Raw genomic sequence first — 113057 nt, 5'->3', positions numbered from 1 at the left:
ATGGAGTTCCCGATGTTGCCTTTCGACTGGACCTTTCCCTACCCGTCGCAAAAGATGCCGCTGCTGGCCGCCAACGCGGTCAGCACCAGCCAGCCGCTCGCCGCGCAGGCGGGGCTGCGCATGCTGTACGAAGGCGGCAATGCCATCGACAGCGCCATTGCCAGCGCGATTGCGCTGACCGTGGTGGAGCCGGTCATGAACGGCATTGGCGGGGACATGTTCGCGCTGGTCTGGCATGAGGGGCAGCTGTACGGGCTCAACTCCAGCGGCCGGGCGCCGGCGCGCTGGACCCTGGATCATTTCGCCGGGCACGACAGCATGCCCCAGGTTGGCTGGGATACGGTCACCGTGCCGGGCCAGGTCGCGGGCTGGAAGGCGCTGTCGGCCCGCTTCGGCAAGCTGCCGTTCGCGCGGCTGTTCGCACCGGCCATCGAGTACGCTGAACAGGGCTTCCTGGTGTCGCCGCAGATCGCACGGCAATGGGCCGCGCAGCTGCCGGTGCTGGCCGGGCAGCCTGGCTTTGCCAAGGCGTTCCTGCGCGACGGCAGGGCACCGCAGGCGGGCGAGCGCTGGCGCTTCCCGGAGCAGGCCGCCACGCTGCAGCGCATTGCCGAGAGCGATGGCGAGAGCTTCTACACGGGTGAACTCGCCGCGCGCATCGTCGCGTTCGCCGAGGAGACCGGAGGCGCCATCCGCGCCGACGACCTGGCAGGGCATCGGGCCGCCTGGGTCCAGCCGATGGCGCAGCAGTTCCGCGGCTATACGCTCCATGAAATTCCCCCGAACGGCCAGGGCATCGCCGCGCTGATCGGCCTTGGCATCCTGGACCGCTTCGACGTGGAAAGCATGGGCTGCGACAGCGCTGGCTTCTACCACGTCAGCATCGAGGCGATGAAGCTGGCCTTTGCCGACCTGCACCGCCACGTGTCGGACCCTGCCTCGATGCAGCACGCTCCCTCCGCCTTCCTCGATCCGGCCTACCTTGCCGAGCGCGCGGCGCTGATCGATATGAAGCGCGCAGGCACACCCACCGCCGGCGTCCCGAAGAGCGGCGGCACTGTCTACCTTTCCAGCGCGGATGCCGCGGGTTCGATGGTGTCGTATATCCAGTCCAACTACCGCGGCTTCGGCTCCGGCGTGGTAGTGCCAGGCACCGGCATCGCGCTGCATAACCGCGGCGCGGGCTTCAATTTGAAGCCCGGCCACTCCAACTGTGTGGCGCCGGGCAAGCAGCCAATGCACACCATCATCCCGGGCTTCGTCACCCGCAATGGCGAGCCGGTGATGTCATTCGGCGTGATGGGCGGCTCGATGCAGGCGCAGGGCCATGTCCAGATGATGGCGCGGCTTGCCGCTTTCGGCCAGAATCCGCAGGCCATGAGCGATGCCCCGCGCTTCCGCGTGGAGCACGGCCCGGTGGTGAATGTCGAGGCGCATCTGCCGCCGGACGTGGTCTCCACGCTGCGCGGCATGGGCCATCGCGTTGAAGTGGCGCTGCGCGACAGCCTGGAGTTCGGCTCGGCGCAGCTCATCTACAAGGCGCCGGACGGCTATATCGCGGCCTCGGACTCGCGGCGCGACGGGCAGGCAGTGGGGTTTTAGTCGGCGTCGATGGCTTGGCGGGATTCTCCAAGTATTGATGCAGGTTCAGACCATGCCGCCGTTAGCGCGGATCACCTGGCCATTAATCCAGCCACCCTGCGAACTGGCGAGGAAGGACACGACGGCAGCGATGTCTGCTGGCGTGCCAAGGCGCTCGAGCGGGTTCATCCTGGACATCCGATCGATCAGCTCAGGCGCTTTGCCTTCCAGGAACAGATCGGTAGCAGTGGGGCCCGGCGCTACCGCATTGACGGTGATCGAGCGGCCGCGCAGTTCCTTGGAAAGGATGGCGGTCATGGTTTCCACCGCCGCCTTCGTCGCGGCGTAGACGCCGTAGGTTTCCAGCTTGGTGCCTACCAGGCTGGTTGAGAGATTGACGATGCGGCCGCCGTCGCGCAGGCGGCGCGCCGCTTCACGCATGCCGTTGAACGTGCCCTTGAGGTTGATGGCAACCAACCGATCAAAGACGGCATCGTCCACCTCGGCGATAGGGGCGAGATGCATGATGCCGGCATTGTTGACCAGCACATCGACACCGCCGTAGCGGGCTTCGGTGGCATCAAACAGTCGCTGCACCGCGTGCGGGTCGCTGACATCGGCCTGCAGGGCGATAGCTTCGCCGCCCAGGGCAGTGAGGCGGCTTGCCAACGCCTCGGCATCATCGCGCCGGCCTGCGTAGTTGATGACCACCGCGTGACCGTCGGTAGCCAGGCGTTCGGCGATGGCGGCGCCAATGCCGCGTGAGCTGCCGGTGACGATGGCAACCGGGCGGAGGTTTGTTTGCGTGTTCATGAAGGGGCTCTCGGTAGAACCGCTGAATTGCGGTGGAGACAGCTTATCTATCCGCCAACGGGAGATAATCTGGCAAAATCCGCCAACATAATTCGGAAATCCGAACAATGGACCGTTTTGACGCCATGCGGGTCTTTGCCAGGATCGCGGAGCGCCGCAGCTTCACCCAGGCCGCCAACGATCTATCCCTGCCGAGGGCGACCGTCACCGATGCCATCAAGGCGCTGGAATCGCGGCTGGGTGTACGCCTGCTGCAGCGGACCACGCGCCAGGTCACCCTCACGCTGGAAGGCGAGGTTTTCTACGGCCGCTGCCTACGCCTGATCGCCGACATGGAGGACGCCGAAGGCGCCTTCCGCGATACGCCACCGCGTGGCCCATTGCGCATCGAAGTGCATGGAACTCTGGCGCGCAATCTGCTGTTCCCCCGGCTTCCCGCGTTCCTGGATGCCTATCCGGATATCGAGTTGGATATCAGCGAGGGCGATCGCTATGTCGATCTGGTGCGTGAAGGCGTCGACTGCGCCATCCGCGTGGGCGAACTGCGCGACAGCGACCTGATCGCGCGCCGTCTGACGCTGCTGGCCGAGGCCACAGCGGCATCGCCGGATTACTGCAAACGACATGGCACGCCAACCAGCATTGATGCCCTCGAAGGAGGGCACGTGATGGTTGGCTTCAAATCGACGGCTATCGGCGGGCTGCTGCCCCTGGAGTTCCAACAGGATGGGCATGTCCGCCGCATCACGCTGCCCACGCGTGTGCGGGTCAGCGGCGCGGATTCCTATGTGGGCGCGGCCTTTGCCGGCTTCGGCATCATCCAGGCCCCACGCTACCGGCTGGACGATTATTTTGCGGCCGGCAAGCTGCTTCCGTTGCTGGAGCCATTTCCGCCGGTGCCCCGCCCGGTCAATATCGTGTACGCACGCACCCGGCTGCCATCCCCGCGGTTGCGTGCATTCATCGAATGGGCAAGCACGACCTTTGTTTCGGAGGCAGCGTTGGTACTTTCGCGAGAGTCGTAAGGTGACGAAACGGCTTCATCATCAGTCCCTGTCCGGCGGCACTGATCATTGTCCATTTTCGCGACTCTCCGTATCCGAAATCGCAGGTGAAGTCAGCAGCTCGATCATGGCGCGCGCAGCGGCCGACTGGTGTCGCGGAATACCCCTGGCGCGACAACCCTTGGGAGCACCGGTAGTAAAGGGTACAGCCATTCGTCGCGAGTGCCCCCACTCAAACCGACCACCCCAAACTCCCCACCCCAATCACCACCCCCAGCCCGATCCGATACCACGCAAACACCCGCAGCGAATGCCGCGCCACCAGTCGCACCAGCGCATTGACGACGAACAGCGCGGAGAGAAAGGCGGCGGTGAAGCCGGCAACAATGGACCAGATGTCCTGCAGGCTGAGCAGGTGGTAGTGCCGCATGGCGTCGTAGGTGGCGGCGCCGAGCATGGTAGGGATGGCGAGGAAGAAGGAGAACTCGGTCGCTGCCTGGCGCGACACGCCTGACAGCATGCCGCCGATGATGGTGGCGCCGGAGCGGGACGTGCCGGGGATCATCGCCACGCACTGGGCGAAGCCGATGCCGATGGCCTGTTTCCAGCCGAAGTCTTCGATGGCGTGGATACGCGGCACGGCGCTGCGGCGCTCGACCCAGAGGATGACCAGCCCGCCCGCGATCAGGGCGGCGGCAACCACGGCCGGATCGAAGAGGTGGTGCTTGATCGGGCCGATCAGCAGCGCGCCGATGACCGCGGCGGGCAGGAAGGCGACCAGCACCGCGGTGGCGAAGCGCAGCGCGTCGGGGTCGCGCCGCAGCACGCCCTCGCACAGGTCGGTGATCTTGGCACGGTACAGCCAGCACACGGCGAGGATTGCGCCGAGCTGGATCACCACGTCGAACACGCGCGCCTCGTGCGAGGTGAAGTCGATCCAGTCGCCAACCAGGATCAGGTGCCCGGTGCTCGAAATGGGCAGGAATTCCGTCAGGCCTTCGAGCAGGCCGAGAAAAAATGCCTTGCCCAGGTGGATCCAGTCGATCATGTGGCGGCTGCCTTGTGGTTGCTTTGAGATTGCCTTGCCCTTCGGCAGGGGCGTGGAGCAGGGGACCGTCAGGCCGCCAGGCTGTGGATCAGCTGGGGCTCGCGCTCCTCCAGGTAGCGGCGGAACTGCGCGCCGGTCTCCTGGTGCTTGAGCGCGTATTCGACGGTCGCCTTCAGGTAGCCCAGCTTGCTGCCGCAGTCATAGCGCGTGCCCTGGTAGCGATAGGCCAGCACCTGTTCCTGGCTCAGCAGCGACTGGATCGCGTCGGTCAGCTGGAACTCGCCGCCGGCGCCGGGCTTCAGTGCGCGCAGGTGGTCGAAGATGCGTGGTGTCAGGATGTAGCGGCCGACCACGCCGAGGTTGGACGGGGCTTCTTCCGGCGCGGGCTTTTCGACGATGCCGGATACCTTGATCACGCCTTCGCCCCACTCGCGGCCCTCGACCACGCCGTAGGAGCGGCTCTGCTCTGGCAGGATCTCTTCGACGCCCAGCACCGAGCAGTTGTAGTGGTCGTAGGCATCGACCATCTGCTTCATCACCGGCGGGCTGCCGTCGATCAGGTCGTCGGCCAGCATCACCGCGAACGGCGCGTCGCCCACCAGCTTGGCCGCGCACAGCACCGCATGGCCCAGGCCCAGCGCTTCGGACTGGCGCACGTAGAAGCATTCGACGTTGGCCGGCTTGATCGAGCGCACCACGTCCAGCAGCGCGCGCTTGTTCTTGGCTTCGAGTTCCACCTCGAGTTCGAAGGCCTTGTCGAAGTGGTCCTCGATGGCGCGCTTGGAGCGGCCGGTGACGAAGATCATCTCGGTGATGCCGGCGGCCATGGCTTCTTCCACGGCGTACTGGATCAGCGGCTTGTCCACCACCGGCAGCATTTCCTTGGGGCTGGCCTTGGTGGCCGGCAGGAAGCGGGTGCCCAGGCCTGCGACCGGGAAGACGGCCTTGCTAACGCGACTTGTCATTTCAGTGGTTCCCTTCAAAGGTTCGGCAATGCTCGGGTGCGAGGGCGGCGAGGTCTGCCTTGATGTCTGCCTTGATTCGCCGGCAAAGAAAGAGGGTGTAGGCGCAACAGGGAATCAATCGCCTACACCCTTAAGTCGGCACGGGGTGCCACCCGCGATTGTGCTGCGTCGCACCACCCGCGGTACCCCTCAGGGGTTGGGACGGAATTCGTTTCCACTCCGATGGGGGGATCGGAAACTTGGTAAAAACGCCGGCCGCGCCTTGAAGATGTAGTCCCGCGAGCCATAAACTTCGCCGGTCATTTACGGATGACGCAGTGCAGAAAAGAGCGCGCCCAGCGCGCCGGGCACAACCAGTCAACACCGCCAGGTTCAGTTCCGCAGCCGTGCAGACAAGCGGACAGGCACCCCCGGTGCCATGCCGAACCAGCGGGGTCACCGCTGTGCGTTGCGACAGGGTGGCGGCGGGCCATGCGGGTCTTCTTGCAAACAAGGGAATCATCGAGAGTGCTAAAGCTTTCAAGCAGCTTGAGGTTTGGCAGGGCCGTCATGTGCCTGGGGATCGTTCCGTTGCTGGCATCGTGCGCGCTGGCGCCGGGCATGCGCTTCGACCCGCAGCGCCCGCTGGATCCGGAGGACCCGCAGTCGGTGCCCAAGGTCACGCAAATCACGCCGGCGCTGGTGCGCACGCTGAAGGCCGCCGCGCCGCCGGCGAACGCCGGCGTCGAGGCCCTGTTCGGCGAGCCCGGGCCCTATACCGTAGGCGTCGGCGACATTCTTTCGATCGTGGTGTGGGACCACCCGGAGCTGGTGTTCCCCACGCAGACCTACTCGATCGGCGCCGCCTACGAGATCCCCAGCTACAGCGGCGCGGCCAACATTCCCGGCTACGTGGTCAGCCCGGCCGGCACCATCCAGTTTCCCTATGCCGGCGTGCTCAAGGTGCTCGGCCAGACCCCAGACCAGATCCGCGGGCAGCTGAGCACGCAGCTCAAGCCGGTGGTGACGATGCCGCAGGTCACGGTGCGCGTGCTGGCGTTCCGCAGCAAGCGTGTCTACCTCGACGGCGAAGTGAAGACGCCGGGTCCGCAGAATATCGACGACGTGCCGATGACGCTGGTCGAGGCGCTCAACCGCGCCGGCGGCATCAACGTGCTGACCGGCGACAACAGCCGCATCCGCATCTCGCGCGAGGGCAAGATCTACTACGTCAGCCTGCCGGCGCTGCTGCAGCAAGGCATCGACCCGGCGCGCATCCTGCTGCGCAACGGCGACATCGTGCGCGTGGAGCAGCGCGAGGACAGCAAGGTCTTCGTCACCGGCGAAGTCGTCAAGCCGACGCCGGTGATGCCGCGCAACGGCCGGCTCACGCTCAGCGAAGCGATCGGTGAAGCCGGCGGCCTGAATCCGAATTCGGCCAACGCCAAGGAACTCTACGTGATTCGCAAGGCCGACGACGGGCAGGCCGAGGTGTTCCACCTCGACGGCAAGTCGCCGGTCGCGTTTGCGCTGGCCGAGGCGTTCGAGCTGAAGCCGCGCGACGTGGTCTATGTCGATGCCGCGGGCGTGGTGCGCTGGAGCCGCGTGATCAACCAGCTGGTGCCGAGCGGCAACTTCTTCACCTCCACCGCGAACGCAGTCAAATGATCAAGACCGTACTCGTGGTCTGCATCGGCAATATCTGCCGCAGCCCGATGGCGCAGGGCCTGCTCAGGCAGGCGCTGCCGGAGGGCGAGGTGGTCTCCGCCGGCCTCGGCGCACTGTCCGGGCACGCGGCGGATCCGCATGCGGTGGACCTGATGAGCCGTCAGGGCGTGGATATTTCCGGGCACCGGGCGCAGCAACTCAATCATGTGCTGATCCGGCGCGCGGACCTGATCCTGGTGATGGACGCCGCGCAGCGGCAGGAGATCCAGCGCCTGCATCCGGCCACCACCGGCCGGGTGTTCCGCCTGGGCGAGCTGGAGAAGTTCGATGTGCCAGACCCTTACCGCCAGCCCCGTGCGGCATTCGAGAGCGCGCTGCAACTGATCCAGCGCGGCGTGGAGTCCTGGGTGCCGCGCATCCGGGCCCTGGGTTAAACCGATACTGTGCTGCCTGCCATGAACCAGTCCACTTATCTTCCCGTCGCGGCGCCGGCCCAGCCGGACGAGATTGCCGTCGTCCGCTACCTCGACGTGCTGGTGGCAAACCGCTGGCTGATCGCGGCCATTGCCTTTGCCGTGCTGACGCTCGGGGTTGCCTACGCGTTCCTGGCGCGCCCGGTGTACGAGGCCAACATCCTGGTGCAGGTCGAGGACAGCCAGAACAGCCCCAACGGCCTGCTGGGCGATGTCTCGTCGCTGTTCGACGTCAAGACCCAGGCGACCGCGGAAATCGAGATCCTGCGCTCGCGCATGGTGGTCGGCAAGGCGGTCGACAACCTGCGGCTCTATATCGATGCCAGGCCTAAGTATTTTCCGCTGGTCGGGCCGTGGCTCGCCAGCCAGTCGAAGGGCCTGTCCGACCCCGGCCTGTTCGGCATGGGCGGCTATGCGTGGGCCGGCGAATCGATCGAGGTGCCGACCTTCGACGTGCCCGAGGCGCTGCAAGGCGAGAACTTCGTGCTGGTGAGCCTGGGCGATGGGCGCTACCGGCTCGAGCAGGGCAGCCTGGACCAGCCGATCGTCGGCCGTGTTGGCGAAGCGGTCGAGGCCAGCCATGCGGTGGGCGAGATCCGGCTGCTGGTGACGGCGCTGAAGGCCAAGCCGGGCATTGCCTTCAACCTGGTGCGCCAGTCGCGCCTGAAGACCCTGGAGCAGCTGCAGCAGCAGCTGAACATCGCCGAGAAGGGCAAGCAGAGCGGCGTGATCGGGGCCTCGCTGGAAGGCAACGACGCCAGGCTGACCGCGGCGATCCTGAACGAGATCGGCGACGAGTACGTGGCGCAGAACATCAACCGCAAGGCCGCGGAAGCGGAAAAGTCGCTGCTGTTCCTCAACAACCTGCTGCCGCAGCTGAAGGGCGAGCTCGAGCGCGCGGAAGTGAAGTACAACGCCATGCGCAACGAGCGCGGCACCTTCAACCTGAGCGAAGAGGGCAAGGCCTTCCTGCAGGAAAGCGTGACCGCCGAAACCTCGCTGCTGGAACTGAAGCAGAAGCGCGCCGAACTGGTGACGCGCTTCGCGCCCGGCCACCCGTCGATGCAGGCGATCGACAAGCAGATTGCCGCGCTGGCCGCCAAGGCGGGCGCGGTTGCCGGACGGGTCAAGACGCTGCCCAACCTGGAGCAGGACACCGTGCGGCTGATGCGCGACGTGCAGGTCAACAACGACCTCTATGTCGGCATGCTGAACAATATGCAGCAGCTCAAGCTGGTGAAGGCGGGCAAGGTCGGCAGCGTGCGCCTGGTCGATCCCTCGCCGGTGCCCGAGGAGCCGGTCAAGCCGAAGAAGGCGCTGGTGATCGTGCTGGCGGCGGTGCTCGGCGTGCTGGCCGGAGCGGTGGTGGCCTTTGTCCGCAATGCCCTGTACGGCGGCATCACCGATCCCAAGGACATCGAGGAACATACCGGGCTCAACGTCTATGCGACGGTGCCCCAGTCCGAACACCAGCTCACCATCAGCAAGGACATCCAGGCGCGCAAGCGCGGCCACTACCTGCTGGCCGACCGCTTCCCCAACGAGCCCTCGGTGGAAAGCCTGCGCAGCCTGCGCACCTCGCTGCAGTTCGCCATGCTGGATGCGCCCAACAACCGCGTGCTGCTGACCGGTGCCACCGCCGGCGTGGGCAAGTCCTTCGTCTCGGTCAACCTGGCCGCGCTGATGGCCTCGGGCGGCAAGCGCGTGCTGCTGGTCGACGCCGACATGCGCAAGGGCTACCTGAACCAGTATTTCGGCAAGGACCGCGAGCCGGGTTTGTCCGACGTGCTGGCCGGCAAGCTGGCGCTGGAAGACGTGATCCACCGTGACGTGGTGCAGGGACTGGACTTCATCGGCACGGGGACGATCCCGCCGAATCCGGCCGAGCTGATGCTGAACGAGCGCATGGTCCGGCTGCTGGAAGAGCTCAGCGCGCGCTACGACATGCTGATGATCGACACGCCGCCGGTGCTGGCCGTTGCCGACGCCGCGATCCTGGCCGAGCGTTGCGGCACGGTGTTTCTGGTGACGCGCTTCGGCAAGAGCTCGATCGGCGAGATCTCGGAATCCGCCAAGCAGCTGGGCCAGGTCAACGTGAGCGTGAAGGGGGTGATCTTCAACGGCCTCGACCCCAACGCCTTCCGCTACGGCTATGGCTCCAAGTACGGGCGCTATCGCTATGCCTACTACGGCTACTCGCAGAACGAGAAGGCGTAAGCCATGCACGCCGCGCGACTGGACCGCGACTGGGTGCTGGCCGAGCGCGGGCTGGCCACGGTGGCGAGCCTGGTGCTGAGCCTGCTCTACCTGGTGATCTATTTCTTCGGGCGCGACGCGCTGCCGGAAAAATGGGTCACCGATTCCAACAAGATGCTGGAATTCCTGGTCAGCGGCTCGACCGACCTCGACGATTCGTTCGCCGCCACCGCCAAAGTGTTCTCGGTGTTCGGGGCGGAGTATGTGAACGTTGTCACCGCCACGGTCGGCGTCGCCTATCTTGCAATGGCGTCGAGCCGGGTGGCGGGCCTGCGCGACCTGGCCACGCGCTGGCTGTTCGTGCTGCCCTGCATGCTGCTGAACCTGCTGTCGCCCGGCAAGGAGACCGTGGTGATCGCGATGTCGATCGTACTGGTCATGGGCGGGATGTCGCGCGGCGTGTCGTTCCGCGCGCTGGTGGTCATGACCATGGTGCTGTACGGCTGCTACGCCCTCTTTATCCGCAACTACTACGCGATGATCCTGGTGCTGGCGCTCGGCATCCGCGCAACGGCGCGGCTGAGCCCGGCTTGGAAAGCCATGGTGCTGGCCTGCGTGGTGGGCGCGATCCTGGTGGCGCCGTCCGAGATCCTGTACATCCTGCAGTCGCCGCGGGATATCTCGAACAACTATGCGCTCAGCATCGGCAGCGACAACCGCACCATGATCTGGAACCTCTTTCCGCCCACGTCCGGTGTGAACTTCATCGTCAACTACCTGTACGCTGCGGTGATGTTCGTGCTGCCGGTGATCAGCTTCCGCGCGCCGGTCGACCTGGCCATGATGCTGATGCATGCGGCGATCCTGCGCGTGGCGCTGCGCGGCTTGTCCGGCACGCCGGCGGCGACGGAAACCGAGCGCAAGCGCCGCTGGTTCGCCACGCTGGTGGTGGCGCATATCCTGGTGCAGTTTATTTTCGAGCCTGACCTCGGCAGCTATGTTCGCCATCTCACCTCGGTCAGCCTGTTCCTCATCCCTTTGCTAACAGCCTTGCCGGCCAAACAAGATGAAGCACGTCGTCATATGCGCGGTGCCATACAGTGACAACCTCGGCGATGCGGTGATCGCCGAAACGCTGGGCCACCTGATCCGCCAGGCCGTGCCGGATTGCCGGGTCAGCTACCTGGACATCGCCGGGCGCACCCGGCTCGGGGAAAACTCGCTGAAGAAGGGCCGCCTGATGCGCATCTTCTCGCGGCTGCCGGGCTGGGCCCGGGTGCCGGTGCTGACCGCTGCCATCTGGCTGAAATACCGGCGGCAATGGCGCACCCGCTGGCAGCAGCAGCTGGCCGATGCAGACATGGTGGTGGTCGGCGGCGGCCAGCTGCTGTGCGACGTCGACCTGAACTTCCCGCTCAAGCTCTACCTGCTGGCCCGCTGCCTTGGCAACGACGCGAAGGTCGCGCTGGTGTCGGTGGGCGTGGCGGCCGGCTGGTCGCGCCTGGGGCGCTACCTGGTGTCGCGTTTCTTCGCGCTGGCGGCGCCGCAATTTGTCTCGGTGCGGGATGAAAGCTCGCGCCGCCATATCGTCGGCCTTGGCGCGGGCGATGCCTGCGATGTCGCCATCATTCCGGATCCTGCCATCCTGTGTTCGTCGCTGTATGCGGAGCACGGGCTGGAGAAGCGCTGGGACGTGGGCATCTGCGTCTCGGACGTCGAATCGCTGCACTACAACGCGGACCTCGTCGCGGTATCGGAGCAGGGCGCGGGGCCGGGCATGTTCGTCGAGCTGGTGCACAAGCTGCGGCAGGGCGGGCAGCGCGTGGTGCTGTTCACCAATGGTGCGGAGGAAGACAATCTGGCCGCGGCCGTGGTCAGGAGCCGGCTGGGTGAGGAGGTTGCGGACGGCGTTGATTACCTGCTGCCGAAGTCGCCGGCGGAACTGGCGTCGATCATCGCCGGCTGCCACAGCATGGTCGGGCACCGCATGCACGCCAACATCATCGCCTTCAGCTTCGGCGTGCCTTCCGTCGGCATCGTCTGGGACACCAAGGTCGCGTCGTTCTTCAAGCTGAGCGGACGCGGCGATTTCGCGGTGCGGCAGGGCGCCGGCGCCGACGACGTGATGGAAAGGCTCACCTATGCGCGCTCGCTGGGCGCGGCGCAGTTCAAGCGTTCGACGCGGCTGGGCCGCGAGATCACGCAGGGCCTGGCGCAGCTGTTCAGCCAGAAACTGCCGCTGCCGGCCGCGCCGGCGCCGCTCGAGGTGGCGCCTTCGATCGAGGGGACGCCATGATTCGGCGCATGCTGCCGGCGCTGGGCGCGGTGTTCGAGCAGGCCGCGTATACGGCGGTGCAGTTCGGCATCAACGTGGCGCTGGCCCGCTCGATGGACGTCGCGGGCTATGGGCTGGTGGCGGTGGTGCTGTCGCTGGTGGTGTTCATCAACATCTTCTACGTTTCGTTCCTGCATGAGCCGGCGCTGATCGAGGGAATCAAGCTGCGCGTGCGCTTCTCGGCCGAGGTCGCGGTGCTGACGGTGTTCCCGGTCGCGGCCGGGTCCATCCTCTACCTGTACGGGCATGGCCTGAGCACGTCGGCCTGCGCGGCGGCGGCGGTGCTGTTTGCCAGCTACACCGCGTACTGGGTGCTCAGGACCGTGGGCGCGAAGACACGCGGCTATGCCGGGCTGCTGGTGTGCCACACGCTGATCGGCGGCGGCGTGGCCGTGATCGGCCTGGCCTCCGGCACGCAGCCGGCGCCGGCGGCGATGCTGATGCTCGCGGCCGCGATCCTGCTGCCGACCGTGGTCGCGGCCGCCACGCTGCGCCGCCGCGGCCGCCTCGAGCTGATTCCGGGCCGGCCGGACTCGCCGCGCCAGTGGCTGGGCTTCGGCGCCAGTTCGGCCAGTGCGCAGCTGATGAGCTGGCTGGTCGGGCCGGGACTGGTGGTGCTGCTCGGCTCGCTCGGGCATTTCGCCGATTCGGCCAAGTTCCGCATCCTGCTGACGGTGCTGCTGCCGGCCCAGTATGTCCTGATGGCTCTGGGCTACCACCTGATGCCGAGGTTCGCGGCATCGTTCCGGCAGGACGACACGCTGACGCTGGCCAGGAACGCGGCCGGCTTCGTGCTGGGCGGGGTGGTGCTGTCCGGCGCGCTGAGCGTGCTGCTGCTGCTGTTTGGCGACCAGCTCGTGGTCATGCTGTTCGGCGCGGCCTATGGAGATCTCGACGTGCGCTTCTTTTCGCTGTTTCCGATCGTGTTTGCGGTGGTGATGTGCCTGCGCACCTTGCTGAAGTCGTTCGGCATGGCGCGGGCGATCTTCCTGGCAGCGGGCATCGGCCTGCTGGCGGGCATCGCGCTGGGGGCATGGCGTTATCCGCAGCTCGACTACCTGGTGGCGGCGCAGATCATGCTGGTGTCGTTCCTCGTCATCGCGCTGTTCCAGACCGGTGCGCTCGCCATGGGCGTACTGCGCAGGCATGTCGCCCCGTAGCGCCGCATCGCCGCGCCGCGGGGCGCGCACGCGTGCGCTGGCGCTGGCGGCACTGATCGCGGTCTCGGGCTGGTGGCCCGCCCGGCCGGCGCATGCGGAGAACGCGCAGGCCTCGGGCCGGATTGCCTCGATGCCGGCCTTTGCCGTGCAGATCGATCCGGCCACGGTGTCGGCGCGCGACTTTGCCGAGATCCGGCGCCTGGGCTTTACGCATGTGCGCTTCGGCGTGCGGCCCGAGGTGGTGCGTGGACACCTGGCGCCGCAGCGCTACGCGCAGGTCATCGCGCAGGCACGCCAGGCCGGGCTGCAGATGCTGGTCACGCTGTATGGCGGGCGCTATATCTGGGGCGACGACGGCGAAGACGGTGGCAGCGATGCCAGCGAGGCCAGCTTCGCCGCGTTCGCCAGCCAGTTCATGCAGCGCAACGCCGGGCCGGACCTGTCGTACGAGATCTGGAACGAGCCCGACAACAAGACCTTCCTGCATCCGTCGGTACCCATCTCCCGGCTGCTCTCCACCGCCGGCAAGATCTGCGACGCGCTGGCGCAGGCCGGCACGGCGCCGCTGCCATCGGTTTACCTGTTCGGCCTGGCGCGCTTGCCCGGGCCGGCCAATCCCGTGGCGGAACAGTCGTTGTCGCGCCTGCTGACCGATCCGCGCCTGGGCTGCATCAAGGGGCTCAGCATCCATCCGTACCGCGCCACGCCCGAGACGCTGCTGCGCGACTATCGGCAGCTGGGCGGCCGCATCCGCAATTCGCCGCGTCCGGGGGCGCAGCTGATCGTCAGCGAATGGGGCTATGCCTCGTACCTGCCGGTGCGCAGCGAAGCCACGCAGGCGACGCTGATCGCCAGGCAGGTGCTCGCCGGCGTCATGGCGCAAGCGCCCATGCTCGGTATCTACGCGTGGCGCGACCGCGGCCAGGCGAGATGGGACCGCGAGGCGAACTTCGGCCTGCTCAGGAACGATGGCTCGGAGAAGCCGGTCATCGCCATGCTGCGCGACCTGCTGGGCCTGCTGTCCGGGGCGAAGGACGCGCAATGGCGCCAGCGCCAGGACAGTTTCGTGCTGTCGCTGCGCAAGGACGGCGCGGTGCATCGCATCTATTGGGGGCCGCAAGCCCGGGCGCTGTTGCGCGAGACCCTGGCTCAGGGGGGAGGCGGGGCGGGGCCGGACGGCTGCAAGGTGAGGGCGCTGGGCACCGCCGCAGGCGCGCGCCCGTGCGCGGCGCTGCTGCAGGACGGCACCGCGCTTGCCGATGCCGAGATGCTGCTGGCGAGCTGGCCGGGCGGCCAAGCGCCGCCCTGACTGCCGCCCTGACCAGCGCCGTCGGCGCGGTGCTAGGCGAGCAGCGCGCGCGAGTAGAAGGACTCGAATTTTCTCGCCTGGGTCACGATGTTGAACTCGGACTCGGCGCGCGTCACGGCGTGCTCGGACATGGTCTGCCACAGCGTGGCATCGCCGACGATGGCCTCGATCGAGCTGGCCATGGAACGGGCGTCGTCGACCGGCACGATAAAGCCGTTGCTGCCATCGACGATGATGTCCTTGATGCCGTCGACGTCGGTCCCGACCACCGGGATCGCCAGCGCATTGGCTTCCGCCAGCACGTAGCCGAAGCTCTCGTAGTGCGAGGTCAGCACCACCACCGCGGCATGCGCCAGCAGTTCCAGCAGCTCGGCGCGGCTCATCCACGCGATCGCGGTGATGTCCTTGCCTTCGACCAGCCCGCGCTCCTGCAGCATGGCGTCGAGCGTGGCGCGGTCGTTCTCGTAGTGGCCATAGCCGACCAGCATGAATTCGATGTCGGCACGGCCCTGGAACAGCTTTGCCACGTCCAGGAACATGGGGATGTTCTTCTGCGGGCTGATCCGCGCCACCATGATCACGCGCTTGACCGTACCCAGTTGCCGTTCCGCCGGCACGGAGCGCGGTTCGACGGCGTTCAGGATGGAGTGCGCGCGCTCGCGCGGCAGGCCGACCTCATGGATGGCGCGGTCGCGTTCCGACGGCGAGGTCGCCAGCACCGCATCGGTCAGCCGGTGCAGGAAGCGCTCCGCCATCAGGAACACGCGCCGCTTGATGCCGCGCAGGCCCAGGTAATAGTAGGCATGCGGGGTGTAGACCACGCGCACGTTCAGGCCGATGCAGGCCAGCCGTCCCACCAGCCCCGCCTTGGAGCTGTGCAGGTGGACGATCTGCGGCGCCACGCGCTTCACCAGCGCGCGCAGGTTCAGGGCCGCCTTCAGGTCGTTGACCGGATCGAGCTTGCGCGGAATCGGCAGGTAGCTGACGCCGAAATTGCGCGCATCGGCAACCGCCGACACCGAGCACTGCTTCGGCAGCGCGAAGTGGAAGCTGATGTGCTCATCGTTGATATGGGAGGCCAGCAGGTGCAGGTAGGTCTCGACACCTCCCAGGCACTCGGTGACATGCAGGACTTTGATCATTGGCTTGCGGTTCGATGGCGTCACGGGAAGCGGATGGCTGTGGCTCAGTAGGCGTTGCTGCCCATCCAGCCGCGGAACGCGGTCCAGAAAATGATGCGCAGGTCAAGCCAGAACGACCAGTTGCGGATGTAGAAGATGTCGTGCTCGACCCGCTTGGCCATCTTGTCCAGGGTGTCGGTCTCGCCGCGGTAGCCGTTGATCTGCGCCCATCCGGTGATGCCGGGCTTGACGCGGTGGCGCAGCATGTAGAAGTCGAGCTGCTCCTTGTACATGTTGTTGTGGGCCATCGCGTGCGGACGCGGGCCGACCACGCTCATCTCGCCCTTCAGCACGTTGATGAACTGCGGCAGTTCGTCGAGGCTGGTGCGGCGCAGGAAGGCGCCGATCGGCGTGATGCGGCTGTCGCCCCTGGTGGCCTGCGTGACCACGCCGTGCTCGGCATGCACCTTCATGCTGCGGAACTTGTAGACATGGATCACGCGTCCGTCCATGCCGAGACGTTCCTGCTTGAAGAACACCGGACCGGGCGAGTCGCGCTTGATCAGCACCGCGATCAGCAGGAACAGCGGCGACAGCGCCACCAGCACCAGCGCGGCGAAGGTGCGGTCGAAGATCGCCTTGATGGTGCCGCGCACGCCCAGCGACGGCGGCTTGTTCATCTCCACCGCTGGCATGCCGAGGAAGTTGCCGACGTTGTGGTTGAGCAGGTCGAAGTCGAGCACGCTCGGCATCCACTTGATGTCGATGAAGTCATTGCGCAGCGAGAACGCGATCTCCTGCATCAGCCGGTGCTCGCTCATCGGCAGCGTCAGCCAGATCTCGGCAATGCCGTGCTCGCGTGCGAACGCGGCGATGTCGGCGCTGTCGTTGATGCGGCGGCGTCCTTCCGGCGTGGGTTCGCCTGCGGCGGCGTAGATGCCGCTGATCTTGTAGCCGGTGGTGTGGCTGGCGGTGGCGCGGCGGTACATCTCCTGGCCGGTGCGGCCGAAGCCGACGATGACGACGCGCTTGTTGTTGGCGCCGGCCACGCGCAGCAGGTTGAGCACGGCCCGGCTGACCACGCGCAGCGCCACCAGCCCTGCCAGAGCGAACAGGTACCAGTACACCATCCACAGCCGCGACAGCGAGTCGGTCTGGTGCAGCAGGTAGGTCAGCAGCAGGCTCACCAGCCAGACCAGGCTCCACGCCGACAGCAACCGCGCGGCGAGAGAGAACAGGCTGCGTCCGCGCCACGACGTGTACACGTCGAAGCCTGGCAGCACGATGAAGGCAATGGCACAGGCAAAGTACTGGATGAACTGGTGGATTGGCGCCTGTGCGGTGTCGAACCGCACTTCACTGGCCAGGATTGCCGCCACCCAGATGGCGCCGGCGTCGAACAGGCGAGCCATCAGCGCGAGCTGATCGTGGTGCCTGGCAAACATATCGCGATAGATACCCAATTGCTTCTCCCAGAAGCGTTGAGTAATGGGCGCTCATGCGAGTGCCCACGCCCTTGTTGTCTCCTCCGAACTCCCGGTCCGCGCGAAGTGGCGGCCAGGCTCGTCGCATGGCATGCATCTGCCCGTGCATGCTCATGGCGTGATCAAGCAGAGTCGTGCGGGGCTGCCTTGCGGCAGCGGTTTCATGGTGTGGCGACGGTCAGCGCGGGACCTGCCACGGGCCGCATCGGTGAGGGCCGTCCATGCAACTGCAACGCTCTCGTTCTGCCGGCGCGCTGAGGGCGCTGGCGTGCTCCGTGTTTTCAGGAGCGAATAGTGCGATGCGGCCAAAAGCGTCGGTACCCTGCATCGGAAGGGAAACTCTGCGCGCGTGTGAAGCGGCCTCGCGCCGGTGCCTGCAGCGCGAATCGTGGGGGACGTGATCGACTTTCGCGCGTTTCTGCGTGCGCTTTGCGCGCGCGAAAATGCCGCCGTTCGCGCTTTGGCGTTACCCCGCGCAAGGAGGGAAACGACAGGGCAGCGCACCCCTCGCTGCGGGGGTGAGAATAAAAAGCGATGACGAGCAGGTCCGGAACCGCCGGCCGGGTGCGAGGCACCGGCACGGCGCATGCGGTGCAGCGTCCGGGCATCCTTCACTCCACCGCGGCAGAGGAATGAGAAAGAACACAGAGCCACTGACGGTCTTCACGCGCGAACAGCTGGATTCGTATTTCGCGTCGTACGTAGGGATGGAAGGCGGCAATCCAGGCGCTGCGGTCTGGTTCTGCGACAGCTCTCCGCATCCCGGCGTGGCGCCGCTGTCGGGCCCGCTGGTTCCGCATGCGCGGCCCACCGCCTGGGATGCCGCCTATCGCTGCAAGTACCGCCACCACATGGAGCGCTGGCAATCGCACCAGAAGATCGCGCGCATCATGGCCGCGGCGCGCGCCCGGGTGTTCAGGACCACCATGGGCGAGCACGACTGGAAGCATTACTTCGACCATCACCTGTACGGCCCGCAGGGCGCCGAGTTCAAGCTCAGCCTGTTCCCGCTGCCGGCGCGCGTGACCGAAGAGATCCCGTGGTCGAAGGCGTTTCGCGGCCAGCCGGAACTGTTCCCGCGGCGGCGCTATCTCGACCTGTGCCGCGAAGGCCGGCGCTTTGCCTTCATCGACGGGATACGCCGGCTGTGGAAGCCGAAGGTGGTGATCTGCCTGGGCGAGCGCCATGCCGACGACTTCGCGCAGGCCTTCGGCCTGGCGCAGGCGCACGCCACCGACCACGTGCTGCAACCCGCCGACCAGCCCAAGACGCTGCGCGTGCTGGAACGCGACGGCACCACGTGGCTGATCTGTCCGCCGCTGGCCGGGGCCGGGGGAATGATGTCCGACGTGCTGCTCGATGCGATGGGGCAGTACCTGTCGCGCTGGCTGCGCCCGGACGATTTCTCCGGACACGTCATCGGCATGGCGCAGGAGCCGGTGAGCCAGCCATGAACCGTCGCCAGCGAGCGTCATGGACGCCCTCACCATGTTTCGTCGTAGCGAAGTATTGATCTCAGGAGAGCAGCGTGCAAACCAAAACCCGGAACATCTTTATCCTTGGCATCATGGCAGGCGCGGCGGCAACGCTCGTGGCCTGCGGCGGCGGCGGCGACGATGCGCCAGCGCCCGGTCAGCCGTCCCAACCGTCGGCGACGGTCAGCGGCAAGGCGGTGGACTTCTATCTGTCGGGCTCGACCGTCACCTTCCTCGACTGCGAGAGCAAGACCGCGGTCACCAACGCCACCGGCGACTTCACGTTCCCGGCAGGCTGCACCAAGAGTGCGTTGAGACTGACCGGCGGCACCGACGTCGGCACCAACCTGCCGTTCGCCGGGGTGCTGCAGGCGCCGGCGATCGATTTCCGCGAAGGCGTGACCCAGGTGGTCTCGCCGCTGACCACGCTGGCGGTGCAGCTTGGCGCAGGCCAGGCCGCGCCGCTGGCCACGGGCCTGGGCCTGGCAGGCAAGGACCTGGCCACGCTTGACCCGATGCAGGATGCGGCCGCGCTGCGCGCGGCGGTGGTGGTGCAGCAGCTGGTCGACCACGTCTCCAAGACACTGACCGGACTGGGTGCGGGCGGCACGCTGACGCCGGCGGATTCGGCCGCGGCGGCGTCGAAGGCGGTCGCCACCGCGGTGGCGGGCGCACCGGGCACGGCCGACCTGGCCAGCGGCGCACTGGTCGCGGGCGTGGTCTCGAGCGCCGTGCAGAACGCGCAAGCCGGGCTGCCCGCCAGCCTGCAGTCGAACGTCGGCGCCGTCGCCGCCAACGTGGCCGCGCTGGCCGCGCCGGTGATCGCCAGCGAAGTCGCCAGCGTCAACACCGCGCTGGAAGCGATCGATGTCAGCAGCAGCCCGGCCGAAACGCTGTCGGCGCTGGTCGAAGGCGGCTCGATCAACGTGGTCACGCAGAGCGCCCAGGCCGACACCACCACGGCGCTCGTGCAGGCCGTCACGGCGGCGGCACTGACCAATGCCGCGAATGCGGCGGGGCTGGCGCAACTCGGCGACGCGGTATCGAGCGGCAGTGCCGCCGAGATTCAGCAGGTCGCCGCCAACCTCGGCGGCGTGGTCGACGCGGGCGCCATCAACAGCGTGGCAGACGCGGTCCGGCTGAAGAACTCGCTGGTGCTGTCGAACCTGACCATCAACGGCGTGACCCAGCCAATCACCGATAACATCACCGCCACCGGCGGCGCGCTCGATGCGATCCAGGTGGGCCTGGCGCAGAACGGCGATGCCTTCAACGGCGGGCCGACGCAGGTACGCGCGGGGCTGAGCTACACCTATAACGGCAACCAGGTCGATGTCATCATCGAGAACGTCACGCTGACCTTCAACGGTTCGCAGCTGGTCGATGCGGTGGTGCCGGCCAACACCGCGTATTCGTTCCGTGTCAGCGGCAACCTGTCGGTCGCGGCGAGCCTGACCAACGCCGCTGCCGACAGCCTGTTCTCCAGCGCCAACGGCGGCTCGCTCAACCTGCCGTTCACTACCTTCCTCGGCAAGCTGCGCTCCTCCGGCTCGCTTAGCCAGGCGCAGGTCGACGCGCTCACGCCGCGGGCCACCAGCACCTTCCCGGTGACCTTCGCCACCACCACCGGCCGCCCCGGCCGGGATGTGCGCGTGGGCATGCTGGTCAACAACGACGTTGCCTTCGCCAAGACGGCTCTGGTCAAGACCGACGCCGAGATGGTGGTCGGCGACGGCCTCAAGACCACGGTCACGCTCAACCCGTGACCGGCGCGTAGCACCGCAGCAAAGGCCTTCCGCCCGCACGGGGAAGGCCACCGCCCCCGGTGATCCGGACGCGTCGCGGGTGTGGCATGCCGCGCGCCGGTGATGACCGGGTCATGTTTTGTCTGCGTCGGGCGATTTCCGCTTTTCATGGAGCGCCGCGCGCATGAGGCTCGCCCAGCGGCCTCGGAGTTTCCTATGCAGCTGCTTCGAAAGCGCCGGCTGGACCAGGCCTGCGCCCTGATGCTGGGGCTGTGCGCCGTCGGTACGGCCAGGGCCGCCCCGGACGATGTGTTCATGCAAGCCGAGCCCGCCACCGGCGAGTTCAGCTCGGTGCGGGTGGAGGCCAGCTACGACATGGTCAACCGCAGCGTCGATGTGTTCAACCTGCGCGGGCGCCAGGGCCCGGTCTCGGACAACGCAGGCGACTACCGCGGCGGCAAGCTGATGCTGGGCTACAAGTTCTCGCCGCACTGGTCGGGATCGGCCACCTACTGGCGCCGCGGCATCGACTACGGGCAGGACCGCAACCACATCGATACCTGGATGCTGGCGATGCACTACGACCCGCTCGCCGAGGCCGGCGCGCGCGATCGCATCATGCTGCGGTTCTCGCTGTGGGGTGACCACGCCGGCAGCCTGAACCGCTCGTCGCCGGTGAGGGTCCGCAACACGACGTTCAACAGCCTCACCGTGAACAACGCCAACGACGTCCAGGCCCAGGCCGACGTGATCTTCTCCGGCGAGCTGAGCGAGCGCAACCAGCTCACCGGCTTTGTCGGGCTGGGCATCAGCCGCGTCACGGTCGGCAGCCTCAATACCCGGCTGCAGCGCGGCAACTGCCAGTTCAATGTGGGCATCGGCTCCGACAATCTCGCCAACGGCCAGCTGGCGGCGCCGTGCAACGTGGGCAACGTCACGCTGCAGTCGGCCTCGTTCTCGGTCAATGCCAGCCAGTTCGGGCTGGATTTCAACGACGATTTCAACTACACCGCCGGCTACCTGAACCTGGGTGCGTCGTGGCGCTGGAAATACGAACGCTTCGCCGCGCGCCTGGGCTACCAGTTCCAGTACCTGCTGCGCAGCAACGTCGACAGCCGCGCCGAAACCTATGGCAACGCGCCGATCAAGTCCAACCATACGCTGGGGCTGGAACTGTCGTATGGCGTGGCCAAGAACGTGGAGGTGTTCCTGCGCGGCCAGGCCTCGCTGTACAACTTCGTCGGCACCATCCCGTTCCTCTACAACGCGACCACCGCCGGCAAGCTGGATCGGTATTACGGCTACGGCTCGATCGGCATCCGTTTTTCCGGATTCTGAGCCGGCAGCCGCCGGTAACGCGCGCTTCCGGTAATTCGTTGCTGGTTTTTATCCCCTCAACCGAGGGGATAGAAAATCGCGTCCTGAATATATTGCATCGCAGCAGATTGCTTATTTCAGACCTAAGAAGATTGAAATTCCTATATCCGAAAGCTTTGGATAAAATCATCCCAATCAAGAAAGGGCGATAGACCCTATATCAGTCGGACCGGCACCGGCATGGTGCGTTTGGCGAAAGGCGTGCTTGGTTATCGTGCACACGTTTATTGCTGGTTCGAAATATCTGTAAATATCTGTAACTCTTTGTCTCTCTGGGGGAAGTAAAATAATGAATAAGATCGAGCTGTTCAAATAAGTCCGGGCGCACCGCGTCTGATCGAGGCCGGCCATGGCTTTCGATAATACCACGACCGGTTGGCCCGGCAGGCGCCGCGTGCCGCGGCATGCCTGTCCCTATCATTCCGGCCAGCAGTCCAGGGCAATATAAAAACCGATGGCATCATGTCGCTCGGGGGAGGGGCATGCCGCGTCCGTCGATATTCTGTCCTGCATAAAAAAGAATATGCATATGATCGCGGCAGTACGTACGCCCGTTGCGGCGGCGGCATGCTGCGGCATTAAATATTGGGGGTCCCACCAAGCAGCAAGGGATAAAATGCAGCATTCACGGATGTTCACGCGCCAGGAACTGGACCGGTATTTTGCCTCCTACGTCGGCATGGAGGGAGGCAATCCCAGGGCCGCCGTCTGGATATGCGACCGCAGCCCGGCGTGGTCCGAGCCCATCGTCGCACCGCTCCATCCACACCTGGCTCCACCGGCATGGGATGCCGTGTTTCGCCAGCAGCATCGACAAGACATGGCCAGGTGGTTCGGCCACCAGTGCGTGGCGCGCATCATGGCCGCCGCGCGCGCCGAGGCGCTTGGGGTGCGGCTCGGCGACAACGACTGGGAACATTACTACTGGAGCCATCTGTACTCGCCGGCGGGCGCGGAATTCCGGCTCAGCCTGTTTCCGCTGCCCGCGCATATCGACGGCAGGACCACGTGGTCCAAGGCGTTCCGGGGCCAGCCGGAACTGATTCCGCAGAAGCGCTATGTCGCGTTGTGCCGGGAGGGCGAGCGCTTCCGCTTCATTGCAAAGACCTGCGCGCGCTGGCGTCCGAAAGTCGTTATCTGCCTGAGCCATCGCCATACCGACGAATATGTCGAAGCCTTTGGGCTGGATGGCGTCGCAGGTGAAGAGCATGCATTGCGGCCGGCGGACCAGGCCAGGCGCTTGCATCTGTTCACCAGGGAAGGCACGACGTGGATCATCTGCCCCGCCATCGGCGGCAGCGCTGGCATGACTTCGCAGGTCCAGCTCGATGCGTTTGGCAAGTTCATCGGCGCGCGCCTGGCGGCGAGCGACTTCAGGCATTGCCTCGAACTGGCAGCGCACGAGGCTCCGGCGCGGCCGCAGCGCGTGCCCGAGCCGTATGCCGCGAGCGTGGTGCCTGTCGCGGCCGCCGGACGCGATCCGGCCCATCGCATCCCACCGGGCTTTGGCTGGGGTGAGCCCGTGCGGGCCGGCAATTGCGAATCCTTCGCCTAGGGCATTCGCCGGTCCCGGGAAGGCGCCGCTAGCGGCGCCTTTTCTTATTGGCCGGCGCACGGGCAGCGCGTGCGTGGCCGTTGCCGGCGTGCGCCTGCATGCAGGCCACCAGCGCATCGAACACGACCCGGCAACGGCGGCTGCCGCGCAGGTCGCCATGCATCGTGACCCACGTGTCGAGCGAAAAGGAGAACGCGTCGGGCAGCACGCGCAGCAAGTGCGGATTGCGTGCGGCCAGCGCCGCCTGGCAGATGCCGATGCCGCAGCCTGCGCGCAGCATCGCCAACTGGGCCAGGTCGCTGTCGCTGCGCAGTGCGAAGGCCTCGCGGCGCCAGGCCGGAAACCTTGCGCTGGCGGCGCGCAGGAACGGGGTTTCCTCATCAAAGCCGATCAGCGCATGCGCGGCCAGGCCGGCGACGGTGGCCGGCATGCCGTGCTCGGCGACGTAGTCGGCATGGGCGAACAAGCCCAGCTCGACGGCGCCGATCCGCCGTGCCACCAGCGCCTCTTGCCGCGGCGGCGACATGCGGATGGCGAGGTCGGCTTCGCGCTGGAGCAGATCCTGCACGCGGTTGGTTGCCACCAGTTCCACGCGCAGCAACGGGTGCTCGCGCCGCAGCCGCGCCAGCACCGGCGGCAACACTTCGATGCCGATGACCTCGCTGGCCGAGACCCGCACCGTGCCCTGAATGCCCTGACCCTGGCTGAACGCCTCGCGCTCCAGCGCGGCCGCGGTGCTGTGCATGGCCTGCGCGTACCCCTGCAGCGCCGTGGCGGCGTCGGTGGGCACCAGCCCGGTCGGGGTCCGGGTGAACAGCGCCTGCGCGAATGCCGCCTCCAGCGCGCGCACATGCCGCCCCACCGTGGGTTGGGTCAGGCCCAGCTTGCGCGCGGCGCCGGACAGCGAACCCTCCGTCAGCACGGCGAGGAAGCTGCGGTAGTACTCCCATCCGATGTTGTGTCCCATGCAAAAACGTATAGCAGGTAGCCTTCGATCGATAATTGCAGTTTAGCCCGGCGCGCGTGACCATGTCTCCAACTTCATGGAGAGGCCCGATGCCCGAACACAATGACGAAGCGATGCAGGCACTGGTGCTGGGCGCCAGCGGCGGCATCGGTGGCGAAGTCGCCCGCCAACTGCGCGACGCTGGCTGGCAGGTGCGGACACTCAAGCGCGACCTGGCCGCCGGCACCGAATACCGCGACGGCATCCACTGGCGGCGCGGCGATGCCATGAACCGGCACGACGTGCTGGAGGTGGCGCGGGGGTGCCAGGTCATCGTCCATGCGGTCAACCCGCCCGGCTATCGCCACTGGGCCCAGCGTGTGCTGCCGATGGCGGACAACACCATCGCCGCGGCCATCGCGGAGCGTGCCACCATCGTGTTGCCCGGCACGGTCTACAACTACGGGCCCGATGCCTTCCCGGAGCCGAACGAAGATGCGCCACAACACCCGCAAACCCGCAAGGGCCGCATCCGGGTCTTGCTCGAGCAGCGCTTGCGCGAGGCCACCGCGCACGGCGCGCGCGTGATCGTGTTGCGTGCCGGGGATTTCTTTGGCCCGCGCGCCGGCAACAACTGGTTTTCGCAGGGCCTGGTCCGGCCCGGCCGACCGCTGCGCAAGATCCTGCAGCCGGGCAAGCCTGGCGTGGGGCACCAGTGGGCCTACCTGCCTGACGTCGCGCGCACCATGGTGCGCCTGATCGAGCAGCGTGCCGGGCTCGCGCCGTTCGCAAGCTTCCACCTGGCAGGGCATTGGGATGCCGATGGCACCGCGATGACGGGCGCGATTTGCCGCGTGGCGCGACGGCATGGGCTCGATCCCGCGATCGCGGCCTTTCCGTGGTGGCTGACGACATTGGCGGCGCCGTTCGTGCCCACGCTGCGCGAACTGCGCGAAATGCGCTACCTGTGGACCCGCCCGGTACGCATGGACGCCTCGCGCCTGGCGCAGTTTCTCGGCGAAGAACCGCACACGCCGCTGGACCAGGCGGTGGAAGCGACGCTGGCCGGACTGGGTTGCCTGTAGCCGGAACGGAGGGTGGTACCTTCCGCTCCATCCTCTGACCCAACAGCCGGCGCGCCAATTTTGTATCGCCGTATGGGACCGTGCCGGCCAGATACACGGCGATACACAAGGCCCGGTTTCAGACACATGCCGCTTGCAACGGCCTCCTAGACTTGCGTTCGGATTCACACCACGCATACAGGAGAACAACATGTCGAACGCCATCAATCTGCCCCGTCGGGGCTTTCTCGGTGCCGCCGCGGTGACGCTGGCGGCCGGTTCGCTGGGGCTGGCGCGCGCCGCGCACGCACAGGCCGGGGTGTCGCGGGCGGACGCGCTGCCGACCATCGCGCCGGGCACGCATACCGGCTTTGCCTCGATTCGTCAGGTCGATGCCGGCGTGCTCAACGTCGGCTACGCCGAGGCGGGCCGGGCCGACGGGCCGGTGGCCTTGCTGCTGCACGGCTGGCCCTACGACATCCACAGCTTTGCCGACGTCGCGCCGCTGCTGGCGGCGCGCGGCTATCGCGTGATCGTGCCTTATCTGCGTGGCTATGGCTCGACCACCTTCCTGTCGGCCGACACGCTGCGCAACGGCCAGCCTTCGGCGATCGCCGCCGACATGATTGCGCTGATGGATGCGCTCAAGATTCAGAACGCCGTGGTCGCGGGCTTCGACTGGGGCGCGCGTACCGCCGACATCATGGCGGCGCTGTGGCCCGAGCGCGTGCGCGCGCTGGTGTCGGTCAGCGGCTACCTGATCGGCAGCCAGGCCGCCGGCCGGCAGCCGCTGGCGCCGGAGGCCGAGCTGCAGTGGTGGTACCAGTTCTATTTCGCCACCGACCGCGGCCAGGCTGGCTATCAGCAATACACGCACCAGTTCGCCAGGCTGATCTGGAAGCTGGCCTCGCCGCAATGGAACTTCGACGACGCCACCTTCGCGCGCAGCGCCGCCGCGCTCGACAATCCCGACCACGTCGCCATCACCATTCACAACTACCGCTGGCGCCAGGGCCTCGCCGCCGGCGAGGCCCGGTTCGACGCGATCGAGCAGCGGCTGGCCACGGCGCCCACCATCGGCGTGCCGACCATCACCATCGAGGGCGATGCCAACGGCGCGCCGCATCCCAAGCCCAGTGCCTATGCCAGCAAGTTCACCGGCTGGTACCAGCACCGGACGCTGAGCGGCGGGGTGGGCCACAATCCGCCGCAGGAGGCGCCCACCGCGTTTGCGCAGGCCGTGATCGACGTCGACCGCCATGCGCCGGGGCGCGGCGCTGCGTGAGCGCCGGCGCAGGCCCCGGACGCAACGCTGCAGAAGCTTTCAAAACGGGGCTTTCAATTCGGCGCAATGATGTTGTAGAATTCGCGCTTCGCTGAACGGCGATATGTTCCCTGATAGCTCAGTCGGTAGAGCGACGGACTGTTAATCCGCAGGTCCCTGGTTCGAGCCCAGGTCGGGGAGCCAGCATGCGGGAGTAGCTCAGTTGGTAGAGCGCAACCTTGCCAAGGTTGAGGTCGCGAGTTCGAGACTCGTTTCCCGCTCCAAATTTTGATCCACAGACTTCTACTGGGGTCTATAGGTCATTGAAAAAAGGAGCTTCGGCTCCTTTTTTCATTCCAGCGAGTGCCACGGAGATCCACCCGCAGCTACCGTTTTTGAGTGACCAAATAAGGCACAAGAATACGGGTGGGTCGGCTACCGGATAGTTGCTGGGGCTGAGCGGGAACCATGACGAGCATAGGGCCTAAGTCATTACTTAGGAGCCTCGAAATGGCACTCTCTGATCTGACTGTCCGGCAGGCAAGGACCACCGGCAAGCGCTACACCATCTCCGACAACGACTGCCTGGGCCTGATGGTCTCTGCCGCAGGCGGCAAGTCATGGATATTCCGCTACTACTGGCTGGGCAAGCAAAAGCGCATGTCCCTGGGCGCCTATCCCGCCCTCAGCCTGCGCGAGGCCCGCGCCGAGCGGGACAAGGCCCAAGCCATGCTCGCCAGGGGGATCGATCCCCAGATCGAACGCGACCAGCGCCGACACGCGGCCAGGCTGGCGGGCGAATACACCTTCAAGAACGTCTTCGATGCCTGGGTCGAGCATCGCCGCAAGGAACTCAAGGAAGGCCGGCAGAGCACGATCTCGCAGATCCTGCGCATCTTCAACAAGGACGTGCTGCCCACCCTGGGGAAGATGTCCATCTACGACATTCGCCGGCCCCAGCTCCTGGGCGTCCTGGCAGCGATCGAGAAACGCAAGGCGTTCACCACCGCCGAGAAGGTCCGCACCTGGTTCAACCAGTTGTTCCGCTATGCCCTGGTCGTCGCCGAGGGGCTGGAGGTCAACCCGGCCGCCGACCTGGACGTGGTGGCCGAGCCCAAGCCCCCCGTGGCCCACAACCCCTACCTGCACCTGCCCGAGCTGCCCGAGTTCCTTCAGAAGCTCCGGCTCTACAACCCCCGCGGCTGGCAGACCCAGCTTGGCGTCCGGCTGCTGTTCCTGACCGGCGTGCGCACGGGCGAGCTGCGGTTGGCCGAACCTGAACAGTTCGACCTTGACCGTGGCTTGTGGATCATCCCGCCGCAGGTTGTCAAGCAGCTTCAGGACGAGATGCGCAAGGCCGGCAAGCGACCGCAGGACGTGCCGCCCTACATCGTGCCCCTGTCCCTGCAGGCCATCGAGATCGTGCGCTACCTCCTGGGCGTGATGCGGCCGGCGCAGAAGTACCTGCTGTCGCACCGTAGCGAACTCAAGAAGCGCATCAGCGAGAACACCCTCAACAAGGCCGTGCAGCTCATGGGCTATGAGGGACGCCTGACCGGCCACGGCATCCGCGGCACCATCTCGACGGCGCTCAACGAGATCGGCTATCCGAAGATTTGGGTGGACGCGCAGCTTTCGCACTCCGATCCCAACAAGGTGAGTTCGGCCTACAACCACGCCAAGTACGTGGAACCGCGCCGCCGGATGATGCAGGACTGGGCTGATCGCCTCGACTTGCTCGAACAGGGCGAAGTGGAAGCCGCCAGCGCGCACCTGACCATCCGTATCGACGGGGTGCCGGTGATGGCAGAAGTGGAGGAAGCGGTGGATGCTGTCCCCACGGTGGACGAGCCCACTCCCCCCGGAGTCCCGCCAGTCGTGGCCACGCCCATGGTCGTGACCCCGAACAGCGGCGGGATCACGTTCCAGCGGTTGTCGCAGGTGCCGCCGCCCCCGACGCACGCCCCGGAGCCGGAAGTCTCCGCAATTCAGCGCGAGCGCGAGGAAATGCTGGCCATCTACGAGTCGCCGAACAATCTGCCGGTGCCGCTGTTTGGCAAGCTGGCCGGGAAGTCCAAGGACCAGATCAACCGCGAGTTGAAGGCGGGCAAGCTGCTGTCCATCAGCCTGGGCAATCGGGGCCAGCGCGTTCCCGACTGGCAACTGGTGCCGCTCAAGCACAGGCTGGCCCAGGTGCTCATGAACCAGTGCCCGCACGCGGATTCTTGGGAGCTGTACCGCATGCTGACCCAGCCGCACCCGGACCTGGGCGATCGCGCCGCCATCGATGCGGTCACGCCGACCAACGTGCCCGCGATCATCCGGGTCATCATGGGCGACTATCAGCAGCACACGAATGTGGCCGTGGCGATTGCCCCGCAGCCCATCCCCGAAGATGTGCGGCAGAGTGTCCGTCGGCTGGTGGACAGCGCAGTGGTGTTTGAGGGGGCCTAACCCTTACGCTTCAACCCCTGGCCGGGGTGAGATGCCCCGGCCATAGGTAGCGTCCGCTACGCCGCACCTGCCCTGGCAACTTGCAGTGCTCTACGCACGAACCGCTCGGAAACGGAGTTGGTCTGCCCGTGAGGCCGTTGCAGATACGTCACGATTTCATAGGGGCCGTCGCGGAGCGGCCGCATGCCGATCCCCCATCCATGTGCGTCCTCAATGCGCGATTGCGCAGATACCCCGACGCCGTAGCCAGCAGCGACCCATAGCGCCATCATCTCGAAGGAAGTCACGTACTCAACGATGTCCGGTTTGCTCGCCGACATGAGGAAGGACAGCCGCTGATCCAGCAGAGGGCAGGTCTCCGCCTGCCAGCGAAAAATGGGATAGGCCAGTAGTTCGGCGACCGTGAGCTTCGCCCGGTCCAGCAAGGGGCACCGCATTGGCATGGCAATGGCCATGCTCTCGCTCCACAGAGGTTGACTCTTCAAGGTTGGAGCACTCACGTTCCGAAGCGAAATGCCTGCGTCGTAGCGGCCTTCATGAAGGCCTGTCATCAGTTCATCGCCCGAGGTCTCAAAGAACGCGATGGCGGTGTCCGGCTCTTCCGCGCGCTGCAGGGCAAGAAGCGTCGAGAGGCATGGCGATGTCACCCCAGGTGCTATAGCAAGCCTGAAGTGGGAAGACTGGCTGGCGGCATCAGTCATGAAGGCCCCCGGTAAGGGATCTGGTCCGAACGGCAAACAACACCGTGAAGAGCGAAGTTTAACGTCGCGAACTATAACGTGGTTAATTTTGGTGGATTGTTCGACGCTTCTGCTGATGCAGAAATCGACAATTAAGCCAGGCCGTCCTTCTGGCACACCGACATATGAATCCGAGGCGGCGTCAGCCTTCGGACAGGCCGTGCGCGCTGCTCGCGTCGCCCAAGGGGTCGCGCAAGACGTGTTCGCATCTCGGGCAGGCGTTTCTCGCTCGCACATGGGCAAGATCGAGCGCGGTGAGCATGTGCCCACGCTTCCGCTCATACTGAAAATTTCTACGGCGCTCAGGTTAAGCGCGGCTGAACTGATGGCCGCAACCGAACGCAATCTGGGTGCCGAAACCGATACTTGAGGATGTCCGCCGGCGGGGCTTCGTCAGCCGACCGAAGAGTCGCGCAGGCGGTCGATAAACCGCTCCAGCGAAGCCGACAAATTGCTGTTGTCGGACCGAAGCAGGTAGGTCGTGATCACGGCGGAATCCATCGCCAGCGGACGGATCACCACATCCGGCCGTTGGGAGACCGGAATCTTGGTCGCCGTCATGAAGCCGACGCCATAGCCTGCGCCGACTAAGGTAAGCATCATGTCCAGCGAGGACACTTCCTCCACGACGTTCAGCTTGTGCTCCACCGCTTGCAGGAGGCGTCCCAGCTCGCGGCAATAGCCCTCGCATGCGTGCGGGTCGCACAAGACAAGCGGATGCCCTCCCAGTTCGTGGAGTGGAACCTCCTTGTGGACGAGCAATGCGTGCCGGGCTGGCACCGCGATCACCAGCGGGTCTTGCCAGATTGGTTCGGCAACAACGCCGTCGCCGACGTCGGCCGTATGTGCGAACCCGATCATGAAATCGCCCGAGCGCAGGCCGCGCAACTGCTCGGCCAAAGGCACTTCTGATAGACGTATCTCGACCTCCGGCTCTTCTGCACGACAACGGGCAAGAAACGCCGACAGTCGGGGGTCGATGGCCCCGTCGGATATCGCGATGCGCAGACTACCTCGCAAGCCTGCCGCAACGGCCTTTGCGTTCTCTCGCGCCTGATCCAGAACGGTGAACAACCGACGGACATCTTGCAGGAAGGCTGCACCCGCTGCAGTCAGTAACGTCCCCCGGCGGTTTCGATTGAAAAGTACGACCCCCAGCTCGTCCTCAAGCTCCTTGATGGCCCGCGAAAGAGGGGGTTGTTCAATATGCAAGCGCTCCGCAGCACGGGTGAAATGCAACTCTTCCGCCAATACTACGAAGCAACGCAAATGCCGAATTTCCATGTTGGCCTGCTGCGGTGACCCGATGACTAACAGAAATAACGTATCTTCATCACGGCTCGCCCTCAGCGATTACCTCGTCAGCCCTCTCGCGCCGACTTCTTGCCGGCAGTTCTCGATTGACGAGCCATAAAGCAAGGCCTATCAATATTCCGCCAGCAGCCTGCATCCAGGAAATTTCCGTGTCCAAGATGAAATAAGCAAGGATGACCGTGAACAGCGGAGCCAAGAACAGAAATCCGCTCGTTCTTGTTGCACCACCTCTTTTAAGCGCCACGAACCAGAGGCCAAATGAGCCCGTTGATGCAGGGATGGAAAGCCAGAGAAACCATCCCCATTGCTCCCGCGTTACGTTATCGGGCCATTGCTCACCATTGATGTAGGCGATGACTAGAATGGCGATCGCACCCACCAGCATTTGCCAGAAACTCAAGGCCCAAGGCGCGAACGGCAATGCCGCCCGTTTATTGATGAGCGTCGCGCTTGCCCAGCAAAGCGCAGAGACGATGCCGATGATTTCGCCAGCCAAGGTCATCCCGCCAGAAAACATGGATGGGCTGATACCAATGGCAAGCGCAACACCGACAACGCCAAGAAGCAACCCAAGGAGCCTCGCTCTGTGCAGGCTTTCGCCAAGGAAGATGCGACCCAGAACAGCAACCCAGATCGGATTGGTGAAAAGCAGGATGGCGGCCGTCGATGCGGAGATGAACTGCATGGCCCAGAACAGCAGCCCCATGACGGCGGCTGTCTGAAGCAAGCCAATCAGGATCACCAGCGCAACATCACGCAGCCCTGCTTTGGCTGGCAGGAGCGCGGCCACAATATTTCGCTCGCCGGCCAGCACCAGCGGCAAGGTCGCCAAGGCCGCGACAAAGAAGCGCCACCCGACCAAGATCATCGGCGTGAAGCCCTGCTGTAGCAGGATTTTTCCTGCGACGAAGCTGGACCCCATCAAGAAGGTCGATGCGAAAAGCGTGACAAGGAAGCCAGCCTGACTGGATGCAGGAGCGTGGGCATTTCGCGCCATCAGCGTGCTCCTTCCTGGGTACTTGTAAATTCAGCGACACGGGAAGCCAGCGCTTCCGGTACATCCTCTGGCAGGAAATGCCCAGCGTCATCAAAAACCTGGAGTTGGGCGTTGGACATCTTCCCTGCCAAACGCTCTGCGAAGCGCAATGGCTGGAATGTGTCGTGCAGCCCCCAGATGATGAGCGTGGGCAGGGCCAGCTTCTCGACGTCTTCCATGCGCGAAGAAAGCTCCTCTGACCTCAATGCCCGGGCCGCACGTAGGTATGCACGCCGCCCTTCGACGTCACGGAACGGACGCTCATAGGCCTCGACCAGTTCAGCGGTCACCCGATCGGTATGGAACATGCCTCGTGAAAAGCCTTTCGCCAGACCCTTTCTCAGATCGAAGTCCGGTGCACCAAGAATTTCGTCCCACGCCGGCTCCTTCAAGCGGGCAATTCCTGGCTCTGGAAACGAGTCATAGAGGATGGAGTCAATCAAAACGAGGCGATCAAGGATTTCGGAATGGTTGATAGCCACGAGCTGGGCAATCCCACCTCCGATGTCGTGGCCCACCATGGTTGCGCGCTTCCACCCCAGGGCCGAAAGTGCCTGAAAGATGATTTCGGATTGCGCCTGGATTCCGAGGTCCGCGTCCGAAGGCTTGTCGGAATCACCATAACCGAGAAGGTCGATCGCAAGCACTTCATGGCCTGATGCGGCGAGAAGCGGCATGACGTTGCGCCAAAGATGGCGGCTCGTGGGAATGCCGTGAACAAGGGCGATGGCACTCCCGTGGCCCTGGCGTGTGTAGGCGATGCGGTGACCGGCCACGTCAAGAAAGCCATTTTCAAGAATTTCGTTTTTCATGGCACTTCCTCATGTTGAAAGGGCAGAAACAATCACTGATGACTCACTGCGCTCCGTCCGCATGAACCGCAAGGATTTCGCAGACCACTGAATTTCGCGGCGTGGGCACGCCGAGCCGTCGGCCTCTGCTGCTGACGTCGCCGCTGAGCCACTGCACCTCCAGCCGGTTTCCGCGTTCCAGGTCGCGCAACATGGAAGCAGTCATGTCGGCGGGCAGTTGGTCGCAGAAGCGAAGCCGGTCCAGGGCAAAGTCAGTGGCGAGGTTGACGCCTTCAGCACGTCCGACGTCGACCACCTCCTGCATGACGCCTTCGAGCAACTTGCGGGAGGCCGGGTTGCCGCGCACCACGCCTATCGGGCGCCGTGTGGACGCGGTGGTCGCCGACAGGCCAACCAGGAAGACGAACTTCTCCCAGATCACTCTGGCAATGTCGTCGCTGATCTCGGCGTCGATCCCCGACTGGATCCAGGCTCGATGGAAGCGCTCGATACGCGCGCTGCGATGGCCGCCGTACTCGCCAAAGACCAGCTTCTGCAGGTTGTTGGCATGACCGATGACGCCCGGGGCCTCGATGGTGGCCGCGATGTAGCAAACGCCACCTGCTACCGGCTTTTCTCCGAGCGTGGCTCTCAGCAATTCGTCCTTGATCACCCCGTTCTGGAAGGAGATCACCATCGTTTCGGGTCCGATCAGCGGCTTGATCGCGTTGGCGGCCGTCTCGGTATCCCAAAGCTTGACACCGAACAGAACGACATCGACTGGCCCGACGTCCGACGGCGTGTCGGTTGCTCTGGGCGTGGGGACATGCATGTCCCCTAGCGGACTGCGCACAGTGAGGCCTTGGGACTGGATGGCAGCCAGGTGCGCCCCTCTGGCAATGAAGCTGACGTCGTTGCCTCCGAGGGCCAGTTTGGCTCCGAAATAACCACCTACGCCTCCGGTGCCCATGATCGCGATCTTCATCCACGGCTCCATTCTTGAATAAGAATTCAAGAAAATTCTAGCTTCAACAAGTCTTCATGGCAATGTATGCTTGAGTCATGTGAAAATTCTTGATTGATTAATCATCAAAAGCCATGGGCCGAGTACGAAACTTTGACCGCGATGCGGTGCTTGAAAGCGCGGTGGACGTCTTCTGGGAGCGGGGCTATGACGGGGCTGGCATGCAGGAGATCTGCCGGGTCACCGGGCTCAACCCGGGCAGCGTCTACGCCGCCTTCGGTGACAAGCACGGCCTCTTCATCGAGGCTTTGAAGAGCTACATGGCGTCCATGTCGCGAGAGACGATCGCGCGCCTGAACAGCAATCCGTCCGGTCGGGCCGGGATTGCCGACTACTACGCGGCGCTCATCGAAGCGATGCTGGACGGCAAACGGCGCTGGGGATGCCTTGTGACGAACTCGATCGTTGAGTTCGCCATGAATGATCCGCAGATCAGCGAAGCCTTCCAACTCCACCTGGCCAGGCTGGAAACGGCCCTATCTGGCGCGATCGAGCGGGCAAAGCAAGCGGGAGAACTATCGCGGGACGTCGATGCGGCCGAAGCGGCCGTATTTCTCGTATGCACGACGCAAGGACTCAATGTCCTGGCCAAGACCCGGCCCAGCCGGCGCACACTGGAGGCGATCACGCGGCATGCGTTCACGGCGTTGGGATTCGAGGCCTGAATCAGCCGAGGTCATCGCTTAGACGACGATGAACCGCCCGTGTGTGGGGGTTGGATGTCCGTGGTGGCCATGTTGCTCAATGCGATGCCATGCGATGGCGATACGCTCGACGGCATCCTGCAACTCGTTTGCCGGCCGAGTCCAAGGCAGGCGAACGAATTTATCCAGCCCGCCCCCCAGGGAAAACACCGGGCCGGGCGAAATGATGACATTGTTGGCGGCCACCATGGAGGCCAATGCGGTTGCGCCTCGGCGTGGAAGCTCGCACCACAGCGCCATCCCGCCAGCAGGTGGGACGAAGCGCCAGCCCGGTAAATGTGATTCTACTGCGTGGATCAGTGCATCACGCTGTAGTCGCAAACGATGAAGATGTCCGGTAGCGGCCGGTCCACTTCGCAGCAGGTGCGTCGCCGCGAGTTGCTCCAGAACGGGCACGCCAAGATCGAGAGATAGGCGTGCCCTGGTCAGGCGCTCGACGAGGTGACGAGGGGCTCGAATCCAGCCCACGCGCAATCCTCCCCAGAACGCCTTGCTCATGCTGCCGAGCGTGATCGCATCAGGATGGAAGGCCGCAAACGGAGGCGGCATCTGCTGACCATCCAACGCCAGCGCGTAGTTCGTTTCGTCCACGATGGGCAGCGCGGCGTGTGCAAGAAGATGCTTCCCCAATCGCTTGCGGTGGTCTGCGGTCATGACGGCACCCGTGGGGTTCTGAAAATCGGGAACGAGATACACGAAGTCCGGCTTCACTTGCTTCACGGTTTCCATGATGCCGGCGATGTCCCATCCGTGGGCATCCAATGGCGCTTCGTGCAATCGCGCGCCGGATGCCCTCAGTGCTTCGGCCGCATTGGGGTACGTGGGGGACTCGACCAGTGCGCGCGTGCGACGCGAAGCAAGTGCGCGGGCCACGACGCTGGCGGCAGCCAGCGAACCCGGTGTGACCACGATCTGGTCAGGAGTGGTTGGCAGTCCGCGCATCGCGTAGGCCGCAGCAACGGCTTCCTGCAACACCGGCAAGCCTCCCGGAAAATATCCGTGACCGCCCAAGTAGGCGGGGAGTTGCGAAAGCGCGGCTGTGTAGGCGCTCATTACGTCGGCGGGCGCCGAGTCCGCAGTGCAGTTCAGGTCGATCCAGTCCTCGCCGACACCTTTCGGAGCAAGCACACGGTCATGGGCTCGTTCGCGCCCGCCGGGGACGGCGGTGAAGGTTCCTGCACCTTGTGTCGCGTGAGCGTAGCCGCTGTCTCGCAGCGCGGCATATGCACGCGACACGGTGGTGCGCGACAGGCCGATAGCCGCTGTTAGCTCACGCTCGCTGGGCAGGCGAACGCCAAGAGGAATGCGGCCGTCCCCAATGAGCAGCGTAAGCGCATCGGCCAGATTGGCCCAAGCTGGGCCTGGAGCAAGGTCGCCCATGAGTTCTCGAACACGGCGCGCTGATATGGTCTCTTTCATGGTGTCCACTTTTCCATGATTGGCTATTTTTCACAATGCCAATTTTCGGCAATATGGCTACATGAAAAAAACAGTCCATCTCGTCCAACTCGGGCCTATTGAACAATTACGCGCCGGCAAGCTAATTCGACGGCTGGCGCAACTGATGCTCGGGCTGACCTTTTACGGCATTTCGATGGCAATGATGGTACGGGGCAATCTTGGACAAGCGCCGTGGGACGCGCTCCATCTTGGAATAACGGCGCATCTCCCTGTGAGCTTCGGCTGGGTTGTCGTCGGCCTTTCCTTCGTCGTGCTGTTGCTGTGGGTCCCTTTGCGCGAAATGCCGGGGCTTGGCACCCTCGCCAATGCCATCACCATCGGTGTGGTCGCGGGCCTTGCATTGCAGGTGCTGAAAACGCCCGAACTACTCTGGGGGCGTGCTGCACTCACTGTGGGCGGAGTCCTCTTGTGCGGCCTAGGTTCCGCACTCTATATCGGTGCGCAGTTGGGGCGAGGTCCTCGCGATGGCTTGATGACGGGCCTTCAGCGGGTGACTGGCCTATCGCTGAGATTGGTGCGCACTGGCTTGGAAATCGCGGTGCTGACCATCGGCCTCACGCTAGGCGGATTTGGACTTTTCGGTGTCGGTACCGTTCTGTTCGCTCTATGTATCGGCCCACTCACGCAAGCATTGCTGCCTTGGGTGCTCGTTCCTCTTGACGCTGTGACGGCGGTAGCCGAGGAACAGTAACGCTTATTTCTTGAGGGAATATCCGGCTTTCCGCAGAGGACAATGTAGTTGTCCGTAGGACTTTGTCGACCCATCAGTGAACTAATCCAGAGAACAAAATGGGGTCTGTCGATAAAATCAAGAACTAATCGCCGCGATCCCTGTTAATACGATCACCGCTCCAACTATGCGGCGCGCGAGATGACCCTCACGGAAGAGCCTGTACGCGAAAAGAGAGCCGATGATGATGGACGACTCACGCAGAGGGGCGACGAGCGCGAGCGGTGCCGTCAGCATGGCGGTGAGCACAAGGATGTAGGCCAGTGGAGAGAATACAGCCACGATGAGTATTGGCATCGCATCCGCACGGATAACGGCGTGAATGTGATGCCATCGTCGCAGTGCGCTTGGAGTCAGGATCAGGGTTTGCAGAAACAGTGTGCCAGCGTAGTAGCTCACAGGCGCCAAATGCAGCGACGTGACCGCGTAGCTGTCCCAGACGGTATAGCTTGCGATGGTGGCCCCCGTAGCACCTCCCCAAAACATCCCCTGGAGCGGGCGGCGGCTTCCGCTTCCAAACGGGTTGCCGGTAACGACGAGGATGCCTGAGACGACGAGGAGCGCGCCGAAAAGCGCGACGACGGAGAGCCGCTCCCCCAGAAGAAAAATCGCAAACAGCATCGTCAGCACCGGCCCTGTGCCGCGGGCGACCGGGTAAACCACCCCGAGTTCGGCACGATCGTAGCCAGCCTGCAAGGTCAGGGAATAGGCAATGTGCAATGCCGCCGAAACGGCCACTCCCGCCCCGAGCCGCCAATCGATCGCCCCTTGATCCTGAACCATAAGAACGAGGCCGATCGGGACCCACAGCAGTGTCGAAGCACAGCTATAAGCCCAGACGAACAGTAAAGTGTCTCCCCGCTTGTACTTCGAGGCCAGGTTCCACACCGCATGGGCTACCGCTGCGGCGAGAACCATTGCGATGGTGCCGGGCTGCATCAGGAAATGTCGGGCAGATCGATGCCCGCCCGCTCCGCCAAGCGGGTCCGCTCTTGATCGCGCAGCGCCAGGGATGCGACCAACGCATCGATAACGACAAGCTGAGCCAATCGACTTCCCGCAGCGGCCATCTGTGCCGGTAGCGGTGCGCCGCCGACAACAAGCGCGACGTCGGCGAGGGTCGCCAGGGGTGTGTCGTACTGATTGGTGACTGCGATCAGCGAGGCGCCAGCCGAGGAGGCCGCATCCGCGACGGCTAGCGTTGAAGACGTGCGGCCGGTCGAGCTGACCGCGATGACGACGTCTTCTGCGCCCAGGAGCCGTGCCGCGATCATGGCCGACAAATGATCCGTGATGCCCACGGTCATCACGCCGATCGTACGCAGACGGAAGACTGCATCGGCGGCAACCGTCGAGGAAGGTCCAGCACCGAACGCAAACACTTGGCGCGCGCGCTGGATCAAGCCGACGGCCTTATCCAGCGCAGAGAGTTTGATAGCCCCACCGAGCGCGGTCAGTGCATCGGTACCCGCACGAATGGATGTTTCGAGCACTGAGGCTGACGTCGCATCCGCGGCGAGTGCTTCAGGAGGCGCGAAGAACCGGGCTGTGCCGCGAGCACGCGCAATCTCGATCTTGAGTTCGGTGAATCCGGTGAACCCGAGCGCACGCGCGGCGCGGACCACCGTCGGCGGAGAAACGCCGGCACGGGCGGCAACCTGGGCGGTCGTGCTTGCTCCGACAAACAAAGGGTCGGTGAGCAGGAGATCGACAACTTTGGCCTCGCTTGCGGCGAGGTCGCCGCTTCGGGCTTGAATGCTGCCGATCCATTGCTGCAACCGTTGCTCGCCCTCTGAAATGCTATTACCAATTTCTTTTTTCATGTGTAATATATTACCTGCACCGCGTGAAGGGCACAACCATCACGCGGACAGATGCCGCTAAAGGAGGCCGCTTTCATGAATCCTGAAATCAACACTGGCGTCGCTGTCGTCGGTCCCGGTGCCATTGGCACCACGATCGCGGCGGCGCTACACGAGGTCGGCCGCACGCCGTTGCTGTGTGGACGTCGCCCCCGCGATCACCTGACCCTGCAAGATGGCGACCGCGTTATCACCGTACCGGGTCCGGTTCGGACGAATCCGACACAAATCGCTCGCACGGCTGATCTTGTCTTTTTGGCAGTCAAGGCAACACAAATCGAGGCGGCAGCAGAATGGCTCGCGGTGTTGGCCGGGCCGCAAACAGTGGTGTGCGTTTTGCAGAACGGAATCGAACAGTTGGACGGGGTTCGCCCGTACTCGCCACATGGGCAAATCGTTCCTGCCGTCGTGTGGTTCCCTGCGCAGGCGCAATCCGACGGCTCGGTACGCTTGCGTGGCGAAGCGCGCCTCAGTCTGCCGGACACGTCAGCTTCCCGCGTAGTGGCCGCAGCGCTGCAAGGCACACGGTGCGCCGTAGATTTGGCCGCGAACTTCAGCTCGCTGGCTTGGCGCAAGCTGATGCAGAACGCGGTGGCTGGCCTCATGGCACTCACGCACCGCCGCTCAGGCATGTTCGGTCGCGCCGATATCGCCAGACTTGCGCTGGCTTATCTGCAGGAATGCCTGGCCGTGGCACGTGCCGAGGGCGCTGAACTCGGCGACGAAGTGCCGCAAGAGATCCTCGACAAGTTCCGGGCGTCGCCAACAGACATGAGCACCTCCATCCTCACGGATCGAGAAGCTGGCCGACCGCTCGAATGGGATATCCGCAACGGCGTCATTGCGCGTCGCGGCCAGCTTCACGGCATTCCGACCCCGATCAGCGACATCCTGGTGCCGCTTCTTGCGGCTGCGAGCGATGGTCCCGGTTGACCCTAGAGCCGATGATCGCGCTGTTATTTCTCTTCTTTCTCGCCCTCGGTGCCGGCGTGCTCAGCGGCGTCGTCGGCACCGGCTCGTCGCTCATCATGCTGCCCGTCCTCGTCACGCTGTACGGGCCGCGGATCGCTGTACCTGTTATGGCGATTGCGTCCTTGTTCGGCAACATCGGGCGGGTGATTGCCTGGTGGCACGAGATCCGTTGGCGGCCGGTGTTTGCCTATTCGTTGGCGGGAGTTCCTGCGGCTGTGCTCGGGGCGCACACGCTGCTGACGATCTCTCCTGCCACTGTGGACGTGTTCCTGGCAGCTTTCTTCCTTGCGATGATCCCGCTGCGCCGCCTCATCAGGCGATCGAACCTCCATCTGAACCTCTGGCACATGAGTCTTGCCGGCGCGATTGTCGGCTTCCTGACAGGATTCGTGCTGTCCACCGGGCCGCTCAGCGTGCCGGTATTCACCGGGTACGGAATGAGTGGTGGTGCATTTCTCGGATCGGAGGCGGCAAGCGCTATCCTGCTCTACGCAGGCAAGCTGGGTACGTTCGGAGTGTCGGGCGTACTTGTACCGTCGGTCATCGCACGTGGACTTGCCATCGGCATCGCATTGCTTGCCGGTTCGATGATTGCGAAACGTCTCGTCCAGCGGCTCCAGATGCACACGTTCGAGCTTCTCATTGATGTGGTTCTCGTCGCCGGGGCGGCAGGAATGATCCTCTCCCTAAAATGACATGGCACGCCGGGGCTGCCAGTCCGCTTCCGCTCGCGACCCAGGAGGGCGGCAAATCTCGTTCTCCACGGACGTGTAGGAAAGCTATTTGGCTTCGTGCTTTTGCCACACCATTACGCCAACTCCACAGCCCCAGTATTCGCATCCTGCTTCGGCGACCGTCCAAACATGCGCGCGTACTCCCGGCTGAACTGCGAAGGGCTCTCGTAGCCCGTTGCATACGCGGCAGATTCGACCTTGGTTCGCTGCGTCAGGATCATGCGCCGCGCTTCCAGCAAGCGAAGTTGCTTCTGATATTGGATGGGGGTCATTGATGTGACCGCCTTGAACTGGCGATGGAAGGCCGACGGGCTGAGGCCGGCCTCGGCAGCGAGATCGGCGATGCGAAGAGGCTCGGTGAATCGCTCGCGCAGCCGGCCTATCGTGCGTGTGATCTGATCCCAGCGATCGTGCCCCAGGGCCATACCGACAATCCGGCCTCCCATAGGGCCGACAAGCAGCCAATAGCTCAGTTCCCGAATCAGCAGTGGGGCGAGAATCGGAATGGCTTCGGGCCGATCGAGCAACTGCACCATGCGCAACACGCAATCCGTTATTGGCGGATCCATCTTGATGACGGCCGCGCCTCCACGACCGGGCTCATTCTCTGTCGCTGGTGGCAACGTCAATTGTTTCAGCACGTCACGGAGCACCACAGGAGAAAACTCGACGACCGCGGCAAGAAACGGGGCATTCGGGCTGGCGTCGAAAACTCGCCCCACCGAAGGCATCTCGATGGTGACCACGAGCGCTTCCCCAGCGTGGTAGGTATGGCGCTCGTCGCCAAAGCTGGTCCATTTCGCGCCTTGCGCGACGACGCAGAGCGCTGGCCGAGAAATGATGGGGTTCGGCGGCTTCTCGTGATCCGAGCGCAAGAGCAACAGCCCATCTATTGCCGTTTCCCAGAAAGGGCTACCGGGATGAGCTTCGGTGTAGGCCGCGATGGCCCGGGCTAGATCGCGCATCTTTCCGCTCAAGTTCATATCCTTTGCTTCAGGGCAGGAGGCAGGAATAGGCATGAATTTGGCATTTTTATGCCTTCAATATTCTTCATGTAGGCAGCATAGTGCAAATACTACGAAATCGAGCATAAGGAGCCCAACATGACCGACCTAATCAAAATCGCCCTCGTCACGGGCGGCAGCCGTGGCCTTGGCCGCAATACCGCCGAAAACCTAGCCAAGCGTGGGTTCGACGTTATCCTCACTTATCGGAGCAACAAGGACGAGGCCGAACGCGTCGTCTCGCTCATCGAAGCGGCAGGTCGTCGCGCCATTGCCCTGCAACTCGATACAGGCAACAGCGCGTCGTTCGACAGCTTCATCAAAACACTTCAATCGGCGTTGGCCAAACTAGGCGCCGAAGGCATCGATGCACTCGTCAACAATGCCGGAAATTCGAGTGGCATGAGCTTCCTGAATGCGCAGGAGGATGAGTTCGATGCTCTCTACAGAATCCATGTGAAGGGTGTGTTTTTCCTCACTCAAAAGCTTGCGCCCCTGATCAAGGATGGAGGTCGCATCGTGAATGTCTCATCGGGCCTGACGCGGATCATCATGGCGAACCGCGCCGCCTACGCCACGATGAAGGCTGCTGTCGAAACGATGACCAGATATATGGCGTTCGAGCTGGGCGAGCGACGCATCGCCGTGAACTGCGTTGCGCCCGGGGCTATTGCAACCGATTTCAGCGGCGGTGTCGTGCGCGATAATCCTGATGTCGCCAAGGCTATTGCCGGAATGACCGCTCTTGGCCGACCAGGCCAGCCCGACGACATCGGGCCGATGATTGCCTCGCTGCTGTCGGAGGATCATCGCTGGGTGAACGCACAGAGGATCGAGGTTTCCGGCGGAATGCGAATCTGAGTTGCCAACGTCCATTACGACGGCAAGAAGCCCCGGCTAGGACGATTTTTCTTGGTTTGGTGCGATGCCCATCATGGCCATATCGACGATGTGTTCGATGAACGACCTGTCGATGGCATCGTGTCCAAGCAGGAGCCGGAAGTAGAGCGGGCCGTAGAGTGCGTCGATCAAGGCACTGGTGTCGATACCATCGCGAAGCTCTCCTGCTTTCTGTGCGGCCTGAAAGTATGCGCAGGCCACCGTCCGCCGAGGAATGAGCCAATTCTCACGGATGGCGTCGGCAAGCGCTGCATCAGTTTTCGCTACGGCGATAAGGTCGGTGATCGTCCTGCCGCCGGGTGTGGTCTGGAAGAATTTCGCGAGAGCCGTCATCTGAGCGATAACGGTGTCGCGAAACGGAAGGTTGTCAGGAGGCGTGATGAGCGGTTCGGCGGCAACAAGAAAGGCCTCCATGACGATGGCGGCCTTCTTGGGCCATCGTCGGTAGATCGCGGTCTTGCTCGTTTTGGCGCGTTCGGCGATCGCGTCGATCGTCACGGCCGCGTAGCCCCGTTCGTCAACGAGATCGATCGCCGCGCGCATGATGGCCGTATCGAGCGTCTCGTCACGAGGACGGCCCGTGGAGCGGTTAGAAGTCATTGGGAAACGGCTATCGCTCATCGAGTTCCGTAGCGTTCGCCCTGCACGAGGCCTGCGAGCGGGTTCAGCGCCGCCAAGGCCTCCGGCGGCAATTTCACGTGGGTGGCAGCCTCGTTCTCTACTACACGTTCAGGACGGGTGGTCCCTGGGATGACGACGATCGGGATGCCCAGCCGTTCACTCTGCTCGTACACCCATGCCAAGGCAATGATGGCCGGGCTAAGTTCCAGTTCACCTGCTACCAGTTGGATAGCGCGGACGATGGCCTCGTTGGCATCTCCCGCAGTGCCCGCAAAGCGCGCATTGCGGAAGCGGAAATCGCCCGGTTTTAGTGCTGAGCGATCTACGGTACCGGTCAAGAAGCCGCGACCCAGAGGTGCGAAGGCAACCAGTCCCACTCCAAGCTCTGCCATGACCGGTGCAATTGCTTCGGGATCACGGGTCCACAGGGAATACTCGCTCTCCATCACAGCGATCGGGTGTACCGCGCACGCACGTCGCAACTGCTCGCTGCTGAATTCGGAAACACCAAGATGGCGAACTTTGCCAGCCGCCACCAGCTCGGACATGGCGCCGATGGTCTCTTCAATCGGCACGTTTTCCGGTGGGCGATGGATGTAGTAGATGTCGATCTCGTCGATGCCGAGGCGTAGCAGCGACGCCTCGCAACATGCTTTGACATACGCCGCATCGCCCCGGATAACCTGGTTGTCGTGGCCGAGGCGCCTATCGATGCCGAACTTTGTGGCGATCGTGACGCGCTCTCTACGGTCATGCACTGCACGCCCTACGAGAACTTCGTTGTGCCCCAAGCCATAGACGTCAGCCGTATCAAGCAGCGTGACGCCTAAGTCTATCGCGCGGTGGATCGTTGCTATCGACCGCTCCCAACTTGCGGTCCCATAGGTTCCGCTCATGCCCATGCAGCCCAAGCCCATGGAACTGAGCACAAGCCCATCGCCCATTTTCGTCGCTGTAACCACCGCAATCTCCTATGACGAGTCTTCTCGTGGAGATATTAAACCATTTACGCTACTTCAAGTAGCGTAATGATGGGCTGTTCGCTGCAGCGTGGCGCCGCAATGGCTGACGACGTCGATCTAATGAGACCCGGGGGCACGCAGCAGTCATTGCCTCGGAGGAGGTCCGCCACGCTCTCGTACTGGTTTTCCTCGCAACTCCTGGACGACTTCGATGAACGAGTTCAGCAGCAGGCTTGAGCGCCGCTCCTTCAGGCAGTAGAGACAGGTCTCGATCCAGACCGGCTCGCCGGAGAAATGCACAAGGCGCAACTGTGGATCGGGGCTGTACTCGCCTTCTGAGACAGCTCCGATCCCGATGCCGCGGATGACGGCTTCTCGCAGTGCTTCGCGGCTACCGATCTCCATCGTGAAGGCAAGTCGCACCCCAGCGTTTTGCGCTGCCTGCTCCAAAGCGCGTCGGGTGACAGAGCCGCTTTCCCGTTGCAGCAGTCGTTCGCCTTCGAGCTCACGGATATCAATCTTGTCACGCGAGGCGAACGGATGCTTGGCATTCACGCACAGCGCGACCGCATCGCGCGCGTAGGGGATGACCTCATAGCCTTCCGCTTCATGGAAACGGGCCAATACAGCGAGGTCGACCGCGTACTCCTCCAGATCCTTGAAAACGCTGCCGGAGTTGCCGACCTTGATGGAAATCTTGATCAGCGGATAGCGCTTCAGGTAGGTATCCACCATCTCGATGGCGTGGAAAGGACTCACAGCGCCCAGCTTGAGGTGACCTGCATTCAACTGACCGCTGTCATGCAGCATGCTGGCAGCCTCGACTTCCAAGGCACTCAATTTTCGTGCGATTGGCAGCAGCCGTAGACCTACATCGGTCAATTCGATGCGGTGGCCCCTGCGGATGAACAGTTGGACGCCGTGCTGCTTCTCCAGCCCTTGAACCTGCGTCGTTAAGGTGGGTTGGCTGACTCCCAGCAGACGCGCTGCTGCACTGAAGCTGCCGCACTGCGCGACGGCAAGGAAGGCGCGGATCTTGGTCGTGGACATCTATAGATTTTATATATAGTTAATTGGCGAAAATTTCTAGAAATTTATATGAAGGTGTAACACGTCGTCCATAGCATGGCTACATCTTCATGACTCAAGAGAGATTCTTCATGCGTTCACGCACCTTCGCCCCCATGCGCCGCGCCCTTTTCGGGCTGCTGCTTCCGCTGATCACCCTGCCTGCGCTGGCGGAAACGCCTAGGACGCTCACCATCGGCCTAGTCCCCAATGAAGACTCCCAGGCCATGATGGAAAACAGTCGCTTGGTCATCGACAGCCTCCAAAAGCAGTTGGGGATACCGGTCAAGGCCTTCGTCGCAACGGACTTCAGTGGCGTGATCGAGGCCATGCGCTCCAAGAAGCTGGATGTCGGCTACCTGGGGCCGTTTTCCTATGTCTTGGCCCACCAGGTGGCGGGAGCGGAGGCTTTCGCGGTGGGCGTACCCAAGAAAACCGGGCAGAGCGCGTACAAGAGCGTCATCATCACGCGCAGCGACAGCGGTGCGACCAGCCTCGACGCGCTCAAGGGAAAGAGTTTCGCCTTCGTCGATCCGGTTTCGACCTCGGGCCATATGTTCCCCAAGGCCGGCCTTCTCAAGGCGGGCGTCGACCCTGACCGCTACTTCGGTCGGGTGATCTTCTCCGGCTCGCACGATGCAAGCATCCTCGCGGTCGCAAACAAAAAGGTGGATGCCGCCGCCGTGGCTGACCGCATTCTGCAGTCGGCCATCGCCAAGGGACAGGTCAAGCCGGATGAGTTGCGCATCGTCTGGTCTTCCGCACCCATTCCTGAATCTCCCATGGCCTGGCGCAAGGATCTCGATCCGGCGCTGAAGGAAAAGGTCGCCAGGGCGTTTGCCAATGTCAAGGATCTGCCTTGGGGCGACCAAGGTGTGCTCGACGGCTTCCAGCCGACCAACGATGCCGCCTACGACGTCATCCGCGATACGGCCAAGACACTCGATATCGACTTGCGGAGCATGAAATGATCAGTGCCCGGCAACTGGCCAAGCGTTACGGCAGCAATACCGTCTTGCAGGGCATCGACTTCGAAGCCGCAGCGGGGGAGTTCGTTGTCATTCTGGGGCAGTCCGGGGCTGGCAAGTCCACGCTTTTGCGGTGCATGAACCGGCTACTGGTGGCTGACGGCGGAGAACTTCACATAGACGGCATCGACGCCATGCGTTGTCGGGACCCTCGGCTGCTGCGGCGCAAGGTGGCGATGATCTTCCAGCACCACCATGTGGTGCCGCGCCTGACGGCGCTCAAGAATGTGCTGACCGGCCGGCTTGGATCGACCTCCGTGCTGGGCTCCTGTCTGCATCTGTACCGGCGGCACGATATCGCGCTGGCGCACGAGTGCCTTGCCCGTGTGGGCCTGGCGCATAAAGCGCATGAGCGCACGGATGCCTTATCCGGGGGGCAGATGCAGCGCGTGGGCATTGCGCGTGCGCTGGCGCAGCAGCCGCGCGTGATATTGGCCGACGAACCCGTGGCGAGTCTCGATCCACGTACTGCGCGCACGGTGCTTCAGTATTTGCGAGATGCCTCGCGCGAATTGGGCATCACGGTGGTGTGCAACCTGCACCAGGTGGACTATGCCCGTGAGTTCGGTGATCGCATCGTGGGCTTGGCGCGTGGCCGCGTGGTCTTCGACGACGACGCCCAGGCGCTCACCGATGCCGATATCGACCGCATCTACGAGCAGCCGGCACAGGCTCCGGCAAAAGCGGAAACAAACAGTGCTACCGAAGCCACCATGTCGATCGTGACTTCGGCTGTGATCGCGGCCAAACCCGCGGCCCGTTGAGGAAAGGAACATGGCAATGACCGATGCAGACAGCCGATATCGCTGGACCGGCTATTCCCCCCGCGGCACGCGTGGCTGGGTGACGCTGACGATGAGTGCGCTGGCACTCGCATATGTACTCCACTGGAGCGCGCTGGGCGCACAGTTGAGCTGGGGTGAACTGGCCGCGGGCCTGCCGCAGATCGCTGACTTTGCCAGCCGCGCCCTCCCGCCGGACACGGGGGTGCTGGGGCGCCTCATGGCGCCGGCCCTGGAGACGGTGCAGATCGCCGTGTGGGGCACGCTTCTGGCCGTGCCGCCCGCCGTGGTGCTGTCGTTCCTGGCCGCGCGCAATCTGCAATCCAGGCGTTGGCTTTATCAGAGCACACGGCAGCTGCTCAACGGGGTCCGCAGCATCAACGAACTGATTCTGGCGTTGGTCTTTGTCTCGGCCGTTGGGCTGGGGCCGTTCCCCGGTGTACTGGCGCTGGCCGTGCATGGCGCGGGCATGCTGGGCAAGTTCTTCGCCGAAGCCATCGAGGAGATCGACCAGGGACCGCTGGAGGCACTGCGCGCCACGGGGGCGCGCCCGTTGCAGGTGATCGTCTATACGGCGTGCTGCCACAGGTACTGACGGCCTGGATTGCCGTGCTGCTCTACCGCTTCGAGGTCAACCTGCGTTCGGCGACCGTGCTGGGCATGGTCGGTGCTGGCGGGCTGGGCTTCGAGCTGGTGGGTAGCCTCAAGCTCTTCCGCTACCAGGAAACCGCGACCTGCATCCTGGTGATCATGGGCATGGTGATCGTGGCCGACATGATCTCCAGCCAGTTGCGCCACCGCATCCAGAACAGCGGCCGGCACTAGCCACCGCTTCCTTCATCCACCTTGCCATACCGGCGTGCCTCAGGGTCGCGCCGGCTTGGCCCTGCGCGTCGATTCTTCGTACTCCTTATGTCATCCACGCTCTGGAACTACCGAAATCCCGTGGCTGTCCACGCCGGCGCGGGATCGCTTGCCCAACTTTCGGAACGGGTGGGGGATCGCCGCACCCTTCTCGTGACTTTTCCCGAGGCGGGCCCCCTGGGGCTGCTGTCCCGGATCGAGCCACTGCTGGGCGACCGTCTCGTCGCCGTGGAATCCGATATCCGGCCCAACCCGGATGTGAGCTGGATCGCGCCCATGTACGAGCGCCTGTGGCGCGAACACGCCGACGCCGAGTGCATCGTGGCGTTGGGCGGCGGCAGTGCCATCGACTGCGCCAAGATCATGCTCGTGCGCACGGCAAATGGGCGCTTCGATGAGTTGATGGACATTCTGGAAGGTCGCGCCCCCGTCCCTCCTGAGGCCGGCCATCGTGCCCTCATTGCCGTTCCAACCACGGCAGGCACCGGCAGCGAGGTCACGCCGTGGGCCACGCTGTGGGACCAAGCCGGGGCACGCAAGCTGTCGTTGCATCTGCCTTGTACCTGGCCGCAAGCGGCCATCGTGGATGCCGCGCTCATGTGCAGCCTGCCCGCCGCGACGACGCTCGCCAGTGGGCTGGATGCGCTGTCCCATGCGCTGGAATCCATCTGGAACAAGCACCGAAACCCCGTCTCGGCGGCGCTGGCCATGAATGCGGCACGTGCCATTGTCCAGACACTCCCAGCGCTGATGCGGGAGCCGGCCCGCATTGATTTGCGCGAAGCCATGGCGACAGCGGCGCTCCAGGCTGGAATGGCGTTCTCCAATACCAAGACGGCGCTGGCCCATTCGCTCTCCTACGACGTCACGCTGGCTACCGGCACCGCACACGGTATCGCCTGCTCCTTCTGTCTTCCGAAGGTGATGGCATTGGCCTTTGGACATGACGCGGCCGTGGATTCGCAAATGTTGGCCGTGTTCGGCGCAAGCGATGCGCAGCAGGCGATATCAGTGCTAGAGGACTTTCTGCACTCCTTGGGCGTGAGCACCGATCCCGCCGACTACGGCATCGCCGCGTCCGAATGGCAGCAGCGCGTGCAAACGGCGCTTGCTGGTCCCCGTGGGCAGAACTTCATCGCAACGCCATAGACCGGTTCCCTTCACTTACCTGGAAAGAAAACCCATGCAACCCAACGAATCCCGCTTCAAACAACTGCAAGCCGTCATCTTCGACTGGTCCGGCACGCTGGTGGACTTCGGCTCCCTCGCGCCCACTCAGATTTTCGTGGATGCGTTCGCCAGCTTCGACATCCCTCTCAGCCTGGAGCAGGCGCGAGGCCCCATGGGCCTGTCCAAGAAGGCGCATATCCGCCAGTTGCTGGCCCAGCCGGAGATCGGCGCGCAATGGCAGATCCGCTTCGGCCGTGCCTGGGAAGAGGCAGACGTGTCGGCGCTCTACGAGCGTTTCATGCCGATGCAGATCGAGAAGGTTGGCGACTACTGCGCACCGATCGAAGGCGCCGCCGATGTGCTGGCGCTGCTGCACGGCGCAGGGGTGAAGGTGGGAGGCTGCACCGGCTATCCGCGCGAGGTGCTCGACGTACTGCTGCCCCTGGCCGCCGCCCAGGGCTTGGAGGCCGATCACGTCGTGGCGGGCGACGAACTGGCCGCGGGAGGCCGGCCAGGCCCCTGGATGGCCCTCGCCAACGTCCTGGCCCTGCGCATTGGCCGCGTCTCGGCGTGCATCAAGGTGGATGACACGGTGCCCGGCATCGAGGAAGGGCGCAATGCCGGCATGTGGTCCGTGGGCCTGAGCGTCTCGGGCAATGAGGTCGGCTTGAGCGCGTCGGCTTGGCAAGCGTTGGATGCCTCTCGCCAAACCGGGCTTCGGGCAGCGGCGGAAAAGCGCCTCTACGGCGCCGGTGCGCATTTCGTCATCGACACGGTGGCCGACCTTCCGGGCGTACTGGCCGAGATCGACCGCCGCCTCGCCATTGGCGAGCGCCCCTGATTTTTTCAATTGACCAAGGAGTCACGAAACATGGCTATTGAGCTGAACGACATCCACTCGCTGTTCGAGATTTATGGGCCGCGCTCGTACGGAAGCGAAGCCGTCACCCAGATGGAGCATGCGCTGCAGTCCGCCTACTTGGGCGAGCAGGAAGGCGCATCCAAGGAACTGGTGGTCGCGGCATTCCTGCATGACCTCGGGCACATGTTGGGGAGCAACAGGCGCGGGGATACAGAGACCACGCGGAAAAACGACGATCTCCACCAGTTCGTGGCGCTCCCGTTCCTGCGGCCGGTTTTTCCCAGTGCCGTTGTTGAGCCCATCGGGATGCACGTCGAGGCCAAGCGTTGCCTGTGTGCCATCGACCCTGCGTATCATGCGGGCTTAAGTCCGCAATCGGTACGCTCCCTCGAACAACAAGGCGGCATCCACACGCCGGAGCAGGCGGCAGAATTCCAGCAAAAGCCCTTCGCCGCCGATGCGCTGCGGCTACGCCGATGGGATGACCTCGCCAAAGTTCCGGGTGCGCCCACGCCGCCCTTCGAGCACTATTTCGCCATGGTGACGGAGCTGTACGGCAGACAGAGCACCGTGGCTTGAAAAAGAGCCGGGATATCCTATGCGCCGTGCTGGTTATCCTGCTCGGCGCACTGGCGATGAAGTCCTAACCTTGCCGTGATCATGTGGTATTCGGCACGCATACTCAGTAGTCGAGCCGATCATGCGCATCGGCCTTGCCGGCGATCCAGTAGCCTCCCGCCTTGAGGCAGGACTTCGGATGGCGACGTTCCTCAATGAGCCAGGACCGGATAGCGGGCCCAGCGTCGTGGACTGCAAAGTCGATGACAAGCGTTCTTGCTTGTTGATGGTACCTGCGGGGCGTGTAGTCGCGATGAACGGTATCTCCCGGCGCCGACGGCACGAACAGCTTGAGGTGATCGTCCGGCGACAGGCTCACGAATCCGAAAGATCATCACCAGCGAAGGTGATCCGCAGCATGCCCGGTGTCAGCCGTTCGACGGCGTTGACCTGCACGGTACGGACTTTGGATTCATGACGGATGCGCTCGGTGCGTGGTCCGGACGGCTGTTTGTCGAAGAAGGACAACAGTTTCACGGTGTTCTCCCAAGGCTGGCATGCGTAGTCGTTGCTGGTGTTCCGAAGGCCAACCGCAAGGCGATGATCAGCGCCAACGCGACGGTGATGGCCCCGGCCAGGTAGACCGAACCGATGCCCTGTACACCGGCCAGCGCCCCGGCCAGCGGGCTGGTCAGGCCCAGCGCGATGTCCATGAAGGCCACGTAGGCGCCCATCGCCAGGCTGCGGGTCTGTGGCGGGGCGCGGCGCACGGCTTCCACGCCGAAGCCGGGGTAGGCCAGTGAATAGCCCAGGCCGGTCAGCGCCGCGCCCACGTAGGCGAACGATGGCGTCTGGGCTCGCCAGATGAACAACTGCCCGACCACCTCGACGGCCACGCTCACGAGCGCCACCTTGGCGCCTCCCAGCTTGTCCGGCAGATGCCCGAAGAAAATGCGTGCGCCGATGAATGCCAACCCGAACGCGGTGAACGCCAGCGAGGCATTGCCCCACTGTCTCGCGGCAAAGAGCAGCGCGATGAACGCGGTGATCAGGCCAAAACCCACGCTCGACAGCGCCAGGCCCATGCCGGGCCATAGCACCGCGCCCAAGACCTTGTAGAACGGCGTTCGACGGCTTGCCGAAGGGGCGATGGCCCGCACCCGCGCGACCACGGCCAGGGCCAGCAACGGAATGACCCCCACAGCGCCGGCAACGCCGGCGAATCCCCACTGTGCATTCACCGCGACACCCAAGGGGGCCCCCAGCGCATAGGCACCGTAGATGGCGATGCCGACCCAGACCATCACCTTGCCGGCGTTCTGCGGCCCGACCAGCCCGAGGGCCCAACCCAGCGCTCCCGTGGCGATCAGGCTTTCGCCGAGCGCCAGCAGGATGCGGCCCAGTACCACGATCCATACAGACGTGGCCGGCGTCGCGACGAAGGCCAGTGAGGCCAGATAGGCCAGGCCGGAACTGGCGGCGAACAGGGTTCCGGTGATCACCGCACGCTTTGCGCCCCGCAGGTCGGCGAGGTTGCCGGCCCAGGGGCGGGACAGCAATGCCACGGCGAACTGCAAGCCGATGACCAGGCCGATGACCAACGTGCCCATGCCAAGGGTGTCGTGTAGATGCAGCGGCAGCACGGGCATCTGCATCCCGATGGTCAGAAAGCCGATGAATACCGCCAGGGTGATGGGCAGCATTGCCAGGAAGACGTGGCCACCGGGAGGAGACGCCATTGCCGGACCCGGCGCGGAGGATGGTTGTCGAGGCATGGGAAGCTCGGAAATGAAGTGCTGCGGATCAGCCGGCGTAATAGCCGGGCTGGTCCAGGTCGACGAGGAGGTTCGGGCCTTCGGGCTTCCAGCCGAGCCGCTCGCGCGTGCGGGCGCTGGACACGGCCATGTCGGCTCCGGCCATGCTGGCGAACCAGCCGAAGTGGTCGCGGCCACGCGATTCCACCGGAAGGTCCAGACGGCTGCCGATCGCCTCGGCGATCGCCTTGAAGGGAACGGCTTCATCGGCGACGGCGTGATAGACCGACTCGGTCACGCCTTGCTCCAGGGCCAGGCGATAGACACGCGCGGCATCGCGGCGGTACACGCCGGCCCAGCAGTTGGCGCCATCCTCCACGTAGGCGGACACACCTTTCTGGCGGGCCGTGCGGATGAGGATCGGCACGAAGCCGTGATCGCCCAGTCCGTGCACCGACGGCGCCAGGCGTACCGTGGCGGCGTGGACACCACGCGCCGCCGCCGCCCGGGCGGCTTCTTCCGACTTGCGGGGCGAGGCGGGGTTGGGCAGGTCGGCTTCGGTGGCCCCGCGCGGCAACCCGGACAGCCCCGAGGTGACGAGCAGCGGCCGGTCCGATCCTTGCAGCGCGCTGCCCAGCGCCTCGATCGCACGCCGATCCTGTTCGGCATTTTCGAGGAACTTGGAGAAATCATGGTTGAACGCAGTATGGATCACCGCATCGGCCGTCGATGCGGCCGAACGCAGCGTTTCCAGATCGTCCAGCGAGCCTTGGACGACGTTCGCACCCGCCGCAACGAGGGAAGCGGCCTTGTCGGCGGAGCGGGCCAAGCCGGTGACCTGATGACCGGCAGCGAGGAGGTCTTCGACCACGGCCGAGCCGACCCAGCCGGTGGCGCCTGTGACAAATACGTGCATTGCAAGAACTCCTATTGGGATGTTGGGAAGGAAATGACGGGCTTGCTTCAGCCCAGGCGGATCGACAGTTCCACGTCTTCGCCGAACGGGATGGACAGGTAGCCGTCGTCCGGGGAGCGCACGCGCGCCAGATACTCAGGGCTGAAGTCGGCGTTGTCGGCCACGACCAGTGCGCCGGGACGCAGGTGGGGTTCGACCAGGTCGAGGACTTCGCAGTAGATCGACTTGGCACCGTCGAGCAGCAGCAGGTCGACGGTTTCGGGAAGGTCGGTCGCCAGCGTCTTCAAGGCGTCGCCCTCGCGGATTTCGACCAGGTCGTCCACGCCGCCCTCGGCCAGATGCCGACGGGCCTTGGCGACCTTTGAGGGTTCAAATTCGCTGCTGATCACTCGACCGCCGCCGTTGTCGCGCAGCGCCGCCGCCAGGTGCAACGTCGACAGGCCGAACGAGGTGCCGAACTCGACGACGTTGCGGGCGTGGGTGCTGCGTGCCAACTGGTACAGCAGCACGCCGGTTTCCCGCGAGACGGGCAGCCACAGGTCCTTGGCCAGGCTGTAGAAGCGGGTGTATTCGGTTTTGCTGCCCATCAGCCGCGCGCGTTCGTCGCCGGAGAGTGCCGCCAGGGCCGGGCTGGTGGCTTGGTCGGCCTGTTCGAACAGGCTGTGCAGCAAGGGCGCCAGTGGGGCGCTGGTCAGTGTCGATGCCATGAGGGGGCCTTTCTTCTGTGGACGGAGGTGCTTTCGTGTGCTCTTAAAACGCGATCGTTTATTCGTATTGATGGCATAATATCACGAAATATTCGCATTGAAAATTCGCATACCAGTTCGCGTTTTCCGGGCCACCCTTCTGCGCCAGGTGGCATGCCTGGTGCCCGGAAAACGGTGCGTTTCCAGGTCTAATGGATGCCCCCAAGGTCTAGTGGGGTTTGAGATGCTCAGGTTTTTCGTCAGGAAAGCCCTACATCGCCAACGCAGCCGGCCGGCTCGCTCGGCTATGGTGTTCCATGTCCGTTGGCATCCGCTGTGCCGACTGCAGCACTCTTTCGCGTCCAGGGCGAGTGCTCATAAAGATCGGTGACGCAGGTTGAGCAAGAGGCTGACGTTGCGCTAGTATGTGAATGATTCATCGCATTTAAGGTGTCGATGGAATCGCTCGATTCTTTGTATAACGCCTTGCCATGCCCCATGACCACTCGCCGACGTCCCCAAATCGCTTCGCGCAAGCAGCCACAACAGGCACGCTCCACGGAACTGGTTGCTGCCATCCTTGAGGCAGCCACCCAAGTCTTGGCACAGGAAGGCGCGACCCGCTTCACCACGGCTCGGGTGGCAGAGAAGGCGGGGGTCAGCGTGGGATCGGTCTACCAGTACTTCCCCAACAAGGCGGCTATCCTGTTCCGCTTACAGACTGATGAGTGGATGCAGACAACCCGGATGCTGCGGGAGATTCTGGAGGACGCGGAGCGTTCGCACTTTGAGCGATTGCGAAGGCTTGTCCATGCCTTCCTGCAATCCGAATGCGAAGAGGCCGAGGTTCGGGGCGCACTCAACGACGCCGCGCCGCTCTACCGGGACAGCCCTGAGGCGAAAAAGGCCCAAGCCGAGGGCGACCGGATGATCGAAGTCTTCATCGCCGAAGTACTGCCGAACGCATCGGCATCGGTCCGTGCGCTGGCTGGCGATCTTGTCTTCACGACGCTCAGTGCGGTGGGGAACGATTTCTCCCGAACACGCCGAACCAAGGCGGAAATCAAGGCCTATGCCGATGCAATGGCCGATATGTTTTGTGCTTACTTTCAGGCTATCGGTAGATAGCAGGCCGAGTAAGTCGGTCCGGCATCGTTCATCGTTGATCCGAAAACAGTGCTGACAAGGGTTCGACAATGGCGATCACTGGAAGCGCGTGGCGTCCGTCACTCCGGCCTCCGGCCGCTCATCCGTTCGGGTTGTCTAGCGGTTCTGAAGGGAGACTTCGGGCACGAATTCTTTATCGAAGAAATCACGGATCGCTTGGTACGCGAGGAGCCGATTTTTCTCCAGCAGAACGAGATGCGTGGCTTCGCCAATCTCGACCCATTTGCGGTATGGCGCATTCCTCAGTTCGAGAAAGAAGGCCTGGGCGAGGTCGATGGGGACGTCGATATCCCACTCGCCGTGCACCAGCAGCACGGGAACCCGGATGTCCGACGGGTCGTAATACTGGCGGCCGGCGCGCCAATAGTCGCGGATGTCCTGGATCGGCCCGTTGCTCGCACGGATCAAATCGGGTGTGCGTTCCTGGCTCCACGGATCTTCGGCCAGGGTGAAGTCCGCCCACTGCTCGAACCAGCCATCCGGTACCAAGGTGGCGCGCCCATGCTCGGGCGCGGTGCTCAGCCACCGCGCCTTGGCTTCCCGTACAGGCACCAAGCGATAGGCGCTCAGCGGGCCGCCGGCATCGATCGGGATCGGCTTGTCGCTCAGCCATTGAGGCGCGAGCAGCGAAAGCTTCTCGACCTTGTCCTCGTTGCGGCTCGTATAGGCGCCCGCCACGGTGCCGCCCCAGGACATGCCGAACACGCAGACGCGCGCCAGGCCACGAAGCGAGCGGACGTGATCCACCACCACGCCCAGGTCGTGGATGCCGGTATCGGTCCCGACCATGGGAGCGGAATCGCCCGCGGGCGACTCCATCTCCGGCGGTCGTGACGAATGCCCGTAGCCCCGGACATCCATAGCGTGGACGTCGTAGCCCGCCGCCGCCAGGAAATCCAGGAAGGACATGCCGTTGAACGGCACATCGTAAAGACTGCCCGATGAGAACGTCGCACCGTGAATCATCACGATGGTGCGGTCTGCGCGAAAGTCCGTCATCGAGGCGGGACGCTTGTTGCGCACGTGAATCTCGATGCCCGTGTCGCCGGTCGGCACGCGGTATTGCTCGAAAACGGGCTCTGTGCCGCCGGATGCGTATTTGCTGGTCATGATGCGTGTCCTGAAAGTGGATTTACTCGTAGCGCCAATCAAAGCGATCGCCGTGGCGCGTCACGTAGCCGGCAGAGCTCTCTGCGAAATGGGGGGTGAAGAAGAGCAACCGGCGTTCGGCCGCATGTTCGAGTGCCCACCGGCGCGATGCGCGTGCCTCGTCCTGCCATTCACAGAAGACGGAGTTCCAGTCTGGACGAACGACTTGCAATGGGTGGTGCATGACGTCGCCACTGAACAGCGCCTCTTCGTCCCCGGAGCGCAGCTCGATCGACATGTGTCCGATGCTGTGTCCCTTCGACGGACGGAAGACAAAGTGATCGAGAAACGCGCCACCGGCATCGCCGATGCGTTCGACCTGTCCAGACGCGATGATGGGCGCAACGCTGTCCTCAAAGACGCCCAGGCTGGGCACGTTGACGTCGTTATGGCTCGCTGGACTGCTGTAGTAGTCCTCTTCGGCCCGGGCGAACACATGGCGGGCATTCGGGAAGGTAGGGACCCAGCGGCCGCCTACGAGTCTCGTATTCCAGCCGACATGGTCGACGTGGAGATGCGTATGCAGAACGTAGTCCACATCCTCCGGCTTCACGCCTGCCGCGGCCAGACGCTGCAGGTACGGGGTCTGCAGTCGATGGAAGATCGTGTTGAGCGGCCGCTCCTTGTCGTTGCCAGAGCCGGTGTCGATGAGGATCGTGTGGCGCCTGGTCCGTACCAGCCAGGTGTGGATGCTTTGAATCAGGTGTCCCGTGGTTGCGTCCATGTTGCTGGGGGTGAGCCAGTGCAGGTTTCTTTCCAGTTCTTCGGCATCCCATTGCGGGTACAGAAAGGAAGGTGGAGCGACGTTCAGCCGCATCTCTTCGATCTTCGTGACGGTCACGTCACCGATCCGGTAGATCTTGTTTGTATGGCGCATATTCAACGGACCTGTCAAATATTGAAGTTGAATCAGAAAGCCTCGCCCTTGACGTCGAGGTCAAGCAAGGCCATCACCGTGTGGGGGCGAGGAGGCGCCGGCCTTCTTGGCAAGGTGCAAGAGCGGAGGGGTAAGAGGATGGCAGAGCCATCAAATATTGCGATACCATTCTCCGCCGCCACAGGCACCTTGCCATTCGGGTTGAGGGTCCTGAACTCGGCTGAATGCCGGTCGCCCTTGGCGATGTCCACCGGAATCAGTCGATAGGAAATCCCCGATTCTTCTAGGAAAAGTGCGATTTTTGAAGGGTTTGGTGTCGGATGGTAGTAGAAGCCGACGGGCTGCTGCATGGATCGTCCTTGCTCACTTTCGTGGAATACGGTGAAAGCTTAAGGGGGATATCCGCAGAGCTGTTAGTCGTTAGATTCGATATGAGGTATCGGAATGATCGATATGAAAAGATCGGAGTTGTACCTCCTGATCTCGTTGGACACCTTGCTGGACGAACTGAACGTGACACGCGCGGCACAGCGCCTGCACATCAGCCAGCCGACCCTGTCGGGCCACCTGTCTCGCCTGCGCGAGTTGTTCCAGGACCCGCTGCTCGTGCCCTCGGAAACGGGCCGCGGCATGGTGCCGACCGAACGCGCGCTGGCGTTGCGTTCAAGCCTGGCGGATGCGCTTGCGAGGCTGCGCGAGGCGGTGGCGCAGCCGCACGAATTCGATCCTCAGACTTCGGCAAGGACCTTTGTCGTCGCATCGAACGACAGCGTGTTCACGATCCTGGCGCTGGATGTGATGACGGAGGTGATGAGTTACGGCAACCCCGAATTGCGGATGTCCGTTGTGCCCGCCGACGACGCCGGGCTGGTTGAGCGCATGGCGCGCCGTGAGGTCGACTTGTTTCTCGGGGATATCGACAAGGTGCCGGAGACCCTGAAGGCCCGGTTTCTGCTCAGCGATGATTTCGTGCTGGCGCAGCGCCGTGGCCACCCCCGGGGGATCGGCGCGCCCAGTCTGGCGGAGTACTGCGCCCTGCACCATGTCGTTGTTTCATCCCGCGCGGATTTCTCCACGCCGGTGGACGCGGTTCTCGCAAAGCTGGGCGTGCAGAGGAACGTCGTCGCTTCCGTGCCCAGCTACAACCAGGTGGCGCTGGTTCTGTCTCAGACCGACGGCGTCGCCAGTCTTCCGCGGAAGCTGCTCCAGCGCTATGCCGCGTTTGTCGATTTGATCCCCCTCCCATTTCGCATCCCGTCGTTTCGCTTGGCGATGGCCTGGCATCCACGCGCACAAAGCGATCCCGCCGGCATCTGGATCAGAGATCGCTTTCTGGAAATAGGCGAGCGGGCAAGGACCGAGCATCCAGGCTTGGACCCGTCCTAGCTTCCCGGCCTCGCTCCAGAGTGGCGGCAACGGTTGGAGCAGAGGGCTGCGTGGCTGCGCTCCCAATCCAGCGCCGCGGATTGATGCTGCGAAGACCTGCGGCAGGCTCAACGCTATTCTGCGGCCCGCTTAGAGGAGAACCGTCGTAAGCGCCGCCACTACCAGCGCGCCGGCTGCCGCGGCCAATGAGCTGGAGAAGGAGTGGCTGAGCGCACGCAAGGTCTCGGCCAACCCCGGGCCGAGGATCTGGCCGATGCCGTAGGCGAGCGTCATAGTCGCGAGCAGGTTCATCTTCATATTGCGTGCAGCCCGCTGCGCCGCGGGCATGGCGATGGTGGCGGTGCCCATGAAAGTCCCCCCGACCAGTAGTGCGCTCAAAAGATAGCTGGCCGCCGAAGGGATGAATGCCGGCAGTGCGACCCCCACGGCCTGAAGCGCGAGATTGAGCCGCAAGGCACGGGGGGTCCCCCATCGCTCATGGATGCGATGCCATAGCAGGCAAGAGGGCGCGGCGCAGAGCCCGAACACCGCCCAGACGTGGGCCGGGTCCAAGTCGGGCAGGACGGTGTGGACGAGCAGCGGCAGGTAGGTCGCGGTCACGATGTAGCCCAGGCCGGCCAACCCGTAGATCGTGACCAGAGGCCACGCGGCCGCTGGTCGCGATACCGGCGTCGCGGAAGCGGGCATGGCAGCAGCGTGCTGCGCCTGGGAGGCGCTGGCGACCAGGCCAGGCGCCGATGCCAGGCCGAAGGCTAGGGCCACGATGCCTAGCATCAGCCACATGCCGTGGCTGCGCAGGCCGAGATGCGTCCCCAGCACCAGTAGCTCGGCGGACACGGCGATGCCGATGCCAACGCCGGCGTAGAGCAGCGGCGCACCCCGGAAGTGGCCCCGATGCTCCAGCAGCCACAGCGAAGCTGCCACCATCGAGAGCGCGCTGAACGCACCGGCGAGGCCACGTAGCATCACGATCACCGGGACGGGGGCCGACAACGCCAGCGCGGCCAGGCAGGCGGCGGTGCCGATGACGGCCCACAGACAGAGGCAGTGCGCATGGTGGGCGCGAGCCCGGACGGCCAGGAGCGCGCCAAGCAGGTAGCCGGCGTAGTTGGCCGAGGCGGCGAGACTGCCTTCACCCAGGCTCAGCACGCCTTCTTCCACCATGTGCGGCAAGATGGCGGTGAAGGCGAAGCGGCCGAAGCCCATACCGACGGCCAGGACCAGTGCGGCTTCGACAGCGGAGCGCAAGTTCCGGGACCGGATGAAGGCGGTCATCTGCCAGCCTCGCTCAGCTCGTCGCGCAGATGCCGGAACGCAGGGACGTCGTAGTCTTCGCGCCAGACCAGCAGCGTGTCGGCGCGGCCGGCGGGCAGCGCTTTCATGGCGGCGGGCACATTTCCCAACGCGAGCACGCTCGCGGGCAGCAGGGTGACGCAGCCGCCTGCGGCAACGCAGGCGATCATGGCGTGGTAGGACGCCATTTCCTGCACCTTCCACTCGGGCGAACCGGCAACGCCCAGCAGATCCTCGGCGATGCTGCGGTAGGCGCAACCTTGCGGAAACGCCGCCAGGGAGCGTGTGCGCACGTCGGCGGCGCGGCGTGTCCCTGATTCGGTGGCCGGCAGCAGCAGCCGCAGGTCCTCTCGCCAGACGCGCACCGCCGCCAGCCCCAGTTCCTTGAGTATGGCGTTGTCGCCGAACGATGGCGGCAGCGCGGCGAATGCGCAGTCAAGCCGGCCGGTGCGCACTTGTTCGAGCAGCAGGCGTGACGGGCCCGTGCTCACTTCCACCCGCGTTTCCGGATGGCCTGCGTGGTAGGCGGACAGCAGCGGGACCAGGCGGCTGGCCGCGGTGCTTTCCATGCTGCCGATGCGCAGCGTGCCGCCGTCGCGGCCGCCCGTCACGACATGCCTGGCCTCCTCTTCCAGCGCGAGCATGCGCTGCGCGTAGTCGAGAAAGCGCTCCCCGGCAGCCGACAAGGCCATGCGTTTGCCGGTGCGGACGAACAAGTCCGCGCCCAGCTCGGTTTCGAGTTGCTGGACGCGGGTGCTTACGTTCGACTGCACGCGCCCGAGCCGCGCCGCCGCATGCGTGATGCTCAGCTCGCTGGCAACTGCGCGAAAAATCCTGAGAGACTCCAGATCCACATCGTTCCCAATAAAAGATCGTTTTATGTATTATATTCCTAAATTGAGAATTTATCACGTTAACGATTTCTAACGACAGGAAGGTCGCATCATGAGCACATCCGAACAGTTCTTGGCTCGCGTGGGCATCCGTTACCCCATCATCCAGGCACCGATGGCTGGGGTTTCCTCACCGCAGCTAGCTGCCGCTGTAGCCAACGCTGGTGCCTTGGGTTCGTTGGGACTTGGTGCGAGCACGGCGGCGCAGGCGCGGCAAGCTATCGAGGAGACCCGGGCGCTTACCGACAAGCCGTTCAACGTCAATGTCTTTTGTCATCTACCCGCACAGCGTAATGACGGGCTTGAAACCGCCTGGATCGAGCGACTGGCTCCTCTCTTTGCCGAGGTGGACGCTGCACCGCCGACGGAGCTTGACGAGATCTATACGTCCTTTCTGCACAGCGAAGATGTGTTCGAAACTCTTCTTGATCTCAAGCCCACTATCGTCAGCTTCCACTTTGGCCTGCCGACCCGGGAGCAACTCGGGGCGTTGCGCAAAGCCGGGATCTACACGCTGGCGACCGCCACCAGCCTGCAAGAAGCGCAACTGATAGAAGAGGCAGGAGTGGATGCCATCATTGCTCAAGGAATTGAAGCAGGCGGTCACCGGGGAAATTTCGATCGAGAAGTGATCACGTCTCAGTCGGGGGAGTATGCAATTGACGAGCGCCTGCCGACCTCGGTTCTGACTCGTCTGCTAGTGCAACGCGTCAAACTACCGGTCATTGCGGCGGGCGGCATTATGGACGGCCAAGGCATCAAGGCCGCCCTCGATCTTGGCGCCGTAGCCGCGCAACTCGGCACAGCCTTCATCCTATGCCCCGAATCGACTGCCAATGAGGGCTATCGCCGGAACCTGAAAAGTGAACGTGCGGCGATGACCCGGTTGACCAACGTCTTGTCCGGGCGCCCGGCCCGGGGCATCGTGAATCGCCTTATTTCATATTGCGAATCCGCGGATGGTGCAGTTCCTACGTACCCTGTCGCTTACGACGCGGCCAAGCAATTAATGAGCGCTGCGGCAAAGCAAGGCAATCACGACTACGCTGCCCATTGGGCCGGTCAAGGAGCTCCGCTGGCACGCGAAATGCCAGCGTCGCAACTCGTCGCAACCTTGGTGAGAGAGCTATCGGCGTAGGCCGATTTTTCCGACGGCGTGGAGTGCTCGATTGTATGGAAATTCTTGCCAAGCAGCCTACAGCGAGCAGCGCCAAGGCGCCATACAGACGATGGTATGCAATATCTTTCTGACGGATTTCACCACCCATGCTCTCTGGGATCGGGTAGTCTGCTTTGAAACGATAGGTTTGCCTTTTTAGTCAGATTTCCTGGGTCGGATTGCTGGCATAACAAGGGATAGATATGGGTTATTAGCAGGTACCGGATCGAGTATCGAAGTCGGCTCATCCAGCAGGTAGCCGTGAACTCGGCGGGTCTTGCGCGGCCCCTTTACATCACACGTCCAAATGTTGAGGCCGTTACTCTGCTTGCGATGCAAGCGCAATCTCTCGAACTGTCTCTGAACCCATTGCCAGTCCGCCATGTTTTCCTGCCGTGCTAGGCGAGCGATCTGCGGATGTTCTTGGGCATACCGCTGGAACAGCCCGGGGCTGATCAAGTAGGCCGTGTTGCCTACGGTATGCACCAGTGCTTTGGCGTCGTTGATGATGAGCCGGCGCGAGGCAACGGCCTGCTGCAGCCATGTTATGAAGTGCTCGCCGGATGGCTGCGCCGTCGAGGACGATGGTGCAGCCGTGGGTGCAGGTGATGGAAGTGAAGCTGCTGCCGTTGATGGCATGGCTGCTTCAGAGCGCGTGGCAGGTGCTTCGTCGGCGATGGCCTGTGCATCTTGCTGGGGGCCGGGCGAATCGCCCATCCCCACCATTGCCAGCAGATCCTCCATGACATCGGGCATGGCCTGGCCCACGGGCGAAGGAGTCGCGTCGGTGGTGACGCGGCCCTCCCATGGCGCGGGTTCCTGATCCTCCGCGGTTGGTCTCGCCATGTTCGCCGGCGAGGAGGCCGAAGCATCGGCGTCCTTATCGGCAGATGCCGTGTCGATCGCCACTGTGCCTGAGAACGGCGCCGGCCGCTCGCCGGTTTCCCAAATCAGCGCAGGAGCGAGGCGCAGCAGCGTGAAGGAGTGAGACCAGCCGGTGGCGCTGGTCACAGTCGCGCGCCAGACTGCCTTGCCGTCCAGTGTGGGCTGCAACATGCCGTGGTCCTGCAGCACGTTGAAGACGGCGGTGTTGTTCGCAGGAATGCCATCGATGCCCTGCGACAACAGGTGGGCGCGCAGCTTGTCGGAGACCGTCTTGCTCACCAGCCACAGCGCGTCGTCGGTGAGCCAGCCATCGGAGGCCTCGGGCTGATTCAGCTTCAATTCTTCCTTGAGCAGGTAGCGCAATCCATCAAGCAGCTTGCGTTGCAGCGCGTGTTTCGGCACAGCCATGGCGCGGGCCGGATCGCCGCCCAGTTCCTGGGCCACGGAAGCGCGGTCGGCCTGCACGACCAGTTCGCCCAGCACCCCGGCGTGCTCATATTGCCCGGCCAGGACGTGGAGCAGCGGTGCCCACAGGGACGGATAGCCGCTGAGCCAGTCCAGGATGTGGCGATCGAGCAGTTGACGGTAGAGCAACCCCGTCGCGGCACTGTGCAACCGATACTCGCGGTCGTCGCGGTAGCGGAATCGGTATGGCTGGAGCAGCGGGCCATGCCACGGATGCCACACGGAGCCGTCGGCCAGCTCGACGTGCAGATCGACGGCGATCTTGCCGATGTCATGGAGCAGCGCGGCATAGGCGACGGCGGCGGTCCAGGCCTCGGCCTGCGCCGCCTGGTCCTCGGGACTGGCGCCGATGGGCAGCAGATGGGACTGCCGCAGCTTCAGGCTGTAGGCGACGATTTCCAAGCCGTGGTCCAGCATGCCGCCGGGATAAGCGTGATGATGCGCCTCGGAAGCCGGGAAGGCCTGGACCAGCTCGGCGTAGCGTTCCAGCGGCGCGCGGTACAAGGCGGCGAACTGCTTGCGTGAGAGCGATGTACGTTGCCAGATGTGTTCCAGCAGCTTCTGCCGTCGCGGCGTCGCTAGCAGTGATGCGGCCGACTCCGGCCGCATCAACCCTTTCGGGAGGTCGGTGGCGGGTGCTGGCGACGGCGCGGCGGCGGCCGGGGGCCGTTTTCGCTGGAACAGGGAGAGCATGTCGGTGTCCTGATGGCGGGCGGGGCGGGAGGCCTTTTGGCCTTTTCGGGATAGAGCCTTTCCCCTTGCAGCCCATTCCCTTGCCGTTTCAACCCTTTGGCCTTTCACCGTTTCGGTATAGCGCGGCCCGGGTTGCGGCTCCAGCGTCAATGTGGAACCCGCTGGAATGGATTAGGCGGAGACCCGGTGTTGGCCTGGGCCTATGCTGCCGGGACGCTACCCCAGCAGGTAGGCTCTCACTCATGCGACTAAGTTGACAAGCGCGACAAAGGCGACTAGAGTGAATCCTGTCTCAAACCTACCTGGGAGATGACCATGCCCACCGCCATCGAATTCATTGCCGACCGGCTGCCGCGCGTCACGGTGGAGGATGTACGCCGCTTCGCGGATACCGTCGAAATCCGGGATGCCACGGCTTTCGCGGCCGAACTGCAGGCGTTCGTCCACGAGCGTGTGGAGGCGGTGAAGCTGCCCGCTAACCTCGCAGGCGAAACGGTGGAGCATGCCCTGGAGCGCAAGGCGGCCGCGCTGCGTGCCGACACGCGCTGGGCACCGACTGAAACCGACGTCCAGCGAGGCCGCGCCGTGTTGCTGGAAGCCTTCAACCAGCCGCACAACCTGCCGATCCCCGAGTACGCCAAGCTCGCGGACAAGTCGCGCCAGCAGATCTACAAGGACATCCTCGCGCGCCGGCTGCTGGCGCTGAATGTGGGGCCGCGCGGCCAGAAGCTGCCCGACTGGCAGCTCGACCCGGTGAAGCAGCAGTTGACCCAAACCGTGCTTCAAGAGGTCGAGGGCATCGACCACTGGACGATCTACCGCGCACTATCCGAACCGCTCGAAGGCTTGGGCGGACGCTCGCCGGTGGATGCGGTGACGCATGGCACGATCGATGACGTGGCCGAAGCGGTGTTCAACGTGCTGGGCGTCCAGGTGCATTGAGGCAAGACCGCCATGAGCCGCGAACTGCCCTTGTTCTTGATCGATGCGGGTGAACTGCTCCAGCATGTGAGCCGCGTCGTCTATCGGGGCAGCCCGCTGTACTATGGCCGCAGCGGCACCAATCGCTACGACGACCCGGCGCGGACCTACGGCGTGCTCTACCTGGGCCGCGACCTGTCCACGGCGCTGATGGAGTCGGTGTTTCACAAGCACCAGTGGCTGGCGGACGAGAAGCGCTCGATTGCGCTGAAGGAAGTCGAGAGCCGGCTCGTGCGCGCCGTAGGGGTCCTGGACGACGTGCGCTTGGCCGATCTCACGGCCGAGGGTGTCATGGCGGGCTACTTCGGCTTGAACTTGGAACAGTTGGCCAGCCGCGACTACACGCACACGCAGCAAGTGTCCGCCCAGGTGCATGCGATGCTCGGCAATGACGGCCAGCCGCTGTTCGACGGGGTACTTTTTCCGTCGCGCAACAACTATCCCGCCAAGAGCATCGCCCTGTTCGAGCGTGCGGCAGCAAAGGTTGGCGTTGTCGATGACATCGACCTGATGGACCATGTGGACTGGCCGCGTTTCGTTGCCATCTACCGCATCGGCGTGGAGCCCGACCCCGGCCCGGTGGAACCGGATGACGAAGCGTCCTGAAGCAGCAAGAAAACACATTGAAGCCCGAAACGGAATGAAGTGGAGCAAACAGGAATAGGCATTCCTCAGCAGCAGGAGACGAACATGAACACTACGACCCGCACCAGTACCGCAGAACGCCTCGGCCGCGCCTTTGGCCGCGGATGGCGTGCCTATGCGCGCGGCGAACGTCGGGCGTCGAACTGGTTGGTATCCAAGGGAGTGCCGCGAGCGGGTGCTACCGCGCTCGTGTGGTTGGTCAAGCTGGCTGTGCTGGGGGGGCTGCTCTACGTTGCTTTTTGGATCGCACTTGTGTTGCTGGGCGTGGCGGCGGCGGGATGGGCTGCTGCTGCCAATACCTCGGATGAAGAAGAGTGGCCTTTTACTGACCTCACCGAGCTGCGCAAGACGCCGGGCTACGATCCCAATCTTTACAACGACACGTCGCACGAGTTGTACACCGACGACTGATCGGCCTCGTACTACTTCAGCTTGCCCCCGGTGAGCGCCCCGGCACCCTTGCCGCCAGCCTGGCCGGCGCTCTTGCTGCCATCTGACAGCCCCTGGATGACGTGCCCGGCACGAATCCCAACCCAGGTAAGGCTCGCCAGCCAGAATCCCGGCAGGACCAGGAACATCGTGCCCATGACGAACATCAGGAGCATGTCGCCGAAAGCGTTGTTCAGCCCTACCAGCGGGTCGAAATTGGTGTGCGGCCGGTTCCAGCCGAAGCCCCACCCATAGAGCGCGTCGAGAATGGTGCTGTCGATCCAGCGTGCGAGCTGGAACCAGAAGTCCGTGAAGAACAGCGCGAACTGCACGACGCTGACGGTAACGACCGTCTTCAGATCATAGGTGCCCACGACCAGCACGAGCGGGATGCAGATGACCAAGGCCATCTTGAGCAAGGCGAGCACCATGGGCAGCGCCTGTCGAACGACGTCCATGGCGGGAAACGCGGCAATTGCGCCGACTGCCATCCCGACGTCGCCCGTGGCCCGCGTCACGATGTTCGGCAGGGTCTTGTCGATCTGGCCGCCGTAGTCCGTATAGACGCTGCCCTGGTTCAACTTCTGCTGCCGCGGTGACGCGATGGTGCGGATCACCGAGTCGTCCACCTCGGCCCGGCTCAGGAAGCCAGCCCAGCCCGCCAGGCGATTCAGCAGGCTCGGGTCCACCTGGCCCAGCAGCCGCGCCCGCAGGCCATTGCTGCCATCGGCCCACCATTGCCTGCAGGTCGGATAGCCGCCGCCGCTCGACACTTGTGCCAGCCCCGCGTCGCGGGTGCTGTCGTAGGGCCAATCGTCGCGCGGCGTGCTGGAGCGGTAGGTGTCGTAGTAGCCACCCGTGTCCGTGAAAAACCTCGACCCGATCCAAGTGACGTCGTGCATCTGCTGCTCATCGAGCTGAGGACGCTGCATGAACAATTTGGCCCGTGCAGGCCCATAGCAATCCCGCGAGAAATCCGCTACTTCCTGAGCCAACACCGGGTCATCAATGCGCGTGGCGTCGATCTCCATGCGCATTTGCCGCAGGTCCGTGCCGCACGGGATCGCTGCTACCGAAGCGCCCGTGACGGCGCGCGAGAGCGCGTGCATGAACGCCCACCACACCGGCACCTTCGCCGACTGGTTGTTGATGGTGCTGAAGGACTGCGACCAGCCGGTATCCGCGGGCTGCGCCACGCTGACCTGGCACTGGGCCGAGCGCGAGCTGTCGTACTGGATGGTGTTCAGGTCCACGTCGATGAACGGAATGCCGGCGAACATCACCACCACGATGGCGACGAAAACCCGGCTCTCGATGCGAGCGGCGCTCAGCACGCCTTTATTGCCCTCGTCGGCGCCTTCCGCACGTGCCTTCAACCACTCCTGCACGATGATGGCGACGAAAGGCAGCGCGAATACCCCGCTGGATACGAGGACAGCCCAGATGCCGTTGTTGACGATCCAGGACACGAGGGTGAGGTAGTACTCCAGGTAGTCGGTCGTGAAAAGCGTCATGGCCTCGATCCCCTCAAGCGGCCTGCATCAACAGGCTGGCTTCCAGCGCCACGATGGCAACAATGCCGGCGACCTCAGCGCGAATCAGCCGGCGTCGGGCCAGCTTACTGTCCTCGCGCTCCAGCAACCGGCGCCGCATCCAGACCCAGCCAGAGGCCGTCGCCCCGTACAGGCACAACCGCCACACGAAAAAGTAGCCCGATGCGGCCGCGAGCCACCGCTCCCAGCCGGCCACGCTCCCGACCAGGTAGATGCCGACGATGTTGGCGCCCACGGCAGCGGCGACGAGCACCACCGCCCACAGCAGTGCTTTCGCCGCACGCTGGCTGAAGAGCCAGCGCAAGGGGCGCCAGGTCATACGTGCCGCGCTCATGGCCGGCCTCCCGGATTGCCCTTCTGCAACTGGTCGAGGCGGTCGGGCACCGGATCGCCCTCATAGATGCCGCGCGAGCCTGCCGCGCGCGTGCCATGGCGCTGGATGATGGCCATCGGCGAGTTATTCGCCAGCTCGCGCCGCAGTTCAAGTTCGGTCTTGAGGTTGCGGATCTCCCGGTCGAGCGTGTCGCTCTCGTGGTTCACGGCCTCGACCGCGAGTTCGTTGGCTGCGACGTTGGGCTCCTTCTTGCCCGTGAGCAGCGTGCGCTGGAGCAGCAGCGCTTTTTCCAGCACCGACGACAGCGCCACCTCCGACGCGAGGCGCCGCGCCAGAAGGTCTTGATCCGGCTCGTCGCGCAGCGCCTCGATCACGCCGCGCGTGATCGGCAGCGACGTGCTGCCAGCCTCGCGCAGGTTCTCAAAGGTGGTATTGCGCGTGCCGGAAACCAGCTCCTGAAGAACCTCCAGCTTCGCCTCGTACTCTTCCTGGATCAGCGGCGTCAGCCCGACGCCGGGCACCGTCTCGGTCTTGGTGCAGGAGTCGCACGTGCGCTGCACCTGCTCTCCGAGGACCCGCGTGGCCCATTCGGTCGCCTGCTGCGGCGACGTCCAGGTCTGGCAGGACAGGCTCGCGCAACTGGTGGACGCGATGGAGGAGGTGTCCGTCACGCCGCGACCGTTGACCAGGTTGTAGCCCGCGCGGGTGACGTCGCCGACCACCCGGATGGCGGACTGGCCCGCGCCACCGGCATTGCTGCCGCCCACCCAGGGAACGCCGTCGTTGCCGCGGCGCGTCTCGGCCTGCTCGACGGCCGACACGGCATCGTTGCTGCCAACCGCGTCACGCAGGGCCATGCCTTCGGCCATCTGGCTCCAGCCAAGCTGTCCGCCCGCCGTCTCGGCCATCTTCTCCGCCATCGCGCGGCACGTCAGCTTGGAGCGGTCGAAATCCAGCCGCGCCTGCAGAACGCCATTCGTGAGCAGGTTGTACAGGCCCGGATCGGCCCGCTGGATGATCAGCGCCGGCAGCGATGCCACCGCGCTCGTCGCGCTCTGGATCACGTTGCTCATGATCTGCTGGAACCCATTCGTGATCCCATTGAGCTGGTTGCGCAGCGTGGTCTGGATGCTCATGTCGCCGCAGATCAGGTTGCTGTTCCACCCCACGCCGACCCCGATGGAGCGCATGCCGGCCGCGCGGCCCATGGACACCGCGCTGCCGCCACCGATCGAGTACATGACGTCATCGCCGAGGACGGGGCCGCTGTTCTGGTATCCGACCTGCGCCCACGCCAGGCCGCAGACCAGAGCGAGCGTGCCGGCCAGCGCCGTCGGGCGCAGCAGGCGGCACGCCTTGGCGGAAAGGTTGATCGGTTCAGGACGCTTCATCGTGGCACCTCAGAGGAAATCGACGCTGCCCAGGAACACCTGCCCGCGGCGTTCGCAGCACGCATAGGGACGCCACAGCGCCCAGGCGTAGTCGCCTTGCTGGGCCTGGGTCAGCGTGCCGCCGTGCGGGAACACCACGCAGGTGTTGGACAGGCGCGGCGTCAGCTCCTGCCACTTGCCCGTAGAGGCATCACCCTCCATCAGCGCGCCGGCCGGCCAGTAGCCGTCGCGGGCGTTGGCAAGCAGCGGCTGGTACACGTGGATCTGCCCGCGGCGCGTGACGACATCGCCCGCGCGCTGGGCTACCACTGCCCCGGATTTGTGGTCGTCGGTCTGGTGCAGGAAGCCGCCGCGCGGATAGACATTGCCCCAGAGGTTCATCGTGGTGCGCGCACCGACCTCGCGCCGGCCCGGGATCAGCGCCTCCGGGTAGGCCATCTCGGGCACGTTGTAGCGCCAGGCCAGCGTGTCCAGGGTGCTGAGTAGATACGGCATGAAGGCCGTGCCCGCGCCTTGGCAGAAATAGCCCGACGACGACGCGAACTGGTTGAACACCTCACCGCCGGGATGGCCGATGACATCGGCGTTCTTGAATTTGGCGAGGTTGTTTTCGTGGTCTTCGTTCGTGGTCCCATCGCCGCCAGCCTGTGCGGAGGGGTTGGGCGTGCTCATCGCCTGCACCTCGACCCAGGGGTTCTCGCCGGTGTTGCTGTAGCTGGAGACGACCGCATCGGGCACGTAGTGCCTGACCTTGACCGACGTGCGCACCGAGCAGCCGCCATAGGTGCAGTACAGCCAGTAGCAGATGCCCACCACCCGGTACTCCAGGCAGTCCGGCGACATGACGGACGAGACGATCGTGGCGGTGTTCAAGGCGTAGCTGCCTGTGGCGGTGGCCAGCAGCAGCGAGGCCACGGGCACGCGCAGGCGGCGCAGCAGATCGAATGGGCGCGTCATGGCTGCGCCCTCCGGTGCTGCCCGATGCGCGCGATGGCGCGGGCGACGTCCGGCTCGCCATAGACCACATAGCGCTGGTCCACCACCACGGCAGGGATGGTCGTGACACCCAAACTCCATGCGTCGGTCACGCCTTGGTAGGCCGTCGCGATGCGGCGCTGAAGGTCGGCGCCTCCCTGGTTCAGGCGTTGCCGGACGATGGCTGCTGCCCGCTCAGGGTCGGCTGGAAGATTCGCGGAAAGCTCGGCCTCCATCCGGGGCGTTTCGTCCAACTCGATCAGTCGCTCGCCACCCATGGTCTTGACCGGGTGGCGGCTGTCGGTGACGACCACCACGTCGGCGGCGAAGGTGGCCGGGCTGAACACCGCCAGAGACACCGGCAGCGCTACGGCCAGGCCAAGGGTTCGCCAGCTTGGTGCGAACCGGATAAGAGCTGCTGGCATGTCATGCGCCCCGGAAGTTGATCAGGGCCATAGTCAAACGCCGAACCCCATGCGGGCCCAACAAACAATGCGCATCGCGGCCACCCCGCATAGCTGCTTGTGTCGCCACGAAGAAAAAGCGGAGGCCGAAGCCTCCGCGCTGATCAACGAAGCAGTGCAACCCTTACAGCAGGCCGGACTCCGCAAAGGAGAACGGGGCACCCTGGCCGATGATGATGTGATCCAGTACCCGCACATCGATGAGCGCGAGTGCGGCTTGCAGTTGCTGGGTCAGCATGCGATCCGCGCTTGACGGCTCGGTGATACCCGAGGGGTGCTGGTGGGCGAAGACCACCACGGCGGAATTTAGCTCCAGCACACGCTGTACGACGACACGCGGATAGACCGAAGTCGAGTTGATCGTGCCCCTGAACAACGGCTCGTAGGCCAGCACCTGGTGCATGCTGTCCAGGAACACAGCGGCGAATATCTCATTGGGCTCGGCGACCAGTTTCAGACGCAGGTAGTCCCGCACAGCGGCCGGTCGGCTGAGGCACGGCCCAGCTTTGAAAATCCGTCTCTCCAGCAGCACGATGGCTTGCTGGATGATCCAGTCCTCGTGTTGGGCAGCGATGGCGGAAAGCGACTCCAGGCAGGAGTCATTGACGACGAAAGACATGGCGAACCTCCAGACGGTGAGATCGGAGGGCGCGCGCCCTGGGAGGGCAAGCCCTCCTGGGGAACGAACAAGGTGCATCCATCACCGCGGCAGCGGTGATCGTTCGCGGCCAGGATGCGAGGCGAACGGGTTTCGGTCAGCGCAGTGGACTGCGCCGTAGCCTTGAAGACCGGGGCTACCTGGGCATGTCGCCGACGACGTCGGCAGGCATTTCCGATGTAGTAGGTGTGGCGGCGGGATCGCCGGCCGCGAGCATGTCCATGGCCGACAGCAAGGCATCGCCCTCGATCGGACCCTGCAGCAGGATCGCCTTGCCGGTTTCGCGATCGTGCAGCCGCAGCGACGGCGTGGCGGTCACGCCGCTGCTCGTGGCTTCCGCCGCCTGGGTGCGGATCGGCGCCTCGGGCCGTTCGCTCGCCAGACACTGCTCGATGGCTGGCGTAAGGTCGGGGTAGCGCAGGTCCTCGGGCAAGCCCTGGCCGTCGCTGCGCGTGTGGGCATAGACCCACTCGACAGCCTGCCAGAAGGCGGCATGGCCGCCAGATTCGCCGGCGCACTCCGCCAGCCTCGCTTCGGCAGACGCGGCCGGCTCATGCGCGGCCAACGGGAGGTGGTGCCATTGCAAGGCCACGTCCGCGTTGCCGGCCACCCAACGCTTGAGCACTGGGAAATAGGATCGGCAGAACGGGCATTCGAGGTCCGCGTAGAGCGTCAGCGTGAAACGCCCTTCCGGATTTCCCATCTGCCACGGAGGCCCGGCCACCTGCGTCACGCTGACCGGCGTTGAAGGCTGGGGAGTGGACTTGCCAGAATAGCGCGACACGAGCCAGATCAGCAGCAGCGCTACCAGCACGGCGGCCAACACCCAGGGCCAGCTGAGCCTCCAGCGCCGACGGCGGAACGCCTGTACCTGCATCGGAATGGATGGGCGTTTCTGTTCCATGGCGTTCTCCGGCTTACGGCAGGTCCAGGGCCGGCGACTCGATGCCGCGTGCCTGGTCGATCTTCTCGGCCACCTTGAAGGCGGCTTCCAACTCGCTGACGCCGTGCTGCTGCATGAGCTGGTAGCGCTCGGCCTTCTCCTCGGGTTCGGTCTGCGCGAGCGCGAGGTACAGGCTCGGCGGCACGGCGCGGAACAGCACTTCCATGCTCTTGGAGAGGATGACGCCCTCGGTGAACTTGCCCGCTTCCTTGCGTGCGGAGAGCATCAGCGCCTTCTGCGCCGGCGAGAGTTCGCGGAACCGAGCGATCTTCTCCACCTCGTCCGGCGGCATCGACAGGCAGATCCACCACTCGATCATGTTGAGCATGGGCTCCGCGGCGCGCGGCAGATCGTCAATGTTTTGCGTGGCGAGCCAGAACCAGGCGCCCAATTTGCGCCACATTTTGGTAATTTTCACGACATAGGGAGCGAGCAGCGGGTTCTTGGTGATGATGTGACCTTCGTCGGTCACATTGACGATCGGCCGTCCCAGGTACTGGTCGCGCTCGGCGATGTTGTTCACCGTGCTGATCAGGCTGATGTAGGCGATCGAGAGCTGCGCGTTGTAGCCCTCGCGGGCGTAGGTCGCCAGATCGACCAGGGTGATGTCAGCCTCGGGCCATGGCGTGCCGTCACGGTCGAACATCTCGCCGTCCGTGCCTTGGCAGAACATGTCCATCGCGTCCGCCATCTCCAGCAGCCGCACGCGGCGCATCTCGGGCAACGTCGGGTCCTGGCCGCGGGCGCGCAGCGCGTTGCGCACGTCGCGCGTGAGCACGGTGCGCTTCTCGGCCACGCAATGTTCGGCGGCGTCGAGAATGCACTGGCGGATCAGCGAGCGGTCGGCCCGCGTCATCCGCGCTTCTTCCTTGTCTTCGCCGCCCGTGATCATCAGCCGCGCTGTGATCTCCAGTTCGCCCAGCACGTCGCGCTGCTCGTCCGCTTCCATGGCCGAGGCGTCCGGGGGCAGGTCTTCGTCCAGCGCATCCGCATCGAGCGTCTGCACATCGCTGGGCGTTTCGATCAACCGCCGTGCGTCGGCGAATGGCGCCAGGCTGATGCCCGAGCCCGGGGCCAGCTTGACCCGGTTGACTGACAGGCCGAGGCGCCTGGCGAAGTCGCTGAAAAGCCCGAAGGAGTTTCCAGCCTCCACGATGAAAAGCCGCGGCCGGTAGATGGCCGTCACCTGGTTCAGCAGGTTGTTGAGCGTGGCGGACTTCCCCGAGCCGGTGGGGCCAAACAGAAACAGGTGGGCATTCATCTGCCGATCCAACCTGTTCAAGGGGTCGAACGTAATCGGGCCGCCTCCGCGATTGAACATCGTGATGCCGGGATGCCCCGTGCCCTGGGCGCGGCCCCACACCGGCGACAGGTTCGCCGCGTGCTGGGCGAACATCAGCTGCGTGTACCAGCGGCGCCGATCCTTGCCGGGGTTGTAGCAGCACGGCAGCCAGCGCAGGTAGCTGTTGAGCGGCGCCACCTCGTCGTCCTCGCGCACCGGCTGCAGGCCGGCGTTGAGCATCACGTTCGCGAGGTCCAGGCCGCGCCGATCCAGTTCCGCCTCGTCGCGCCCGCGCAGGTAGAACGCCAGCGTGCCGCGGTAGAGCTTGTGCGCGCTGCCGATCAGCGAGCGGGCCTCGTGCACGTCCTTGAGCGTCTGCTCCGACGCCAGCGTCTCGCCCACGGCCTTCTTCGCCAGGTGGTTCAGATCCGATTCCAGGACATCCTGCGGCGTGGCGACCATCGTGAGACAAAGCAAGGTGTCTTCCGGCATCTGGTCGAACAGCGTGTTGATCGCATCGCCCTTGCGGGTCTCGCCGGTCAGGTGCCCGGTGCCGGGCGGCATGCGCAGCCGGTCGGTGATCAGCACGCGGTGCGGCATGCCGTCGAAGTACCAGGCCCCTTGCGCCACGTCCGAGCGCGGCTGCCCGAAGAACAACCGCTGGCTGAAATCCCGCCCGCTCGCCAACTCGATCTCGCCGGCCTCAGTCTCGTCCGGGTAGCGCGCCAGCGAGTAGAAGCGCTCCCGGTCCTCCACCCCAGGGCCGAGCAGCGTGGGGCGCGGGTTGAACCATCGCAGCAGCCAGTCGTGAACGTCCGCTGCAACCATGCGCCGGGCCTGGATGCCGGCATTCGCCAGCCCGCCGCACAGGCGATCGCAAACGATGCCCAGCATCTGCTCGGGTGTCTGGCCGCGGCGGTTTGCCTGTCCCTGACCGCTCGCGCGGCGGTACACCACCATGCGCACGCGCCGCGTCTGGCCGCGCCAGCGCAGCCGCGTGACCACCGTGTCCTCGAACAGGCCTCCGGGCTTGGCCACAGCGCGCAGGTGGTGGCCGAAGAAGCGCAGGTAGAACTCGGTGAACGCCGAGCCGCGCGCACGTGGCCGCACGTAATCGCGCAAGGTCTGCATGTACTGGTCGAAGCTCGGTTCGTCCTGGGCATAGAGCTGGAGCACCCACGGGTTCTCATCCAGTTCATCGAAACTGTCCTGAAGCGCGTTTTCCAGGGCGTCGCGGGCATGCGCGAGCCAGCCGGGTTCCCGGCCTTCGGTGCCCAGCGGCACCAGCTCGTAGAACGCCGCCACCGATTGGCCGTCCTCCAGGAGCATCGATTTCGACTCGGGCATGAACTCCACCCAGGGCAGCAGTTCCACGAAGGACGGCGCAACGTCGTACAGCGCCTGCTCGTCGGCCACGGTCGCTGGCTTGCGGCCGTGGACTGCCGAACCGGGTTCGGGGATGCCGGCCTGGCGCAAGGCCTCGACGTGGCGCTGCCAGCCGTCCGGCTGCTCATCGCTGGCCGGGCTGCTGGAGCCGGCGCCGGCCAGCTTCGGCCAGGGGAGTTTCCAACGCATCAGTAGTCCTCCGTCCTCTCGCCAGGCATCGCGTACTGCACGCGCTGGTACAGGGGGAAAACCGTCGTGTAGCCCGGCACGGGAACGGGGTCGGTGCCGGCCAGGTGCGGGTACACGTATATCACGAGATCGGGATTGGGCAGACGCTGGAACTGGCGGTGGACCTCATTGCGCGCGGTGCGCGTATAGCGCATCTGCTCGACAGGTGCGGCCTGCACGTCGGCGTCGGTCAGGGGCCGACGCAGGCTCTGGCGCGCATCGAGCAGCTGGCGGCCGGCGTTCCGTCCGGCTGCGCCACCGCCGTCGCCGGCCTCCTGCTGCCAGATGTCCATCATCGTGCGGTTACCGTGGGTCAGCAGCTTTTCCTTGCTGGTGGCGCAGCCGCCAAGCACCGCGACGGCGAGGGCCAGTGCCAGGCCACGGGCCAGGTTAGTCAAGTTCAAGGGCATGGCTTTCTCCTGCGCGGTGATCGACCTTGCGGCCTTCGGGATCGAAGTCGATGGCGAGCGGCTTATCGAGGTGGACGGCAACCTTGGCGCCGGGCTGGACATAGACGGCGGCGAACGCCTGGCCGTACAACTTGTTGACCCAGGCCGACATGTCCCGCACGCCGCCCGCCAGAATCTGGCCGACCGCTTCCTGGCCGGTGATGCCCACGGTGCCGATGGAGCCGTCCGAGCCGACATACGACATGCGGCCGCTGTCGCTCTCGATGAGCGAGGCCACGCCGGCACCGGCCGCGGTGATCAGGGCCTGCGAGCCGAGGTATTGCTGGGCGTTGCTGCGCCGCTCGCCGCTGACGCAAGGAATGCCGTGGGGATCACTGATCCAGCCCAAGCCGTCGCGCTGTTGGTTGTTCTGCTGGTTGCCCTCGCGGTCTTCGGGGATCGTGCGAATCGTGCCGTCGTTGAAGACGAACGTGATGCTGCGCACCTGGCCGCGCACGCACGAAAGCGTCCAGTCGCCCGAGGCGGTGCCGCTGAACACGGCGCCGGCCACGTCGGGAATGTCGACGCCATTGGCGGTCAGGTTGTCTGGCCCGACCAAGACTTTGAACGGATAGGGATCGTTGACCGTGCCATCGATCGGCACGCGGCCGATCAGTGCGGTCATGGCGACCGAACCCATGAGCGTGGAGTTGGTCGGCACGGTATAGACCGGCTTGGCACTCTTGACCCCGGCGGCGCGGGCGCCCGCGTTGGCCACGGCTTCCGCGGTGGTTTCGAGCGTCCTCTGCGCCGGGCCGAAGCTCGTGGGGAAGCTCATTCCGCCGCTCGCGCCACGACCGCCGTTGCGCCCCTCGGCGGGCTTTGCGTCGTCCGGCTCGACCCACCGCACGCCGCCCTCCATGCCGGCCTCGTCGCCGCCCTGCAGCCCCAAGCCCACGGGCAGGTCCGCATGGCCGCCGCCGCGCCCGCCGATGCTGTCCAGGCGCCGCTGCAGGTCGGCGAGCAGCCCTTCTGTCTGCTGGCGAGCGCTGGCCGCCTGTTCCTGGTCGCGGCGCAGGTTGGACCGCTCGGATTCGAGGGCGGAATTGATGCGCTGGTCGATGGAGTTTTCGCGCTGACGCAGCCGCTGGTTCTCTTCACGCTGCGACTTGTTGTCCGAGAGCGCGGTCTGAAGCTCGGTGCGCAACTGCTTCACTTGGGCAACGAGCGTGGCCACGGTGTCGCGCGGGGTGTCGCCTTCGATGCCCAGCGCCTTCATTTCATCGGGCGTGAGCTGGGCGCCGTTGTCCGCCGCGGGTGGCGCCGTGCTGCCTCCACCCGAGAACAGCCGGATACCGACGAACAGCACCAGGATGGCGACAGGGATCATCAGCCACTTGAGCAGGCCGTTACTGCGCATGGCGGGCCTCCTTGGCGTTCTCGTCGCCGTCCGGCTGCGGCAGATGCACGGCAGGGTCGAAGCGGTGAATCGCCGGCAGCAGCGACTGCGCGAGGCCGCGGCCGCGCGTGACCAGGTACAGGACGGTCGTGTCCTCGGGCGTGCCGCGCGGGCCCAGCGCCTCGTGCTGGAAGGTGGCGGTCAGGAAATCGCCTTGCAGCACGCGCGGGTCGAGCGTGATCCAGCCGCCGCTGCCGTTGGTCAGGCGCACGGCAGTGACCCACTGGTCCTCCAGGCGCCACGACGCGAGCGCGACCGCGCGCACGGGCAGCGTTGGCATCAGTGTGTCCAGGTCGAGGTCGCGGGGCAGGTTGGCCCGCATGACGCCCGGCAGCGGCTCCACGGTGCGCAACGGCGCGTAGAGGTTCTGCGCGGCGAAGCGCGTCAGCACGACAGGGACCGGGGTTTCGCGCCGCGCGGTTCGCGCACCTGCCTGGCCCTGGGCGCGTGCCGGGGCCTCGGCACTGTCGGCCTGCTCGCCATAGCGTCCCGGTGCGCCGTCACCCTCGACGATGCGCACCGGCTCCAGCTCGGCTTCCCCGTCCTTGGGCGGTTCGGCTGCGATGTCCAGCAGGATCAGTGCGCCCGTGTCGGCGTCCTGCAGTTGCAGCCGCGTGGGCTCGATCGGCTCGCTGGCGCGCAGGTACACCGCGCCGCCCGCACTCTGCACGCGCAGGCGTTCGCCCACGCCCGCGGGCACGCCCACGCGCACGTTCCGGTCGATGAACACGATGCGTTCCTGACCGACCTTCAGCGGCACTGCCAGTGGCATGCGTTCCCAACGCAGGATCTCCACCGCTTGGGCGACGGGTGCCGCGGCCACGGCTAGTAGCCCCAGCAGCGCGAGTACAGGATGCTTCATGGGGTGTTTCCTCCTTGAGGCGCTTGCGGAGACAGGCCACTCGGCGCCGGGCGCGCCGGCTCCGGTGCACTGATGCGCTGGGGCGCGCCTTCGTAGCAGTCCAGCGCCAGGCCGAACGGGTTGCGGGCGGGATCGACGCCCACCCGCGTGACCTTGATCGGATAGCGCACCAGGGCGCGTTTGACCTGCTCGGCGCCGTAGTACTCGTCAGCCGTGATGTCCAGCGTCACCACCCAGTCGCGCTCGGATACGGTGCGCACGCGCGCCGTGGGGTCGTCGCCATAGCCGCGGCCGGGAATCTCGGAGATGCCGCGCACGCGCTGACGCAGCTCGCCCGTGGAGCGGCGGTAGTCATAGTCCGCCCGCAGGAAGGCCTGGCAGGACGGGGTGAGGTACGGCGAGAGCGTGTGGAGGTTGCGCGAGTAGTCTTCTTCGCCATTGGTCGGCCAGCGGTTCAGCGTCTGGAACACGTAGAACGTGAACGCATAGACCGATTCGGGCGGCACTTCCCACCACTTGCGGGTACTGCCAGAGCGCAGGTCGGGCGGGACGTGGATGGTCAGGTCGCGCGGCGCGCTCCACCAGCCGCCGCCCATGACCAGGGCGACGATGACCAGCGCGCCCGCGCCCAGGCGCAAGGTCTTGATGTGCCCCTGCAGGTGGGCGATCTCGTTCTTGAAGCGGCTCATCGCATGCTCCTGCGGGTGGACCAGGAGCCCGAGCGCGCGATCAGCACATGGCCGCCCACCCAGCCGGCCATCAGCGGATGGCGCGTTGCGATGCGCCACTGCAACTGCCGATACAGCCAGGTGTCGGGGCGCCCGCGCTTGAGGCGGCGCAGGATGCCGCCGCCGATGAAGACCCCGAGCGCCACGCCCAGGACGACGAAGGTCGGCGCCAGTGCGATCGTGCGGAACACCCAGGACAGCGGCGCGCCGACCAGCAGGCCGGCGGCGCCGGACAGGCCGCAGCAAATCCAGAGTTCGTCGGCGGTGAGCCCGCGCACCACAACGGGATGGCGGTTGAGCCGGTGCGGAAGGAACGTGACCGTTCCGTCCGCACGGACGTGCTGCTGCTCGGACATACCGACCTCGCCTTACAGGATGCCGGTGGCTTCGGTGAGTAGCCAGATGCCGATCACGAGCAGCACGGCGCCGATGGCGACCGTGAGGCCGAACTGGCCCCACGTCTTGCGGCCGGTGTGGATCTCCGCGTAGGTGCCGTAGGCGTGGTAGCAGACGCCGATGAACATCGACGCCACCACCAGCAGGGCCACGAGCATGATGATGTCGTAGCCGTAATTGCGGATCGTCTCCATGATGCCGTTGCCGGTGCCGCGCGTCGGGTTCTCCAACTGCGGCAGGCCTTGCGCGAACGACAGCGCGGGCAGCGCCGCGGCGCCCAGGACCACGGCGGCGCGCTGGGCAAAACGGGAAGTGAGGATGCGGTTGTGCATGGTCGGGCCTTTCAGGTCAGGACAGGAGGAAAAAACTCAGGACGAGGTACATCGCGACGAAGCGGATGCAGACGCCGAGGAACTGGCGCTGGTTGAGGCGGCTCTCGGACCACCCCACGTAGGCCGTTCGGATGGCCCAGACGCCCCACACGAGCAGGACCGCGAACACGACGCCGACCAGAACGGTCGCCATCGCGGAAGGCGCGATGCCGCTGTTGGCTTGAAATGCCGAGACCTGGGCGCCGTTCATTGCTTGCCCTCCGCAATCGTCGCCGGCAGCGGCTCGGTCGCCCGCTCGGCGCGGTAGTCGCCGGCCAGTTCGGAGGGGGCGCGCGGCTGGGCGCGTGATGGCGTCAGGTGAAATTGAATGCCGGCGCGAACACGCGCCAGGTCAGCCAGCAGCCGCGGGTAGTCGAAGTAGTAGCGCTCGCCCGGCTGGATGGGGGCATGCGCGGCGCTGTCCGCGACGGCGCGCTCCAGCGCGTCGAGCTGGCGCAGTGCGGCGACCAGCTCCTGGCGCTGTGCCGGGGACTCGGCCAAGGCCATCGGGGACTGACCCAGCAGGAGGGCCGTCACGAGAAAAGTGGGCACGCCGCGATGCGCGGCGCGCAGCCAGATCGAAGCCACCATCGCGCCATTCCTGTGTGATCAGCAATGGTCAGATCGTGGAGATCAGGACAACTTCATGCCGCAAACAATAGGAACTGCCCGACAACCGGGTTATAGGGTGACTGGAAACTCGCCACACTGGATAGTGGCTTGTAATGAGCATTCCTTGATAGAATTGAGCAAACTTGGCAAGTGAAGGCTATGAAAGACCAACCTAGATGGTTTTCAGATGACTGACGCCGAAAGCGAAATCCTTACGCTTGAAGAGGTCGCGGCATACCTCAAAGCGGGCAAGCGGACGGTCTATCGCCTGGCTCAAAGGGGAGAGATCCCGGCATTCAAGTTGGGAGGGACGTGGCGTTTCCGGCGATCCGAACTGGATAGTTGGATCGCCAGCAGCAGCAGCAAGATGAAACCGGAGACGGACTGAGCCTGGAAAGGTCCGCAGCCGAATAACGCCTGGGGCACATGGGGGAGATCGCAGTTGACGACAATGCAGCTCTTGACACCGCATCAACGTCAGTACGTTGCGTGACTGCTCACGCGCCGTGCGGCGGGCGACTCCGTGGAGTCGCTGGCCTCAACACTGGTTGACTCGCAGGTTGATCTCAATCCGCATCAGGTAGATGCCGCTCTCTTCGCCTGCCGCAATCCCCTTTCGCGCGGTGTACTCCTCGCTGATGAAGTCGGACTTGGCAAGACTATCGAAGCAGGGTTGGTCATCTCGCAGCGTTGGGCGGAACGGCGGCGCAAGATTCTCCGCATCGTCCCGGCCAACATACGCAAGCAGTGGCACCAGGAGCTGCAAGACAAGTTCGGCCTTCAAGGGTTGATTCTCGAAGCCAAAAGCTACAACGCGATCCGTAAGCAGGATCGACAGAATCCATTTCTGTTCGCCTCCGGCCCGGTCATCTGCTCCTACCAGTTCGCCAAGTCCAAGGCTGACGATGTCAAGAGCATCGACTGGGACCTGGTCGTCCTTGACGAAGCGCATCGCCTGCGCAACGTCTACAAGACCAGCAACGTCATTGCCAAGGCCCTCAAGGAGGCCCTATCGCACGTTCACTCCAAGGTGCTTCTGACCGCGACGCCGTTGCAGAACTCATTGCTCGAACTCTATGGGCTGGTCAGCTTCATCGATGACCGCGTGTTCGGAGACCTCGACAGCTTTCGCTGGCAATTTACTGGCCGGGAACAGGCCTTCAACGCCCTGCGAGACCGACTGGCTCCGATCTGCAAGCGCACTCTGCGCAAACAGGTTCAGCCCTATGTTTCGTATACGGCGCGCAAGGCCATCATCCAGGAGTTCACGCCGTCGGGCGAAGAACAGGAACTGTCCAGACTCGTCGCTGATTACCTGCGTCGCCCCAACCTGAAGGCCATGCCTGAGGGACAGCGCCAGCTGATTTCACTGGTGCTATGGAAGTTGCTCGCGTCCAGCTCGCACGCCATCGCAGGCGCGCTGGAGACGATGGCCAAACGGCTTCAGGGAGTGCTTGACGAAACTGCCGAGATTCCCGATCTGGCCGAAGAACTCGACGAGGACTACGAGTCGCTGGACGAAACCGCTGATGAGTGGAGCGAGCAGGAAGCCGCTTCTACGACGCCGAGCCGCTCAGAGCGGAATGCCATCGCGCAGGAAATCGAAGAACTTCGCCACTTCAAGGCGCTGGCAACCAGCATCCGCGACAACGCCAAAGGCAAGGCGCTGCTCACTGCGCTGGATCGCGCCTTCGCCGAGCTGGACCGCTTGGGCGCGGCCAGAAAGGCCATCATATTCACCGAGTCCAAGCGCACACAGCAGTACCTCCTCAGCTTGCTGGCTGACACGCCCTACGGCGACGGCATCGTGCTCTTCAACGGCACCAACAGCGACCAGCGTGCGCAGGCGATCTACAAGGACTGGCTCAAACGCCACGAAGGCACTGACCGCATCACCGGCTCCAAGACCGCCGACACTCGTGCGGCACTGGTTGAGCACTTCAAGGAGCGCGGCAAGGTCATGATTGCCACCGAAGCCGGCGCCGAAGGCATCAACCTCCAGTTCTGCTCGCTCGTCATCAATTACGACCTGCCGTGGAACCCTCAGCGCATTGAGCAGCGCATCGGGCGCTGCCACCGCTACGGTCAGAAGCACGACGTGGTGGTAGTGAACTTCGTTGATCTCAGCAACGAGGCGGACAAACGCGTCTACGAATTGCTGGCGCAGAAGTTCCAACTTTTCGAGGGCGTATTTGGCGCCAGCGACGAAGTGTTGGGCGCTATCGGTTCGGGTGTCGATTTCGAGCGACGCATCGCTGATATCTACCAAAACTGCCGAGAGCCCGAGGAGATTAAAACCAGTTTCGAGCAACTCCGACTTGACCTTTCGGGAGAGATCAGCGACGCCATGGTCAAGACGCGTCAGCTCCTCTTGGAGAATTTCGATGAGGAAGTGCAAGCCAAGCTCCGTGTCCGCGCGGAAGATAGCCACAGCGCCCGGAGCAGATTCGAGCGGATGCTGATGGAGCTAAGCTGCGCGGAACTGGGCGAATTTGCCAGCTTCGATGACCACGGTTTCCTCCTGCAGCGTGTGCCGGACGGCATTGATGCCAGTGCACGCGCTGGAATCGAGCTGGGACGTTATGAGTTGCCCCGTCGCTCCGGCGACGCACACCTGTACCGAATCCATCACCCGCTGGCTTCATGGGTCACCGAGAAGGCCAAGGCCCGTACGCTTGACGGTGCGAAGCTCGTCTTCGACTACGACGCATACGGTACCAGGGTGAGCACCCTGGAGCCTTATCGCGGCAAAGCGGGATGGCTCACACTGAAGCTGATCGAAGTCGAAGCGTTGGGCAACCAGGAGCAGCACCTGCTGGTAACGGCCATCACGTCGGATGGCATCACTCTGCTGGAAGACGATCCCAGGAAGCTACTGCGCCTGCCCGCCGTTGCCCAGCCGCCCAGCCTGCTCAGCAGCGGGGTCGACTCCGCACTGGCGTCCGACGTCGAAGCCCGCAAGGCCGAGCTGCTGCGCGAGATCAATCAGCGCAATCTCGGTTACTTCGAGCAAGAAGTACAGAAGCTGGATGCGTGGGCTGACGACCTGAAGCTGGGCCTTGAGCAGGAAATCAAAGAGATCGACCGGCAAATCAAGGAGGTGCGCAGCACTGCCGCCACCGCGCCGACGTTGGAAGAAAAGCTGTCCTGGCAGAAGAAGCAACGGGAGCTTGAAGGCAAGCGGAGCAAGCTCCGCCGCGATCTGTTCTCCCGGCAGGACGAAGTGGAAGCACAGCGTAACGGGCTCATCGGCCAGTTGGAATTGCAGCTTCAACAGCAAGTGGAGGAGCACATGCTGTTCACCATCGAGTGGGAACTGAAATGATGACAAAAAGAGAGATTTCTCGGGGTGCAATTTGGAGGCAGTGGGATCTGCATGTCCATACGCCCGCATCATTTCATTGGTCGGGAGAGAGGTTCGAAAACGACCTCTCCTCTGCGGCGAGCAAGAAGCTGGTCGATGAAATGATCGAGGCCATGAACAAGGCAGAACCTGCTGTGTTCGCGATCATGGACTACTGGACATTCGATGGCTGGTTCGCGCTGAAGCAACGACTCTCTGACGCGGACGCGCCAAAGCTCACAAAGAAGGTCTTTCCCGGGATTGAGTTGCGGCTGTCAGCGCCCACCGAAAAGCGGCTGAACGCGCACGTCATATTCTCAGACGCGATCGCCGATCAACATCTGAAGGATTTTCTTGCCAATCTCAAGATCGAGCGCCTTGATCGCTCCGTATCCAAGGACGCACTTGTAGATCTCGCTCGCGCGACTGCCGCCGATATGCTGGCAAAGAAGGGGCACAAGAAGGAAATTGTCGAAAGCGACTACGCGGATGCGCTGTTGGCTGGGTACAAGTTGGCTGAAGTAAAAACGGAGAGCTACAAGAACGCGATTGCAAGTGTTCCGAATGAGCTCGCGATTGGGTTCATGCCATACGACACAAGCGACGGGCTTACCGAGGTTAAATGGGAGCAGCACTACTCCTACTTCCTCGGCCTCTTTGAATCGTCCCCTATCTTCGAGTCCAGGAATTTGGACCTGAGAACAGCTTTCCTGTGCGAGAAGACATCGACCAACCACGCCTGGATCGACAATTTCAAGCACGGGTTGAAGGATATCCCCAGGCTCGTGGTGGCAGGCAGTGACGCTCATTGCTTTGTTGGCGCCGCCGGGAATGATGACAAGCGGGGCTACGGCGACTTCCCTTCAGGGAAGAGAACGTGGATCAAGGCCGACCCAACGTTCCACGGCCTCAAGCAAGCCATTCTTGAACCGGCAAAACGCTCCTTCATTGGCGACACGCCGCCCAAGGTTCAAGAAGTCGAGTCCAAAAAGACTTTTTACATCGAGTCTATCGAGATTAGCAAAACAGTGGACAAAGCTGGCGTCGGGCAGTGGCTGCACGGCTGTGACATCCCCCTGAATCCCGATCTTGTCGCCGTCATTGGAAACAAGGGAAGCGGCAAGAGCGCTTTGGCGGATGTCATCGCGACGCTCGGCAACTCAAAACAATCCAAGCACTTCAGCTTTTTGAAGAAGGATCGCTTTTGGGGCAAGACCGGTGAGCCCGCACGTCACTTCACCGGAACGCTGACCTGGCGAGACGAAAGCACCGAGTCCCGGCCGTTGAATGAGTCACCATCAGAGGAGAAGGCGGAGCTTGTTCGCTACATCCCGCAGGGCTACTTTGAAGAGCTTTGCAATGAGCACGTATCGGGCAAGTCGAACGCATTTGAGAAGGAGCTGAGGTCAGTGATCTTCTCCCATGCGAGCGAAGAAATGCGGCTTGGCGCACTCGACTTTGATCAGTTGACCGAGCAGCAGGAGCAGTCGCTCAGAAATCGATTGGGTGAGTACCGTAAGGAGCTGGCATCGACCAACGCAGACATCGTTCGCATCGAGGAGCAGCTTCAACCCATTGAGTTGAAGAAACTCACCGATCTGCTCTTGCTGAAGGGCAAGCAGATCGAGGAGCACGACAAGCTGAAGCCTGCGGAGGTCGCGGCGCCGACCGAAGCAATGAGCCCCGCGCAAAAGCAAGCGGCTGAAGGCTTGGCTGCAGCAACTCAACAGGCTGAAGCCGCCAGAAAGCGCAGCCAAGAGATTGCTGGCGAGACCACGGAACTGGCCAAACGCCAAAAGGCTATAGGGAACATTCGCGAGCAGTTGAGGTTGCTTCAACGATCTTTCGATCAAGCCGAAAAGGCCGTCTCCGACGATGTCAAACTTCTCGGCTTCTCTTGGACCGATCTCGCTGCCATCGAAATCAAGACCGCCGTTCTGGACCAAAAATCGACCGAGTTGGCAACGAAGCAAGGCGAGATAAAGATCGAGGCCGAAAGGCTGGCTGACGTCCTCAATGCCGTCACCGCAACTCAGCAAGGTTTTACCGCAAAGTTGAACGCACCGCAGCAGCAGTATGAGGCCTACCAGCGCCAGCTTGTGGAGTGGAGCAAAAAGCGCGAGGAACTCATCGGCTCAATCACCGAACCTGAGACCAAGGTCGGATTGGAAACCAGGATTGAGCAGATCCAGGAGCTTCCGCTGCAGCACAAGGATTTGGAAGCGAAGCGTTTGCAGCTATCCGAGGAAATCTTCGACACCCTTGATGCACAGCGGCGTGCGCGCGCGGAATTGTTCAAGCCGGTGCAGGATCTGATTCAGAAGAACGTCCTGATACGCGAGGACTACAGGCTGCAGTTTCAGGCAACGCTGGCGGCATCCGCTGATGCTATCGCCGACCAATTGTTTGCGCTGATCAAGCAAACCTCGGGTGACTTTCGCGGGCAGGACGAAGCTCTGGCGACCATCAGAAGACTGTTCGATGGCCATGACCTGAACACCAAGGATGGAGCGCTAGCCTTCATCGCTTCCTTGCAGGAAAAGGTGCTGGCCGCTGCGAAGGCATCCGGTTCAGACGCCGGAATATTCAGCTTGCTGAAGAAGGGGCAGCCTGCCACGGCTGTCTATGACCTCATCTTTGGCTTGAATTTCCTTGAGCCTCGGTACTCGCTGCTCTTCCAGGACACGCAGATCGAGCAACTGTCTCCTGGTCAACGTGGCGCGCTTCTGCTGATCTTCTACTTGCTGGTGGACAAGGGAAAGACCCCCATCATTCTCGATCAGCCGGAAGAGAATCTTGACAACGAGACGGTGTTCCGTCTGCTCGTTCCCGTTCTCTCCGAAGCCAAAAAGCAGAGGCAGATCATCATGGTTACGCACAACCCCAACCTAGCGGTTGTTTGCGATGCAGAGCAGATCATCCATGCGAGGTTCGACCGAGCGTTGGACTCCACCATTAGCTATGAATCGGGAGCCATCGAGAACACAGGGTTGAACGAAGTCGTCGTGACCATACTGGAAGGTACGAAGCCCGCATTCGAGAACCGATACGGGAAGTACCATTGACATGGCGGCGCTCGAACCTCATTACATGACCATCCTGAAGCAGGCGCTCGCCGCCCGCTTCGTGCCGTTCCTGCCCCCGTTGCTCGGCAACGCCAATCCTACCGATCAGGCGGCAAAGCAACTCTCACGAGCCTTCAGCGCCTTCGCCCTGCATAAGCTGCTCGACATCACGCCGCAGGCGGCCGCCGCTTCGGTCGTGGACGACTTCAACGACAAGGGGATCGACGCGATCCACTATCACGCGCCGTCGGAGACGCTGTACCTTCTGCAAACCAAGCTGAAGGAATCTGAGCAGTTCAAGCAGGAGGATGCACTACCGTTCTGCGAGGGCATTCGCCTGTTGCTCAAACAGGACTTCACCGCGTTCAACGGCAACGTCCAGAATCGGAAGGCCGATATCGAGGGCGCACTCGATGCGTGCTGCCACATCAAGCTGGTCGTTCCTTACACCGGCGATGGTGTGTCGCAAACGGCACGCGATGCCTTGCAGGCGCTGCTTGATGACGAAGACCTTGATGAAGAGCGCTTGGTCAAACAGGTGGAGTACTACACGGCAGTCGAGATTACCCGCGACCTGCTGGCGGAGCAGGCCTACCAGCCCGTGCATGCGGATGTCGCGTTGCAAAAGCATGCGAAAGTTGAGATGCCGCGGACAACGTACTACGGGATCGCGCGGCTGGCAGATTTGGTGGCTCTGCATCAGGCGCACGGAAAAGCCCTGTACGAGCGCAATATCCGTTACTTCCTAGGCAGCAGCAAATCCGATGTCAACAAGGCCATCAAGACGACCTTGCATGACTGTCCCGCGGACTTCTTCTATTTGAATAACGGCGTCACTGCCGTCTGCGACCTGATCGAACCCAAGGCCAACAAGAACGGCATCAAGAAGTTTAAGGTGCGGGGCCTGTCCATCATCAACGGCGCGCAGACCGTGGCGTCGGCCGCCGAGTTCGTGCGCCAGCATCCCCGCAGGAGCATCGATGACGCCAAGGTAATGCTCACGTTGATCAAGGCATCGGCAGACGGCCAGTTTGGGAAGAGCGTGACCAAGGCTCGCAACCACCAGAACCCGGTTCAAACCGCGAACTTTGCGTCGCTTGATGAGAACCAGGAGCGGCTGCGGCAGGAGATTAGCCACCTGGGCTTCGATTACCACTATCGTCCCGAGGCCCTCGCAACCGGAGCCGAGGCCATCACGCTCGATGAGGCGCTGCGGGCGCTGGCCTTGCAACAGAATGACCCACGCTACGCTGTTTGGCTCAAGACCGAACCGGCGCGGCTCGCCAACCCCGACTCCGTCGAATACCAAGGGCTGTTCACCGCCGGCCTATCGGGGGCGTTGTTGGTCAACGCCGTCCTGTACCACCGCGCGATTCGCACCCTTGTGGTGGATTACGAACAGAATGCCCCTGCGCGCAGTCAAGAACGCCTGATCTATCGACATGGCATTCACTTGATCACGACAGTCATGATGAAGCGCCTGCGCAACCGCATTCGCGCAGCAACCGTCATTGAACCTGCGACGATTCCCGCGCTAATCAGCCAGCCGCTCGATCAACTCCGACAGCAGACTTTCGACCTCGGCGGGCAACGGCTCATTCTGGAGGGGCCGTTGGCCTACTTCCGCAACCAGGGCAACGTCACGGCCTTCCTGGCCGAGCTGATGGAAGCACATTTCGCGCTGAGTGCCGATCCGGCCCTAGCGCCACTACGCAATATTCAAAATGCAGCGGACGCGTATCCGCGCAAGCGCCTGATCGACTACTTGTCGAGCCGCGCGCCACAACTCTGAGAACGATGTCATGAGCAAGCAAAAACTAGAACTCACGTGGATCGGAAAGGAGAAGCGGCCCAAGCTGGAGCCGCGCATCCTGCTCGAAGACCCGGAAAAGTCGTATCACGCTAGACATCGCGTCTCCGACAACGACATGTTCGACAACCGGCTGATCTTCGGTGACAACCTGCTGGCGCTGAAAGCACTGGAGCAGGAGTTCTCCGGCCAAGTGAAGTGCGTCTACATCGATCCGCCATTTAATACGCAGCAGGCGTTTGAGCACTACGATGATGGATACGAACACTCCATTTGGCTTGGACTCATTCGTGATCGAGCTGAATCGCTTCGGCGATTGCTGTCCGATGACGGAACGCTGTTTGTGCACATCGACGATAACGAACTTGGATACCTGATCGCTTTGTTGGACGAAGTATTCGGGCGCGCGAATCGGGTTTCGGTGGTGACCTTCAAGCAAGGCTCAGCTACGGGCCACAAAGCAATAAATCCGGGCGTTGTAAGCACAACAAATTTCATTCTGATCTACGCAAAGAACAAGTCGTTGTGGACGCCCAATCGAGTCTTCACGGCCCGTTCCGAACGTGACAAGCGCTATGGGCAATTCATCGAAAGCTACGAAGAGCCCTTCTCTCATTGGCGATTCATCACACTTGCTAGTGCGTTCGCAATGAGTCTTGGCATGCCGGAACGCGGCCTCAAGAAGACTTTGGGGGATCTGTACGAGGAGCAGCTTTCCGAGTTTGTGATGAATAATGCGGAGCGTGTAGTTCGTCTCGCACGCCCAGACTACAAAGCCGTTAGCAGTGAAGCAAGGGAGATGATTGACAGATCGAAGGCTCGATCCGGCGAAGTCTTGCTACTAGAACGCGAATCTCATTCGAATATGTACTTCGTCAATGGAGAGCGAATCCTCTTCTACTCGGATAAGCTCAAATTCATTGACGGGAAGTACGTGGCTGGTGAGCCTTTGACAAGCCTATGGGATGACATTCTCTCCAACAATCTCCATAACGAAGGTGGGATCGAATTCCCAAAAGGGAAAAAGCCCGAGGGGCTTATCAAGCGATGCCTTGATCTGGCGACCAAGCCTGGCGACATCGTTCTCGATTCTTTTGCTGGGTCTGGAACCACTGGGGCAGTCGCCCACAAAATGGGGCGCCGCTGGATCATGGTTGAGTTGGGCGAGCATTGTCACTCTCACGTAATTCCCCGCCTGAAGAAGGTGATCGATGGCGAAGACTTGGCGGGTGTCACTGCAGCGATGAACTGGAGAGGCGGCGGCGGCTTCCGCTACTACCGCCTTGCCCCCAGCCTGATCATCAACGACCGCTGGGGCAACCCGGTCATCAATCCCGAGTACAACGCTGCGCAACTGGCCGAGGCGCTGGCAAAGCTGGAAGGCTTTACCTATGCGCCGTCGGAGATGCACTGGTGGCAGCACGGCCACTCCAGCGAGCGCGATTTCATCTACGTCACCACGCAGAACCTTTCCGCAGAGCAACTGCAAGCCCTGTCCGGTGAAGTCGGCCCTGAGCGGAGCCTGCTGGTGTGCTGCGCCGCTTTCCACGGAGTCTCCGCGGCCAAAGCCGCGGAGCGTTGGCCGAACCTGACCTTGAAGAAGATTCCGAAGATGGTGCTGGCCCGCTGCCATTGGGGCCGTGACGACTACAGCCTGAATGTGACCAACCTGCCGATGGCGGAGATTGAGAAGGCTGAGCCTGCGGCCACGTTCGATAACAGTAAGAAGATCAAGAACAAGAACGCGGCCCTCGCCAACGCGGGACAGGGCGGCCTGTTTGGGGAGAACGAATAATGAACGCCCGCGTCCTGCACGCAGTTACTGGTCGTCTGTCCCTTCGTCCGCCCCAGGCGGAATCGCTCACCAAACTGGCTCGCATGCTTGATGCCGCGCCCGAACTCTTGGGCCACGAGCGCGATGTCTCGGCAATTCTTTCCACGCTGAAGGCTGAGTTCAGCACACTGGAGGACTTCGAGCGCGAGTTTCCGTCACTGTGCTTTGCGCTGGCAACAGGTGTGGGCAAGACGCGCCTGATGGGAGCCTTCATCGCCTATCTGCATCTGGCCCACGGCATCAACAACTTCTTCGTGCTCGCGCCCAACCTGACGATCTACAACAAGCTCATCACGGACTTCACGCGCAACACGCCGAAGTACGTTTTCAAGGGCATCGCCGAATTCGCGCAACAACCGCCGCTGATCATCACCGGTGACAACTACGACCAGACCGGCGCGGCGGTGGATGACCAGCCACAGGGCTTCGCACACGACGTGCGCATCAACATCTTCAACATCTCCAAAATCAACTCCGAGGTGCGCGGCGGCAAGGAGCCGCGCATCAAGCGGATGAAGGAAGTGCTGGGCGACAGCTACTTCAACCATCTCGCGACCCTGCCCGACCTCGTCCTGCTGATGGACGAATCGCATCGTTACCGCGCCAGCGCGGGTGTGCGTGCCATCAATGAACTGAGGCCGCTGTTTGGCCTGGAGGTGACGGCGACGCCATTCGTCGAATCCAGCAAGGGGCCGGTGCCATTCAAGAACGTGGTGATGGACTATCCGCTGGCGCGGGCGATGGAGGACGGCTTCGTCAAAGAGCCTGCCGTGGTCACCCAGCGCAACTTCGACGCCAAGGCGCACACGCCCGAGGAGATCGAGAAGACCAAGCTGGAAGACGGTGTGCGCCTGCACGAGACGACCAAGGTCGAGCTGCTCACCTATGCCCGCGAGAACGGCGTCAAGCCGGTCAAGCCCTTCATGCTCGTCATCGCTCGCGATACCACGCACGCGGGGCAACTCCTGGCGCTTCTGGAGTCGGAAGCCTTCTATGAGGGCCGCTACCATGGCAAGGTGATTCAGGTCGATTCCAGCCGTACCGGCGCGGAAGAAGAAGAGATGATCACCCGCCTGTTGGCCGTGGAGAGCGTGGACGAGCCGACCGAGATCGTGATTCACGTCAACATGCTCAAAGAAGGTTGGGACGTGACCAACCTCTACACCATCGTGCCGCTGCGCGCCGCCAATGCCCGCACGTTGATCGAACAATCCATCGGACGTGGCCTGCGTCTGCCCTACGGCAAGCGCACGGGCGTCGCGGCGGTGGATCGCTTGAACATCGTCGCGCACGACAAGTTCCAGGAGATCATTGACGAGGCCAACCGCGGCGACTCGCCGATTCGCCTGAAACAGGTCATCCTCGATGCGCCGAGCACCGACGACAGGAAGGTCAGCGTGCAGGTCCAGTCCGGGGCAGCGGCGCGCCTCGGTCTGACGGAAGCCCCGATCGTGGTCAAGGGGGCTTCAGCCACTGACAGTGGAGCGGAAGTCTCCGTGCCCCAACCGGTGTTCAGCACGGAGGCGGAGAAGCAAGCCGCGCGCGTGGTCATGGACGTCATCGGCAAGTACGAGGTCAAGCGCGATCTGGTGCCCACCAGCAGCGCGTTGCTGAAACCCGAAGTGCAGAAGGAAATCCTCGCGGAGGTCGCGGAGAGGTTGAAGCCGCTGCAAGGCGAATTGCTGGCGGGCGTGGATGCATCAGCCTCCGCTCTTGATTTGTCCGCCGTGGTGGCGAAGACAACGGAGATCGTGGTGCAGCAAACCATCGACATCCCGCGCATCGCGGTGGTGCCGACTGGCGAAGTGACAACGGGCTTCCACTCCTTCAAGCTGGATGTGAGCCAGCTCCACCTCCAGCCGGGTGAGCGCGAGATCGTCGGGCAGATGCTGCGCACCAACGAGCAGTTCACCCTGGCCGCCGAGGTTGGGCTCAAGGAGCAGCGCCCGGAGGACTACATCGTCCACGCGCTGGTGGACTTCGACGACATCGACTACTTCACCCACGCCGATCTGCTCTACGACCTCGCAGGCCAGATGGTGCAGCACCTCCGCGGCGATCTGTCCGAGGATGAAGCCATCAGCGTCCTTGATCGTGACCGTCGTCTGATCGCACGGGAGATCCACGCACAGATGATGGCCCACTTCTGGGAGGAGGCGACGGAGTACGAGGTGCAGGTCAGTCGCGGCTTCACCGAACTCAAGCCGTGCAACTACACCGCCACGGCGGGCCAAACGGCTCACCACTTCCGGGAGACCGTGACCGAAACCAGTCGCATTAAGCAGATGCTCTTTGGGGGCTTCTCGCGTTGTCTATACCCGCTACAGAAGTTCGATTCGGACACTGAGCGGCGCTTCGCCGTCATCCTGGAGCGCGATGCCCTGAAGTGGTTCAAGCCTGCGAAGGGGCAGTTCCAGATCTACTACAAGCTTGGCACCGAGCAGCCGGAGTACATCCCGGACTTTGTCGCCGAGACGGACGCAGCGAACTACATGGTGGAAACGAAGGCACGCACCGACGTCAATACCCATGAAGTTCAGTTCAAGGCCGCTGCCGCCGTGCGCTGGTGCAAGCACGCTTCCGATCACGCGGTGAGCGTAGGAACCAAGCCCTGGAAGTACCTGCTGGTGTCCCATGATGAGGTCAACGAGTCGAAACGGCTCGCGGATTACCTGCGGTTCGAGGTCAAGTCCTAGTCTTTCTTCTCTCTCATCTTCTCGGAGATTCCGATATGAGCCGTGCTCATCTTCGTTTCCAGGTGGATTCCCGTATCGCGACCTTGCTGAGCCAGGAATATTCGTCCTCCGAGCGAGCGTTGAAGGAACTCGTTGACAACGCATGGGATGCTGATGCTGAGCAGGTGACCATTGTCCTGCCGAAGCCCTTGAGTGGTGATCCCATCATCATCCAAGATGACGGTACCGGCATGACGGAGGAAGAACTGCGTCGGCACTATCTTTCGATTGCATCGGATCGGCGTTCCCGGAGAGGTGAACGAACCAGCGGAAAGAATCGCCTTGTTAAAGGGAGAAAAGGCATTGGAAAATTTTCGGGACTCATGGCTGCCGCTTCAATGTCGCTTGAAACCCGTGTGCGGGGCCGAGTTTGCCGTATCACGTTAAGACTTGACGATCTTTCTCAGGTTGAGGACATCGAGCATCTGAATATCGACTTGCAAAGCGAAGCGTGCGAGCCTGAACAGAGAGGAACCACGATTACGTTGAGCGATTTGAACCAAGGCCTTGCATATCCAGATGCCAGCCGTTTTCGCCAGATCCTGTTGCAGGACTATGGCCGACAGGATGACTTTGCCATCATGATCGACGGTAAGCGGCTAGATGTCGATGACGTTCTGGGCAGCTACTCGGAGCAGGAACAGGAGCTGCCGCATGCGGGCAAGGTAAAATTGCGCTTCGCCATCAGCGATGGAAAATCCGGTTTGCGCCAGCCCGGCATCACCTTGCGTGTGGATGGAAAGTCCGTTGGACGTCCAGGATTTTTTGGCTTGGATCAGCGTGATGACTTTCCACCCAAGCTCTTGCGCAAGCTATACGGCGAGATTGAGGCGGATGGGCTGCGCGACCACATCACGGCAGGATGGGACGCCGCAGTTGAGAATAGTGAACTTCTGAAAGAAGTGGAAGGCTATGTCCAGCCAATACTCCGGGACGCCTATGAACAGCAGTACCGAAAAGAAATTCAATTGGCGCAGGCTCGGTTGCAAAGGGCCATTCTCGCACGTCTGTCAGCCCTGCCTGAGCATAAGCGCCGATTCGCAGACCGTGCGATAAAGAAAATTCTCGACAGGTATTACGGAGAGCCTGAGAGCAAGGTCGAGCCGATGGTCAATGTGCTGCTGGAGGCGATGGAACGATCCGATTACCGTATTCTTCTGGAGCACATTGCGGAAGCAACTCCGGGCGACGTCGCAGGGGTGGCCGAGCGGCTGGACGAGTTTGGCTTGGCCGAGATGGCATTCCTGGTACAGCAAGCTGCGGCGCGCCAAGTTTTTCTTGATCAACTGGAGGCGCTTGTTCGTGACGCGGCAACTACCGAATCCGTTTTGCACAAAGCCCTGGAGCGCAACTTGTGGGTGTTTGGTCCGGAGTATTCTCTTTTCAGCTCAAACAGCACATTGCGGCGACAAGTGGAAGATGTTCTTGGGAAGGTCTATACGGGAGACAAGGCCGACAAACGTCCTGACCTGCTTCTCAACGAGAATCTGAGCGGCAAGTATCTATTGATCGAGTTCAAACGGCCAAGCCACGCGCTTAATCACGGTGACTACGTACAGGCAATTGGCTATAGACATGAACTGACAAAGTACGTTGGCTCTGCTGTTCAGGTTTTGTTGGTCGGTGGAGGTAGGTCTGCCGACTTTCCGACCGGAAGTCGCGAGCCGGATGTTGAAGACCGCATCTTTGGACAGATCATCTCCACCGCGCGGCGACAGATTGAGTGGCTGCTTCGAACCGAGAGTTTATGATTTTTTCGGTGTTTCAGATGCGCACTTAGCCTTGGACAGCACTGGGCTGACCGGCTCGGTTGCCTTATAGATACTTCTTGAAACTCCCCGCAGTCAGACTTACAGCCAATCCCAGCAAAGCGGCGCTGGGCAGCAGAATGACCAGCGGATGCACTGAAATCGGCAGCGCCAGGTACGTGACCCATGGCAGCACGGCCAGTGGCATCAAGCTGGCTTTCGCGCGGTGGTAGATGAAGCCCGATTCCCGGCCTGCACCGAACCGGCGCACGTCCCGTCGCACCAGGCCGTCGATGAGGCCAACGAATGCCGCCGTGAAGATCAACGGCAGCGTGAGCACCAGGACCAGCAGGCGCACCAGGAACGTGAGCGTCGTGAAAGCCGCGGCGATCAGGTAACTCTCGGTCCAGATATAGACCTGGCTGATGTAGTAGCGGAAGTTGTGCGTCTGTCCTTGGCTGGGCGCGCGGGCGCGTTCGGCGGTCCGGCTCATGCGCTCCAGCAGCCCCGAGCGCACGAACACCCATTCGTAGCCGGTATCGACCAGCTCGTGCGCCGTGCGCCCCGGCTCCTGCACGACCACGCTGCGCGTGAAATGGTTGGACAGATGGCTTAGTTCGTACTGCAACATCTGCTGGGAGTGGCGCCAGCCCTGGTCCTTCCAGAACAGGTGCATGCCGACGCACTCCACCACGATCGAGAACAGCAGCGAGCCGATCAGCACCCCGAGCAGCCGAAACGGCAAGGTGATGGTGCCGACGATCAGGCCCTGGCGCTGGTTCTGTTCCCGCTGCGCGGTCGAGGCTGCGTCCTTCATGGCACGGCCTCGTTGCCCGCGCCATCGTCGGCGCCGGTGGCCACCGCGCCGGGCTCGGCCGCAGCGGCATCGTCCAGCAGGTCGTCGGGCAAGGCCGCATCCTGCAAGGCCGCATCCTGCAAGGCCGGCGAGCTTGTGAACTCCCACCACTGCGTGGCCTCGCTGTAGCTCTGGCGCATGTACCCGGCCAGTTGCTGCAGGTCCGCCGGCATCACTTCATCCGGGTCCGGCGCCGGCAGCGGCATGCGCACCTTCCAGAGCTGGCCGCCCTGCAGCAGCGCGAAGCACTGGCCTTTGGGCAGGCCGACGACGTGTGACGGCTCGATGATCGGCACGCTGGACATGCTGATGCGGTCCTGGGTGTTCGACGTGAAATCCGTCGCCCCGCGAATGTCCGAGCTGTCCGTCGCGCCCGAGACGATGGTGGTGGTATAGACCTCGACCTTCGGCAACTGCCTTGTCAGCAGTTCCGCGGTGGCTGTCTCGCGCACGCGCAGCATGAAACAAATTGTTGAAATTCCCTATCACCTGGCCGGCCTTCGCGCGGTTGCCGATGCGGGCCTCGATGTCCGACAGCGTTTGCGTGTATGCGGTGACTTGCAGGCCCGCGCCACCGCCCTTGTTGATGAGCGGAATGAACTCGTCGCCCATCAACTCGTTGAACTCGTCGGCGTGCACGTTGACCGGCACGCGCGCACCGGCCGATGCGCCCGGCAGGCCATCGTCGATCCCGTGCTTGTAGATGTGACCGGCGACAGACACCAGGTCGGAGAACATCGAATTGCCGACCGCCGCGGCGACCTCGGCATCGGACAGCGCGTCCAGACCCACATAGACGATGGCGCGCTTTCGGATGACCTGCATCCAATCGAAGATCGGACGTGGGTCGGCCAGGTCGGAGTAGTTCGGTGCCAGAAGCTGGGCGATCTTGCCGCTCGTGAGCTTCTCCAGCAGTGGCAGCAGCGATGCGACGATCTTGTCGAAATAGGTCTTGTCGTAGCGGACTGCACTGCGCAAGCCGTCCAGCACCGGGTCGTAGTTGCGCGCCTGGGAGAGGTACTGCTCCAGCGCCACGACGCGCTTCTCGCGCCCGATCATGTTCCTGGGGATGTTCTTCTCGTTGAGTTTGGCCTCGATCTGGACGATCACCTCCCAGGCCTTGGGCTCCGTCTTGGCGAAGTAGTGCTGGGCGTACTCGATGAACAGCGCGTCGATGTTGATGACGTGCCGCTGGATCAGCATGTAGTCCGGGCGCTGCCCCAGTTCCACCAGGGCGCGAGCGATGATGTTCACGAAGCGCCATGCGAACTCGCGGAACGCCGCGCTGTTGCCTTCGCCGGAGAGCTGCCCCGCCACCCGGGTCGCCACTTCGCTGATGCGGCCGAAGCGGCCCACCGCGTTGTAGCGCGCCGAAATGTCCGGCCAGCCCAAGTGGAAGACGTAGAACTCGCCTTCACGGCCCGCGCGCTGGGCCTCGACGTACATCCGCTTGAGCAGGTCCGCGTCCCCCTTGGGGTCGATGACGATCACGACCTCGTGCTCGCCGGCGGCGTTCCTGCGCCGGATGTCCTGCGTGACGAACAACTCGGCCAGCCGCGTCTTGCCCACCCGCGTGGTGCCCAGCACCAGCGAATGCCCGACGCGCTCGCCCAGCGGCAGGCTGACGTCCACCTCGTCGGGTTCGATGCCGTGCAGGCGCGGCAGGCCGCCGACAGGCGGCAACGGGCGCACGGGGTTGAAAGGCACGTCCCAGCCCGTGAGCGAGGGCAGCCGGGACAGCGGGAACGGCGCGAACTCCATCCGTTCCTCCAGGCGCCTGGCCAGCCGGTAGGCCGGCGTCGGCTCGACGTAGCGGCGGAATTCCGGCCGGTACGTCTGCATCAGTCTATGGGTGTGCTTCTGCTCCCACAGAAAGCCGCGGCCCACGAACAAGCGCTGCTGGCTGACCGGCACGTCCTTGCTGGTCATCACGTAGCGCGGCAGACGGCGGATGTTGCGCCGGTAGCGCAGGATGACGCGGGCATCGCGGTAGCGGATCGCGCCGTAGGCACCGAATGCCAAGGCGCTGCCGACGCCCATTGATGGGCTCAGCGCGAGCGACCATGGGGCCACCAGGCACAGAAACGCGGCGCCTGCACACGCCGCGACGGTGTATAGCTCCACCGCTGGGCGTAGCAGAACCTCGACCGGCTGTTTCCCCGACATGGCTTCATTGCTCGATGCCGGTGGCCGTGATCAGCGCCGGGTAGTGCCGCAGACCCAGGCGCTCGGCCAGGTCATCGCCGGACACGGGTGCGAGCGGCACGCCCGGCACCAGGGCGCGCAGCCGTGCCAGGTCCTGCGCGGTCTCGACGTTGACCACCAGGCCGACCGCGCCGCGTTCGCGCAGGGCCGCGGCGCGGCGCTGCAACCAGGCCCGGGACGCCTCGTCGTCGCCGATTACCACGAACGGCCGCAGGCCGGGCGCTTCGATCACACGCCGCGCGAAGGTGCCGGGCGTGAGCTTGGCGCTGCGCACCGGCAGCATCGCGGCTTCGTCCGCCGGTGTGGCAGGAACCTGGGGCGTCGGGATGGGCGGCCGCGCCGGGGCATTGGCGCGCGGCTGGAGGTTGAGGGCCTCGTAGTACGGCAGCACCGACGTGCCGCCGCGGTCTTCGACCACGATCAGCGGCTCGCCGGCACGCGCGGCCAGCGGCAGGCCTGCCAGCAACATGAGCAGGCCCGTGAACGCGAGGTGGGCCGGATGGGATGTCGTCATGGGGAGGTCTCCTGGCGCGCGGCGAGGACCGCGGCGGTTGGGCGCGTGCCCTGCACACGCGCGAGGTGGCGCGACACGCTGCGCCGATAGCGGGCGGCGGGCTCGCCGCCTGCGGGGCGGTGGTAGCGGCCGATCGCCAGCAGCCAGTCCTCGCCGGGGGTGTGCTGTTCCTTCAGGATCTCGGCGGCAACGGCCAGGTTGCGGTATGGGTCCAGCAGGTCGCACGCGCTGGTGAAGCGGTGCTTGTGGTAGCCGAGGTTGATTTGGCCCAGGCCTGCGTCGATGCGCGTGTGCGGCGTGGCGCGCATTGCCTGTTGCAACCCGGCGCAGGCGTCGGCGCGCGTGGCGAAGCGGCGCGACTGGCCGGCAACGTTGAGGGACCACGGCCACGGGACGATGCGACCCTTACCCCCGTCTCGCCGGATGCCGCTCTCCTGCAAGGCCACGGCGTAGAGCACGGTCGAGGGGATGCCTGCGCGCTGGGCAGCGAGCTGGTAAGCCGGTGGCGGAACCTCCTGGGCCAGGGCGGCACCGGCATACAGGCCGGCTGCGAGCACCAGTGCGCGCAGGGGCACGGCTACGGCTGGCGCTGCCATTGGCCGTTCACTTCGCGCACGGCCGCAGGCAGATCACCGGGCAGGCCCAGCGACAGCCAGCGGCCGCCGTCGTGGTTGAGCGTGATGCTGCCGGCGCGCACGCGCGCCGGGTCGATCTGCGCGCGCTTGGCCCAGTCGCGGATGCGAGCGTCGTCCTGGCGGCTGCCGACCATGTACAGGTCGAACTCGGCGCCCGAGGATTGCAGGCGCTGCACGAGCTGCCCGCAGGCCGTGCAGCCGTCCTTGACGAACACCGCCATGCGCCCGCTGCCGCGTGCGGCGCCAGCGCCCGGCTTGTCGTCGGGCAGGTTCACGCGCTGCATGCCGGGGTTCAGGCGTTGCCAGGCTTCGTCGTAGGCGCGCTGGTAGGCGAGCAGCTTCTCGACGCGGCGCGCCTCGACCTGCACCTGCAGTTCCGCATAGCGGCGCCGTTCTTCATCCGTGCGAGCTTCGATGCCCAGGGCGGACAGCGGGTCCAGGTTGGGCGAGTAGATACCCAGCGGCCCATCCATCAGCTCGCGGTAGCGTGTCCATTCCTGCGGTTGCAGGCCCCATTCGCTGGCCGTCCGGTCGACCAGCACGCGGGCGGCCAGCGGGCGCTCCTGGCTTTGCGCATTGCGCGCCGGGGCCGTGGCGGGCTGCTGCGCCCAGATGGGCCACTGCACCGACGCCAACACGAGCGCGGAAAAGAGGATCGACGGCTTCATGGGGTGCTCCGATCAGGGAATCGCCACACGGCGGGTCTGGTTGCCGGCCTGGAACACTGCGGTGTTTCCCTCGATCGCCTGCAGGCGCCACGGGCCGACCGCATCCCCGGGCAGCAGCACCTGAAGTTGGGCGGGCGTGAAGTCCCCAGTGCTCGGCGCGACGGACACGCTGCGCTGGCCGGCGCGCAGTTCGGCGCCGACGACGCGGAACGGCAGCGGCGGCGGTTCGGCCTTGGAGGCGGCGGCCGGGCGTGATGCGCGCGGCTGGGCGGGTGCTGCGGCACGCGCGGCGGTCTGGCGCGTCTTGATCTGCTCGACTTCGGCGCGTAGCGCCTGAAGGTCGTCAGCGGCGGCATAGCCGCTCAGCGACTTCTCGACCTGGGCAGCGCGTGCTTCCAGGACTTGGCGGGTGTCCTTGAGGTCAGCGGCCGTTGCGACGGCTGGGCGCTGCTGGATGGCCTCGATCGTCTCGGCCAGGCCCGTCGCCTGCGCTTCGAGGCGTTGCAGGCGGGAATCTAGGCGCTCCTGGTCGGTTTGATCGCGCATCGCCAGGTAGCCCAGTGCCACGATGACGCTGAGGCCGATCAGCCAAAGCCAGAAGAGGCTCTGTACGACAACCGCGGCGGTTGAGCGTTGGGCCGGATGCGGGGCATTCATGGCTGGCCTCCCGAAGCCGCGGGCGCCAGCGGGAACGTCTGCACCGCCTCGGTGGCGGGCGGCTCGGATGTGTGCTCGGCGATCGCGCGGTAACCGGGCCGCTCGAAGCAAATCTGCCGTGCGCGGTCATCCGCGTGCAATTCCCAGGCCGGGCCAGCCAGCGTGAGCAGCGCATCGCGCAAGGTCATGGGGCCGAGATGGAGGTGTGCCGCCGGCAATGGCAGCGCGTACAGCTCGACCACGGCATGCGCGGTCTGGCACAGGCCGTAACCGCTGCGCTTGAGTACATGTCGCAGCCCGTCGCCGACTGTGGCACGGGCATCCTCAGGCATGGCCACGTCGATGACCTGCATCAGCAGGTCGCGCTGCGCCGCTGTGGGCGCCATCTCCACGAGGGTGTAGCGGCCATAGCGCACGACGGGAATGAGCTCGGGTGCGCTGGCTTCCGGCGCGGCCGACACTTCCTCGATGAGGTCGGGTGCGGTTGGCATCGTGGTCGTTGCGCAGCCGCCCGCCAGCGCCGACCACAGCAGGCCGAGAAATCCCGCCAGAAGGCGGCGTTCGGCATGGTAAAACCACGGTGGAGAGGGGCACATAGCTCGGCGTCCTGAAACATCGAGCCCTCACCATCGCCGCTCGGGCCGCGAGCGGCAGCAAACAATGCGAACCACACGCCATCCGCTTTGCCGGGAGCGGAAAAAAAAACGGCCCCGAAGGGCCGTAAGTGGAACGTGTCATGCGGCGACAAGCTGCCGGGCCAGTGCGACCTCGACGGAATCACCGTCCTGGTTCAGGACATCCAGCCCCGATTCGGGCACGTCGCCCGAGGTGGACTGCGAGACCATGATCTTCTTGGCCATCAGCTCCAGGCAGGTCATCTGCGAAGAACCGGCGTAGCCGAGGTAGATCACGCGCACGGGGTGCTTCTGCCCGATGCGCCAGGAGCGGCGTGCCGCCTGCTGGAGCGAGTACACGTTGTAGCCCGACTGCATGAACACGATCGTCGGGAACTCCAACAGGTCCAGCCCCGTCTTGACCAGCTCGGGGTTGGTGATGAGCACGTCGATGCCACGGTCCAGTTGCTCGGCGATCCAGTCTTCGCGGCGGCTGGCATCCACGCTTGCGCGCAGCACCGCCACCTTGAAGCCTTCCTGCTCCAGCAGCACCTTCAGGCGCGACGTGGTGTCGCGCGTGCCGGTATAGACCGTGTAGGCAAGGACCTTGCGGCCCTGCGCCTTCTCCTCTTTGCAGATGTCGATCAGCTCGCGCTCTTTCGGCGTCACCTCGAACTCGTTGAACTGAGCCGGGACGAACGCCAAGGTGTTGCGCGTGCGCGGATGCACCACGGTCTCCGACCGGAAGCAGCAATCCGGCCAGGCCAGCAGCACGTTGAGGACCACGCCCAGCAAGGTCGTATCGCGTCGCGCCAGAGCCTGTTTCAGCTCCGCGGTCAGCCGACCCGCCAGGTCGCGGTAGGCCGCGGCTTGCGCCGTGTCCATCGCGACTTCGCGGAACTCCTCGTCATACGGCGGAAGTACATTGCCGCCGATGTCCTTGAGCTTGAGAAAGATCGTGAACGGCAGGATGCAGCGCAGCACGCCCTTGGGCCCGAAGCCCGGGGCCTTGACCGTTCTGACACTGACTTTCGTGCCCTTCGCGGTCTTGTGCGCCGTGCCGGTGCTCTCGGAATAAATATCCTTGAGGACCCCGTGGTCCCTCATGAACGCCATGGCGGCCGACGTCATGCTGCCGCTCGTGGTCGGGCGGTAGCCGTCTTCGATCATCCGCCCAGGCAAGGCGCGGAACAGCAGATAAAAGAGATCGTCGCCGTAGCCGCCCATCAACGTGCCGGTCAGCAGCAAGGTCTTCCGAGCCTTTGCCGCCAGCACGCCCATGGCCTGGCCCTGTGCGGAACCGCCGTTCTTGTACTCATGCGCTTCATCAGCGATGAGCAGATCGAACGTGCCTTGCGGCAAGTACCTCTTGATGAACTCCGAGGGTTGATAACCGCCCTCGCCAAAGCCGAACTCCATGTTGGCCATCGCACGCTCCATGCGCGTGGCCTGACGGTCGGAAAACACCAGCTCGCCGTTGCCGTCCATCAAGTTGATGAACTCATGGATGTTGTCACCCAGCATCGAGGCCAGGAAGCCGTCGCCGAACTTCTGCATCAGCTTCTGCGCGGTGACTTCCCCGATCGTCGGGATGCGCTTCAGGGCTTTCAGCACGGCCGAAGACTGGTCGCTGCCGGACAGGCTGCGCGGGCGGATCAGCGTCCACAGGGGCGCGGCGCAGTGGCCGCACTTCCTGCGGTATTCCTCGGCTTCGAGCGCGACCGGGTTGACCGGCTCGCCGTCGAGGTCGGTGATGACCGTGCCGCAGTCCGGGCACGCGGCCACGTCGCCGTGGCGAGTGCGCCGCTGGGTGAAGACAGGCTTCCAGTGGAACCCCATCCGCATCCTGACGCGCCCCAGGACGAAGAACTCCTGGCCCGTGGGCTGCACACCCAGCTGCTCACGCAGCTTGATGAGTTTGACGAGCGTATCCGGCCCATTGAGCACCCATACCTTGGCGCCGGCCACCGTCTCCTGGATCTCGCGCCGCCACTTGTAAACCAGGTGCGGTGGCGACAGGACCAGGGTACGGCGGTAGCCTTCGGCATTGAGCACGGCGGCCATGGCGATGCCGACAGTCGTCTTGCCGCAACCCATTTCGCCATTGACGATCGCGGCGCGTTCGCCACGGTCGATCAGCAACTCGGCAGCAGCGTGGACGACTTCGGCCTGGGCCGGGAACAGCTTGCGTTTGAGGCTGGCGACGATGAGTTGCCGGTGCGCCTGCGGTTGGCCGGTATAGACCGGCGGATTGGCGCTGTTGAGGGCGTCGAGCAGTTCGTCGCCGAACTCGCCGACGAAATCCTGAAGGCTCAGGGTCAGAGGGGATGATTCCGCGTCGAGCAGTTCGCCCTGTACGGGCGCGGCGTCAGCGGCAATGGTTTCGAGATCGAGGGACATGGTGATGCTCCAATGAAAAATGGGGCATGCACCACCCCCAGCGGGGCAATGGCATGCCCCGTGGTGGGAAGAGAATCGGCGCGTGGCCGAAGATGGTTGAAGATGCTGGCCTAAATGGCCCGCGGGTGAACCGTGCTCAGTCTTCGGACGGAAGCACGATGACGGTAGCGCTGCGCTGCGCATCGGTGACGATGCGGATGGCCAGCCCTGGGTGGATCACGTAGTGCGATTCCAGCGACGCGCCCGATTGAAGCGCGCTGCTGTTCGTCTGCCATTGCTGGATGTTGACGTCGCCCCAGTCGCCACGGGTGTGGCGCCTGAAGTACGGGATCGGGTCCAGGCGACCCGCGCGGACCAGGCGGTCAACACCTCTGCTGAAGATGAGCGCCCCGATGGGGAACGCCAGCCGCCGGCAGTAGGTTTCGATGCGATGCGATGCCATGGGCTCCTCCTTGATGGGTCATTGAGCCACGACACCCCTGACGGAGTGAAGTGGCTCCGTCAGGTGGATGAGGATGACAATGTGGGGCCTCAGATCAGGTCCCGCTCTTCGGGAAGCTGGACCACCGTGGTCTAGTGGTCCTCGCTGGTTTTGGCGATCAGCACCAGGTCCGGCGTGATCCTGAACTGCGAGATCATCAGGTTGTCCTGTTGGATCGCTACGTCGTTGGCTTGGCGTGTGGCCTCATCGATCTCGCCCCAGTCCCCGCGCACATGGCGCTGGACATAGGCCAAGGGGTCGATCAGACCTCGCCGGGCCAGCCAATGCACCTTCTCGCTCAACTTCAACGCACTCGGTGCGAACAACGGTTGCTTGTGCGGCGCAGGCCGCTTGAACGGATTGGGGAACATGGTGTTTCTCCTTCGATGTGGTACGGCAGGACGGCAGCGCGTCCGGTAGATCAGCGAATGGTCAACACCTCGCCCCGTGTCGGGGAGCCAGGCGTCATGTCCCACGCTCGGATGACGGGCACGAACTTGTCGGTGAGGATGCGTGTCTCGGCGATGGAGCCGTCTTCGCGTTCGGTGAATTCCCGCTGGAGCGTCTTGTCCTTGTGGGTGTCACCTTTGACGACGAGCACGCGCCCCGTCTGGGAGCGCACGACGCCGGAGATCGCGCCCGCGGCCAGAGCCAGGGCGAGATGCCAGTGGGACAAGGCCCGCGCCGGTGGACGCAGCGACTGCTGCGCGGTCCCCAAGTGCGTGTCCAGCGACGGCCAAAGGCCTTGCAGCCGGCCAACCTCGTCGGCGAACTGTTCGGGCTCCATCGTCACGCGGAAGAAATGCTCCGGCTCGGCCGGACTGGCGGGGACGATGTACGGCAGGAACGGCCATTCGCTCGGCAGTTCCTCGGCTTCGACTTCGCCAAGCCCAACCTGCAGCAGCAGATTGCGCACGGCCTTGACGCCATCGGGTGCCAGCTCCCGCTGACGGACCCGGCGGCCGAAGATCACCACCTGCTTGAACTGCGTTTCCACCGCTCGGTAGATACGCAGATCGGTGTAGTGGCGCGTCAACCAGCCGACCAGCTCCGCGTCGAGCACGTAGCCGGGGACGATGAAGACCAGCACGCCGCCGTATTGCAACAGCGACAGCGAACGCTGATAGAACAGCTTTTCGAGGCGGGCACGGCCCTGGCCCTGATAGCCGATGTTGCCGTTGACGTCCTTGGACAGGTCGCCATACGGTGGATTCAGCCACAGTAGTCCGAAGGACTGCTTGGAGATCATCGTGTCCATCAGGTCCGCGTGCAGGCAGTGATCGACCAGGCCGCGGGCATGGCGCGCCCGCTCGGCGTCGAATTCGACGGCGAACGCCTTGGTCTGTTCGCGCCCGAGGGCATGAGAGGCTTCGGCGATTGCCACGCCTTCACCGGCGCAGGGATCGAGGATGCACATCGGCCCGTCGCTGGGCATCAGTGCGTTGAGGGCTCTTTCGAGCGTGGGTTCGTCGGTCGGGTAGTACCCATTTTTGGCGAAATTGCGGGCGAGCCGCGGGAACATGAGAGCCATGGAAGTCTCCTGGTTGGCGGGGATGAATGACGGAAGCACGCCAAGGCGTGCCTCCGAGGGTGGGTCAAGCCGCTACCGCTTCCGGCGTCCAAATCTTGGCCGGATAGGGATAGGCGGTGAGCGCGTCACTGCGGATCAGGGAGCCCAGCGCCAAGCTCAGCGCCGGCACGTCGATGGCGAGCCGATGGCCTTCCAGCGGCCCGAGGGCGAACGGAAGGCGGGCCAGCATCTCGCGGCTTTGCAGCAGTTCCAGCACGGTCTCGCGCCAGTGGTCGAGCAGCGGCAACGGGCAGGTGTCCCGCACCAGCATCCACAGGCGGTCAAGCCGGTGGGCGCTGTCACGTGGCAGCAGTGCCAATGCGCTGGCGTTGGCCTTGTCGGGCTTGACGCAGCGCCGGTCGAACAGCCACACGTTGGACAGCGAACCGAACAGCGTTCGCCGGTAGGCGCGCGTGATGCGCTTTTCCAGGCGATCGACGTTGCCGATGAATACCGGGACGCTGCCGCCCTGGTCGGTGATGACGTGGAACTGGTCCAGTCCCTGCTCGTCGCGCCCGAGGGTCAGGCGTGCAAGGAACTGCTGGACGGCGGTGTCCCGCGCCCAGATGGACAGGAAGATCAGGTTGCCCTGGTCATCGCCGACGCAGGCGTCGGCCATCACGTCCGGGCATTCGTCGATGCGGTACAGCGTGGAAGAAGTGTTTGCGGGCATGGTGGTGTCCTCGGATGAACGGGAACAGCACCGCCCGCTGGGGCAAGTACTGCCCCAGGGGGTGGAAGAAAACCGCTCAGTCCGGCTCGAACTGTTGGGTGTGCGGATTGAAGTGAAGCGCCTCGTCCACCGCGGTGATCGGCGTGAAGCCGTCCAGGTAGATGTTGTTGAGGTACTGGTCGCGGTAGGTCAGCGCCTGCCGTGCCTGCTCCTCGGTGAGGCCGTTGTCGATGAAGTACCCCAGCATTTCCTCGTCGGAGGAAACTTCGTCGTTGGACAAACTGCCTTCAACGAGCTTCAACAGCGAGAGCGGGAGTGCAGCCAGGATCGGGTCCATGTCGGTTCCTCCTGGCTCAGGCCAACAGCGCCGCGGCGGGTGCCGTGACAGCCGTGGGTGTGCGCCGCCGGGCGTGGTAGGCGCGAACGCCTGCACGCCAGTCGGCGGACTGCTCCGGTGCGAGGTCCAGATAGGACAGCGGGCACGAGTAATAGTACGGATGCATGGACTCTTCCAGCGGCTTGTAGCCCCACTGGTTGCCGCTGCGTTCCAGCAGATCGCAGCGGATGTAGCGCAGGGACTGGCCCGGCGCGAGATCACGATGCACACCTTCGACCTTGGCGGTCAGTTCGACCACGGACCACAGCACGTTGCCGCGCAATGCGTGAGCGATAACCTTCGCGCTGACGCGCTCGGTCTGCTGTGGTGCGATCAGTTCCGCGATCAGTTCAGACCGCGATTGGGGAGAGAAATACCAGCCCATGAGAGGCCTCCTCGAAAAGTTGAGCTGGAGGCCTCCCCGTGGGGAAGAACCCCCAGTGGGTGATGGAATGCCGCAGGTGCAGCGAAGGAAAACCTATGCCTTGGCCTTAGTCCCAGTCGTCATCGTCGCGATCACAACCGGCCGGGCAGCAGCCGAACTCGATCCCATGCGAGCAATAGCCATGCTCCGCATTCCAGTCCTGGGTTTCCTGCCGTTCGGCAGGTGTTGCGTAGTCCCATTCCTGGGCCGCGATTTCGAGAGCCTGAGCACGTTGCTCATCCGGCAAACGATTGGCCTGTGCGTCGATCGCCGAACTGAAGAGCGTCACGTAGTGGTCGTAGGACAAGCCGCAACCGCGCTGGGCGTGTGCGGCGGCCGCCTTGCAGAGTTCCCGCCACGCGGGTTCATCCAACGTTGAACGCGGGGTATCGCAAGCGATGGTGAACATAATGGGGACCTCCAGAAAATGGCCAGGGCCTCCCCCGCATGGGGAAGGAACCCCGGCAGGTGGATGAAGAACACCGCGCATGCGGCGTCTGCTCACGCAGCTTGTGGTTCGGCCTGGCGGCTCCACTCCTGCGTCTTGAAGTCCAGCGCGTAGCCCAGCTCGCCCAGGCGGGCGATCTGCGCGCGCAGGGTGCGGCGGTCGATGGTCGAATCCAGTTTCACGGACTCGCCCAGCGGCCACAGCAGGCCGAACAGCGCGGCGTCACCGTCTTCGGTGCTGCCGGGGGCAGCGGCCGCAGCAGGCGGTGGCGCATCCACGCCGAAGGGCGTGGTATCGACCAGCGGGTCCGCGGACGCCTGCACGGGTGCGGGCTTGGCAGGCCTGGATGCCTTGGCGGGCTTGGCCGGCGTTGCCGCAGGCTGCGCCCCTTGCTCTTCATCGAGCGGATCGACGTCCTGGGTGGCGAAGCTGCGGGCTTCGTCGCGGCTCAGTTTGTCGATGCCATTGAGCGTCATCCCGTCGAGGCTGGCGCGGATCTCGAACCGCATGCCGCCCCCGACCGGGTAGGACTTCGGAAAGATGTAGCGGATCACAAACTCCCCGTCGTATTTCCCTTCGGGGTACTGCTCCAGTTCCGGGTCTTTGACCTCGAACGTACCGAGGTGCGTCGCGAGGCGGCCGACCGTGAACGGGCCGTTCTTGCCGCGAATGGTGCGCAGCGTGAGCTGGCCGGGGACGACGATGGGCGCGACCGATTTCTCGGGTGCCGGTGTGGCTGCCATGATGGTTCTCCTTGAAGAATAGGAAAAAGCAAGGCCCCGTGAGGGGCCATGCCGGATCAGAACGAAGCAGCCAATGCCGGCTCCTGCTCCTCGACTTGCGCCTCGGGCTCGCGCTCGGCGGGCTCGGCAGGCTGGTCTGCAGCGGGGTCGGCAGCAGTGTCGATGGCTTCGTCGGCTTCGGACGCGGATGCGTCTTCGGCCGGCGACGCCTCGGCTTGCGCCTGGCTCGTCGGATAGACCTGGGTACCGTCGATCTTGATGAGACCGATGTGGACCAGCGTCGATTCCAGGCTTGCGGCCGGTTCCCCGGCGTGCTCGCCCTTGGTGCGGATGTACGGATCGATCTTCATGTCGTTCAGACGGAAGGCGATCAGGACCTTACGGTCCCCCTCGATGGCCTGGACGCACCGGCGAGCCAGATGCTCGGCTTCCGGGGTGGCGACGATGATGTCGAAGTACCGATACTCCGGTTCATCGACAGGCCCGGCCAGTGCTGCGACCGTGCAAGAGAGGAACGAGTCGCCAGCCTTCGGGGTGACGTCCTTCACACGATTGAGATAGCCGATGCCGCGGGTGATCAGCTCGTGCTGCTCGATCGAAGCCAGTTCGGCCCGGTCGATCAGTTCGGCCTTGAGCAGTCGCGCCTTGAGGGACGCGGCGGCCTGACCCTTCTGCTCACCCTTGTCGCGGATGTACGCATCGCCCCACAGGTCACCGAGGCGAAAGCGCACCAGCGGGCGCTGCTTGGGATCGTCAACGCCGATGTAGCGCTGAACGAGCTTCTTGGCCTCGGCTCCCGAGACCTTGACGTCGAAGTAGCGGTAGCTGGGGTCCCGGGCGGGGCCGACCAGCGCGGCGATGGTGCAAGCCAGGAAAGGCTGCGCACGGCGGCCGCCCCGGACGGGCACTTCACGGACACGCTGGATGTAGCCGATGCCCGAGGTGTGGAGGTCGAAATACGATTTCTCGTTGGACGTGGTGTTCATGGTGAATCTCCATTGGGATGAAGCGGAGACACACCGGCCCACGCATGCGGGGAAGGTGCGTAACCCCGCGGTGGGTTGATAAGGCGAAAGCATCCGCCACCAGAGGCTGGTGGCCGCTCGCGGATGGATGCGGTGCGAGCTGGCTCGGTCACGCAGTGGGAACTGCGCCGCAACCTCGAAGACCGATGGTCGCCTGGCATGTCGCTGACAACGTCAGCAGGCATGGGGTCAGCATGGCCGGGCCTTGCGTGCGCGGCAGCAATCAATCGGCATCCGGGCGCTTCCCTTTGTCCTCGCCGCCGGGCGCCTGCCACAGGCACTTAGGGCCGCGCAGGTGCTCGGGGGTATCGGCGCGCGGCCGGCCGGGACGGCTCCAGGCGCCGCCGCCGCGCGCGCCGACCAGCCGCCAGCCGGCGGCGCGCAGGCTGGCGCCACCTTCGTCGGACAAGGTGTAGGTGATCAGGCGGATGTAGCCCAGCGCCCTTGCCACCTTCCAGGCCGCGCGGTAAAGCTTGCTGCAGGCGTTGGGTGCGCCGTCGGTGCACAGCCGCGTGACTTCCAGCGTCCAGCCATCGTCCAGGTGCCGCGCGACCGGACGGCCGACGATGGCCACGCCGCGGATCAGGTCGCTGTCGGCCAGCGTGACGGCCAGGGCGAACTTCGCACCCTGAACCGGGTGGTGGTGGCGATGGTGTGCCAGCACGAAGGCATTGGCCGTGCGGAGCGACACCGGCAGCAGATGCAGCCTCGGCGAGGTCGGCGTCTTATCCATGCGCGTCAGTCGCCGCAGAAGCAGGCGATCGATTCCTCGGCGGCGTCGAACAGGTCACCCTGGTCGGCGGCGAAGCGCGCCAGGTCGGCGTAGCTGGGACCATCGGCGCGGAATCTGGCGCCGCTGGGCTTGCTCGCCAGGTTCAGGGACTCCATGCGAATCCACCACACCGCCGCCTCGGGCCGGGCCTTGATGAGCGCCAGGCGCTGCCCGCGCGGCTTCAGAAAGCATAGGTCGCAGTTGCCTTCGAGCGTGCGCCCGTTCACTGTCAGCAGGTCCAGGTTGAATGGCTGCACCTGCCAGAAGGCGCCCACATCGCGCACGGTGATGCCGGCGTCCGCCAGCGGCATGCACATGGTCTCGTGGGTCGATTCGGTGGAGTGCCCGCGTGCGCGGATCTTTGATACACGCCGCTGCTCGTCGGCGCGGATGCCGATCATCTGGTCCCAGTCCGTCCAGCCCAGATGCCGCAGATAGCGGTGCATGGGGCGTATCTTCAGGCTGGTCGTGCAGCCGCGAGCGACGGGATTGGGCAGGTACTGGCGCTTACGGATCAGCGCCTCGAATGGCCCGCCCTGACGGCTGGCTTGGTCGAAATCGACCAGCGCGAAGCCAGGCTCCGTGGGCAGGTATTCCAGCCAGTGGATCGGCACCTGCCAGTGCTCGGCGCAGTCGCGCACGAAGCGCAGGGTTGCTTCCACTTCCTTGCCGGTGTTGGCGAAGCAGACCACCGTGTCGGCAGGGAGGCCGCCGTTGGCCTGCAGCACGCGCCAGAGCAGGTAGGCGCTGGTGCGTCCCCCCGAAAAGCTGATGCAGGTGGGCTGACTGATCTTGAACGGGTCGTGCATGCGGTCGTCTCCGGTGGCATGCCGGCGCTGTGGCCGGCGGGGCGTGCCTTGGCGGCTGGAGACGAACGCGCATGCGCGGCGATGGCCGCGGTGCGAACAAAAGAAAGCCCCCGGTGCGGGGGCTGCGAGGGCTGCGCGGCGGTTGCCGCTTCAGGCGGGAGGCACCACGGCCAAGGACAGGTGCGTGGCGGTGGCGGACTGCACGAGATCGTCCGCCGAGTGCAGGAGGCGCGTGAACAGGCCGTCCTTCGGGTCGAAATACTCCGCAAAATCGTCGCCGCCCAGCTCGCGGCCGGCGAGGTGCCACCAGTCATCGAACGGGTCGGTGTCCGGGTTGCAGCCGACCGCGTAGGCGAGCAGTTGCTGGCGTCCATCCGGGCGACGCTCCCCACGCTCGGCGAGGAAGTACACGCCCTGGTCCTTGACCAGGACGATGCGGCACTGATTGGCGATGGCTTCGGTCAGCACGGGGCGCAGGTCGGCGCCTTTGAATCGCAGTGACATGGATGAAATCTCCTGTGTGAAAAAAGAGAAAGGCCCTCCACCCGATGGGATGAAGGGCCTGTAGGGCACGCGGCCGGAATGGCTGGAACGCCGTGGCGGGTGCCTCGGGTCAGTCGAGGGGCGTCATGCCGGGACGGCTTGGCGCTTACGGGCCGCCTTCGCGTCGAGGATGCTCACGTCGATCTGGCGCCAGCGCCCGTCGTCGATGAGCCGCTCCAGCACTTCGCCGAGCATGTCGAAATACACCTCGTCGTGCCGATCGACCAGTTCGACCGATTCACCGTTCTGACGGTGCAGTTCCACCACGTAGGTGTCTCCGCCGCGGTCGTAGAGGATCGTCACCCGGCCCTCGAACTTCGCGGTCGAGACCGTGAAGCTGATCGCCGGCGGGGTCTCGATGATCTTGGAGGGCGTGGGATCGACCCAGGTGAAGTCGCGGGCACCGGCATCCACCAGCATGTGGGTGAGGCGCCGGAAGCGATCGGGGGCCGGCATCTCCTCCAACTGCTCGATGAGCTGGCCCAACTCCATGCACTGCGGCGTGGGAATGGGCAGCTTGGCCGGCGCCGAGCCGAGGATGTGCCTCGTGATGGTGTATGGCGTTCCATCCGAAGTCTTCTCGGTGATGACCTCCGGCGTGTCCGCGCGCAGTCCGTCGAAGCGACGACGGGCATAGGGTTGGACATGCACCTTGGCGCCTTCGGCAGGAACCGTGGTCACCAGGTTGGGATCGAGCACCGCGAACTCGGAAGGCTTGAGCTTGACGACGATGGCATCGTCGGTCGCGGCGACCACCTTGCCGTCGAAGGGTTGGGCATCGATGGCGAAGCCCAGCGTTGAGGACAGCGGCTGATCATCGAACACACGGTACTTGAACGACCGCACGTTGCGGGGCACATGGCCGGCGACCAGCGAAGGCATCATGGATTTGATAAGGGAACGGTCCATGGGGAAACTCCTTGAGGAAAAACAAGGGATTCCCCGCCCGCAAGGGAGAGGTCCCTTGTGGGTGGCGTGGACGGACGCGGTAGGTCCGTAGGAAGAAACGACCAGCACGGTTTCCCGTGCTTGCAGCCTCGAAGGTCTCGACTGCCTGGGCATGTGTCGGCAGCGCCGACGGACATGGGGCAAGCATGGCCCCGGGGTGATCGGCCTGCCCGCAGGAAACGGCACCGCACCACGCCCGCATTCCTGTGCTGCATACAAGAAAAAGCCCCTCGAAAGGGGCTGGAGGGGTCAGGCTTGGTACACGAAGTAGTGCTCGCGCTGACGCGGAAAGAACACGTGCTTCCACGTATCCCCGCTTGTGTTGCCACCGTCGAAGATGACCATTTCGTAGTCATCCACGTCGGTGTCCACCAGGTCGGCGCTGGCGATATGGCGCATGTGCAGCATGCCGCTCATGCGCTCGAATACCAGGATCTGGCCGATGGCATCGTCCTGGCTCATGGCGTTGACGCAGGCTCCAAGCTGGTGCTCAAAGTCGGATGCGGGTGTGATGAGGTCGGGGAACATGGGATCGCTCCTGTGAAAGTGCGCCGGCCCGGCTCCCTGGTGGGAGACGGGCCGGCATGCGGTGATGAAAAGGAAGGCTGGAGATGTGTCTGGCAGCTATTCGCCGGCCAGCGGCAGGCCCGGCAACACGGGTGCGTCGGCATCGAGGATGAGGATGCGCACGTCGGCCTGGCCGGCCAGTGCAAGGATCTGTGCCAGGTCGTCCGGCATGCCCTTGCTGCAGTGCTCCTGCCGAAGCTGCTCGGCGGAGATCTCCTCGATGTCCTGCAGGTGCTGGTCCGTCCAGGGCGTGGAAATCAGCTTGACGCCGATCGCCGGGCTGTAGGGAAGCCGGAACGCAACGAACAAAAAGGCCTCCGGCGTCGCGAGGTCAGCCAGGTTGGCCAGGTACTGGCCGGTTTCGTGGCTGATGTGCGCGCTGCTGATTTCCCAGCACCGGCTGTAGTAGCCGGTCTCGAAGCTCAACCGCTGCACGACTTCCCGTGCGGCCTCGGCCGAATAGGTGTCGCCAATGTGGGCGGGGCGGCCGTCGAAGTCGTCGCCGTGGATCGCGTACACCACGGCACCCACCACGCCTTCGCCGCTGACCCCTTCAGCCGCGTCGCTTTCGGCGATCAGTGCGGCGCCGACAGGTTCGGTGCCAGTCCTGACCACCGCGAAGTCGCTGGTGACGATGCAGGGGGAAGAAACCAGTGCCTCGTCGGAGAGGTGCTGCTGGCTCGGGTGGATGTTTCGCCAGACATGTGGGCTTCCGTCCTCGTGGCTGATGGACAGCGTGCGGACGACCTTCAGATTCCAGTAGCCGCGTAGAAAGGGATTGGGGTTCTGGGACATGGGATTTCTCCAACAGAATAATGATGGAGCCAATCCCCGCCACCGGGAATTGACCCCGGTGGGTGGAAAGAAAGGGAACAGCGTCAGATGGCGCTGATCGTTGGCGTTTGGGCCAATCTCTCGGCGACGCGCCGGCGCAAATTCATGCGGAATGGCTCGTCGCTGACGCCCGCCAGCAGATTGATGG

General features: G+C 64.0%; 107 protein-coding genes, 2 tRNA genes and 2 pseudogenes. 43 read left to right on the top strand and 68 right to left on the bottom strand.

The genetic code is table 11. The annotated features are described in order from the left end of the window. Window positions 1–12 precede the first annotated feature (12 nt). Window positions 13–1602: a gamma-glutamyltransferase family protein gene (locus A2G96_RS13800; RefSeq protein WP_062800080.1), complete on the top strand. Its 1590-nt coding sequence runs from the start codon at window positions 13–15 to the stop codon at window positions 1600–1602. A gap of 45 nt (window positions 1603–1647) precedes the next feature. On the opposite strand, the gene A2G96_RS13795 is transcribed toward A2G96_RS13800, so the two are convergent. Further along, a complete protein-coding gene (locus A2G96_RS13795) occupies window positions 1648–2394 on the bottom strand; it encodes an SDR family oxidoreductase (RefSeq protein ID WP_062800078.1) in 747 nt (248 codons plus the stop codon). A 107-nt stretch (window positions 2395–2501) separates the two neighbouring features. On the opposite strand from A2G96_RS13795, the gene A2G96_RS13790 reads away from it, so the two are divergent. Next, complete coding sequence (locus A2G96_RS13790) at window positions 2502–3419, top strand: LysR family transcriptional regulator (RefSeq protein WP_062800075.1); 918 nt, start codon at window positions 2502–2504, stop codon at window positions 3417–3419. A gap of 211 nt (window positions 3420–3630) precedes the next feature. Here the strand turns inward: A2G96_RS13790 and A2G96_RS13785 are convergent, their stop codons facing one another. Then, window positions 3631–4446: an undecaprenyl-diphosphate phosphatase gene (locus A2G96_RS13785; protein ID WP_062800073.1), complete on the bottom strand. Its 816-nt coding sequence runs from the start codon at window positions 4444–4446 to the stop codon at window positions 3631–3633. 68 nt (window positions 4447–4514) lie between these two features. Further along, window positions 4515–5411: a UTP--glucose-1-phosphate uridylyltransferase GalU gene (gene galU / locus A2G96_RS13780; RefSeq protein WP_062800071.1), complete on the bottom strand. Its 897-nt coding sequence runs from the start codon at window positions 5409–5411 to the stop codon at window positions 4515–4517. A gap of 507 nt (window positions 5412–5918) precedes the next feature. Here galU and A2G96_RS13775 point away from each other — a divergent pair. From A2G96_RS13775 to A2G96_RS13745, 7 genes are read left to right on the top strand one after another with little or no spacing between them, the layout of a single operon-like run. Next, window positions 5919–7058, top strand: a complete 1140-nt coding sequence (locus A2G96_RS13775) for a polysaccharide biosynthesis/export family protein (protein ID WP_062800069.1) — start codon at window positions 5919–5921, stop codon at window positions 7056–7058. Next, a complete protein-coding gene (locus tag A2G96_RS13770; RefSeq protein WP_012352907.1) occupies window positions 7055–7492 on the top strand; it encodes a low molecular weight protein-tyrosine-phosphatase in 438 nt (145 codons plus the stop codon). Before A2G96_RS13775 ends, A2G96_RS13770 begins: the two co-directional genes overlap by 4 nt. 21 nt (window positions 7493–7513) lie before the next feature. Next, window positions 7514–9748: a polysaccharide biosynthesis tyrosine autokinase gene (locus A2G96_RS13765; RefSeq protein WP_062800067.1), complete on the top strand. Its 2235-nt coding sequence runs from the start codon at window positions 7514–7516 to the stop codon at window positions 9746–9748. Between the two features lie 3 nt (window positions 9749–9751). Continuing rightward, window positions 9752–10831, top strand: coding sequence for a hypothetical protein (locus A2G96_RS13760; RefSeq protein WP_062800065.1), 1080 nt, complete (start codon window positions 9752–9754; stop codon window positions 10829–10831). Further along, a complete protein-coding gene (locus A2G96_RS13755; RefSeq protein WP_062800063.1) occupies window positions 10794–12023 on the top strand; it encodes a polysaccharide pyruvyl transferase family protein in 1230 nt (409 codons plus the stop codon). The genes A2G96_RS13760 and A2G96_RS13755 overlap by 38 nt, the downstream gene beginning before the upstream one ends. After that, window positions 12020–13222 (top strand): lipopolysaccharide biosynthesis protein, encoded by a 1203-nt coding sequence (locus A2G96_RS13750; RefSeq protein ID WP_062800060.1) that lies wholly within the window; start codon window positions 12020–12022, stop codon window positions 13220–13222. The genes A2G96_RS13755 and A2G96_RS13750 overlap by 4 nt, the downstream gene beginning before the upstream one ends. After that, window positions 13209–14531, top strand: coding sequence for a glycoside hydrolase family 5 protein (locus tag A2G96_RS13745; RefSeq protein ID WP_062800058.1), 1323 nt, complete (start codon window positions 13209–13211; stop codon window positions 14529–14531). Before A2G96_RS13750 ends, A2G96_RS13745 begins: the two co-directional genes overlap by 14 nt. Window positions 14532–14563: 32 nt before the next feature. On the opposite strand, the gene A2G96_RS13740 is transcribed toward A2G96_RS13745, so the two are convergent. Both A2G96_RS13740 and A2G96_RS13735 read right to left on the bottom strand, forming a co-directional pair. Further along, window positions 14564–15673 carry a glycosyltransferase gene (locus tag A2G96_RS13740; protein WP_062800056.1) on the bottom strand — a complete coding sequence of 370 codons (1110 nt, stop codon included), beginning with the start codon at window positions 15671–15673 and terminating at the stop codon, window positions 14564–14566. A 44-nt stretch (window positions 15674–15717) separates the two neighbouring features. Next, the gene (locus tag A2G96_RS13735; protein ID WP_062802188.1) at window positions 15718–17097 is read right to left on the bottom strand and encodes an undecaprenyl-phosphate glucose phosphotransferase; all 1380 of its coding nucleotides are present in this window, start codon (window positions 17095–17097) and stop codon (window positions 15718–15720) included. A 671-nt stretch (window positions 17098–17768) separates the two neighbouring features. On the opposite strand from A2G96_RS13735, the gene A2G96_RS13730 reads away from it, so the two are divergent. The 4 genes from A2G96_RS13730 (at window position 17769) to A2G96_RS13715 (ending at window position 23288) form a co-directional block, all read left to right on the top strand. After that, window positions 17769–18590: a hypothetical protein gene (locus A2G96_RS13730; protein WP_062800054.1), complete on the top strand. Its 822-nt coding sequence runs from the start codon at window positions 17769–17771 to the stop codon at window positions 18588–18590. Window positions 18591–18664: 74 nt separating this feature from the next. Then, entirely contained in the window at window positions 18665–20377 is a 1713-nt protein-coding gene (locus A2G96_RS13725; RefSeq protein WP_062800051.1) for a hypothetical protein, read from the top strand. Window positions 20378–20572: 195 nt separating this feature from the next. Further along, entirely contained in the window at window positions 20573–21694 is a 1122-nt protein-coding gene (locus A2G96_RS13720) for a hypothetical protein (RefSeq protein ID WP_062800048.1), read from the top strand. Between the two features lie 655 nt (window positions 21695–22349). Next, window positions 22350–23288, top strand: a complete 939-nt coding sequence (locus A2G96_RS13715) for a hypothetical protein (RefSeq protein WP_062800046.1) — start codon at window positions 22350–22352, stop codon at window positions 23286–23288. 28 nt (window positions 23289–23316) lie between these two features. Here A2G96_RS13715 and A2G96_RS13710 read toward each other — a convergent pair whose 3' ends face one another. Next, entirely contained in the window at window positions 23317–24255 is a 939-nt protein-coding gene (locus tag A2G96_RS13710) for a LysR family transcriptional regulator (protein ID WP_062800044.1), read from the bottom strand. Between the two features lie 89 nt (window positions 24256–24344). On the opposite strand from A2G96_RS13710, the gene A2G96_RS13705 reads away from it, so the two are divergent. The 5 genes from A2G96_RS13705 (at window position 24345) to A2G96_RS13685 (ending at window position 29016) form a co-directional block, all read left to right on the top strand. Continuing rightward, window positions 24345–25319, top strand: coding sequence for an NAD-dependent epimerase/dehydratase family protein (locus A2G96_RS13705; RefSeq protein WP_174549301.1), 975 nt, complete (start codon window positions 24345–24347; stop codon window positions 25317–25319). 190 nt (window positions 25320–25509) lie between these two features. Then, window positions 25510–26583 carry an alpha/beta fold hydrolase gene (locus A2G96_RS13700; RefSeq protein ID WP_062800041.1) on the top strand — a complete coding sequence of 358 codons (1074 nt, stop codon included), beginning with the start codon at window positions 25510–25512 and terminating at the stop codon, window positions 26581–26583. A 107-nt stretch (window positions 26584–26690) separates the two neighbouring features. After that, a tRNA-Asn gene (locus tag A2G96_RS13695) sits at window positions 26691–26766 on the top strand. 4 nt (window positions 26767–26770) lie between these two features. Then, window positions 26771–26846 (top strand) — tRNA-Gly (locus A2G96_RS13690). Window positions 26847–27072: 226 nt separating this feature from the next. Then, a complete protein-coding gene (locus tag A2G96_RS13685) occupies window positions 27073–29016 on the top strand; it encodes a tyrosine-type recombinase/integrase (protein ID WP_062800039.1) in 1944 nt (647 codons plus the stop codon). A gap of 56 nt (window positions 29017–29072) precedes the next feature. Here A2G96_RS13685 and A2G96_RS13680 read toward each other — a convergent pair whose 3' ends face one another. Beyond that, on the bottom strand, window positions 29073–29717 hold the full coding sequence (locus A2G96_RS13680) for a LysR family substrate-binding domain-containing protein (protein ID WP_062800037.1): 645 nt from the start codon (window positions 29715–29717) through the stop codon (window positions 29073–29075). A 115-nt stretch (window positions 29718–29832) separates the two neighbouring features. Between A2G96_RS13680 and A2G96_RS32570 the strand changes: the two genes are divergently transcribed. Further along, a complete protein-coding gene (locus A2G96_RS32570; RefSeq protein ID WP_082818965.1) occupies window positions 29833–30126 on the top strand; it encodes a helix-turn-helix domain-containing protein in 294 nt (97 codons plus the stop codon). 23 nt (window positions 30127–30149) lie between these two features. Here A2G96_RS32570 and A2G96_RS13675 read toward each other — a convergent pair whose 3' ends face one another. The 4 genes from A2G96_RS13675 to A2G96_RS13660 are packed head-to-tail and all read right to left on the bottom strand — an operon-like array spanning window position 30150 to window position 33882. Beyond that, window positions 30150–31040 (bottom strand): LysR family transcriptional regulator, encoded by an 891-nt coding sequence (locus tag A2G96_RS13675; RefSeq protein ID WP_062800033.1) that lies wholly within the window; start codon window positions 31038–31040, stop codon window positions 30150–30152. A gap of 49 nt (window positions 31041–31089) precedes the next feature. After that, complete coding sequence (locus A2G96_RS13670; protein ID WP_062800031.1) at window positions 31090–32067, bottom strand: DMT family transporter; 978 nt, start codon at window positions 32065–32067, stop codon at window positions 31090–31092. After that, window positions 32067–32918: an alpha/beta fold hydrolase gene (locus A2G96_RS13665; protein WP_062800029.1), complete on the bottom strand. Its 852-nt coding sequence runs from the start codon at window positions 32916–32918 to the stop codon at window positions 32067–32069. The genes A2G96_RS13670 and A2G96_RS13665 overlap by 1 nt, the downstream gene beginning before the upstream one ends. A gap of 43 nt (window positions 32919–32961) precedes the next feature. Beyond that, the gene (locus A2G96_RS13660) at window positions 32962–33882 is read right to left on the bottom strand and encodes a ketopantoate reductase family protein (RefSeq protein WP_062800027.1); all 921 of its coding nucleotides are present in this window, start codon (window positions 33880–33882) and stop codon (window positions 32962–32964) included. A 113-nt stretch (window positions 33883–33995) separates the two neighbouring features. Between A2G96_RS13660 and A2G96_RS13655 the strand changes: the two genes are divergently transcribed. Next, the gene (locus tag A2G96_RS13655) at window positions 33996–34586 is read left to right on the top strand and encodes a TetR/AcrR family transcriptional regulator (RefSeq protein ID WP_033996652.1); all 591 of its coding nucleotides are present in this window, start codon (window positions 33996–33998) and stop codon (window positions 34584–34586) included. Between the two features lie 18 nt (window positions 34587–34604). On the opposite strand, the gene yczR is transcribed toward A2G96_RS13655, so the two are convergent. Next, on the bottom strand, window positions 34605–36044 hold the full coding sequence (gene yczR / locus A2G96_RS13650) for a MocR-like transcription factor YczR (RefSeq protein ID WP_062800025.1): 1440 nt from the start codon (window positions 36042–36044) through the stop codon (window positions 34605–34607). Window positions 36045–36105: 61 nt separating this feature from the next. Here yczR and yczE point away from each other — a divergent pair, with 61 nt between their 5' ends. Next, window positions 36106–36777, top strand: coding sequence for a membrane protein YczE (gene yczE / locus A2G96_RS13645; RefSeq protein WP_062800023.1), 672 nt, complete (start codon window positions 36106–36108; stop codon window positions 36775–36777). Between the two features lie 117 nt (window positions 36778–36894). On the opposite strand, the gene A2G96_RS13640 is transcribed toward yczE, so the two are convergent. Continuing rightward, complete coding sequence (locus tag A2G96_RS13640; protein WP_062800020.1) at window positions 36895–37755, bottom strand: DMT family transporter; 861 nt, start codon at window positions 37753–37755, stop codon at window positions 36895–36897. After that, window positions 37755–38639: a MurR/RpiR family transcriptional regulator gene (locus A2G96_RS13635; protein WP_062800018.1), complete on the bottom strand. Its 885-nt coding sequence runs from the start codon at window positions 38637–38639 to the stop codon at window positions 37755–37757. Before A2G96_RS13635 ends, A2G96_RS13640 begins: the two co-directional genes overlap by 1 nt. Window positions 38640–38714: 75 nt before the next feature. Here A2G96_RS13635 and A2G96_RS13630 point away from each other — a divergent pair, with 75 nt between their 5' ends. After that, a complete protein-coding gene (locus tag A2G96_RS13630) occupies window positions 38715–39611 on the top strand; it encodes an oxidoreductase (protein ID WP_062802186.1) in 897 nt (298 codons plus the stop codon). A gap of 11 nt (window positions 39612–39622) precedes the next feature. Continuing rightward, window positions 39623–40345, top strand: a complete 723-nt coding sequence (locus tag A2G96_RS13625) for a sulfite exporter TauE/SafE family protein (RefSeq protein ID WP_062800016.1) — start codon at window positions 39623–39625, stop codon at window positions 40343–40345. A gap of 113 nt (window positions 40346–40458) precedes the next feature. Here A2G96_RS13625 and A2G96_RS13620 read toward each other — a convergent pair whose 3' ends face one another. Continuing rightward, complete coding sequence (locus tag A2G96_RS13620; RefSeq protein WP_231909570.1) at window positions 40459–41361, bottom strand: AraC family transcriptional regulator; 903 nt, start codon at window positions 41359–41361, stop codon at window positions 40459–40461. 126 nt (window positions 41362–41487) lie between these two features. Between A2G96_RS13620 and A2G96_RS13615 the strand changes: the two genes are divergently transcribed. Further along, on the top strand, window positions 41488–42249 hold the full coding sequence (locus A2G96_RS13615; RefSeq protein WP_062800013.1) for an SDR family NAD(P)-dependent oxidoreductase: 762 nt from the start codon (window positions 41488–41490) through the stop codon (window positions 42247–42249). Window positions 42250–42285: 36 nt separating this feature from the next. Here the strand turns inward: A2G96_RS13615 and A2G96_RS13610 are convergent, their stop codons facing one another. The 3 genes from A2G96_RS13610 to A2G96_RS13600 all read right to left on the bottom strand — a co-directional run bounded on the left by A2G96_RS13610 (window position 42286) and on the right by A2G96_RS13600 (window position 44921). Next, window positions 42286–42909: a TetR/AcrR family transcriptional regulator gene (locus A2G96_RS13610; protein WP_082818964.1), complete on the bottom strand. Its 624-nt coding sequence runs from the start codon at window positions 42907–42909 to the stop codon at window positions 42286–42288. Next, window positions 42906–43871, bottom strand: a complete 966-nt coding sequence (locus tag A2G96_RS13605; RefSeq protein ID WP_062800008.1) for an aldo/keto reductase — start codon at window positions 43869–43871, stop codon at window positions 42906–42908. The genes A2G96_RS13610 and A2G96_RS13605 overlap by 4 nt, the downstream gene beginning before the upstream one ends. 144 nt (window positions 43872–44015) lie before the next feature. Then, window positions 44016–44921, bottom strand: coding sequence for a LysR substrate-binding domain-containing protein (locus A2G96_RS13600; protein WP_047783233.1), 906 nt, complete (start codon window positions 44919–44921; stop codon window positions 44016–44018). Window positions 44922–45055: 134 nt separating this feature from the next. Between A2G96_RS13600 and phnD the strand changes: the two genes are divergently transcribed. The 6 genes and pseudogenes from phnD (at window position 45056) to A2G96_RS13570 (ending at window position 50224) form a co-directional block, all read left to right on the top strand. Continuing rightward, complete coding sequence (gene phnD / locus A2G96_RS13595; RefSeq protein WP_062802184.1) at window positions 45056–45910, top strand: phosphonate ABC transporter substrate-binding protein; 855 nt, start codon at window positions 45056–45058, stop codon at window positions 45908–45910. Next, the gene (phnC, locus tag A2G96_RS13590; RefSeq protein WP_047783234.1) at window positions 45907–46731 is read left to right on the top strand and encodes a phosphonate ABC transporter ATP-binding protein; all 825 of its coding nucleotides are present in this window, start codon (window positions 45907–45909) and stop codon (window positions 46729–46731) included. The genes phnD and phnC overlap by 4 nt, the downstream gene beginning before the upstream one ends. 16 nt (window positions 46732–46747) lie before the next feature. Beyond that, window positions 46748–47574, top strand: a pseudogene (gene phnE / locus A2G96_RS13585) (phosphonate ABC transporter, permease protein PhnE). Between the two features lie 87 nt (window positions 47575–47661). Continuing rightward, window positions 47662–48762 carry an iron-containing alcohol dehydrogenase PsrA gene (gene psrA, locus A2G96_RS13580; RefSeq protein WP_062800006.1) on the top strand — a complete coding sequence of 367 codons (1101 nt, stop codon included), beginning with the start codon at window positions 47662–47664 and terminating at the stop codon, window positions 48760–48762. Between the two features lie 34 nt (window positions 48763–48796). After that, window positions 48797–49624 carry a phosphonoacetaldehyde hydrolase gene (gene phnX, locus A2G96_RS13575; protein ID WP_062800003.1) on the top strand — a complete coding sequence of 276 codons (828 nt, stop codon included), beginning with the start codon at window positions 48797–48799 and terminating at the stop codon, window positions 49622–49624. A gap of 30 nt (window positions 49625–49654) precedes the next feature. Beyond that, entirely contained in the window at window positions 49655–50224 is a 570-nt protein-coding gene (locus A2G96_RS13570; protein WP_062800001.1) for a phosphonate degradation HD-domain oxygenase, read from the top strand. A gap of 103 nt (window positions 50225–50327) precedes the next feature. Here A2G96_RS13570 and A2G96_RS32565 read toward each other — a convergent pair whose 3' ends face one another. The 5 genes from A2G96_RS32565 to A2G96_RS13555 are packed head-to-tail and all read right to left on the bottom strand — an operon-like array spanning window position 50328 to window position 53580. Beyond that, complete coding sequence (locus A2G96_RS32565) at window positions 50328–50582, bottom strand: siderophore-interacting protein (protein WP_197672294.1); 255 nt, start codon at window positions 50580–50582, stop codon at window positions 50328–50330. Further along, a complete protein-coding gene (locus tag A2G96_RS34035; RefSeq protein WP_197672293.1) occupies window positions 50579–50740 on the bottom strand; it encodes a hypothetical protein in 162 nt (53 codons plus the stop codon). Before A2G96_RS34035 ends, A2G96_RS32565 begins: the two co-directional genes overlap by 4 nt. Next, on the bottom strand, window positions 50737–51978 hold the full coding sequence (locus A2G96_RS13565) for an arabinose transporter (RefSeq protein WP_062799999.1): 1242 nt from the start codon (window positions 51976–51978) through the stop codon (window positions 50737–50739). The genes A2G96_RS34035 and A2G96_RS13565 overlap by 4 nt, the downstream gene beginning before the upstream one ends. 28 nt (window positions 51979–52006) lie before the next feature. Further along, window positions 52007–52873: an SDR family oxidoreductase gene (locus A2G96_RS13560; protein WP_062799997.1), complete on the bottom strand. Its 867-nt coding sequence runs from the start codon at window positions 52871–52873 to the stop codon at window positions 52007–52009. A gap of 47 nt (window positions 52874–52920) precedes the next feature. Then, on the bottom strand, window positions 52921–53580 hold the full coding sequence (locus tag A2G96_RS13555; protein WP_062799995.1) for an O-methyltransferase: 660 nt from the start codon (window positions 53578–53580) through the stop codon (window positions 52921–52923). Window positions 53581–54015: 435 nt separating this feature from the next. Between A2G96_RS13555 and A2G96_RS13550 the strand changes: the two genes are divergently transcribed. Next, window positions 54016–54687 carry a TetR/AcrR family transcriptional regulator gene (locus A2G96_RS13550; RefSeq protein WP_062799992.1) on the top strand — a complete coding sequence of 224 codons (672 nt, stop codon included), beginning with the start codon at window positions 54016–54018 and terminating at the stop codon, window positions 54685–54687. Between the two features lie 135 nt (window positions 54688–54822). Here A2G96_RS13550 and A2G96_RS13545 read toward each other — a convergent pair whose 3' ends face one another. From A2G96_RS13545 to A2G96_RS32560, 3 genes are all read right to left on the bottom strand, one after another. Further along, entirely contained in the window at window positions 54823–55836 is a 1014-nt protein-coding gene (locus A2G96_RS13545; protein ID WP_062799989.1) for an alpha/beta hydrolase, read from the bottom strand. A 22-nt stretch (window positions 55837–55858) separates the two neighbouring features. Beyond that, window positions 55859–56716 carry an MBL fold metallo-hydrolase gene (locus A2G96_RS13540; protein ID WP_231909569.1) on the bottom strand — a complete coding sequence of 286 codons (858 nt, stop codon included), beginning with the start codon at window positions 56714–56716 and terminating at the stop codon, window positions 55859–55861. A gap of 68 nt (window positions 56717–56784) precedes the next feature. Continuing rightward, on the bottom strand, window positions 56785–57102 hold the full coding sequence (locus A2G96_RS32560; RefSeq protein WP_082818962.1) for a glutathione S-transferase N-terminal domain-containing protein: 318 nt from the start codon (window positions 57100–57102) through the stop codon (window positions 56785–56787). 94 nt (window positions 57103–57196) lie between these two features. Here A2G96_RS32560 and A2G96_RS13535 point away from each other — a divergent pair, with 94 nt between their 5' ends. Then, entirely contained in the window at window positions 57197–58138 is a 942-nt protein-coding gene (locus A2G96_RS13535) for a LysR family transcriptional regulator (RefSeq protein WP_231909568.1), read from the top strand. 129 nt (window positions 58139–58267) lie between these two features. Here the strand turns inward: A2G96_RS13535 and A2G96_RS13530 are convergent, their stop codons facing one another. Both A2G96_RS13530 and A2G96_RS13525 read right to left on the bottom strand, forming a co-directional pair. Continuing rightward, a complete protein-coding gene (locus A2G96_RS13530) occupies window positions 58268–59413 on the bottom strand; it encodes a YbfB/YjiJ family MFS transporter (protein WP_062799985.1) in 1146 nt (381 codons plus the stop codon). Next, window positions 59410–60285 (bottom strand): LysR family transcriptional regulator, encoded by an 876-nt coding sequence (locus A2G96_RS13525; RefSeq protein ID WP_062799982.1) that lies wholly within the window; start codon window positions 60283–60285, stop codon window positions 59410–59412. Before A2G96_RS13525 ends, A2G96_RS13530 begins: the two co-directional genes overlap by 4 nt. A gap of 91 nt (window positions 60286–60376) precedes the next feature. Between A2G96_RS13525 and A2G96_RS13520 the strand changes: the two genes are divergently transcribed. Beyond that, the gene (locus A2G96_RS13520) at window positions 60377–61462 is read left to right on the top strand and encodes an NAD(P)H-dependent flavin oxidoreductase (protein ID WP_062799979.1); all 1086 of its coding nucleotides are present in this window, start codon (window positions 60377–60379) and stop codon (window positions 61460–61462) included. A 177-nt stretch (window positions 61463–61639) separates the two neighbouring features. On the opposite strand, the gene mobH is transcribed toward A2G96_RS13520, so the two are convergent. Then, the gene (mobH, locus tag A2G96_RS13515) at window positions 61640–63526 is read right to left on the bottom strand and encodes a MobH family relaxase (RefSeq protein ID WP_062799977.1); all 1887 of its coding nucleotides are present in this window, start codon (window positions 63524–63526) and stop codon (window positions 61640–61642) included. 315 nt (window positions 63527–63841) lie between these two features. On the opposite strand from mobH, the gene A2G96_RS13510 reads away from it, so the two are divergent. The 3 genes from A2G96_RS13510 to A2G96_RS13500 all read left to right on the top strand — a co-directional run bounded on the left by A2G96_RS13510 (window position 63842) and on the right by A2G96_RS13500 (window position 65563). Next, window positions 63842–64468 (top strand): hypothetical protein, encoded by a 627-nt coding sequence (locus A2G96_RS13510; RefSeq protein ID WP_062802180.1) that lies wholly within the window; start codon window positions 63842–63844, stop codon window positions 64466–64468. 12 nt (window positions 64469–64480) lie between these two features. Next, the gene (locus A2G96_RS13505; RefSeq protein WP_062799975.1) at window positions 64481–65113 is read left to right on the top strand and encodes an RES family NAD+ phosphorylase; all 633 of its coding nucleotides are present in this window, start codon (window positions 64481–64483) and stop codon (window positions 65111–65113) included. 84 nt (window positions 65114–65197) lie between these two features. Continuing rightward, window positions 65198–65563: a DUF3742 family protein gene (locus A2G96_RS13500; RefSeq protein WP_062799972.1), complete on the top strand. Its 366-nt coding sequence runs from the start codon at window positions 65198–65200 to the stop codon at window positions 65561–65563. An 11-nt stretch (window positions 65564–65574) separates the two neighbouring features. Here the strand turns inward: A2G96_RS13500 and A2G96_RS13495 are convergent, their stop codons facing one another. From A2G96_RS13495 to A2G96_RS13420, 16 genes are all read right to left on the bottom strand, one after another. After that, window positions 65575–67095, bottom strand: coding sequence for a conjugal transfer protein TraG N-terminal domain-containing protein (locus A2G96_RS13495; RefSeq protein ID WP_062799970.1), 1521 nt, complete (start codon window positions 67093–67095; stop codon window positions 65575–65577). 13 nt (window positions 67096–67108) lie between these two features. After that, window positions 67109–67468: a hypothetical protein gene (locus A2G96_RS13490; RefSeq protein WP_062799968.1), complete on the bottom strand. Its 360-nt coding sequence runs from the start codon at window positions 67466–67468 to the stop codon at window positions 67109–67111. Next, window positions 67465–68859 carry an integrating conjugative element protein gene (locus A2G96_RS13485; RefSeq protein WP_062799965.1) on the bottom strand — a complete coding sequence of 465 codons (1395 nt, stop codon included), beginning with the start codon at window positions 68857–68859 and terminating at the stop codon, window positions 67465–67467. The genes A2G96_RS13490 and A2G96_RS13485 overlap by 4 nt, the downstream gene beginning before the upstream one ends. A gap of 9 nt (window positions 68860–68868) precedes the next feature. Further along, on the bottom strand, window positions 68869–69816 hold the full coding sequence (locus A2G96_RS13480) for a TIGR03756 family integrating conjugative element protein (protein WP_062799963.1): 948 nt from the start codon (window positions 69814–69816) through the stop codon (window positions 68869–68871). Then, entirely contained in the window at window positions 69813–70259 is a 447-nt protein-coding gene (locus A2G96_RS13475) for a TIGR03757 family integrating conjugative element protein (RefSeq protein ID WP_062799961.1), read from the bottom strand. Before A2G96_RS13475 ends, A2G96_RS13480 begins: the two co-directional genes overlap by 4 nt. 163 nt (window positions 70260–70422) lie before the next feature. Further along, on the bottom strand, window positions 70423–70917 hold the full coding sequence (locus A2G96_RS13470; protein WP_062799959.1) for a JAB domain-containing protein: 495 nt from the start codon (window positions 70915–70917) through the stop codon (window positions 70423–70425). A 175-nt stretch (window positions 70918–71092) separates the two neighbouring features. Continuing rightward, window positions 71093–71860, bottom strand: coding sequence for a DsbA family protein (locus A2G96_RS13465; RefSeq protein ID WP_062799957.1), 768 nt, complete (start codon window positions 71858–71860; stop codon window positions 71093–71095). Between the two features lie 13 nt (window positions 71861–71873). Continuing rightward, window positions 71874–74756, bottom strand: coding sequence for a conjugative transfer ATPase (locus tag A2G96_RS13460; RefSeq protein WP_062799954.1), 2883 nt, complete (start codon window positions 74754–74756; stop codon window positions 71874–71876). Further along, complete coding sequence (locus A2G96_RS13455) at window positions 74756–75205, bottom strand: TIGR03751 family conjugal transfer lipoprotein (protein WP_062799952.1); 450 nt, start codon at window positions 75203–75205, stop codon at window positions 74756–74758. The genes A2G96_RS13460 and A2G96_RS13455 overlap by 1 nt, the downstream gene beginning before the upstream one ends. Next, the gene (locus A2G96_RS13450) at window positions 75186–76604 is read right to left on the bottom strand and encodes a TIGR03752 family integrating conjugative element protein (protein ID WP_062799950.1); all 1419 of its coding nucleotides are present in this window, start codon (window positions 76602–76604) and stop codon (window positions 75186–75188) included. Before A2G96_RS13450 ends, A2G96_RS13455 begins: the two co-directional genes overlap by 20 nt. Continuing rightward, window positions 76594–77505 carry a TIGR03749 family integrating conjugative element protein gene (locus A2G96_RS13445; RefSeq protein WP_062799948.1) on the bottom strand — a complete coding sequence of 304 codons (912 nt, stop codon included), beginning with the start codon at window positions 77503–77505 and terminating at the stop codon, window positions 76594–76596. The genes A2G96_RS13450 and A2G96_RS13445 overlap by 11 nt, the downstream gene beginning before the upstream one ends. After that, window positions 77502–78194: a PFL_4703 family integrating conjugative element protein gene (locus A2G96_RS13440; protein ID WP_062799945.1), complete on the bottom strand. Its 693-nt coding sequence runs from the start codon at window positions 78192–78194 to the stop codon at window positions 77502–77504. The genes A2G96_RS13445 and A2G96_RS13440 overlap by 4 nt, the downstream gene beginning before the upstream one ends. Continuing rightward, window positions 78191–78589, bottom strand: coding sequence for a TIGR03750 family conjugal transfer protein (locus tag A2G96_RS13435; protein WP_062799942.1), 399 nt, complete (start codon window positions 78587–78589; stop codon window positions 78191–78193). The genes A2G96_RS13440 and A2G96_RS13435 overlap by 4 nt, the downstream gene beginning before the upstream one ends. 12 nt (window positions 78590–78601) lie before the next feature. Then, on the bottom strand, window positions 78602–78961 hold the full coding sequence (locus A2G96_RS13430) for a TIGR03745 family integrating conjugative element membrane protein (protein WP_062799940.1): 360 nt from the start codon (window positions 78959–78961) through the stop codon (window positions 78602–78604). Window positions 78962–78977: 16 nt separating this feature from the next. Continuing rightward, entirely contained in the window at window positions 78978–79211 is a 234-nt protein-coding gene (locus A2G96_RS13425) for a TIGR03758 family integrating conjugative element protein (RefSeq protein ID WP_003050225.1), read from the bottom strand. Then, window positions 79208–79591: an integrative conjugative element protein, RAQPRD family gene (locus A2G96_RS13420; RefSeq protein WP_062799938.1), complete on the bottom strand. Its 384-nt coding sequence runs from the start codon at window positions 79589–79591 to the stop codon at window positions 79208–79210. The genes A2G96_RS13425 and A2G96_RS13420 overlap by 4 nt, the downstream gene beginning before the upstream one ends. Window positions 79592–79799: 208 nt before the next feature. Here A2G96_RS13420 and mads1 point away from each other — a divergent pair, with 208 nt between their 5' ends. The 7 genes from mads1 (at window position 79800) to A2G96_RS13385 (ending at window position 94150) form a co-directional block, all read left to right on the top strand. Further along, entirely contained in the window at window positions 79800–80000 is a 201-nt protein-coding gene (gene mads1 / locus A2G96_RS13415) for a methylation-associated defense system helix-turn-helix domain-containing protein MAD1 (protein ID WP_062799936.1), read from the top strand. 105 nt (window positions 80001–80105) lie between these two features. Continuing rightward, window positions 80106–82937 (top strand): SNF2-related protein, encoded by a 2832-nt coding sequence (locus tag A2G96_RS13410; RefSeq protein ID WP_231909657.1) that lies wholly within the window; start codon window positions 80106–80108, stop codon window positions 82935–82937. After that, on the top strand, window positions 82934–86020 hold the full coding sequence (locus A2G96_RS13405; protein ID WP_082818961.1) for a TrlF family AAA-like ATPase: 3087 nt from the start codon (window positions 82934–82936) through the stop codon (window positions 86018–86020). Before A2G96_RS13410 ends, A2G96_RS13405 begins: the two co-directional genes overlap by 4 nt. Window positions 86021–86045: 25 nt before the next feature. Beyond that, entirely contained in the window at window positions 86046–87812 is a 1767-nt protein-coding gene (locus tag A2G96_RS13400; protein ID WP_231909567.1) for an AIPR family protein, read from the top strand. 10 nt (window positions 87813–87822) lie between these two features. Beyond that, window positions 87823–89625 (top strand): site-specific DNA-methyltransferase, encoded by a 1803-nt coding sequence (locus tag A2G96_RS13395; protein WP_062799929.1) that lies wholly within the window; start codon window positions 87823–87825, stop codon window positions 89623–89625. Next, window positions 89625–92360 (top strand): DEAD/DEAH box helicase, encoded by a 2736-nt coding sequence (locus tag A2G96_RS13390; protein ID WP_062799927.1) that lies wholly within the window; start codon window positions 89625–89627, stop codon window positions 92358–92360. Before A2G96_RS13395 ends, A2G96_RS13390 begins: the two co-directional genes overlap by 1 nt. A gap of 35 nt (window positions 92361–92395) precedes the next feature. Continuing rightward, window positions 92396–94150 carry an ATP-binding protein gene (locus A2G96_RS13385; RefSeq protein ID WP_062799923.1) on the top strand — a complete coding sequence of 585 codons (1755 nt, stop codon included), beginning with the start codon at window positions 92396–92398 and terminating at the stop codon, window positions 94148–94150. Between the two features lie 64 nt (window positions 94151–94214). Here A2G96_RS13385 and A2G96_RS13380 read toward each other — a convergent pair whose 3' ends face one another. The 23 genes and pseudogenes from A2G96_RS13380 to A2G96_RS13270 form a co-directional block, all read right to left on the bottom strand. Beyond that, window positions 94215–94964 carry a TIGR03747 family integrating conjugative element membrane protein gene (locus A2G96_RS13380; protein ID WP_062799921.1) on the bottom strand — a complete coding sequence of 250 codons (750 nt, stop codon included), beginning with the start codon at window positions 94962–94964 and terminating at the stop codon, window positions 94215–94217. Continuing rightward, window positions 94961–97169: pseudogene (traD, locus tag A2G96_RS13375) on the bottom strand (type IV conjugative transfer system coupling protein TraD). Before traD ends, A2G96_RS13380 begins: the two are co-directional and overlap by 4 nt. A gap of 4 nt (window positions 97170–97173) precedes the next feature. Then, complete coding sequence (locus tag A2G96_RS13370; protein WP_062799918.1) at window positions 97174–97722, bottom strand: integrating conjugative element protein; 549 nt, start codon at window positions 97720–97722, stop codon at window positions 97174–97176. After that, complete coding sequence (locus A2G96_RS13365) at window positions 97719–98318, bottom strand: transglycosylase SLT domain-containing protein (RefSeq protein ID WP_062799916.1); 600 nt, start codon at window positions 98316–98318, stop codon at window positions 97719–97721. The genes A2G96_RS13370 and A2G96_RS13365 overlap by 4 nt, the downstream gene beginning before the upstream one ends. Next, window positions 98300–99025, bottom strand: coding sequence for a TIGR03759 family integrating conjugative element protein (locus A2G96_RS13360; RefSeq protein WP_062799914.1), 726 nt, complete (start codon window positions 99023–99025; stop codon window positions 98300–98302). The genes A2G96_RS13365 and A2G96_RS13360 overlap by 19 nt, the downstream gene beginning before the upstream one ends. A 12-nt stretch (window positions 99026–99037) precedes the next feature. Continuing rightward, window positions 99038–99682, bottom strand: coding sequence for a hypothetical protein (locus tag A2G96_RS13355; RefSeq protein WP_062799911.1), 645 nt, complete (start codon window positions 99680–99682; stop codon window positions 99038–99040). Then, window positions 99679–100278: a PFGI-1 class ICE element type IV pilus protein PilL2 gene (pilL2, locus tag A2G96_RS13350; RefSeq protein WP_062799909.1), complete on the bottom strand. Its 600-nt coding sequence runs from the start codon at window positions 100276–100278 to the stop codon at window positions 99679–99681. Before pilL2 ends, A2G96_RS13355 begins: the two co-directional genes overlap by 4 nt. A 138-nt stretch (window positions 100279–100416) precedes the next feature. Continuing rightward, window positions 100417–102696 carry a helicase-related protein gene (locus A2G96_RS13345; protein ID WP_062799906.1) on the bottom strand — a complete coding sequence of 760 codons (2280 nt, stop codon included), beginning with the start codon at window positions 102694–102696 and terminating at the stop codon, window positions 100417–100419. Between the two features lie 136 nt (window positions 102697–102832). Then, entirely contained in the window at window positions 102833–103138 is a 306-nt protein-coding gene (locus A2G96_RS13340; protein ID WP_062799904.1) for a hypothetical protein, read from the bottom strand. A gap of 131 nt (window positions 103139–103269) precedes the next feature. Further along, window positions 103270–103548 carry a hypothetical protein gene (locus A2G96_RS13335; protein ID WP_062799901.1) on the bottom strand — a complete coding sequence of 93 codons (279 nt, stop codon included), beginning with the start codon at window positions 103546–103548 and terminating at the stop codon, window positions 103270–103272. Between the two features lie 50 nt (window positions 103549–103598). Continuing rightward, window positions 103599–104732 (bottom strand): DUF6094 domain-containing protein, encoded by a 1134-nt coding sequence (locus A2G96_RS13330; RefSeq protein ID WP_254917107.1) that lies wholly within the window; start codon window positions 104730–104732, stop codon window positions 103599–103601. A gap of 40 nt (window positions 104733–104772) precedes the next feature. Next, entirely contained in the window at window positions 104773–105420 is a 648-nt protein-coding gene (locus tag A2G96_RS13325) for a hypothetical protein (protein WP_003098901.1), read from the bottom strand. Window positions 105421–105496: 76 nt separating this feature from the next. After that, complete coding sequence (locus tag A2G96_RS13320) at window positions 105497–105757, bottom strand: hypothetical protein (protein ID WP_003098905.1); 261 nt, start codon at window positions 105755–105757, stop codon at window positions 105497–105499. 16 nt (window positions 105758–105773) lie between these two features. Continuing rightward, a complete protein-coding gene (locus tag A2G96_RS13315; protein ID WP_011804742.1) occupies window positions 105774–106181 on the bottom strand; it encodes a hypothetical protein in 408 nt (135 codons plus the stop codon). Window positions 106182–106287: 106 nt separating this feature from the next. Then, window positions 106288–106629, bottom strand: a complete 342-nt coding sequence (locus A2G96_RS13310) for a hypothetical protein (protein WP_023108442.1) — start codon at window positions 106627–106629, stop codon at window positions 106288–106290. Window positions 106630–106721: 92 nt separating this feature from the next. Continuing rightward, a complete protein-coding gene (locus A2G96_RS13305) occupies window positions 106722–107411 on the bottom strand; it encodes a DUF3275 family protein (RefSeq protein WP_011804693.1) in 690 nt (229 codons plus the stop codon). 56 nt (window positions 107412–107467) lie between these two features. Next, window positions 107468–108397 (bottom strand): DUF3577 domain-containing protein, encoded by a 930-nt coding sequence (locus A2G96_RS13300; RefSeq protein WP_011804694.1) that lies wholly within the window; start codon window positions 108395–108397, stop codon window positions 107468–107470. A 262-nt stretch (window positions 108398–108659) separates the two neighbouring features. Further along, window positions 108660–109169, bottom strand: a complete 510-nt coding sequence (locus A2G96_RS13295; protein ID WP_023108441.1) for an XF1762 family protein — start codon at window positions 109167–109169, stop codon at window positions 108660–108662. Window positions 109170–109174: 5 nt separating this feature from the next. After that, entirely contained in the window at window positions 109175–110017 is an 843-nt protein-coding gene (locus A2G96_RS13290; RefSeq protein ID WP_033962283.1) for a phosphoadenosine phosphosulfate reductase domain-containing protein, read from the bottom strand. Window positions 110018–110167: 150 nt separating this feature from the next. After that, window positions 110168–110521 carry a DUF3085 domain-containing protein gene (locus A2G96_RS13285; protein ID WP_023108439.1) on the bottom strand — a complete coding sequence of 118 codons (354 nt, stop codon included), beginning with the start codon at window positions 110519–110521 and terminating at the stop codon, window positions 110168–110170. Between the two features lie 123 nt (window positions 110522–110644). Further along, window positions 110645–111469 carry a hypothetical protein gene (locus A2G96_RS13280; RefSeq protein WP_023108438.1) on the bottom strand — a complete coding sequence of 275 codons (825 nt, stop codon included), beginning with the start codon at window positions 111467–111469 and terminating at the stop codon, window positions 110645–110647. Between the two features lie 288 nt (window positions 111470–111757). Next, entirely contained in the window at window positions 111758–112036 is a 279-nt protein-coding gene (locus A2G96_RS13275) for a hypothetical protein (RefSeq protein WP_023108437.1), read from the bottom strand. Window positions 112037–112132: 96 nt separating this feature from the next. Next, the gene (locus A2G96_RS13270) at window positions 112133–112870 is read right to left on the bottom strand and encodes a DUF5983 family protein (protein ID WP_062798402.1); all 738 of its coding nucleotides are present in this window, start codon (window positions 112868–112870) and stop codon (window positions 112133–112135) included. Between the last annotated feature and the right edge of the window lie 187 nt (window positions 112871–113057).

The sequence above is a fragment of the Cupriavidus nantongensis genome, from assembly GCF_001598055.1.
In the GTDB taxonomy this organism is placed as follows: Bacteria; Pseudomonadota; Gammaproteobacteria; order Burkholderiales; family Burkholderiaceae; genus Cupriavidus; species Cupriavidus nantongensis.
This window is presented reverse-complemented; position numbering and strand designations above follow the sequence as displayed.

Coding starts and splice junctions, on each gene's coding strand:
- A2G96_RS13800 (WP_062800080.1), top strand. CDS start 13: ATGTTGCCTTTCGACTGGACCTTTCCCTACCCGTCGCAAAAGATGCCG.
- A2G96_RS13795 (WP_062800078.1), bottom strand. CDS start 2,394: ATGAACACGCAAACAAACCTCCGCCCGGTTGCCATCGTCACCGGCAGC.
- A2G96_RS13790 (WP_062800075.1), top strand. CDS start 2,502: ATGGACCGTTTTGACGCCATGCGGGTCTTTGCCAGGATCGCGGAGCGC.
- A2G96_RS13785 (WP_062800073.1), bottom strand. CDS start 4,446: ATGATCGACTGGATCCACCTGGGCAAGGCATTTTTTCTCGGCCTGCTC.
- galU (WP_062800071.1), bottom strand. CDS start 5,411: ATGACAAGTCGCGTTAGCAAGGCCGTCTTCCCGGTCGCAGGCCTGGGC.
- A2G96_RS13770 (WP_012352907.1), top strand. CDS start 7,055: ATGATCAAGACCGTACTCGTGGTCTGCATCGGCAATATCTGCCGCAGC.
- A2G96_RS13765 (WP_062800067.1), top strand. CDS start 7,514: ATGAACCAGTCCACTTATCTTCCCGTCGCGGCGCCGGCCCAGCCGGAC.
- A2G96_RS13760 (WP_062800065.1), top strand. CDS start 9,752: ATGCACGCCGCGCGACTGGACCGCGACTGGGTGCTGGCCGAGCGCGGG.
- A2G96_RS13755 (WP_062800063.1), top strand. CDS start 10,794: ATGAAGCACGTCGTCATATGCGCGGTGCCATACAGTGACAACCTCGGC.
- A2G96_RS13750 (WP_062800060.1), top strand. CDS start 12,020: ATGATTCGGCGCATGCTGCCGGCGCTGGGCGCGGTGTTCGAGCAGGCC.
- A2G96_RS13745 (WP_062800058.1), top strand. CDS start 13,209: ATGTCGCCCCGTAGCGCCGCATCGCCGCGCCGCGGGGCGCGCACGCGT.
- A2G96_RS13740 (WP_062800056.1), bottom strand. CDS start 15,673: ATGATCAAAGTCCTGCATGTCACCGAGTGCCTGGGAGGTGTCGAGACC.
- A2G96_RS13735 (WP_062802188.1), bottom strand. CDS start 17,097: ATGTTTGCCAGGCACCACGATCAGCTCGCGCTGATGGCTCGCCTGTTC.
- A2G96_RS13730 (WP_062800054.1), top strand. CDS start 17,769: ATGAGAAAGAACACAGAGCCACTGACGGTCTTCACGCGCGAACAGCTG.
- A2G96_RS13720 (WP_062800048.1), top strand. CDS start 20,573: ATGCAGCTGCTTCGAAAGCGCCGGCTGGACCAGGCCTGCGCCCTGATG.
- A2G96_RS13715 (WP_062800046.1), top strand. CDS start 22,350: ATGCAGCATTCACGGATGTTCACGCGCCAGGAACTGGACCGGTATTTT.
- A2G96_RS13710 (WP_062800044.1), bottom strand. CDS start 24,255: ATGGGACACAACATCGGATGGGAGTACTACCGCAGCTTCCTCGCCGTG.
- A2G96_RS13705 (WP_174549301.1), top strand. CDS start 24,345: ATGCCCGAACACAATGACGAAGCGATGCAGGCACTGGTGCTGGGCGCC.
- A2G96_RS13700 (WP_062800041.1), top strand. CDS start 25,510: ATGTCGAACGCCATCAATCTGCCCCGTCGGGGCTTTCTCGGTGCCGCC.
- A2G96_RS13685 (WP_062800039.1), top strand. CDS start 27,073: ATGGCACTCTCTGATCTGACTGTCCGGCAGGCAAGGACCACCGGCAAG.
- A2G96_RS13680 (WP_062800037.1), bottom strand. CDS start 29,717: ATGACTGATGCCGCCAGCCAGTCTTCCCACTTCAGGCTTGCTATAGCA.
- A2G96_RS32570 (WP_082818965.1), top strand. CDS start 29,833: ATGCAGAAATCGACAATTAAGCCAGGCCGTCCTTCTGGCACACCGACA.
- A2G96_RS13675 (WP_062800033.1), bottom strand. CDS start 31,040: ATGGAAATTCGGCATTTGCGTTGCTTCGTAGTATTGGCGGAAGAGTTG.
- A2G96_RS13670 (WP_062800031.1), bottom strand. CDS start 32,067: ATGGCGCGAAATGCCCACGCTCCTGCATCCAGTCAGGCTGGCTTCCTT.
- A2G96_RS13665 (WP_062800029.1), bottom strand. CDS start 32,918: ATGAAAAACGAAATTCTTGAAAATGGCTTTCTTGACGTGGCCGGTCAC.
- A2G96_RS13660 (WP_062800027.1), bottom strand. CDS start 33,882: ATGAAGATCGCGATCATGGGCACCGGAGGCGTAGGTGGTTATTTCGGA.
- A2G96_RS13655 (WP_033996652.1), top strand. CDS start 33,996: ATGGGCCGAGTACGAAACTTTGACCGCGATGCGGTGCTTGAAAGCGCG.
- yczR (WP_062800025.1), bottom strand. CDS start 36,044: ATGAAAGAGACCATATCAGCGCGCCGTGTTCGAGAACTCATGGGCGAC.
- yczE (WP_062800023.1), top strand. CDS start 36,106: ATGAAAAAAACAGTCCATCTCGTCCAACTCGGGCCTATTGAACAATTA.
- A2G96_RS13640 (WP_062800020.1), bottom strand. CDS start 37,755: ATGCAGCCCGGCACCATCGCAATGGTTCTCGCCGCAGCGGTAGCCCAT.
- A2G96_RS13635 (WP_062800018.1), bottom strand. CDS start 38,639: ATGAAAAAAGAAATTGGTAATAGCATTTCAGAGGGCGAGCAACGGTTG.
- A2G96_RS13630 (WP_062802186.1), top strand. CDS start 38,715: ATGAATCCTGAAATCAACACTGGCGTCGCTGTCGTCGGTCCCGGTGCC.
- A2G96_RS13625 (WP_062800016.1), top strand. CDS start 39,623: ATGATCGCGCTGTTATTTCTCTTCTTTCTCGCCCTCGGTGCCGGCGTG.
- A2G96_RS13615 (WP_062800013.1), top strand. CDS start 41,488: ATGACCGACCTAATCAAAATCGCCCTCGTCACGGGCGGCAGCCGTGGC.
- A2G96_RS13610 (WP_082818964.1), bottom strand. CDS start 42,909: ATGAGCGATAGCCGTTTCCCAATGACTTCTAACCGCTCCACGGGCCGT.
- A2G96_RS13600 (WP_047783233.1), bottom strand. CDS start 44,921: ATGTCCACGACCAAGATCCGCGCCTTCCTTGCCGTCGCGCAGTGCGGC.
- phnD (WP_062802184.1), top strand. CDS start 45,056: ATGCGCCGCGCCCTTTTCGGGCTGCTGCTTCCGCTGATCACCCTGCCT.
- phnC (WP_047783234.1), top strand. CDS start 45,907: ATGATCAGTGCCCGGCAACTGGCCAAGCGTTACGGCAGCAATACCGTC.
- psrA (WP_062800006.1), top strand. CDS start 47,662: ATGTCATCCACGCTCTGGAACTACCGAAATCCCGTGGCTGTCCACGCC.
- phnX (WP_062800003.1), top strand. CDS start 48,797: ATGCAACCCAACGAATCCCGCTTCAAACAACTGCAAGCCGTCATCTTC.
- A2G96_RS13570 (WP_062800001.1), top strand. CDS start 49,655: ATGGCTATTGAGCTGAACGACATCCACTCGCTGTTCGAGATTTATGGG.
- A2G96_RS13565 (WP_062799999.1), bottom strand. CDS start 51,978: ATGCCTCGACAACCATCCTCCGCGCCGGGTCCGGCAATGGCGTCTCCT.
- A2G96_RS13560 (WP_062799997.1), bottom strand. CDS start 52,873: ATGCACGTATTTGTCACAGGCGCCACCGGCTGGGTCGGCTCGGCCGTG.
- A2G96_RS13555 (WP_062799995.1), bottom strand. CDS start 53,580: ATGGCATCGACACTGACCAGCGCCCCACTGGCGCCCTTGCTGCACAGC.
- A2G96_RS13550 (WP_062799992.1), top strand. CDS start 54,016: ATGGAATCGCTCGATTCTTTGTATAACGCCTTGCCATGCCCCATGACC.
- A2G96_RS13545 (WP_062799989.1), bottom strand. CDS start 55,836: ATGACCAGCAAATACGCATCCGGCGGCACAGAGCCCGTTTTCGAGCAA.
- A2G96_RS32560 (WP_082818962.1), bottom strand. CDS start 57,102: ATGCAGCAGCCCGTCGGCTTCTACTACCATCCGACACCAAACCCTTCA.
- A2G96_RS13535 (WP_231909568.1), top strand. CDS start 57,197: ATGATCGATATGAAAAGATCGGAGTTGTACCTCCTGATCTCGTTGGAC.
- A2G96_RS13530 (WP_062799985.1), bottom strand. CDS start 59,413: ATGACCGCCTTCATCCGGTCCCGGAACTTGCGCTCCGCTGTCGAAGCC.
- A2G96_RS13520 (WP_062799979.1), top strand. CDS start 60,377: ATGAGCACATCCGAACAGTTCTTGGCTCGCGTGGGCATCCGTTACCCC.
- mobH (WP_062799977.1), bottom strand. CDS start 63,526: ATGCTCTCCCTGTTCCAGCGAAAACGGCCCCCGGCCGCCGCCGCGCCG.
- A2G96_RS13510 (WP_062802180.1), top strand. CDS start 63,842: ATGCCCACCGCCATCGAATTCATTGCCGACCGGCTGCCGCGCGTCACG.
- A2G96_RS13505 (WP_062799975.1), top strand. CDS start 64,481: ATGAGCCGCGAACTGCCCTTGTTCTTGATCGATGCGGGTGAACTGCTC.
- A2G96_RS13500 (WP_062799972.1), top strand. CDS start 65,198: ATGAACACTACGACCCGCACCAGTACCGCAGAACGCCTCGGCCGCGCC.
- A2G96_RS13495 (WP_062799970.1), bottom strand. CDS start 67,095: ATGACGCTTTTCACGACCGACTACCTGGAGTACTACCTCACCCTCGTG.
- A2G96_RS13490 (WP_062799968.1), bottom strand. CDS start 67,468: ATGAGCGCGGCACGTATGACCTGGCGCCCCTTGCGCTGGCTCTTCAGC.
- A2G96_RS13485 (WP_062799965.1), bottom strand. CDS start 68,859: ATGAAGCGTCCTGAACCGATCAACCTTTCCGCCAAGGCGTGCCGCCTG.
- A2G96_RS13480 (WP_062799963.1), bottom strand. CDS start 69,816: ATGACGCGCCCATTCGATCTGCTGCGCCGCCTGCGCGTGCCCGTGGCC.
- A2G96_RS13475 (WP_062799961.1), bottom strand. CDS start 70,259: ATGCCAGCAGCTCTTATCCGGTTCGCACCAAGCTGGCGAACCCTTGGC.
- A2G96_RS13470 (WP_062799959.1), bottom strand. CDS start 70,917: ATGTCTTTCGTCGTCAATGACTCCTGCCTGGAGTCGCTTTCCGCCATC.
- A2G96_RS13465 (WP_062799957.1), bottom strand. CDS start 71,860: ATGGAACAGAAACGCCCATCCATTCCGATGCAGGTACAGGCGTTCCGC.
- A2G96_RS13460 (WP_062799954.1), bottom strand. CDS start 74,756: ATGCGTTGGAAACTCCCCTGGCCGAAGCTGGCCGGCGCCGGCTCCAGC.
- A2G96_RS13455 (WP_062799952.1), bottom strand. CDS start 75,205: ATGCCCTTGAACTTGACTAACCTGGCCCGTGGCCTGGCACTGGCCCTC.
- A2G96_RS13450 (WP_062799950.1), bottom strand. CDS start 76,604: ATGCGCAGTAACGGCCTGCTCAAGTGGCTGATGATCCCTGTCGCCATC.
- A2G96_RS13445 (WP_062799948.1), bottom strand. CDS start 77,505: ATGAAGCATCCTGTACTCGCGCTGCTGGGGCTACTAGCCGTGGCCGCG.
- A2G96_RS13440 (WP_062799945.1), bottom strand. CDS start 78,194: ATGAGCCGCTTCAAGAACGAGATCGCCCACCTGCAGGGGCACATCAAG.
- A2G96_RS13435 (WP_062799942.1), bottom strand. CDS start 78,589: ATGTCCGAGCAGCAGCACGTCCGTGCGGACGGAACGGTCACGTTCCTT.
- A2G96_RS13430 (WP_062799940.1), bottom strand. CDS start 78,961: ATGCACAACCGCATCCTCACTTCCCGTTTTGCCCAGCGCGCCGCCGTG.
- A2G96_RS13425 (WP_003050225.1), bottom strand. CDS start 79,211: ATGAACGGCGCCCAGGTCTCGGCATTTCAAGCCAACAGCGGCATCGCG.
- A2G96_RS13420 (WP_062799938.1), bottom strand. CDS start 79,591: ATGGTGGCTTCGATCTGGCTGCGCGCCGCGCATCGCGGCGTGCCCACT.
- mads1 (WP_062799936.1), top strand. CDS start 79,800: ATGACTGACGCCGAAAGCGAAATCCTTACGCTTGAAGAGGTCGCGGCA.
- A2G96_RS13405 (WP_082818961.1), top strand. CDS start 82,934: ATGATGACAAAAAGAGAGATTTCTCGGGGTGCAATTTGGAGGCAGTGG.
- A2G96_RS13400 (WP_231909567.1), top strand. CDS start 86,046: ATGACCATCCTGAAGCAGGCGCTCGCCGCCCGCTTCGTGCCGTTCCTG.
- A2G96_RS13395 (WP_062799929.1), top strand. CDS start 87,823: ATGAGCAAGCAAAAACTAGAACTCACGTGGATCGGAAAGGAGAAGCGG.
- A2G96_RS13390 (WP_062799927.1), top strand. CDS start 89,625: ATGAACGCCCGCGTCCTGCACGCAGTTACTGGTCGTCTGTCCCTTCGT.
- A2G96_RS13385 (WP_062799923.1), top strand. CDS start 92,396: ATGAGCCGTGCTCATCTTCGTTTCCAGGTGGATTCCCGTATCGCGACC.
- A2G96_RS13380 (WP_062799921.1), bottom strand. CDS start 94,964: ATGAAGGACGCAGCCTCGACCGCGCAGCGGGAACAGAACCAGCGCCAG.
- A2G96_RS13370 (WP_062799918.1), bottom strand. CDS start 97,722: ATGACGACATCCCATCCGGCCCACCTCGCGTTCACGGGCCTGCTCATG.
- A2G96_RS13365 (WP_062799916.1), bottom strand. CDS start 98,318: ATGGCAGCGCCAGCCGTAGCCGTGCCCCTGCGCGCACTGGTGCTCGCA.
- A2G96_RS13360 (WP_062799914.1), bottom strand. CDS start 99,025: ATGAAGCCGTCGATCCTCTTTTCCGCGCTCGTGTTGGCGTCGGTGCAG.
- A2G96_RS13355 (WP_062799911.1), bottom strand. CDS start 99,682: ATGAATGCCCCGCATCCGGCCCAACGCTCAACCGCCGCGGTTGTCGTA.
- pilL2 (WP_062799909.1), bottom strand. CDS start 100,278: ATGTGCCCCTCTCCACCGTGGTTTTACCATGCCGAACGCCGCCTTCTG.
- A2G96_RS13345 (WP_062799906.1), bottom strand. CDS start 102,696: ATGTCCCTCGATCTCGAAACCATTGCCGCTGACGCCGCGCCCGTACAG.
- A2G96_RS13340 (WP_062799904.1), bottom strand. CDS start 103,138: ATGGCATCGCATCGCATCGAAACCTACTGCCGGCGGCTGGCGTTCCCC.
- A2G96_RS13335 (WP_062799901.1), bottom strand. CDS start 103,548: ATGTTCCCCAATCCGTTCAAGCGGCCTGCGCCGCACAAGCAACCGTTG.
- A2G96_RS13325 (WP_003098901.1), bottom strand. CDS start 105,420: ATGCCCGCAAACACTTCTTCCACGCTGTACCGCATCGACGAATGCCCG.
- A2G96_RS13320 (WP_003098905.1), bottom strand. CDS start 105,757: ATGGACCCGATCCTGGCTGCACTCCCGCTCTCGCTGTTGAAGCTCGTT.
- A2G96_RS13315 (WP_011804742.1), bottom strand. CDS start 106,181: ATGGGCTGGTATTTCTCTCCCCAATCGCGGTCTGAACTGATCGCGGAA.
- A2G96_RS13310 (WP_023108442.1), bottom strand. CDS start 106,629: ATGTTCACCATCGCTTGCGATACCCCGCGTTCAACGTTGGATGAACCC.
- A2G96_RS13305 (WP_011804693.1), bottom strand. CDS start 107,411: ATGGCAGCCACACCGGCACCCGAGAAATCGGTCGCGCCCATCGTCGTC.
- A2G96_RS13300 (WP_011804694.1), bottom strand. CDS start 108,397: ATGAACACCACGTCCAACGAGAAATCGTATTTCGACCTCCACACCTCG.
- A2G96_RS13295 (WP_023108441.1), bottom strand. CDS start 109,169: ATGGATAAGACGCCGACCTCGCCGAGGCTGCATCTGCTGCCGGTGTCG.
- A2G96_RS13290 (WP_033962283.1), bottom strand. CDS start 110,017: ATGCACGACCCGTTCAAGATCAGTCAGCCCACCTGCATCAGCTTTTCG.
- A2G96_RS13285 (WP_023108439.1), bottom strand. CDS start 110,521: ATGTCACTGCGATTCAAAGGCGCCGACCTGCGCCCCGTGCTGACCGAA.
- A2G96_RS13280 (WP_023108438.1), bottom strand. CDS start 111,469: ATGGACCGTTCCCTTATCAAATCCATGATGCCTTCGCTGGTCGCCGGC.
- A2G96_RS13275 (WP_023108437.1), bottom strand. CDS start 112,036: ATGTTCCCCGACCTCATCACACCCGCATCCGACTTTGAGCACCAGCTT.
- A2G96_RS13270 (WP_062798402.1), bottom strand. CDS start 112,870: ATGTCCCAGAACCCCAATCCCTTTCTACGCGGCTACTGGAATCTGAAG.